We start from the raw sequence: 115,343 nt of genomic DNA on the forward strand, positions 1-115,343 counted from the left end.
GCGATTGTGGGCGCAGGCCCGGCGGGTCTTGGCTGCGCCGATATTCTAGCCCGTAATGGGGTTAAGGCTGTGGTATTTGATAAATATCCCCAAATCGGTGGCCTACTCACCTACGGTATTCCCTCTTTTAAACTCGACAAATCTGTTATGGCGACCCGTCGCAGCGTATTAGAAGGCATGGGCATTGAGTTCAAACTTGGTGTTACTGTGGGTAAGGATATCCCCTTTGCTACACTGCTCGAAGAATACGATGCCGTCTTCCTCGGAATGGGCACTTATACCGCGATGAAAGCGGGCCTTGCGGGTGAAGAGGCACAAGGCGTCTACCAAGCCCTGCCCTATTTGATTGGCAACACCCATCATTTAATGGGCACCTCAAACCCAGAAACCCCTTATCTTAATCTCGAGGGGAAACGTGTGGTGGTGCTCGGAGGGGGTGATACTGCAATGGATTGTGTACGCACTGCAGTTAGGCAAGGCGCCAGCAGCGTAGTGTGCGCTTACCGCCGTGACGAGGCGAATATGCCAGGCTCACGCCGCGAAGTGCAAAACGCGCGGGAGGAAGGGGTTAACTTCCTGTTTAACCGTCAACCCGTGGCGATTAAAACCCAGGATGGCAAAGTGCTCGGCGTCGAATGTGTCGAAACTGTGATGGGTAAAGCCGATGCGAGTGGGCGTCAACGGGCCGAAATCATCGAGGGTAGCGAGCAACTGCTCGAAGCCGATGCCGTTATTATCGCCTTCGGTTTCCAACCTAGCCCCGCACCTTGGTTCGCTGAATATGGGATTGAGCTCGACCAATGGGGCCGAGTCAAGGCGAGCAAGCTAGATGAAAACCCATTCCAAACCACTAACCCGAAAGTGTTTGCTGGTGGTGATATGGTGCGCGGTTCAGACTTAGTAGTGACAGCCATTGCCGAAGGTCGCGATGCGGCGCAAGGCATTCTTAACTACTTAGATTAATAATCTATTTTTGTTGTTCAGCCTCGGACTCGTGCAAACGAGTCCAGCCATTTACCTGTGGCTTATCGCAATCGAATGAAGCAAAAATGCGCATCTTAGGGCGCATTTTTCGTTAACTCTACCCCATTTTACCCCAGCCTAATCATACCTCAGCATAACGACAGCACATAACTGTGTGCTATATTAGCCAACATTCTGCAGTCCCACTCTTAAGTGTTGAATTAAAAAAGGTCTCCCATGAAAATTGGTATTATTGGCGCAATGGAGCCAGAAGTTGCCCATCTTATTGCGGCTATGACAAACGCCTCATCGCAAACCATTGCTGGTATTGAATTTATTGCTGGCACACTGGCAGGTAAAGACGTAGTAGTGACTCGCTCTGGCATAGGCAAAGTTGCCGCCAGTATAGCTACCACCCTACTGATTGAGAAATATGCCCCGGATGCGGTGATCAACACAGGTTCTGCGGGTGGATTTGTCGATAGCCTGGCCATTGGTGATATTGTAATTTCATCGGAAGTACGCCACCACGATGTGGACGTTACCGCCTTTGGTTACGAAATTGGCCAGATGGCTCAGCAACCCGCAGCCTTTATTCCTGCGCCATATTTGGTTGAAGCGGCGAACAAAGCCATTGCCCAGTTAGGCGAAGTGAAAGCCATAGAAGGCTTAATCTGTACTGGCGATAGCTTTATTTGCGATCCTGTTCGCACCCAAACCATGCTCAAAAACTTCCCGACTATGGCCGCCTGTGAAATGGAAGGCGCGGCAATCGCTCAAGTGTGCCACCAGTTTGGCGTGCCATTTGTCGTGATCCGTTCACTCTCTGATAATGCGAACAATGATTCTCCAGTGGACTTCGACTCTTACCTTGTCAAAGCGGGTTACCACTCGGCGTTGATGGTGATGTTATTGCTCGAGCAATTACAACCAAGCTCAGTAAACTAATATAACTTCAGCGGAAAGTACCGAATGCACAGTTCTTTTTATCAACAGCTTGTCGAAATTGATGGGGCTTTGTTTGAGGGCTTTTTGGTACTTTTCTTCGCCCTGCTGCTGGCGCGCCTCGCGCCCCTGCCCCGGGAAATGCAGCCACTCATTTGGTTTACCCATTTAGCCAAACAACTGGCTGCCAAAGTCAATCGCCCAGAACGCTCCCCAAGTCAGCAGGCAACGGCGGGCTTTTTGGCTATGTTGCTACTGGTATTTCCCTTTTGGGCCATCATCACTTTTTTACTCGAACTCGCCGCATTCCCATGGTTTTTCGAATTCTTAGTCCTCTATCTATGCTTAGGTGACGCGGGTTTTAGCCAAGTTGCTGATGAAATTGCTAAGGCACTCAAACGTCAGGATAATGCCAGCGCAAAAAAGTTACTCCAACCTTGGGTTATCTGTGATACGGATAATCTCTCGGAAGTCGGCTTAACCAAAGCCACTATTGAAAAACTCGCCACTTCACCTATTTACGGCACAGCATCGACTATCTTCTTTTTTGCCATCGCCGGCGCACCTATGGTGCTAGCGGTACGTATGATTAAACAACTGGAACTCAGCTGGCCACCAATACAGCCGCAGTATCAACACTTTTGCCGCACAGCCAATAGTTTATCGACTGTGCTGCTCGCCATTCCTGCTTGGCTCTGGAGTCTATCGATAGCCATTCAGGGCGGCCCTAGGGCCTTAGCCAAACTGTTTAGTATCCCGAAGAATCACCCTGCGCTGCGGGGCTATATACTGAGTGTCAACCTTGTCGCCAGCATTTTACAAATTGAACTTGGCGGGCCACAAAAACTGGCGGGTCAACGCATTGATATTCCTAGGATAAGCCATGGCCCACTGCCAACAAGCGATACCATAACGCCGGCACTGAAACTCACCTCTAGGGCCTGCGCAATTTGGTTTAGCTTTATCATTCTACTGCCATTACTTTGGGCGGGTTTACGTTGGTTACAAAGCCTGTGATATGATGCCCACTTATCTTAACGTGAAGTTAAAGGCTGACTATTGTGCTCGAAAATATGCATGTTTCATTAACAACTCCGGCCTTGTTATTTCCGGCCATCTCATTGTTAATATTGGCTTATACTAATCGTTTTTTTGCCCTTGCCGCATTGATCCGCACACTAAGTAACGGAGATAAACCCGTTCATAAGGACCAAATTAAAAACTTAAGCCAACGGATCCGTATCATTCGCAGGATGCAGGAAGCGGGTGTATCCAGTTTTGCCCTGTGCGTGCTATGCATGATTTTTATTTATATCGGTTTTAACAAAACCGGCTCAGTAATCTTTGGCGCCAGTTTGTTACTGCTACTCTACTCACTGATTTTATCGGTGATCGAAATTCGCATCTCCGTGGATGCCTTAAATATCCATATCAAAGAGATGAGTAAATGAGTCATTGGATCTACTTTTTTGACTTATGTGGCACTGCCGTATTTGCCTTATCCGGCGCCCTTGCCGCAGGTCGCCACAGGATGGACCCCTTTGGCGTGATTGTACTCGCCTCAGTAACGGCCATTGGCGGCGGCAGTATCCGTGATGCACTGATAGGAGCGACACCGGTTTTTTGGATCCGCGATCCCAACTACATCATAGTCATACTCGCAACTGTGATAGCTTGCTTATTGTTAGTGCGTCGCCCACGCAAGGTGCCGCAATACACTTTGCCCGTAGCCGATGCCCTAGGTTTAGCATTGTTTACTGTTATTGGTGCCGAAAAAGCCCTCAATATGGGATTGAGTGGCATGATTGCCGTGGTGATGGGCTTGATCACGGGCGTGGGAGGAGGCATTATTCGAGACTTACTGTGTAGACAAATCCCTATGGTGTTACGCACAGAAATCTATGCCACCGCATCCATTATCGGTGGTATTGGCTATACCGTGAGTTTGCACTACGGTATGGGGGAAAAAACGGCGCTGTTTCTGGCAATGACCTGTGCATTGATTATCCGCTTAAGCGCAATCAAATGGCACCTGTCGTTACCAGCCTTTGATCTCAAAACCAAGAGGGAATAGTTTGCGAATATTGTGTCTTATTTGGTGTTTTATCTTTGTTCTGGCCCTCAATCCTGCTGCGGCGCAAGCCAACTCAGGTGAAATGCCCCAGGAACAGCAGTTAGCCATAAAATATATGAATGCGTTGACTGAACACGACTACAAGACCCTCAGAAAATTCTATAACCGCGACAGTGTTTTCTTCGACAAAACCGCCAATCGTAAATACACTGGCGGGCGTTTTATTATCGATTTTTTAGAACGCGCCCATGAGGGAGTGCTGGAATATAACTTCAATGTCGAGCATATGTATAACGCGGGTTCACTCGTAGTGATGATCGGCAACTACCACTTCAAGGGGCCGGGCGAACAATTCGGTAAACCCGGCAAAATTATCGATGTGGCGATACCTGGAGTCACCAGCCTTAAGCTAGATATGCTCAATCATAGGGTGACTGAGCATGTGGATCTTATCGATTACCAGACTATGTCTGACCAATTAGCGATGCAGTAATCACAAAATTTACGCCGCATTGAAACTTGAGCCTTAAAAATGGGTCGAACTCAACAGTGAGTCAATACTGCTGAGCCTAGATGCCTCAGATCTGGCTAAGCAGTTTCGTTTCAATGAGGTTTGTATGAAGTTTGTTGGACTAATTGCCCTACTCGCCCTGAATGGCTTAATGCTGGCACCTAAAGCCCAAGCATTACAGCCTATTATAGTTTCCTATGCCGTTCAGCCAGTCAGTCATTTCAATCAGCAATTACGTATCGCCCAGGAGCAACACCAAGCTTGGTCCAAGGATCCCAGTAAAATCAGCAGCCAATACGCAGGCAATAAATTCACTTTAGTACGGACTCAAACCAATAAAGACAGCATTTTAACCTATCAAGTGAGTGAACTCTCCAAACAACACCCACAGATGTTATTGATTATCTCCCTCAAACAAAATGCGAAACAGTGGCAGGTCGATTCGGCGCAGTTAGCGTGGAAATGCAGTGATGGGCAACATTTTGGCACCGACAGATGCAATATTGCCGAACACGAGGCCAACACAGCACCTTAAATCTTGTGGAATTAAAAGCCTTAAAAACCAAGAGCGCCCTAAGGCGCTCTTTTTGTTCCTGTAACGTCTGTGGTTTAAACCTTAAACCAAAGTCACTTTGGCAAACTTACGTTTACCCACTTGGAATACTGCGACAGTACCAGCAGATAAGATCATACGGCTGTCGTCCAGTTTCTCACCGTCCATCTTCACCGCACCTTGCTTGATCATCCGCATCGCTTCCGATGTCGATGCCACTAAATCCGCGTCTTTCAACAGATTAGCAATCGCAATACCTTCACCCGCGGCTAACTCGATGTCTTCGATATCGTCGGGGATCATGCCCTTAGCACGATCAACAAAGGCTTGGTGTGCGCTGTCGGCTGAGGCTTCATCGTGGAAACGTGTGATGATTTCCTTCGCCAAGGCGATTTTAATGTCGCGGGGGTTAGCACCATTGGCCACATTTTGTTTGAACTGTTCAATTTCGGTCAATGGACGGAATGACAGCAGCTCAAAATAGCGCCACATTAGGTCATCCGAAATGGACATCAACTTGCCAAACATTTCATTAGCGGGTTCACTCACGCCAATATAGTTGTGGGCCGATTTAGACATTTTCTTCACGCCGTCTAGCCCTTCGAGCAGCGGCATCATGATCACAGCTTGCGGCTTTTGACCTTCGGCTTTTTGCAGCTCACGCCCCATCAACAGATTGAATTTTTGGTCAGTCCCACCTAATTCAACGTCGGCCTTGAGAGCAACTGAGTCATAACCTTGCAGCAGCGGGTACATAAATTCATGGATGGCAATCGATTGACCCGAGGCATAACGCTTCTTAAAGTCATCGCGCTCCATCATACGGGCAACGGTTTGCTGTGACGCTAAGCGGATCATTCCCGCGGCGCCCAAAGGCTCTAACCAGCTGGAGTTGAACTCGATACGGGTTTTCGCTGGATCGAGGATTTTATAGACCTGCTCTTTGTAGGTCTCGGCGTTGGCTAATACTTGTTCACGGGTGAGTGGTGGACGAGTGCTATTTTTACCACTCGGATCCCCCACCATACCGGTAAAGTCACCAATTAAGAAAATGACTTCATGACCTAACTCTTGGAATAATCTTAATTTATTTAAAATTACTGTGTGTCCAAGATGGATATCCGGTGCGGTAGGATCTGCGCCTAACTTGATACGAAGCGGACGTCCTTCTTTGAGTTTTTCCAGCAGATCCGCTTCGAGTAAAATCTCGTCGGTACCACGTCTAATTTCTGCTAATACTTGGTCTAAATCAGCCATCTCGGCGGGGACTCCTAGGGCCATGATCATAAAAAGAGGAGACTTATGTTACTTGTTAGCCAGCACAATTGAAAGTGTGTACACTAACGGGATTATTCAAGCCTCAGGTTATCGGTATCGGCGTCAATGGGAAAGGTTATTACGTTATTTAAATTGTTGCCTAAAAAGCATCAAATTCTCCTCAGCATTCTTTCTGTTATCACTATGATAACCATGCTCTTACCTTCTGAAGAAGCCCAGGCTTCGAGACAAACAACGGCTATAGATGAACAACATACTAACATTCGCTACGATGTCCCATTAGCCTTTCGCTCGCCAGAGCGCCCAGAGTCACTGGAAGAGGCATCGGATAATGCCCCTGCTAATGCAGTCCCTTTGTCGTCAAGTGAGGCACTCGCTGCTGGCAAGGGAGCAACTGAATCCCTAGAGAGTGCCAACCATAGGGATGTTGAGCATTTCAATGTAAAAAACGGCGACACCTTAGCCGCGGTATTTGATCGCGCAGGCCTAAGTAGTAAAGACGTTTATGAAATCACCCAGTTGCCTTTAGCCAAGCAAAATTTACTCAAGATTATGCCCGGCGAAGAAATTGTGATTTCCAAGGATGCCAGCGGTAATTTAACCGAAGTACGTTACCGCATCGATGCGATTTCAACGCTGGTTATCACAAAGAATCAAGAGCAATACTTTGAAAAAATCTCCGAGAAAGATGTGGAGATCCGCACCCACTTCACCAGCGCTAAGATAAAGAGCAACTTTTGGAACGCCGCGGTCGATGCCGGCATGTCTGCAAACCAGATATTGCAATTATCGACGGTATTTGGCTGGGATATCGACTTTGCCTTAGATCTGCGTGAAGGCGACAGTTTTGCCATTATCTACGAGCAGGAATATGCCGATGGTGAGTTTTTGCGTAATGGCAATATCTTAGCCGCAGAGTTCGTCAACCAAGATGAGCGCTATACCGCGATTCGCTATACCGATGGCAACTACTACTCTGAGAATGGCACGAGTATGCGTAAAGCCTTCCTGCGCTCACCGGTCGATTTTAAGTACGTCAGCTCCAACTTTAACCCTAAGCGTTTGCACCCTGTCACCGGACAAGTCAAAGCCCACCGCGGAGTGGATTATGTGGCGGCGATTGGTACACCGATTAAAGCCGCGGGTAGCGGGCGCGTCATCGAGTCTGGCTATAATCAATTCAACGGTAACTATGTGTTTATTAAACATAACGATACCTACACCACTAAATATTTACACCTCACAAAACGTAATGTCAGTAAAGGAGCCAGCGTTAAGCAAGGCCAAGTCATAGGTACTTTAGGTAAAACTGGCCGCGTCACCGGCGCGCATTTACATTATGAGTTCATCGTCAATGGTGTACACCGCAACCCAAGAACGGTGACTTTGCCTAAAGCGGAATCGATTGCTAGAAAAGAAAAAAACCAATTCGATGCGCTTAGCAAACAATTAATGGCGACCCTATCGCAGAACAAACAAACGCAATTGGCAATGCAATAACGAATGTAATAACGACAGGACGGACTCCTCCCAATGAAAAATGCTTATTATATTGGACTGATGTCAGGCACCAGCATGGATGGCGTCGATGCGGTATTAGTTGACTTTTCTGGCGCACAGCCACAACTTATCGCCAGCCATACGGAAGCCATTCCAAGCCATTTACTCAAAGGCTTACAGCGTTTATGTTTACCCGGCGCAGATGAAATTAACCGTTTAGGTCGCCTAGATCGCAATGTCGGCGAGTTGTTTGCTTTGGCGGTCAACAATCTGCTAGCGAAATGTGCTGTTGCGAAAGAAGATGTTATCGCCATTGGTAGCCACGGCCAAACCGTGCGCCATATGCCGAACCTCGAGGTGGGATTTACCCTGCAAATTGGCGATCCCAATACCATAGCGACCGAAACAGGTATCGATGTAATTGCGGATTTTCGCCGTAAAGACATTGCCTTAGGAGGTCAAGGCGCGCCCTTAGTGCCGGCATTCCACCAGCAAACCTTTGCCGAAATTGGTAAAAAACGCATCATTTTAAATATTGGTGGCATAGCGAATGTGACTTACCTTCCCGGCAATAGCGAGCATGTGATCGGCTTTGATACGGGCCCAGGGAATACGCTTATCGATGCTTGGATCCAGCACATTAAGAGTGAGCCCTTCGATAGAGATGGCGAATGGGCAGCGTCCGGCAAAACCGACCCAGACCTATTAGCTCAACTGCTATCACACCCTTATTTCTCCCTTGCTTACCCTAAGAGTACGGGCCGTGAATTATTCAATCAAGCTTGGTTAGAACAGCAGTTATCGCCCTTTAATCATCTCGATGAGGAAGATATTCAATCGACCTTATTGGATCTGACCTGCCACAGTATCGCTCAGGATATTATTAAGTTATCCAATGAAGGGGAGTTATTCGTCTGTGGTGGCGGCGCATTTAATGGCCAACTAATGCAACGTTTTGCCGCCCTATTACCAGGTTATACCTTGGATACCACCTCAGCCCTTGGCGTCGATCCTAAATGGGCTGAAGGCATCGCCTTTGCGTGGCTAGCCATGCGCAATCACTTAGGCTTACCCGCCAATCTTCCGGCAGTTACTGGCGCCTCCCGCGAAGCCGTACTCGGCGGACGATTTAGCGCTAAATGAGCAAGCTTTTGCTAAGGGAAAAGACAGGTATCGCCCTCTCGGCGCTGTTGTTCTTTTTCTAATCCCGCTCTAATGTTACCATTTAGCCAACCGGTGAATTTTGCTGTGCCTAGTTTTTTATATTTGGGACCCAACAAGCTTCGCCCTATCCAAGCCAAAGAGATATTTTTCATGAGCAAGACTGTTAAAACCCTCGCTGAGACAGCAGCAATGACGCCGGAAGGCCGTTACGATTACCTCGTTGAACAAGTCAAAGAACATAAAACACTTTGGACCCTGCAGGATCAAGACGGTTGTGTAATGCTAACGACCGAAGAAGAAGATTGTATTCCTATGTGGCCAACCGAGGATGCCGCTGAATCTTGGGCCGTCGATGAGTGGAGCGATTGCCAGACCTTAGCGATCCCATACGATGAATGGCATGAAAGATGGGTGCCTGGCATGGAAGATGACGATCTGTTCGTGGCAGTATTCCCAGTTCAGGATGATTTAGGGGTAGTTATTCCACCCTATGAGTTAGATCAACGACTCATCACTAAGCAAAGTCACTAATACAACCGCGAAGCGAGACTGTCGATGAGTGAGCAAAAATCCTCTTTGCCAACGCCCGCAGTGACACCTGCGACTAACCCTCGTTTACCTAAACGCCTCATTGTATTGCTGCTACTCTATGTTGTCGCATCCGTGAGTGGCTTAATTGCCAAACAAGGGGTGTTATTTTGTCTACTCACTCTGTTTATGGTGTTAGGCATTTTAGGTCGCCAAAAGGCGGGGCTCATTATGCTGCGCGGCTACACGCTGGTGCAATTGGCCTTAGTCAGTATGCTGCCAGTCATACTATACGATCCCGATAATTTAGTGGTTGGCCCAACCACAGTACATTTAGGTGAATGGCAGGGGAAGTTTCCCGATTATGTCATTTTTATCGTATTAATTATCTTATCTTTATTACAGGTTTGGATCGCTTTCGATAAAAAAGTCAAAGCCTGGTTTAAGCCTAAACTCAATCTCAATATTATGAGTTAAGCCTGTGCTGAGTGGATTTCTGTCAACAAAAAAGCCGTCATTTTGACGGCTTTTTTCTCATCCAAATGGGGGAACTTACACCGAGAAGCTCGCGCCACAACCACAGGTTGTCGTCGCATTCGGGTTTTTAACAAAGAAGCGCGAACCTTCGAGCCCAGAAGTGTAATCCACTTCGCCACCCACTAAATACTGCAGGCTCATAGGATCGACAACCAAGAGAACGCCTTGTTTTTCTATCGTGAAATCGCCGTCATTGACCTTTTCATCAAAGGTAAAGCCGTACTGAAATCCAGAACAACCACCGCCCGTCACATAGACTCGTAGCTTAAGTGCAGGATTTTGCTCTTCTTCCAACAAGCCCTTTACCTTAGCGGCTGCCGCATCGGTAAATTTGATTGGCATTGGAGCGTCAGCTTGATCAGTCATTACTACCTCTTACATCAGTTTTCTGGGGCAAATTATCCGTTACCTGACTATTTTGTTCAAGTATTACCCGCGGTTCTTTTTCACCCTGCAATAACTCAGGGACACTATAGACATGTTCTGTCTGCGAATTCTTGGTCCAGCGGCTCGATGGCACAACCACTTTGACTTTGACTTTCAGTAAATTAAAGCCCGCTGGCACAGTGATCTTGGTATCTATGACCTGAAAATAACGAAAATCAAATTCCAATTTTGAACCCGTGAGTTTGTTCACACTTAGTTCAGCGGATTTACCATCCTGCAGCCCAATTAAGGTCAATTCGGCTCGACCTTGAATGGCTTGCTTACGCTTTTGTAACTGAGTCAACACCAGTTTGAGATTGTACTCATCGGCTAAAACACCCGGTGTCATTTCAAGCCCATGAATGGCAACGCCTTCGGCATTATCATCCGGAGACATAATGCTACGGTAAAATGCCAATTCACGCTGCAATTCCTGTTGCTTTTTGAGCTGCTCGCCAAACATTCCCTGCATTTGGGCGTTGGCTTCCCGTTCAACTGACAGCTCTAAATTGCGCGTTGCCAGTAATTGGGTTTGCTCTTCTAATTCAGCAGTTAATCGCTGGGATTTACTGCTAATGTGCTTCACTACGGGCTCATCACTGCTCAAAAGAATAAAACTAACCCAAGCCCCAAGCAAAAAAGCGACTAACACTAAAAGTGATAAATATACCGAAGATGAACGATACTTGCGCTCCATCACTTGCAGGCGATCTAGCCAACGATGATAATTTGGCATTAGGTAACAGCCCCTTATATAAAATACAATCAACTCAAGAAGAGTTCGATACAATACAACTCAGGCCAATGCAGTGCAATTAACGATAAATAAAGTCGCCATTCAACATGCTATAGCCACAGCCAAGAAATATTTAGCTAATGAGCTGCGGGATCATTTATCCCAAGCCAAGATCAGTGCACAGCTATGCATACTGGCGTTATTTTTTGCCATCTTTGCCTCCGGCGTGATCCTGCTGTTTCGACTCTTACTCCTGTGGGCGAATCATTTTACCCAAATAGAAAAGCTGGATTTTACGGGGAACGTGGCCGACTGGCGAGCTTTGTTACCGCTTCTAGGCGCAATATTAATTTGGCTTGTGGCAAAGTTGGGCTCCAAACGCTACAAACGTATGGGCATAGCCTATGTGCTACATAGGGTTAAACTGCACTATGGTAAAATCCCCCTGCAATCCGCGCCGGGGCAATTTTTTCAAGCCCTCTTCGCCCTAGGCACCAATTTCTCGGTTGGACGAGAGGGGCCAGCCATTCATCTGGGCGCTGTCAGTGCCAGTGTGTTGGCTGAGAAATTCAACCTTCCCGATAACAGCGTTCGTATTATGTGCGCCAGTGGCATTGCCGCTGGGATTGCCGCGACCTTTAATGCGCCCTTGGCGGCGGTGATTTTTGTACTCGAAGTGATAGTACGAGAATATAAAATCCATTACTTTTTCCCGATTATGCTCTCTTCGATTTGCGGCGCAGTGTCGAGCCAACTGGTGTTTGGTAATGTGCACGAATTTGACCGTATTCAAGTGATCCACATTCCCTTAGATCACTACCCTATTCTTGCCATCGGGGGAGTTGTACTCGGATGTACGGCCGCCTTATTTAATTACTCTCTCCTTAAAGTCACAGCGTCGAGCCAAAACTGGCCGTTAATCTACCGTCTGCTTCTTGCGGGCAGTATCACCACTTTAATCGGTTTAGTCTTACCCCAGGCGCTGGGAACGGGGGATTTAGCCATTAGCGAAGCCATCAGTGAACATCCAAGTTTGTTACTCTTAATCGCCCTGCTGGCCGCAAAAATCATCGCAACGGTCGCGGCGATAGGCCTTGGAATTCCAGGGGGATTAATTGGACCACTCTACGGCATAGGAGCCTTAATTGGGGCCATTTTAGCCCTAGTGAGCGCGGTCATGTTCCCTTCGATCGCTCCCTATGTGGGGCTTTATACTGTGATTGGCATGACAGCCATGATGGGCGTGTGTTTAAGCGCGCCACTGGCAGCATTAGTCGCCCTGCTAGAAATGACCAACGATGCCAGTATCATCCTGCCGGCGATGTTTGTGACAATTCCGGCTTTTTTAATTGCCTATCAAGGCTTTAAAACTGACTCCATTTTCTTTAAACAATTAGACATCATGGGGCTAGGCTATAAAGTTGCGCCGGTGAATTTAGCGTTGCAGAAAAAAGGCGTGCGAGCCTTAATGGATAAACGCTTTGTTATCGTCAATAACAACGATGAATTATTGCTCGAAGTGCTCAAACGCGCCGAGGGTCGACCCGTGCTAGTGCGTAATGCCGATGGGATTATCGAAATGCTTAGCCTGGAAATGCAGTCCTATGACGATAACATCACCCTCTCGCGCCATCCCATGCAGGGCGTAAGCGATACCGCCACCCTCAATGAAGTTTACCTCCTCTTATCACCCAGTCGCAGTGGTGAAGTCTTTATTTATCAAGATTCGCCCGAAAACGTGGTCGGGGTGATCAGTTGGTCGAACCTGCAGCAGGAAGTCCGCACAGGCCAAGCATAATCCTAAACAAACGGCGGCTCTCGGATCACAAAAGCGCTGGCTTTATCGCAAAAATCTAACGCTGTGACCCTAGTGCTATTTCGTTGCCTTAGTGCTTCTGCTACAATCGCGCCTCAGCCACCCTACATAACATCAGGGCAGATAAGCGCGATACCGCAGCTTAAAATGCCCCCTAGCAATTGGAAAACAGGCTGATGAATCAGTTCGAAGGATCCCATATCCTCTCCGTAAACCAGTTAGATCTTGACTCAATCCAAACTATTTTTAATGTCGCTAGCCGCATGATGCCCTATGCACTTCGAGAGAAGCGCACCAAAGTGCTCGAAGGCGCCATTTTAGGTAACCTGTTTTTCGAACCTAGTACCCGTACCCGCGTGAGTTTTGGCTGTGCCTTTAACTTGCTCGGCGGCCATGTGCGTGAAACCACAGGTATGGCGTCATCGTCTTTATCTAAGGGTGAGTCCCTGTACGATACGGCGCGGGTGTTATCTACTTATTCCGATGTGATTGCCATGCGCCATCCTGACTCTTATTCGGTAAAAGAGTTTGCCGAAGGTAGCCGCGTCCCAGTGATCAACGGCGGCGATGGTTCGAACGAACATCCGACCCAAGCTTTGCTCGACTTATACACTATCCAAAAAGAACTCAAGTGTGCTGGCCGCGGTATCGATGGCATGCACATAGCCATGGTCGGCGACTTAAAATTTGGCCGTACCGTACATTCACTGTCGCGCTTACTCTGCATGTATAAGAACATCAGTTTCACGCTGATTTCACCCGCTGAATTAGCTATGCCTGATTATGTGATCTCTGACATTGAAAATGCTGGCCATAGCATCAAAATAACCGACCAACTTGAAGGCCATTTAGATAAAGCAGATATTCTGTATCTCACGCGCATTCAGGAAGAGCGCTTCCCTTCACAGGAAGAAGCGAATAAGTATCGCGGCAAGTTCCGCTTAAATCGCAGTATTTACACTCAGCATTGCAAATCTAACACTGTCATTATGCATCCGCTTCCAAGGGATTCACGCGCGCAAGCCAATGAGTTAGATAATGATTTGAACAGTCACCCTAACCTCGCTATCTTCAGACAGGCGGACAATGGGCTGTTAATTCGCATGGCTTTGTTTGCATTGACACTCGGCGTTGATAATCAACTCGAAAAATATGAGTGTCCGGTTAATTGGTATTCACGTAAAGCCGATCGCTAATTGGCTACAGACTTTAAGGACTAAACATGACCCGTTCCGAAGCGCTATTTGAACAGGCTAAAAAAACCATCCCCGGCGGTGTTAACTCCCCGGTTCGTGCATTTAATGGTGTAGGCGGTTCGCCCCTGTTTATTGAAAAGGCCGATGGCGCTTATATCTACGATGCCGATGGTAAAGCTTATATCGACTATGTCGGTTCTTGGGGCCCGATGATCCTCGGCCACAATCACCCTAAAATCCGTGCTGCAGTATTAGCGGCGGTGGAAAATGGCCTGTCTTTTGGTGCGCCAACTGAGCTTGAAGTGCAAATGGCCGAAAAAGTCATCTCTATGGTGCCTTCTATCGAACAAGTGCGTATGGTGAGTTCAGGGACTGAAGCCACTATGAGTGCTATCCGTTTAGCACGCGGTTTTACCAGTCGTGACAAGATTTTAAAATTTGAAGGCTGTTACCACGGCCACGCCGATTGCCTGTTAGTGAAAGCCGGTTCTGGCGCGTTAACTTTAGGCCAACCTAGTTCACCCGGTATTCCTGAAGATTTCGCCAAGCACACCTTAACCGCTGTGTATAACGATTTAGATTCAGTTAGAACCCTGTTCGAACAGTATCCAACTGAAATTTCTTGCATCATCATCGAGCCAGTTGCAGGCAACATGAACTGCATTCCACCTATCCCAGGTTTCCTTCAAGGTCTGCGTGATATCTGTGATGAATTCGGTGCCTTAATGATCATCGACGAAGTGATGACAGGTTTTCGCGTATCACAAAGCGGCGCTCAAGGTTATTACGGCGTCACACCTGACTTAACCACGCTAGGTAAAGTGATTGGTGGCGGTATGCCAGTGGGTGCCTTCGGTGGCCGTAAAGATGTGATGCAGTTTATCGCACCGACTGGTCCTGTGTACCAAGCGGGCACTCTATCGGGTAACCCCATTGCTATGTCGGCGGGTCTGGCACAAATGGACGCCCTGTGTGAAGCAGGTCTATACGAAGAGTTGAGCGCGAAAACCAAACGTATCGCCGAAGGCTTTAAAGCCGCGGCGGATAAGCATGGTATTCCAATGGCGATCAACTACGTTGGCGGCATGTTCGGCTTCTTCTTTACCGAGCAAGAGCAGATCACGCGCTTCGACCAAGTGACCAAGTGCAATATCGAGCAGTTCCGTACTTTCTACCACGGCATGTTAGATGAAGGCGTGTACTTGGCACCGAGCGCCTATGAAGCCGGTTTCTTGTCTATGGCCCATGGCGAAGAAGAACTGCGCTTAACCTTAGAGGCAGCAGACCGCGTATTAGGTCGTATGAAAGCGGCAATGTAAGCGATAGCTTAAAACACTAAGGGACGCATTAGCGTCCCTTTTTATTACCCTTTTCTGATATAGAGAGGAGTTTCATCACTAAAATATAAAGCTTTTAACCGCATAAAAACACGAATAATAAACACAGGGATACACAGACAGCTCAAGATAATTCATATAAAGAAGAATTAATTGCAGGTTCGGTAAAACAACTGCTTAGACTTTAATCGTAGATCTTACTTTACAGCCCGTAATCCATTGGAGTGATACAGCAAAATAATCCAACAAAAACACACAAAACAGTGTATTCAACTGCAAACACAATAAAACCCGTGCGATCAACATCACAAAGCTCAATAAAAATGAGTTACAGCTAACAGTTGCGTTCTTTCCCCCATTATGTTCTGATCCGCACGCGTTAACACGGTAATCTTAAATTTACCTTGAAAATGCCATCCATAGCTCGCCCTAGGCCGGCAACGACATTAAAACAGCAGTTGGAATTGCAGTTATGTTATATACCTTTCTCATCATACTGGCCGTGCTCGCATTGCTCAGTATTATTTTCGAAGAAGTGACCCACCTTAATAAAGCAAAAACCACCTTATTCTTTGGCTGTATATCCTGGGTAGCGCTATTTATGGCTGCAGGAGATCCCGCCCATGAGAAAATCATTGGCCATCAACTCAATGAAAACCTGCTCGAAATTGCCACACTTTGGCTATTTTTGATGTCGACCATGACCTTCGTTGCCTACCTCAACGCTAAGGGCATGATCCAAATCATGGTGCAAAAGCTGTTTCCACAGAAAGTCTCTGTGCGGATGCTGATGATCCAAGTGGCATTGTTTGCGCTCATACTGTCGGCATTTTGTGATAACGTCACCGCGACCTTAGTGTCTTTAGGCTTGTTAACCACCTTTAAACTCGACAAGCAAATGCGCCGCAGAATGGCAGTACTGATTATCTTCGCGGTGAACTCAGGCGGTGTAGCCTTGATTACCGGCGATGTGACTACATTGATGATATTCTTAGCTGGCCATGTGCATATGTCAGAGTTGTTGATGTTATTTATCCCATCGGCCGTGAGCGTAATTTTGCTGGCGACGCTACTCTCACTCAAAGCTGAAGGTATGGTCAGCACGACCCCAATCAAACATACTTATCAAACCGTTGATGTCTTGATTGCTTTAGTGTTTTTCTGCACCATTTTACTGACTATGTTGCTCAACATATTGTTTGGTATCCCACCAGTGCTGACCTTCTTAACGGGTCTGTCCATCATGTTCTTGATTGGCCACACTACACGCAGCGACAAAGAAGAAATCAAGATCCTCGAATATATCCGCCAAGTTGAATATGACACTTTATTGTTCTTCTTAGGGATTCTATTGCTCGTCGGTATGCTTAAAGAAATCGGCACCTTAGATTTACTGACTGAAGCTTATGCCATGTTTAATCCAAACATCTCTAACTTCGTGACAGGTATGGGCTCAGCCTTAATTGATAACGTGCCATTAACGGCGGCATTATTAAAAGCAGAACCCGTTTTGACTACACCAGAGTGGCTCGGCTTAACCTACAGCGTTGGTGTCGGTGGCTCACTGCTGATTATTGGTTCTGCTGCGGGCATTGTTGCCATGAGTAAAGTGAAGGAACTGACTTTCGTAAGTTACCTCAAATACGTGCCAGCCCTATTCCTATGCTATAGCGTAGGCTATGTTCTAACACTGTTTCTTGCTAATAAATTCTTCACCTAATGCGGATCTGATTGTAAGTAAAAGGCGCCCCTTGGCGCCTTTTCTTTTGGTTGCATCATTAAAATTTAGGGAGCTTAAACTGCAATCACTTAAATAGAAGAGGCTTTAAATCGCAGGAACTTTAAATTGCGTCCCTTGAATATCCAAGACAACATCCCTTGGACGAATAGAGATGATCTTCAACTTGCCAGCTATCATATCCCCCTCCTGCAACTCTGCACCGTCCACATTCAACCAACGCTGGCTCGCATCCGTGGAATACACATGGGCCACAATATTAAATTCCGGCACTTGCAACTGCAGTCCAGCGGGTAATTGACCGTATTTAGGAATATCGTCCCCCGCAGGCTTAGGGATGGGATCTAACTTAGGCTCTGTGACAGGCGTTTTCGCCGCCTTAACATATTCCACATCCTTTAGTGCATCTTGAAATGTGGCAACTAATTGATCATCCTGGCGACTTTGGTTGGTTTCTAAGCCCACATCTACCGCAGCAGCACTGACCTGCTGACGTAATGCTTCCAACTGTTCTAAACCTTGGCTATTCGCACCCGCGCCTAGCATGATAGCTTCTTGGCTTTGGCTCTCTGGCGTTTGCACTAATTCCGCTGGGTTTATGCCATTTTCATCGGTCACTGAATACGGACTTGAGTCAGGCGTTGTCGCATCCACAGCCGCAGACGTGGCGAGGTAATCTTGATAACTTGGATCGCGATTTTGTGGAATGCTGCTAACACCGTAACCATTGGCATTCGCTGGCGCTTGTACCACTGATGCGCCGCCATTTAACTCCTGCGCCCTAGGCAGGGCAACTTTTCCCGCAAGGCGGATCCCCGTATTGATATCCTGTGCGGCAGATATCTGTGCAGCCATTGTTGCCCGTTCAGAGTCTTTCACCGTGCCCTGAACTGCATTTTGAACTGCCGTTTGCGTTGTGGGCGTGGTTTCGGCAGCCATCACCGACGCGCCTACTGGGGGCTTATCCGCCGGAAGTAACTCAGTCTGCCTCAGCATGGCCACGCCCCATGCCACCCCCACACCTAACGCAATAGCCAATGCCAATGCCGAAAGTTTAGCGACGGGAATACCTGTTTGACGGGGCTGAGGATAATTAGCCCTTGGCGTTAACACCGCATCGGGTAAGGGCGACGACTGCTGCTGTTTATTACGGGTGACAGCATCGAGTAAAATGGACATTAACTCTGCGCTCCATTATCGGTCAAACGTGGCCCTTGCTCACTTAAATACAAATTTAGTCTCACTAATGTTTGATTACCTGCGATGCCATCGGCTTTTAATCCATGCTGGCTTTGGAATGCTTTAAGATCATTTTCTAATTTAAGATCGAATTGGGAAACTCTTCTCGCATTGCGATTAGCCACATGGGCAAGGGCATTTTCCAGCCACTGCAATTGTCCCGGACTCGATTTTTGGCTGATTTCCATCATAGGTAAACTCGGCGCCTGCCACAGGATTTCAAACGTCCCGCTGAAGTGTTGGTTAAACCAAGCTCTGTCTACCCACAGTTGTTGCTCTCCCAATTGCATCAACAACTGCTCGCCATCGACCGCAATCACAGCACCATAAAAATCCTGTTGATTATCATCAACTAAATAGACAACTGCCGGATAATTTAATCGCGTGAGCGACATCCAGTTACCCTGTTGCTGATAACAGGCCAGCCCTTGTTCAACGGCAGATTGACAGGCAGTCAATCCCTTAAAGGGTACTTTCCCCCAAACACTGAAGAGTCCGGCAAAGGCGGTATCGATACTGCGACTCTGTTTTATCGCTTCCTGCAGCACTCTTTGGCTCGGATCGGGGGACGCGGCAGCCTGAATGCTAGCCATATTAGTAGGCTGACTTGCTACCATACTGGTCTCACTTGCAACCTTAGTAGGCTCACTTGCTCTGGAGTGTTCCAGACTATTATCTGTGGTATCAACGTCTGTGGCGGCACTCGCTGGCGTCACCAAAGGAGTAGCCTGCGGTAAGTTAGTGGCACTCGCTATGGTTTGATTATCCGTAAATAACCAATAAGACACCCCAAATGCAAGCACTAAAGCCGTAGCAATGGCACTCGGCCACAGCAGTTTATTCTGCTGAGGTTCTTCTTCCCCTAATACTTCAGCGGCGGCCTGCCTGACCATATAGTGGTCAATAGGCACTTTAGATTGAGCGTAACCCGCCATGAGTGCCCGTTCACAGAGCAAATTGATCAACCGCGGTATGCCACCAGTGTATTTTTGCAATACTTTAATGGCTTTACGGGTAAACAGTGGCTCGAATCGCCCTGCGACCTGTAAACGGTGCAACACATAGAGGGCAACTTCATCCTCATTAAGTGGTAATAGGTGATAACGCGCCGTGATGCGCTGGGCAAGTTGCCTAAGCTCTTGGCGTTTGAGCAGTAACTGCAGTTCAGGCTGACCAATGAGTATCACCTGAAGCAACTTTTTAGTGTCCGTTTCTAGGTTAGTGAGCAATCTGAGTTGCTCTAACACTTCGGCGCGTAGATGTTGAGCCTCATCGATGATGAGTACTGTGTTACGGCCTTTTTCATGATTTGCCAGTAAAAAGCGGCTCAAATGATCGGTTAATTGTTTGAGGCTAGGATTTTCCCCATAACTGATCTTAAGCTCATCGCAGAGAGTGGCGAGTAACTCCAACTCTGTGAGTGAGGGATTAAGGATAAATGCAGTATCAGTATTATCGGGTAATTGCCCAAGTAAACAGCGCGATACAGTGGTTTTACCTGTACCGACTTCCCCGGTTAGCAACACAAAACCACCGGTTTCACCTAACCCATAGGTCAAATGAGCCAAGGCTTCCCTGTGCCTGTCACTTAAAAATAAATAATGGGGATTGGGTGCAATAGAAAAAGGGTTATCACTGAGTCCATAAAAGGCCTTGTACATACCACCAATCATCCTTAGCTAAAAATAACGCTCACGTTAAAGCGTCACACAGTGATTGTCAAAGCATCCGCAACATCGATGTGACATTAAATAAATATCTACCCCTAGGTTGCACAGGGAATCTTATCATCATGTTAAGCTATCCCTATGACAGATTAGCCGAATCATTCTAATGAAAATATACTTAGTCGGCGGCGCTGTACGTGACAGCCTGCTCAATCTCCCCATCAAAGATAAAGATTATATGGTCGTTGGCGCGACCCCGGAGCAAATGCTGCAACGGGGTTATCGTCAAGTAGGTAAAGATTTTCCGGTATTCCTCCATCCGACAACCCAGCAGGAATACGCCCTCGCAAGAACAGAGCGTAAAGTAGGATTAGGTTACGGTGGTTTTCACTGCTATGCCAGCCCAGATGTGACCTTAGAGCAAGACCTGCTACGCCGCGATTTGACCATTAATGCCATAGCTCAAGATGAAGAAGGCAAGTTATACGATCCCTTCGGCGGCCTAAAAGACATTGAAGCGCGCCAATTACGCCATGTTTCCGATGCCTTTATCGAAGATCCCCTCCGAGTACTACGTGTCGCCCGATTTGCGGCGAGATTCCATGCATTGGGTTTTAGTATCGCCAGCGAAACCTTAGCACTCATGCGCCATATCTGTGCGAGCGATGAACTCGGCGCATTAACGGCTGAACGGGTTTGGCAGGAAGTCGATAAGAGCTTAGGAGGGCCTAACCCTGAGATCTTTTTTGAGGTACTGCATCAATGTGGTGCCCTCGAAGTACTCTTTCCCGAAATATTTGCCTTATTTGGTATTCCTCAACCAGAAAAATGGCACCCCGAGATAGACACAGGCGTGCATACATTAATGGTGGTAGCCCAGGCAGCCCTACTCACCCAGGATAAAAGTGTACGTTTTTCCGCACTCGTCCATGATTTAGGCAAAGCATTAAGCCCTAAGGAACATCTACCTAAACATCACGGTCATGGTCAAAAGGGCTTACCCCTGATCAAAGCCCTTTGCACACGCTTACGCGTGCCGAACGAAATGCGCGATCTGGCACTATTAGTGAGCGATCAACACCAAAATGTCCACCAAGCGTTTGAGCTAAGGCCCGAAACCATCATCAAAATATTCGATAAAGCTGACTTTTGGCGCAAACCTGAGCGGCTCAATCAAGTTATTTTAAGCTGCATTGCCGACATGCGTGGACGAACAGGATTTGAAACCCATGAATATCCCCAGGGTGAGTATCTTGCTGAATGTTTTTTAGCCGCCAGCAAGGTCAATGTCAGTGCGATTATTGCCGCAGGTTTCCAAGGCGCAGAGATAAAGCAAGCACTCAATTTGAAGCGAATCGAAGCCGTTAACCAACTCAAACTCAAAAAGCAAAATGAGGCAGAACATGGTACCCGATAAATTGTAATCAAGTTGTAAACCCACCATCTCTTTATGGTAAATACCGTGCCATTTTTTGGTGGAAATCGTCGGAACAACCACTAAAAAACGCTTTTTTTAAAAATTTATATGTCTATAGTGGTTAAACGCATTAATATTCGTAGCAAATTAAAATAGCTATGTCATAATTAGGCAGTTTCGATTACAAAGTGGCGAAACATTCAAATCCAACCTATTTTAAGGGATTTTTTACAATGAACAAAAAAGTACTGATGATTGCTGGTTTAGCAATGACTGCCCTACTAGGTGGTTGTGCAAACACTACTGCTCTGGAAGAAAGCGTTGCTACTCTGGGCAACAAAGTTGATCAATTGTCAGCTGATGTCGGCTCTCTGAAATCTGAGCAAAGCAAACTATCTGCAGACGTTAAAGATGCTAAAGCAGCAGCTATGGACGCACAAGCAGAAGCTAAGCGTGCTAACGACCGTCTAGACAACGTTGCTTCTCGTTACAAGAAGTAATGATAAGTAATTAGCCTACAACTCAGTAGGTTAGGCTAAAAGGCTTGTGAAAGATGACAACGAACAGTGCATCCATCCAAGCCTTTTTTTATACCTTCAGTTTAAAGAATTCCTTCCTTTAATTAATAACCCTTAGCGAAAACATACCGAAACACTATCCCATTTTTGCAAGATTATCCCAGCCTTTAACCAGCCGTTCTTAAAATTAACCTTTGTATACTAGTGTATAAAACCTGTCGTTCAAAAAAGCATTAATCCGCTTTAAAATACCCTTCTGCTTTTTAATCTTTCCGCCAAACTTATACTTTTAAAATCCCTATACAAGGTGCGCTATCCCTTTTAAAAAAGTTATTTCTATAGACCAAGAATGCAGGCATTTTACAGAAAGCTTAATCATAAAAACTGAGGCCAGAAGGGAAACAAAGGCAAGATAGGCATTATATCTATCAACTAACAAATAAGCGTAAAGTTAACAATAACGCTGCCCTCGATTACCTTTACATAAAAACAACATAAAAACGTCAATATCTATCATGGACTTGCGTAATAAGAGGCTATTGAGCACCTTAAAACAAAATCCCTAAGCCCATGAATAGATTAAAAAACAACCGGCTCAACTATTGTTTTTAAGGGACTTAGCGCCATGAGAGGACTTTTGTGCCAACACTAATACAAAATCAATTTCGAGCAGTTCAAAGTGCTTTGCTTGGATATCATGTTTCATCTTATCCGTTGCCCGCCATGCATAGGGTGTCATATCCAATAAAGTTAATGCCTGTTCACCCGATACGGTCAGATTGAAACTCAGGGTTTGTGTTTCTTGAATTGATAATTCTGAGGGCAGATTAATTTGCAGCGATTTTTCCGTCAAATCGGGATAGATATATTCCTTTAACTGCCATAAATGCCGAGGACCAGGTACGACTAACAACATCACCCCTTGCTCTTTAAGTACGCGAACAGATTCTTTCCCCTTAAGAGGCTTATCAATCACAGTCACTAAATCTATGCTGTTATCGGCAAAAGGTAATACTTTTGAGGTGCTTAAACATAAAATACCGGGGGTTTGCGCTTTAGCTGCCGCAAAAATAGCATTTTCTGCGTCCGCAACGCCGCTGTAATGGACATTCGCCCCATCAGTAAGCTCTGAGAGCTTGGCAGACAAAGCCCGCAGGTAGAAGCCCTCAGCACACTCATAATCTAACAGACTGAGCTCTTCCTTCTGTAAATTCAGGATCATCATCGCCATTTTATCGATGAGTGGTGAAAAAATACCTGACTCTAATAGAAAACGCTTCGCTCTTACCTGCTGACGGGAATCCCCCGTCGGTTTTTGCCTTTGGGGAGGAGTAAAAACCCAATAACCTTGCTCATGTCTATCAAAGTGGTGCTTATTAGCGCAATAAAATCCCTGTGAGGCTTGATGCTGCTGCAATGCGAGCCCACATGTCGGGCATTGAAATTCAAATATCATGGTCGGCTCCCAAAAATTAACTCCGCTCCAAAACGAAAAAATCGGGTACTAGACCCGATTCTGACAAAACATCATTATGACTATTATAGGAAAATAAACCCACACAGGACTGCGCCCAGTGCCAAGCGATATATCACAAAAGGAGTCATTCCCATGCGGCTGATTATTTTTAAGAAATAGTGAATACAAATATAAGCCGCCGCAAACGAGATCAGAGTGCCCAATGTGAGCGCTTGATAATCAATGGGCAAAGGGCTTTCAGCTAAATCCTTACCGACTAAAATCGCCGCACCTAAACTAACAGGCACCGACATAAGGAATGAGAAACGAGCGGCAGCATCTCGACTTAAACCTAACATTAGTGCAGCCGTCATCGTGGCTCCCGATCTTGATGTCCCAGGAATTAACGCCAATGCCTGTGCAAAACCAATCAGCAATGCCTTGCGCCAACCCGTTTGATACACAGTTAAATCATGGCGTGACATCTTATCCGCCCACCACAGAAACAAACCAAAAACGACGGTAGTAACTGCAATAACGCCAGCATTACGTAAATGGGTTTCAATAAAATCCTTCGCCATAAACCCAAAAAATACAGCGGGTAATGTTGCTAGGATAATCCACCAAGCGAGTCTGCTATCATCTGAATGCTTGCCCTTAAAAATACTGGCAATCCAAGCATTGAACATGGTCCATAGTTCGTGTCTAAAATAAATCACCACTGCAAATAAGGAACCCGTGTTCACCGCAACATCGAAGGATAGCCCTTGATCTTCCCAACCTAAAAGCTGAGCAGGGAGAATAAGATGAGCCGAACTCGAAATAGGAAGAAACTCTGTTAACCCTTGAATCAACGCTAAAATAATTACCTGAAACGTATCCATGACAACCCTATCAACAAATTAAAACGTCAGCCCTACAGGCCACTCAAACGTCACAGGCCAAAGTCGCTGTGAATCTTTATCATACTCATCCCAGAGTGTTGCATAGCTCTTATGCAGCACTGGGTGGATCAATTCCGGAGCAAGTTCAGCTAAAGGCCACAACACAAAAGCGTTATTGACTATTTCGGCTCTGGGTAACACCACAGGGGTTTGGCACACAAGATCATCAAAGAGCAGTAAGTCTAAATCCAATGTTCTTGGGCTAAATTTCTTAGCGCCCACAAGCCGGCCGTGATTCTGCTCGATTTGTTTAAACTGCGCAACTACCTCGGCAATATTCAAATCGGTTTCGGCGCTTGCCACCATATTTAAAAAATTTGTCCCGCTAAATCCCACGGCCTCACTTTCATACATAGAAGAAAGTTTAAGTGGACCAAAGCATTCCCTTAATGACCGCAATCCCGCCTGTAAATAGCGACTGGGTTCAATATTACTGCCTAAACTAATATAAATAAGTGCCATGCAGATGTCCGAACTGTCTTTAAAAACGACAATAACTCACCACTATTATTTTAAATCTCGACTGATGCCCGTTGTGAGCGCTCAATCTCAACACCTACCGAGGCGGCGGTCGCAACGGCCCCTGGCTTCATTACGACAACCTTAACCCAAGCGACATTGAACTCAGCCAGCAAACACTCTGCAACCCGTTCGGCAACGGTTTCAATAAGTTCTATGGGTTGCTCGGTAATCAATTGGGTGATCCGTTTAGAAACAGTCTCATAGCAAAGTGCAAATTGGTAATCATCGCTCATTGCCGCAGGCTTATTGTCCCACGCCATATCTAAGTCTAGGAATAAGCTCTGCTGGATTTTCTTTTCCCAGTCATAGACACCTATCACAGTATCAACACGTAATTGCCGTATAAGTACCTTATCCATACAGTCTCCAACTGACTCATGACTATGAGGTCTGATAAGCTAAACACGATAGAGTCTGTATAATCCGCCATGTTCCAACAGACGACTAATTTACTTTCTACTCGCGCTAATCCAAAGTAGGATACTGTCCTAAAAGGATTTGTTCGTTAAGAAATTAACTCTGTTTTTAATAGTAGCGTTATCGCATTAACCTATGACCGAATACACCAGCCAAACAGGCTTTTTAAATTGTGGCGCGATAATACCTTAAGACGCGTAAGGAAACCAATGTGAGTCCATTAACACTGACACTTTTGATGATTGTGAGCGCCTATTTGGCGGGCTCTGTCTCAAGTGCTGTGCTGGTATGTAGGATGAGAGGTCTGCCGGATCCAAGATCCCAAGGCTCGGGCAATCCGGGAGCAACGAATGTGCTACGGATCGGCGGCGCAAGCTCGGCGGCTATGGTGCTATTTTTTGATATGCTCAAAGGCGCCTTACCGACTTATCTCGCCTATTTAATGGGGATCGATGCTATCTCCCTTGGGCTTATCGCCATCGCCGCTTGCCTTGGACATATCTACCCCATTTTCTTTGGCTTTAAAGGTGGCAAAGGGGTGGCGACGGCTTTCGGCGCCATGGCCCCCATTGGCGATGACCTTGCAATTTGCCTGATGGCTTCCTGGGTCGTGTTACTACTCATCAGCCGCTACTCTTCCCTAGCTGCGATTATTACCGCCCTACTCGCCCCATTTTATACTTGGTGGCTTGACGATCGATTTACCATCCCAGTGGCCATGTTATCGACACTGATCATCATACGTCATAAGGAAAACATTCAGCGGCTTCTCAAGGGTGAAGAGTCGAAAGTATCACGTAAAAAGCGTCCTAAAACCCCATAAATTCAGCTAGATTTCCCCATAAAAAAACTGCGCCTAGGCACAGTTTTTTATGTCAATATGCAGCTGTTATGCCACTGGCGGTAGGGTATCGAGTGGCCAACGTGGCTGGCCCTTTACCGCTAAATCTTCACATTGCCCAGCTTTTAAGCGCTGTAACCCAGCAAAAGCAATCATGGCGCCATTATCGGTACAAAACTCACCACGGGGATAGTAAACTCGGCCACCGATAGAGGTCATCATCTCGGCTAAGGTTTCCCGTAAACGAGTGTTGGCACTCACGCCACCGGCAATCACTAACCGGTTATAACCAGTCTGCTTTAACGCACGGCGGCATTTTATCGCTAAGGTATCGACAACTGCTTCTTCAAAGGCCCGAGCAATATTAGCGCGAGTCTGTTCGTCATCCGGCTCTGCGGCAATAGTGTTGGCGGTAAAAGTCTTTAGCCCTGAGAAACTAAAATCCAGACCAGGTCTATCCGTCATAGGACGGGGAAACTGATAACCCGCTGGCACGCCTTTGGCGGCAAGTTTGGCTAAGCGTGGGCCACCAGGGTAATCCAAACCCATTAATTTTGCTGTTTTATCAAAGGCTTCGCCCGCAGCATCGTCAACCGATTCGCCGAGCACTTCATAAAGGCCGATACCATCGACTTTGACCAACATTGAATGCCCACCGGAAACCAATAGGGCCACAAAGGGGAACTCGGGGGCATCCTCCTCAAGCATAGGCGCCAGTAGATGTCCTTCCATATGGTGCACCCCAATCGCGGGTTTATCCCAGGCAAAGGCGAGTGAACGTCCAACACAGGCGCCCACTAATAAAGCACCAATAAGACCTGGGCCCTTGGTATAGGCAATCCCATCGAGATCGGCAATCTCGGTATTGGCATCGTTCAGGGCCTGACGAATAAGCGGCACTATCTTACGCACATGGTCGCGGGACGCGAGTTCAGGCACTACACCACCGTAATCGGCATGCAATTTCACTTGACTATATAAAGCATGGGATAACAATCCTTGCTTATCGTCGTAGACGGCAATGCCTGTCTCGTCACAGGATGTCTCAATACCTAAAACCCGCATGGTGCCTCATCAGAAAATAATAAAAGGGCGTCAATTCTACCTGCATGTAAGCAATTACTCCAGTTACACAGGCCTATATTCTCCCCGCCCATAAACACAGTGCTGCATTAGGGCTTTACAAGCCTAGTTGTCTCGGTATAAAATTCCGCACCATTTTAAATAGACTTGGTTCGAGCAATTGAACCACACAACCTACACCTAAGGGGTGATGGCGTATGCCAATTATTAAAGTACGTGAAAACGAACCATTCGACGTAGCTCTGCGTCGTTTCAAGCGCTCTTGTGAAAAAGCTGGTATTTTAGCCGACGTGCGTGCTCGTGAATTCTACGAGAAGCCAACTACTGCACGTAAGCGCGCAAAAGCAGCTGCAGTTAAACGTTTAGCTAAAAAGCTTTCTCGCGAAAACGCACGTCGCGTACGTTTATACTAATCTCTTATGAGCCTAATTGATCAGCTAAAAGACCATATGAAACAGGCCATGATCGCCAAAGAGAAGGCGAGATTGGGCACTATTCGTATGGCATTAGCCGCCATCAAACAGATTGAAGTGGATACCCGCGAAACTCTGACTGATGAGCAGGTTATAGCGGTCTTAACCAAAATGGTGAAACAACGTCGCGATTCGATTGCTCAATTTGAAGCAGCGGGTCGTAACGAGTTGGCCGAAGCGGAAGCAGCAGAGATTCAAGTTATTGAAGCTTTCCTGCCGACTCCCCTCACTGAGGCGGAAATCGCAGCCTTCATTGATGCAGCTATTGTCGAAATAGGTGCATCCTCCATGGCGGATATGGGCAAAGTAATGGGAGCATTAAAACCTAAAGTTCAAGGACGTGCAGACATGGGCGCTATCGGCGCTATGATCCGCGCAAAATTGCAATAATTAGCGTTTCGATGTATGAACAAGCCGTGCCTATGCGCGGCTTGTTTGTTTAAATTCGCGTAAGGCGAGATTTTAAGCATTCAATGGCAATACCTCGTGATTTTATCAATGAGCTAATCGCTCGCACCGACATAGTCGAGCTAATCGATCGTAAGGTGCCCTTGAAAAAGGCGGGTAAGAACTACTCTGCCTGTTGCCCTTTTCATAGTGAAAAATCACCTTCTTTCACCGTTAGCCGGGATAAACAGTTCTATCATTGCTTTGGCTGCGGTGCCCACGGCAATGCCATCGATTTTGTGATGGAATATGACCGACTCGATTTTGTTGATGCCATAGAAGATCTGGCAGGACAACTTGGGTTAGAGGTTCCCAGAGAGCAAGGTACTGGCAAACGCCATGATGATGGTTTAAGCCGCGACTTATACCAACTAATGGAAGAAGCGAGCCGCTACTTTCAAAACCAGCTTAGACAACACCAAGATAAACAAAAGGTCATCGACTACCTCGCCTATCGCGGCTTATCCGATGACATAGTGGAACATTTTGGTATTGGCTTTGCGCCCGACGGCTGGGACGGTTTATTAGGCCGCTATCGTCAAAACCAAGACGCACAGGACAAACTGCTGACCGCCGGCATGCTGATCAGCAATGACAGTGGCAAGCGCTACGACAGATTCCGCGATCGTCTCATGTTTCCCATCCGCGATCGCCGTGGACGGGTAATTGGATTTGGTGGCCGAGTATTAGGTGATGGCACACCCAAGTACTTGAATTCGCCAGAAACGCCCATATTTCATAAGGGCAATGAGCTTTATGGCTTATATGAGCTAAAACAGCGCCATCGCGATCCAGAGAAGGTGCTGATCGTCGAAGGCTATATGGACGTCGTTGCCCTTGCCCAATACGGTGTCGACTATGCAGTGGCCTCCTTAGGGACATCCACTACGGCAGAACAATTTCAATTGTTACTCCGTAGTGCCAAGGAAGTCGTTTGCTGTTACGACGGTGACCGTGCAGGCACAGAAGCTGCGTGGCGAGCATTAGAAACGGCATTGCCGCTCTTAAAGCCCGGCGATCAAGTGCGATTTATGTTTCTGCCCCAGGCGGAAGATCCTGATTCTATGGTACGAAAAATAGGTAAAGAAGCCTTCGAAACTCTGATGAATAGCGCCATATCGCTCCCCGAGTTTCTCTTCGATACCCTAGCGACAAAATACGGTACGGATAAAGGCAACTTAGCCAAGCAAGCCTTTATCCTAATTGAAAAAATTCAAGATACTGTGCTACAAAATTTGCTGCTTGAGAACTTAGCTCACAAGCTCGGAATGAATAGCTCAGATGATATGAAGAAAAAGTTAGGCTTTAGTGTCAAACAAACTAAGCCTACCGCATCAGCAGGACTCAAAGGACGCGGTACTCCATTGCGACTCGCCATCGCACTGTTAGTACAGCATCCCGAGCTGGGAATGGGTTTACCCCCACAACCCGCACTTAATCACCTGCAGATGCCAGGCATAGATTTGCTGCCACTGCTGCTCAATTTAACTAAAGAGCATAAGTTAAACAGCGCACAACTACTTGAACAATTCAGAGATAGCCCACACAGCGGCACACTCCATAAATTGGCCCAATGGGACCATCAAGTGGCGGATGAAAACTTAGCAGAAAAGTTTAAACAGACCCTAGTTTGGTTGAACAATCAATATATTGAACAACGATACCAGGAATTGAGTCTCAAACAGACTCATACTAAAGAAGAGAAGATACAGCTCCAGAAGCTGATCTCAGTCATGAAAGGATTGAACTGAGGCAAAAATGTCCTCATTCACTATCCCAGTGACTAGCACAGATATGTGCACACGGCTATAATTGACGATTTGCGCGGCACTTAGCTTAAAACTAACTGTCCGTCGTTGTAACAGTTTCCCAACTTGGATGATATCTATGGATCATACTCCGCAGTCGCAACTCAAGCTGTTGCTTGCCAAAGGTAAAGAGCAAGGTTACTTAACCTATGCAGAAGTGAACGATCACTTACCTGCAGACATGGTCGATTCTGACCAGATCGAAGATATTATCCAGATGATAAATGACATGGGTATTCGGGTGTTCGAAGAAGCCCCCGATGCCGATGACATGATGATGTCGGAAGACAACACCGACGAAGATGCAGCAGAAGAAGCCGCAGCAGCCCTCGCCACAGTAGAAAGTGAGCTTGGTCGTACTACCGATCCCGTGCGCATGTATATGCGTGAAATGGGAACCGTTGAGCTTCTGACCCGTGAAGGCGAAATTGTGATCGCCAAACGCATCGAAGAAGGCATCAACACAGTTCAGAGCTCCGTCGCCGAATACCCACAAGCGATCGCCATGATCCTTGAACAGTTCGACCAGTTTGAGGCCGATGAACTGCGTCTGTCTGATATTATCTCTGGATTTGTTAATCCAGACGAAGAAGATGTCGCACCAACCGCTACCCACATAGGTTCAGAACTGTCGGATGAAGATCTTGACGATGAAGACGACGAAGATGAAGACGATGAAGAAAGCGGCGATGAAGATGATGACGGCAATAAAGGCCCTGATCCTGAAGAAGCCCGTGAACGCTTTAGCCAATTAAGAACCGCCTATGAAAATGCGCTCAAGATCATTGAGGCTAAAGGTCGTGAGCACCCTGAGTCGGTCAAAGCTTTATTCGAAATCGGCGAAATCTTCAAAGAATTCCGTCTAGTCCCTAAACAGTTTGATCGTTTAGTGAAAAGCATGCGTTCTATGATGGACCGCGTGCGCGTGCAAGAGCGTTTGGTAATGAAGCTTTGCGTTGAGCAAGCCAAAATGCCGAAGAAAAACTTTGTTAAATTCTTCACTGGCAACGAAACCAATCTCGATTGGTTCCATGCTGAAAAAGCCTCAAACAAACCTTACGCCGAAGGCTTAAGAATGGTTGAGGAAGACGTGCTGCGCTGCCGTAGCAAGCTGGCCGCCGTTGAAGAAGAAACAGGCTTAGCCATTGCGGCAATCAAAGACATCAACCGCCGCATGTCCATCGGTGAGGCTAAAGCCCGCCGTGCGAAGAAAGAAATGGTTGAGGCCAACTTACGTCTGGTAATTTCTATCGCGAAGAAATACACCAACCGTGGTCTGCAATTCTTGGATTTGATCCAAGAAGGCAACATAGGTCTGATGAAAGCGGTAGATAAGTTCGAATACCGTCGTGGTTACAAGTTCTCGACCTATGCCACTTGGTGGATCCGTCAGGCGATTACCCGTTCTATCGCCGACCAAGCACGCACCATCCGTATTCCAGTGCATATGATCGAAACGATCAACAAGCTGAACCGAATCTCTCGCCAAATGCTGCAGGAAATGGGCCGCGAGCCTTCACCTGAAGAACTGGCTGAGCGTATGATGATGCCGGAAGACAAGATCCGTAAGGTACTGAAAATCGCTAAAGAACCTATCTCCATGGAAACCCCAATCGGTGACGATGAAGATTCGCATTTAGGTGATTTTATCGAGGATACCACCCTCGAATTACCACTGGACAGCGCCACCAGCGAAAGCCTGAAGAGTGCTACCCACGAAGTATTAGCAGGTCTAACCGCCCGCGAAGCAAAAGTGCTGCGTATGCGTTTTGGTATCGATATGAATACCGACCACACGCTGGAAGAAGTGGGCAAACAGTTTGACGTGACCCGTGAACGTATTCGTCAAATTGAAGCCAAGGCGTTACGTAAGCTGCGCCACCCTTCACGCTCTGAAATCTTAAAGTCGTTCTTAGACGAATAGTCTAATTCGACACTCAATCAAGCCTCGCCACAGTGCGGGGCTTTTTATTGCAGTAATACCTTTAAATTCCCTTGCGCCCTTGTCCTTGACCCACTTTAGCCATTGGAATGGGAGATTTAGGCTATTCAATTGCTTAACAGATAACCAATTGAATCAGTTGCGTGAATTTCAAACCAAAACACGGGTGACAAGCGCAAACAAGCTTAGTATACTTCCTCCCGCTTTAGGTAATGACGATTACCTTTAGTCGGCCCCTTAGCTCAGTTGGTTAGAGCACACGACTCATAATCGTTAGGTCCACGGTTCAAGTCCGTGAGGGGCCACCAATTCTGATAAGGCGTAGCAGGTTAGTAACCGCTACGCCTTTTTCATATCTAAGCATTACAGTTGCTGTAACGGGTGACGTAGTGTTTAAACTCGCATTAGAATTTATCTTGCTTGCCTACTACTCGTAATGTTTATACAGTGCATTTATCAAGGGCCACCGTGTATGTTCATGGGGGACATTTATAAGGATAAGGACAATCATGAAATTAATTGTGATGATAGCGGTTCTACTGGCGCTTTCCGCTTGTACATATACTTCAAACATGAACGTAGGGACTAATTTCAGTTCTGAGCAAGCAGCTAAAATAGTAAAAAACAAAACAACTGATAGTGAATTAGTGGCTCTTTTAGGCCAACCACAAGTTAAGACTGTTATAAATGAAACCGATGTAAAATGGATTTATAGCTACACAGAGGGCAGTGCTTCGACTCAGGCCTTAACAATGAAAACCACCTCTGATTTTACTATTCATACGCTTGATATTTTACTGAGAAATGGCGTTGTTCTTAACTTTGCTGAAACGCATACTCCAATGAACATGAACTTGAACACACAAAGCACAATAAAATAGCTGATAACCCTGAACATTAGCCCGTTAATGGCACCAAACTTGTAGACGTGGAAAATGGACATATTAGATAAATATCATCTTAAAGACTGGTGGCTACAAGCACTAACTCCTAGCCAAAGGGAGCAAATTGCCAATGATTACCAGCCAATGGGCTTAATAAGTCATCCACCGTTTTTATATCAACCACTTTCTAAAAATGGACATAGTGGCATGGGTATCTGCGGTCTAATACACGTTCTAGCTTGTGTTGCTAAGGGTCAAGCAAAAGATATTTTATTAACAAAAACGGAAAGCGTGACAATTGCAGAATACTCTAACCCGAAGACAAACCTCATTGATGTACACCTTGTTTTAGGCTCACTTATCAAACATCACTACGCGTTGCGGGAAAAACTCGACCACTACGAAAGGGCAAAAGAGCTGTGTTTAATGCAAATAGCCATAGCCGATAAAATAGCCAACAAATTTCGTCACCCCGAAAGACCTAAAGAATTAAAACGGCTTCATCAATTAACGGGTATGAAGCACCCTTATTATGATGAACCTCAAATGCTGCCCTCACATACAGGCTACAAGCAACTAGCGATTATTCTTGAGAAAGAAGGCGATCTTGAAGGTGCATTAAAAATATCTAAGCAAGCCCTAAAGCAAGGATGGACAGATAATTATGAAAAACGCATCGACAAACTTAACCAAAAGCTAGCGAAGAAAAAGATAGCCAAAGTCCGCACAACACCAAATAGCTAGATTTAATTTCACTACCCACATTCGACGAATCGCGCCCCTGTATGTTTTGAAGTAGCCGAAAAGTGGAGCATCTAACGTGTCAGAAAATAGACTAATGTGTGTGACTCAAGCCGATACTTTCACCACTTTTTAAAAGCCATTTATCCTTCCATGAATGGCGCTCTAACGTGTGTAATATGTCCCTCCCCTAACGTGTCACAAAACTGGTGCCAAGTTCTAGGCCTCTAAAGTGTGCGATAAGTTTTCTCCTCCACGTGACTTCCAAATAATACCTTTTTGACCATGGAAAAATCTTGCCACCTTTTTTATGAGTAAGAAAACGTCACGGCGGTTTTTTGGAGTATTTCAAAAAGAGTAAAACCTTGCCGCTTTTTTATGAGTGAGAAAACCCCTCACTATTCGAGCATAACTTTAAAATTATCGGGCTACTGAGTGCCGAAAAACCATTGCATACGACTAGACCACATTAAGGCAATTGCGAGGGGGCCCCCTGTCTGAAAAATTAGAAAAATTGAAAACCTGTTATCATCACCACCAGCAATGATAAGACTCACCATCATTAACCAACTCTAGCAATTAACAATAACATCCTGAATTTATGTGATTTATCTAGAATTTTTAATTTTCCTAAAATTTCTAATATTCTGATTTCCCCTACCCCACCCGATAAAAACTACTGGAGGATGGCGGACTGTTAATATTACTTGTTTGGTTTTATGTTCAATGCTTTAGGGCTTCATGCACTAAACCATAGTATTATTTTTTCCATCTCCAATTTTTCAAAAAAGTCCCATGCACTCATCCATCACTTGGATTTCGGCTTTATCTTTCAGCATGCTTTGCATCGCACTTGATTTGTGCAAATTGTTTTCATTGTAAATTCTGGTAGCTATGTCTCTATAAACCTTTGGCATGTCGCTATACATTTTTAGGGTTTCATCAAGACTTTCACCAAGTTGATGCCCTATCACCATATTGCCAGCTAATTTAGCTCTTAGTGTGCATCTTTCGATCTTTTCGTTATCAGTTTCAGATTGAACGAATGACACGCATATTGCTGTTGTTAATGATGTCGCTATCATTAACGATGCTATAAGTAGTTTTTTCACGTTATTCTCCAATAAAATTTAAATTAGCTTCACTATAATTCACGCTCTTAAGCGCCTCTAGCAGGCAATAAAATGCCCCCAATTAAGGAGGCTTAACATTCAAATTTTCTAGCTGACTGGTGATAATAATTTCAGCCGTTTTGATGCAGCGGGATCACCTGCAAGCCTCTTTGTATGTTCCCATCGATAGCCAACTTGGTAATCACCGCCTATGTGCTTCTCCAACACCTTTCTAACTTTGGGTCTTGGGGCAGCAATCGCCTTAGCGACTGTCTCAATGATATCGGTTTTTAAGGTAATTCCCTCGGCTATGGTATCGGTAATTGCGGTAATGATCTCAATGTTATCCTGCCTAGACTGCTCAACATCAGCTACCTGCAATATTTTCTGAGCGTCTAACTCGCCCCGTACCTCAACCGTTGCCATTAAGTCTTTATAACTCATACCTTGCTTGCTGCGATAATACACATTCAGCTTTTGCGCCACGTCCCCACGTTGCTTATTGTTCTCAAAGGTCACTAACTTTTCAGAACCATTAAGCGAGGGCGAAACAGACACATCCATAATGTATGAGCAATCACAGTCCTCTAATAAATCAGACGTACCAGCAAACACCCGCTTACCTTCACCGTCACGATTTTTATTAGTGTGAGCAAGCATGATCACCGAACCACCTTTAGATGAAAATGAGCGCATCATAGTGCCGAACATTGTTGAGGCTTGTTTGTTCATAATGTCGGTAAACTTCTTAACGGTATCAAGTATCACTACCTTTCCAGCGCAATCATCAGTACCAACTAGATGATTTATCACGCCCTCAAATGCTGCTACCGTAAAGCCTTGAAAGTTAGGCGATAGCATTTTAAACCCGTATTCCTCCGCCAGCTTAAGCTTATCGATCATCCCTTTACCGTTATCATCTGCATTTATGAAGTAAACATTTTCGGCGTCAACATCACCAGCTTTGATTGAATCAATCAGCATTTTTAAAATAATCAAGGTTTTCCCCGTATTAGGGGCGGCATAAAATACCGTCATCTGACCAGTAATAGCCAAATCTTTAAGTATGTAAGTATCTGATTTCATTTTTTCCGCCATCGCTTCAGACTGACCATTTAAGGCAAAGTCATCAAAGCTCATTGAAAATGGTTTACTGCCTTTCCCGCTTTCATTGGCTTTAGGTCTTATCGGCTGACTAATAACCTTCAAGCGTTCAGCTTTTGAAATATCAGCACAGTCCGTACCCATTAGGCCACCTCCTGTATTGCTGGTGGCATTATGTATGCGCCATTAACCGCTAAGGCTGCCCTGATAGCTTCACGCTCGCCCGTTCTGCTCTCGTCATTATCGGCAATAATCACAATGTCAGTTTTTGGCCTACTTTTCCGCACAGCTAACGCAACATTAATCAAATTACCTGCACTGAAGGCACACAATACCAACGCACTGGGTACGCACTCCGCCACCGCTGCACAAGTGGCAAAACCTTCACCTATGTATATCTGATTACTGTCTTTACCTGATAACGGATAAAAGCCGCCTTTTAGCTTTGTACCCCACAAAATGTGCTTATCTCCGCGAGGCTTTATAAACTGCAAACCCGATAACTTAGGGTTAAATATTGGCACTACCAGCGAGCCAATATCCATCCTGTGATCACCATATAAGTGAAGCGTGTTCGCTAACTCAAACGTATTAAATGGCTGCACCTGTTTTGCCTGTAGATAACTATTGCTGGCAAGGGCAGGCTTACAGGTTTTAAGTGTACTAAGCGCCCTTGTAGCGGCTTTGGCTTGTTTAGCGGCAAGTTTTAGCGCCTCTTGCACCTTTGCTTGTTCAGCCTTTCGTTTACTGCTCTCAAGGGCTGCGCTATCGACTTTATGACCAATGGATAAACCCACATAAGGCTCGACCATTAAAGCCGCTTCTCGTGCGTTTACGCTATGCACTTTAGCTACCAGCGATAAGCCATCACCACTTCCACAGCCTCGGCAAACATAAGTCCCGCGACCTTCTAAATCATCAAAGGTGAAACGGTCATGGCCGCCACAATTGGGGCATGGTTGCGCTTTGTTATAGTGAATATCACCGCATAAGCTATTGAGTATGCCAAGCCAATTACCATTAGCGAGCGAGGTGACATTGCGAATTAAATTATCCTTCATATTTTGCCCCCTCCCTTAATTGGTAGTGATAATTGCATAGGTCTTCAATGGCATACTTGATTGCCTGAGTTAAGTTAACAATTTTAAAGCCTTCTAAAATTGCTATTTCTCGGATTTGGTAGTTAAGCCTTTCACCTTTGTAAGGCTGACCTTCATAAAGCATTACTAAGGTATGGCGGTCGAGGTAGAACTGCGCGCCCTTTGCACTGAGCAAGGTTTTAATATTCTCAACTGTGGCTGTTGGTCGCTGCTTAGGTTGCTTAAAAGTTAGATAAGTCATATCACCCTCCAACTTTTGCTTTGAATTGCAGACATGCTATGCTTCGCCTGATAGCTTTTTAATCGGGCTTTCAACCAAGCCGCTAAAGTCCTGCAAGACTTGTAGCGGCATTTTTTTTCCTTATTCATGGTTGGGTGCCTCCAAGCTTGAAAGCCAGCCATTGTATTGCTCGACCGTCCAACCTACTGCGACACCTCCTTTCATCAACGGTCTCGGAAAGGTTTTCTCCTTAGCCCACCAACGCCAAATAGAGCGCCTATCGCGGCCTGTAAGTACTTCCATTTCTTTATAAGTGATAAGAGGTTGTAGCTGATTTGTTTGTGTCATAATAAAGCCCCTAATGTAATAACAAGTCTTAATTGAACTTGTTGATGAACAGATTAGAGCACTGTTTCATCGATAACAGGGGGCTATGATTTTTTAACTCTGACTATTTTTACCGAAGTATTGCGAAACCTTATTACAGTATGACGGCCAAGAAAATTCCTCACTTCTACCTAAATAGCAAAACACTATAACCCCCTCCTTACCTTCCTCAAAATTTGTCACAATGCCTTTCGCTTGAAGCCTCTCTGCAAGGCTACGAGGTTTTGAACTAGCTGATTTTAAAAAATTCAATGTAGCCTTATCATCTTTAAGCGAATCCAAGGCTGATGTCATGACAGATCCCCTTTTTGAAGTTTCTCCGCCTTTTTGAGCTTTAGAGATAAGCTTACCAACTATTTTTATTTCACGTAGTTCAAAATCCAGTAACCTGCCTAAAGGAGCACACAACTTAGCAATCACCTGATGTTGAATCGCTTCCAATTCAACAAGATCTGCACCATTGTTTAGTTCTGCATTAATTTTGTTTTCAAACTCACAAATACAAGCTGCAATCCAAACGGGAAACCAATCAATAGGCTCTTTAATGTCACCAGTCCGTGTAAATAACGCACAGTAAACTTCATAATCTTTAGGCTCTATTAAGTAACTCAAACTAGATTGAACGTTTGGAAATAATTTATGCCCAGCTTTTTGCGCCTCATTTAAGTTTAGTGGATAGGGTTCAATCTTCTTTTTTAGGTTTCGCCCTTCTCTGTTTTGTTGCAATACAGCAATCAATTCAGGAAAATCCCAAAATAATTGGCAAACCCGTTCAATTTCTTCCCAAACAACTTTTAAGCATGAGTCTTCAACATTTAATAACAAAAAGCCATGTGCGCTCAGTGTTGCTTTATTCAACATGGTCATAAGAGCAGCATGTTTATCACTCGTTTGACCTATTTTTTGCCATAACCCTTCTTTAAGCTCAGTAAAGCACCCCGAGTCTCTTATCGTAACTTTCATATTTCCTCCTTGTGCATTAGCCAGCTATTCCAATTGAAATTACATTATCTTGCTCAACCTCATTTAACTTTGCTTCCCATGCTTCAAGGGCTATGCGCTTTTCGGGCAAATAACTGTAACGGTCATAATGCTTGCTAGATACGTCATTAAGGGCATGGTTTTGTAACCTGTCTCTAATGTCCTTAGAAATGCCTAATGCCCCCATAAGCGTTTTACAGGTGCGCCTAATATCACGAGCAACAAAGTGTTTAGCGTCTGGTCTAGCTTCCCTGTAACGGCAAAGGCTTTGTGATAAGGAATCAAGCCGCATGTGCTGGCTATGGTCGAATTTATGCGGAAAAATAAAGGGGTTTAATGGATCTCTTTCAGCATAAAGCTGCTCAAGGATTGTTATTGCAGACTCAACCAAAGGTAACAGGTGTGCACGTTTGTTTTTTGAAACATCAGCAATAATTTCAAGGGTCGCTTCATTCCAGTTAATTGCATCCCATCGGCTAGCGGCTAACTCGTAGGGACGCTGCCCACCAGTATAAAAACAAAGCTGTATTAACTTTGCCACATGAAAACCCATCCTAAAGCCTTCGCGGGTTTCAAGCACTGCCAATAACTCTCGCGTTTCATCAAAGGTAAGATAATTTTCACCAACGCTTTCGGCGGCCGTCTGCTTTGGTATTGCGAGTACAGGATTAAAACCAATGCCAAATAACACATCGCAGCCCATTTTGGCTGGATCATTATCATGCTTAAGACCATAGTTAAAAGCGGCACTAAGGTATGAGCGAATACGGTTGCTTTGAACTGCTGCCCCTCTGCGAATGATCCGCCCTAGAATCAACTTAATGTCATCTACGCTGACGTCCTTAGCCTTAGTTTCAGGCTTTACTATTGGGTAAACTTCCGTTTCAAGCGCATGTAACACGGCTTTGAAGGTTCGTTTGCCGTCAACCTTCATTTGCTGGGTATAACCTTCAAATAGTTGGCCTAGGCTACCTTTCTTTGCTTCGACTTGCTGAGCGGCCTTTTCTTTTGCTTGCTCCTTTTCAATTTCAATTTTTGGATCAAGCCCCTGCTTTAACATCCCCGCTAGCGGCTGAGAAACTTCTCGCGCTTGTGCAAGCGTCATTGAGGGGTAACGGCCCAATTGAACATATTGCCGCTTACTGTCAATTTGATATTTGAACGAAAAGACTTTGGCACCTGAAGGGTAAACAGCAATGACTAAACGACCAGCGCCACGCTCGCGGGATGAGTCGATTAGTTCATACTTATTGCCTTTGGGTTTTGCTCCTTTGACTTCGCGTTCCGTGAGGGCTTTTGTTGTCATGGCATGGCCTTGAGTTAAAGCATTGCCATAGTCTAGTGTTACAGTTGCTGTAACGGGTGACGTAGTGGCAAGACTGAGTGAGATATAACAGAACAATACAAGACCACCAGCAACATAGTAAAGCATTAATCTTACTAAGTTTTATGTCTCATTAGATTATTTTATTGTCTCATTGAATCTTGCCATTTTTATGACTCATAATCGTTAGGTCCACGGTTCAAGTCCGTGAGGGGCCACCACCCAATTCAACAAAAAAGCCCATTGATTCAATGGGCTTTTTTGTATCTAATGTCCCGTCCTGAAATACGTTGACATAAAGAGGACTTCTTTATGACAACATCAATTAACTCAAGCCGTAAGCGCACACAACGAGATTACACCTTAGCCTTTAAATTAGGCGTTGTAGAGCGTGTTGAAAAAGGCGAAATGACGTACAAACAAGCCCAAGGCCGTTTTGGTATTCAAGGCCGTTCAACCGTACTCGTTTGGCTTCGAAAACATGGTAGACTCGATTGGTCGAAACCTTTTCAGCATCCCCTTATGCCTAAGTCAAAAGAAACCCCTGCCGAAACGATCAAGCGCCTTGAACGTGAGTTAGCAGAAGAGAAACTGCGCAACCAAATCCTCAATGGCATGGTTGATATCATGGACAATGAATATGGAGCTGGCCTCAAAAAAAAGTACTTATCCGGTACGTCTGGCAAGCAAAAGGCAACGGAGAAATAAACCTCGCAGCCGCATGTCGTGCTGCGGGTATGTCGAGGCAAGGTATTTATCAGGCAGTTGCTCGAATGGAACGTCGTAGAGCTGAGCTATCGGTCATCAAAGACTGGGTCCAGTACTGGCGTAAATATATGCCAAGGTTAGGGGCCCGTAAGCTCTACTCGTTGATAAAATCCAAGCTGGTTGAACACGATATTAAACTCGGGCGAGATGGGTTCTTTACCTATTTGAGAAGTGAAGGTTTGCTGGTTAAACCGAAGAAAAGCTACACAAAAACCACGTTCAGCAAACACTGGATGAAGAAGCATTCTAATCTGCTGAAAGAGGAAGGACTACATGATGCAGGGCATGTACTGGTCAGCGATATCACCTATCTTGAGTCAGACCAAGGTGTGCACTACCTGTCACTGGTCACCGATGCGAGTTCTCGTAAGATAGTCGGTCATCACGTGAGTAAAGACATGAAAGCCGAGAGTGTGGTGAAAGCGTTAAAAATGGCCATAAAAGATAAACGCTATATTGGCAACGCGGTGCATCACTCAGACAGAGGCTTACAATACTGCTCAGCAGTTTATCAGAATGCGCTTCAGGCGAGCCAAATCCAGCCGTCAATGACGGATGGTTATGATTGCTACCAAAATGCATTAGCAGAAAGAGTGAATGGCATACTGAAGCAGGAGTTTTTACTGCACCGATGTAGGACATTTGCGGAGCTGAAGATACTTGTTAGAGAATCGATAGCAATATACAACGATATGAGACCGCATCTGAGTTTGAATATGGCAACCCCTAATCAGGTGCACAATAGAAAAGGCCAGCTACTGGAGCTGGCCTAAAAACTGTCAACCTATCTTAGGACGGGACATAAGAAAAAATAAACCCTTTGATACGTGTTTAACAATCAACACAGATCAAAGGGCCTATTGCAATTCAATCAAGTCCGATTCAAACACTTAGGTTTTTAACTTACCTAATTGCTGATGTTGTTGTTTCACCAGCTCGGCGAGAACGACGCTGCTTTGCTGTGCTTCGCCCGCAAGCCTTGCGAGTTCTGATGCCGAATCGGAAATGCCAGTAATATTTCGATTAACCTCTTCAGTAACGGCGCTTTGCTCCTCTGCCGCGGCGGCAATATGGGTCACTTGGGCCGAGATCTCTTCTATCTGACTGACCATAGAATTAAGGGATGTGAGTGCTTGTTCGGTTTGCGAAACCGCCATTTGCGCGCGTTCGGCCCCTTTATCAATAATCCCAGAAGCACTGTGTACCTCTTTTTGCAACGCATCAATCAATACGCTGATATCATCGGTTGAGCTTTGGGTTTTAGAGGCCAGCGCCCTCACCTCGTCAGCGACAACCGCAAAACCTCGGCCTTGCTCCCCAGCTCTCGCTGCCTCAATCGCTGCGTTTAAGGCCAGCAAGTTAGTTTGCGCAGCAATGGAGCTAATCACCTCAAGGATACGACTGATATTTGTGCTGCTTTCGGCCACCTTACTGACGGCAACTTTTGCCTGCATCGATTCTTGCGACATAGTTGCCACAAAATCCATCGCCTTGGTTAGGCTTTCTTCACTGTGGCGAATATTCCGAGACATGGCCTCTGTCTCTGAGGCCGTTTGTTCCGAGGCTTTAGCCACTTCGAGAGCCGTTGCGCTCATTTGATTGACGGCTGTGACCACACTTTCAATTTCGCCATACTGCCGATGTACACTGTCACGGGTTAGCTGGGCAATTTTTGCCGAGGATTGGCTTTCCTCTTGAGCACGACCAGCTAAGGTTTTTAACTCAGCAATTAAATTCTTTAGCTTATAGATGAAGGAATTGAATCCTTTACCAAGGGCAATCAATTCCGCATGGGCATCCACTTCTATGGATTGAGTGAGATCGCCTTCTGCACTGGCTAAATGTTCAACACGACCTTGGATCATCTTAAGTGGAGAAATGATACTGCGGATAACGAGACTAATAGTCACCACGGCAAGCACAGACACCACTAAACCCACAATCAATAATAGACTGCCTAACGATGCGGCCATTTCATCCATTTCATTATTGAGTGCGATCGAACTTTTATAGGCCTGCACCTTAGGGACTTGGATAGCTAATGACCACTCGGCATTGGCCAAGGGAATTTTAATCGGATAAGCGACGATAATTTCATCGTCATTCATCATGTACTTACCATTCTTGTGTAACGAGATGATTTGCGAAGCCAATTGAGGGGCCACTGACTCGGATAAGGGCCGAGCTTTTTTGCTGTAATGGCTTGCCGCAACCACTAGACCTCGGGTACTTAAGAGGGTCACTTTGGCTTGGCCGTCGTAGAGACTCTTTGATAGTGTATCAATCAAGGTCTGAAATACTGGCAGATTAACATCCACCCCAACCACCCCAATAAATTGTTTATGCTTAAGCACAGGCACAGTTAAGGACGTCATTAGTGCGGTATTGCCCGGGGTAATTTCGTATAAATAAGGTTCCATCAAACAGGGTTTGAGGGTCTCTTTACCACACAAATACCATTCGGCATCCCGGATCCCAAACTCATTCAAACTGGTGAGGTATTTTTCAGCTGAATCATCAACTTGCTGATGTTCAACCGTGCCGTCATCATTGCGGGTGTAATAAATCTCTAGGGCTCCCGACGAGGCCACACTATGGCTCGCCTGGACATTTAGAAACTCGCTATCTAGGCCATCGTAGCCATTAGCGTCAAACTGGGAATACATAGAAGAGATTTGGGCATTCTTCTTAAGCACTGCTGCCACGGCAAGCTCTAAACGATCACGCTTTAAGGGCAATTCTTCTGCGGTACTTTCAAGCATGCCCGCGAAAGAAAAGGGGATCCGGTAAGCCTCATTAATAAATCCGGCGACCATTTCACCATACTCACCGGCGCGAGCTTCGAGCTTATCGCGGGTTTCATTTTGTAAGCTATTTTGGACTTGTTCGGATAACTGAGCGTTTTGAGCCGATAGCGTCCACCAGAGGCTGATGGATAAAATGGCGACTATCGATAGGAACAAGGCGGAAGTGATCCACAACAACTTAGTACTAATGGATAAATGCTTCATCGAGTCAACTCCAAAGAGAACGAAAATAGCGTAATTATTTTGATCTAATTCATTTTTTATTTTAACTAACCGATCTTAAAAGTAGCACTCAGCGTAGGGATTACCAGTACTAAAGATAAAGAATTGTTGGATAAAAGTAAAACTTTAGCATGATGAATTATTTGGGAATTCGAGAGCTTGAGTCGTCTTTTACAGCACATCAATTCGGTTTATTGCCAAACATTCTATTTATGTTGTGATCGCGCATTCAATTAACAAATGTGGCAAAAAATGCCTCATCAACCCGTTAAGGATTAATTTTAGCTTAAACAGGCTAAATTCATTTGTAACAAACTCTATTCTGCTACTGAGGAGCATTGGTTTGTGCTGATTATCGCCTTATACTCTTGCCCTTAAACACAAAACTACAATAATGGAAGCAAGCTTTATGACTCTTGGTACCACTCAGGTAAGCAAGACACATTCATTTATGACTGTGTCCCTTATCGAATTATGGGAACGCTTTGGTTATTACGGCATGCAGGCGCTGATTGTGTACTTTATGGTGCAGCGCCTTGGCTTTGATGACTCTCGTGCAAACTTAGTCTGGAGTGCCTGTGCGGCGCTTATTTATGTATCTCCGGCAATTGGTGGCTGGGTGGGGGATAAAATCCTCGGCACTAAACGCACTATGTTGCTCGGCGCGGGGATTTTGTCAGTGGGTTATGCACTGATGACAGTGCCCACTGAAAACACTTGGTTTATGTTTTCAGCCCTCGGCGTGATTGTGGTCGGTAACGGTTTATTTAAACCCAATGCGGGCAACTTAGTCCGTAAGATCTACGAAGGCGACGATTCAAAAATCGACAGTGCGTTTACTATCTATTATATGGCGGTCAACGTAGGTTCAACCTTCTCCATGTTACTCACGCCATGGATTAAAGATTATGTTAATGCCCAGTATGGTAATGAATACGGCTGGCATGCTGCTTTTGCCGTGTGCTGTGTGGGCTTATTGGTCGGTTTAGGTAACTATGCCTTAATGCGTAAGAGTCTGACCCATTACGGCTCCGAGCCTGATACGCGTCCCGTCAATAAGAAAAGCCTCGCCATAGTGCTAGCACTTTCTGCGCTATCTGTCGTTGCTTCGGCGATTATCCTCGAGTATGAAGACGTTGCCCGGGTATTCGTTTATGCGGCTGGTATCGCCGTATTAGGTATTTTCTTCCATTTGATCCGCACCAGCGAAACCAGTGAACGTGCCGGCTTAATTGCCGCACTGATCCTGACGGTGCAAACGGTCTTTTTCTTTATTTTCTATCAGCAAATGTCCACCTCGCTTGCACTCTTTGCACTGCGTAACGTGGATTGGGATTTCCAAGTATTTGGCACCCATTTATGGACTTGGTCACCGGCACAATTCCAAGCGCTTAACCCACTATGGATCATGGTGTTAAGTCCAGTGCTGGCATGGAGCTATTCATGGGCAGGACGCAATAATAAAGACTTCTCGATTGCCGCTAAATTTGCCTTAGGTTTTGCGGTTGTGGCTATCGGCTTCTTTATCTATGGCTTTGCAGGCAATTTTGCCGTCAATGGTAAAACCTCCTCTTGGATCATGATCTGGGGATATGCCTCTTACTCCCTAGGCGAACTGTTAGTGAGCGGATTAGGCCTTGCAATGATCGCTCGTTACGTGCCAGCGCGCATGGGCGGCTTTATGATGGGCGCCTATTTCGTCGCCTCGGGGATTTCCCAGTACCTTGGTGGCGTTGTCGCTAACTTCGCCAGTGTGCCACAGGATTTGGTCGACCCACTGCAAACCTTGCCTGTGTATACCAGCCTGTTCAATAAGCTAGGTATCGCCGCCGTTGTTTGTACCTTTATAGCCTTAGCCGTATTGCCGCTAATGCGTCGCCTAACAGACAGCCACCATTCACATAATGCGATGAATGATGACAGTGCTGCGGCATCACTGCGCGATGTAAAAGCCGAGCAGTAATGCTTAACTGGCAATCGCCAATGTTCTTTACATAACATCAACTGCCGATAGCCCTGCTATCGGCAGTTTTTTATCACCTCATTCAACATCGTTTATACCCTTGTATTGCTACTCATAACCAAATGAGCTTTAGCAAAAGTCATACAATCCCGCTGTGACTGGCTTAGCGCTGAGTTGCTGAGAATAAGAACTTCAGTTCCACATTATCAACCCTCACACGCGGATGACTTTAGCCCTTCAATTTGTTACAAAGCGAATACACACTCAGTTTAATGACTTAGCTCAATACGCCTAACACAGTTAGCGCCACTTGTTGTCGCTAGCAAAAACGGCAGTCACTTGGAGACACTATGTCACAACCGACATCAATATTGGCCGATATTCCCTTCTCGCTATTGGAACTCGCGCCCATGCGCCAAGGCTCAAGCGTAGGCGAAACGCTGCAAAACAGTTTGCAGTATGCCAAGGAAGCCGACAGACTCGGCTTTAATCGTTTTTGGTTTGCCGAACACCACAATATGCCCGGCATCGCCAGCGCGGCAACCTCGGTATTAATTGGCTATATTGCTGGCAATACGCAGCGTATTCGCGTCGGTGCGGGTGGCATTATGCTGCCAAACCATGCACCGTTAGTGGTCGCCGAACAGTTCGGTACCCTTGAAAGCCTATATCCTGGTCGAATCGATTTAGGACTAGGGCGTGCGCCCGGCAGCGATCAAATTACCAGCAGAGCACTGAACCGTGACAGTAGCCGCGCCGAACAATTCCCTGAAGAAGTCAGTGAATTACAAACCTTACTCGGCCCTTACAATGGTCGCCATGCGGTGCGAGCGATTCCCGGAGAAGGCACTAATGTACCGATTTGGTTATTAGGCTCGAGTCTCTTTAGCGCGCAGTTAGCGGCGCAGCGCGGTTTGCCCTATGTGTTTGCGGGCCACTTTGCCCCACGTTTTCTCTACGATGCGATTGAAATCTATCGCCGCGACTTTAAACCTTCTAAAGTGCTGGATAAACCCTATGTGATGCTCGGTTTGCCGCTCGTCGCCGCCGACACTGATGAAGAGGCGCAATTTCTGGGCACGACCTCGAAACAGCGCGTGCTGGCACTTATCCGTGGGCACGAGTTATGGCTAAAACCACCGGTTGACACTATGAATGGCTTATGGAGTGCGCAGGAAGAAACCTATGTCGATAACTTCTTAGGTTTATCTGTTATTGGCGGCCCAGCGACGATTAAGCATCGTTTGGAAATGATCGTCAAAGAACTCGGCGTGGATGAGTTTATCTTCACCAATGACTTATACGATCTTGATCAACGCAAGAAGGCATTGCAGATCCTAATGGAGATTAAACAGTAGCGATTCAGTAAACTGACTCGTTCTAAAAGTCATTGGCAGTAAAAACGACTTCCATAAAAAATCCCGCCGCAGCGGGATTTTTATTATGTAAAACTGTCATCTAAAACAGCTTTATCAAAGCAATATTAGCTTTTCAGAACGGCATCGAAGCTGGCTTTGAGGATACCAAGGCCTGCATCGATTTGTGCATCAGGCGCGGTTAATGGCACCAAAATACGCAGCACATTACCGTAAGTGCCGCAGGATAATAAAATCAATCCACGGTCACGGGCATTAGCCAACACTTGGGCACAATAGTGCGGTGCAGGTTTACCCTCTTCCATCAGTTCGATGGCTATCATCGCGCCTAAACCACGCACATCGGCGATTTGTGGATGTTCAATCTGCATCATATTCAGTGCTGACTTAATACGCTCGCCTATGGCATTGGCCCTGTCTAACAGCTTTTCTTCTTCAAACACTTCGATGACAGCAAGCGCTGCGGCGCAGGCTAACGGACTGCCACCATAGGTACCGCCAAGACCACCAGGGCCAATTGCATCCATCACCTCAGCGCGGCCGGTAATACCTGAGAGTGGGAAACCACCCGCAATAGATTTGGCAAAGGTTGTGATATCTGCAGCCACGCCCATTTGTTCCATAGCGAAGAAAGTGCCAGTACGGCCTGCGCCCGTTTGCACTTCATCGGCGATAAGCATTATGCCTTCACGGTCGCACAGTGCGCGCAGCCGCTGCATAAAGGCGGGTGATGCGGCGTAAAAACCGCCCTCGCCCTGCACTGGCTCTAAAATAATGGCGGCGATATCACTTGGCTCGGCATCATTTTTAAAGATACGTTCAATCGAGGCCATAGCATCGTCATCGGACACGCCGTGCAGCTCGCAGGGGAACTCGGCGCGGAACACATTCGCCGACATCAGCCCCATACCTTTACTGTAAGGCGCGACTTTTCCGGTCAGTGCCAAGGCCGCCATAGTGCGACCATGGTAGCCCGAGGTAAAGGCAATCACGCCTGCACGCTTGGTATAGGCACGCGCCACTTTAACTGCGTTTTCAACCGCTTCTGAGCCACTGGTAAATAATGCCGTCTTCTTGGCAAAATTCCCTGGCACCAATTGATTGAGCTTTTCACACACTTGGATATAGCTCTCGTAACCGAGCACCATAAAACAAGTGTGGGAGAAATTATCCAGCTGAGCCGCAACCGCCGCCTTCACTTTAGGGTGAAGATGGCCGGTATTAAGCACGGCAATGCCGCCCGCAAAGTCAATAAACTCGCGACCTTCAACATCCCACACAGTCGCATTTTCGGCGCGCGCGGTAAAAATAGGGTGAATTTGCCCGACACCACCCGCAACTGCGGCTTGGCGACGTGCCATCAATGAATCATTGGTTGTTGTCATTTAGTGTTCCTCACACGCCAAATCGGACCGTATTAAACGGACATGCAGATGTACTTCATTTCTAAATATTCTTCGATGCCGAACTTAGAACCTTCGCGCCCAAGCCCTGAAGATTTCATCCCGCCAAAGGGCGCCACTTCCGTCGAAATCAAGCCAGTGTTGACCCCCACCATGCCGTATTCCAAGGCTTCGGCGACTTTCCACACCAGTGAAATATCGCGGCCATAGAAATAAGCAGCGAGGCCAAATTCAGTATCGTTAGCCTGTTTAATCACATCGTCGACATCGCTGAATTTAAATAGCGGCGCCAGTGGACCAAAGGTCTCTTCACGGGCAACACGCATGCTTTTATCGACATTAGTGAGTACGGTTGGTTCGAAGAAATTACCGCCAAGGTCGTGAACTTTGCCGCCTGCGATCACAGAGGCGCCTTTGGCAATGGCATCGATAAGATGACTTTGTACTTTCTCGACCGCGGCGGCATTGATCAGCGGCCCCGTAGTCACGCCTTCCTTGATACCCTCTCCGACTTTGAGCTTGCCCACCGCAGCGCTAAGTTTTAAGGCGAACTCGTCGTATACCCCATCTTGCACATAAATGCGGTTAGCGCAGACGCAGGTTTGGCCGGCATTACGGTACTTAGCGATCATGGCGCCTTCGACAGCGGCATCGATATTGGCATCGTTAAATACGATAAATGGCGCGTTACCGCCTAATTCTAAAGATAATTTTTTAAGTGTTGGCGCGCATTGCTCCATCAACTTAATGCCAACATTGGTTGAGCCAGTGAACGACAGCTTACGCACTATCGGATTGCTGCACATTTCATTACCAATCGCGACGGCATCGCCTGTGACCACACTGAACACCCCTGCCGGAATGCCCGCACGCTCGGCAAGCTCAGCCAAGGCTAATGCGGTAAACGGCGTTTGCGGCGCAGGTTTAACGACCATAGTACAACCCGCGGCGAGAGCCGGAGCAGCTTTGCGAGTGATCATAGCCGCGGGGAAATTCCACGGCGTAATCGCCGCCGTCACACCAACGGGCTGCTTAATTACCATCAAGCGTTTATCCCCTTGATGCCCGGGAATGGTATCGCCATAGATACGCTTCGCTTCTTCGGCAAACCACTCGATAAAGGACGCCGCATAGGTCACTTCGCCCTTGGCTTCCGCCAGCGGTTTGCCCTGTTCTGTGGTCATCAATAACGCGAGGTCATCACTGTTTTCATTCAGTAATTCAAACCAGCGTCTTAATTTAGCGCCGCGCTCTTTGGCGGTCAGTGCTCGCCATGCAGGCAGCGCCGCTTCCGCCGCCTTAATCGCAGCTTGGGTTTCGACTTGCCCCATTACAGGGACGCTTGCAATCACAGCGCCCGTGGCAGGATTGGCGATGGCCACAGTCTCTTTAGACTCGGCATCACACCACTGGCCGTTGATATAACATTGTTGACGCAACAAACTCGGATCTTTTAGCAACACAAGGACGTCCTCGCATTAGTGAGGCAATCGCTTGCCTCGAATAAAAATAAATGAAACAGACTAGATACCTAGCTTGTCTCTTAAGGTGTAATACCAAGCCCCGATAGCACTAAAAGGGACGCGAAGTGCGTGGCCACCGGGGAATGGATAATGTGGCAATGCGGCAAAGGCATCGAAGCGCGTGGCTTGGCCATTGAGCATTTCGGCCAGTAACTTGCCCGCCAGATGGGTATAAGTGACACCGTGGCCACTGCAACCCTGTGAATAATAGATATTTTTACCGATACGGCCGACCTGTGGTAGGCGCGATAACGTCAGGAGGAAGTTACCCGTCCAGGCATAATCAATCTTCACATCTTTTAATTGCGGGAAGGTTTTGAGCATGTTCGGAATAATGATGGATTTAATGTCCGCCGGATCGCGGGCGCCATACACTACGCCGCCGCCGTAAATCATCCGCTTATCGCCAGACAGGCGGAAATAATCGAGCAGATAGTTACAGTCTTCAACGCAGTAATCCTGTGGTAATAAACTCGCCGCCAGATCGGCACTCAAGGGCTCAGTAGTAATCACTTGGGTGCCGCAGGGCATAGATTTTGCCTGCAGCTCTGGCATTAACTTACCTAAATAGGCGTTACCCGCCACGACCACAAACTTGGCTTTGACGCTGCCCTGAGCCGTATGCACCACAGGGCTATCGCCTTCATCGACACGCAGCACCGCTGAGTCTTCAAAAATCTTACCGCCGAGGGATTCCACCGCGCGCGCTTCGCCTAGGGCTAAGTTAAGCGGATGAATATGGCCGCCGCTTTTATCGAGCAGACCACCGACATAACGCTCAGTATTTACCACACCGCGAATACCTTTGGCATCGAGGAGTTCGAGCTGATTAACATGGCCGTGGCTTTCCCACAGTTGCTTTTGATGGCGTAGATGACCCATTTGCTTTTCGTTCATCGCCGCAAACACACCGCCATCTTTGAGGTCGCATTGAATATTGTACTTAGCGATGCGATCGCGAATAATTTGCCCGCCCTCAAAGGCCATTTTGCCAAAGAGCTTACCTTGTTCTTTGCCGACGGTTTTTTCAATGGTATCAATATCTCGGCTATAACTGTTGACGATTTGCCCACCGTTACGGCCCGAGGCGCCCCAGCCAATACGTGCGGCCTCAAGCACAACAACACTCATGCCTGATTCTAATAAGTGCAGCGCAGCAGAAAGGCCGGTATAACCCGCGCCAATCACACAAACGTCGGCTTCAATCGATTCCTGTAGGCGCGGACGTTCAACTTTATCGTTAGCCGATGCGGCGTAATATGATCCAGTGTGGGGTATGGCAGACATGATGTTCCCTTGAATTCTTTTGTTCATTATTTTAAACAGCCATCACATCCTACACCTTCAAAAATCGAATGACTAGCCACAAAAGCATAATATTTTACGTTTTGTTTGATATTTCAAACAGGCAAATACCTTAAGCTTTGTATGACTAAAGTGTGAAAACGGCTTAACGAAAATGGCTGGAGAGGATCTGACTAAAAATAAGCAGCATAGCCCTTAGGGCCATGCTGCTTTTCTCAGCTGCTTTTCTCAGCTGCTTTTCTCAGCTGCTTTTCTCAGCTGCTTTTCTCATTAGTTAAGTGGCATGCGCTCACGCTGTTCGGCTCGTCTTGCCATATACCAAGAGAGGAAGGCAATTAAAGACACACACAGAATGATCAGCGTCGCTAGGGCGTTAATCTTAGGTGATACGCCTAAACGCACCGAAGAAAACACCACCATAGGCAGCGTCGTCGCACCTGGGCCAGAGGCAAAGCTTGCGATCACTAAGTCGTCTAGGGATAAGCTGAAAGACAATAGCCAACCCGCCACCAGCGCTGGGGAAATCATAGGCACAGTGATCAGAAAGAAGGTCTTCAAAGGTGTGGCCCCTAAGTCCATTGCCGCCTCTTCGATTGACATATCCAGCTCACGTAATCTTGAGGACACGACCACGGCCACATAGGCGGCGCAGAAGGTTGAGTGGGCAATCCACACTGTCACCATGCCGCGCTCCTTTGGCCAACCTAAAAGATCCGCCATATGCACAAACAACAATAGCAATGACAGACCCGTGATCACCTCTGGCATCACCAGTGGTGCTGTGATCATATTTGATAGGGTCAACTTTGCCCATGAGCGCTTAAAACGCGTCATCACAAATGCTGCCATAGTGCCAATGATCACCGCCATGGTAGAACTGTAAAATGCAATCCGCAAACTGGTCCAAACCGCATCCAAAATTTGCTGATCCTCAAATAATTCCCCGTACCATTTAGGGGAAAATCCCCCCCATACGGTCACGAGCTTTGATTCATTGAATGAATAAATAACAAGGATCAGCATAGGTGCGTACAGAAAAAACAGTCCGAACCACAACATCACAGAAGAAAAACTCAGCTTTTTCATAGGTCTTTCTCCAAACTACGCGCCTGATAGCGATGGAATAAGGTAATAGGAATAATCAAGAGTGCCAACATCACAATCGCCAATGAGGAGGCCACAGGCCAGTCACGGTTATTGAAGAATTCTTGCCACAGCACTTTACCTATCATGAGGGAATCTGGACCGCCGAGGAGTTCTGGGATCACAAACTCACCCACCGCAGGAATAAACACCAACATAGAACCCGCAATCACACCACTCTTAGAGAGTGGGAAGGTAATTTTCCAGAAGGTATTTAATCGGCTAGAACCTAAATCCGATGCCGCTTCGATAAGGCTCATATCCATCTTCACTAAGGTGGCGTAAAGCGGAAGGATCATAAAGGGCAGATAGGCATAGATGATGCCGATATATACGGCAATATTAGTATTTAAGATTTGGATTGGTTCAGAAATAACACCTAACCAGAGCAAGGTATTGTTAATAATGCCAGTGTTACTCAAGAGCCCCATCCAAGCGTAAACTCGAATAAGGAACGACGTCCATGAAGGCAGCATGACTAATAATAACAACACGGTTTGCAAACGTGCTGGCGCCCGCGCTATGGCATAGGCCATAGGGTAGCCAATCATCAAGCAGCCCAAGGTCGAAATTAACGCCATTTTTAATGAGCTGAGATAAGCCGTGTAATACAGCGAATCATCAAGCAACATCAAATAGTTACCTAGATGCAAAAAAATATTTAGCACATCGTCGCTATATTGAAACGTGGCTTCATAGGGCGGAATAGCAATCGCAGCCGTCGAGAAGCTGATCTTGAGCACTATCGCAAAGGGTAAGGCAAAAAACAGCAATAACCAGGCATAGGGAAACCCTATGGTCCAGAAGCGCCCCTTCAGCCATTTTAATTTTGACGGTATCTTCATGATCTCAACACCACGCCACTGGTGTCCTCCCAACTGATGAACACTTCGTCATCCCAAGTCGCATGATCGGCGCGGCGCTCACGGTTAGTCATACTGCACTGGACAATTTGACCATTCGCCAAACGAATGTAATACACTGAAATCCCTCCTAAATAGGCGATATCATGCACAACACCCTTTGCCCAGTTATACTCACCCTCTGGCTGCTCGCGGCTAATAATGGTCTTTTCAGGACGCACGGCTAACCACACATGCTTATCTTCGACGTTGGTCGTTACACCGTAACCCACATAAAAGGATTGTGCTAACTCGTTGGGTTTGATGATCAGATGGTCGACTTCATCGACCTCAATGTCGCCACTAAAGAGGTTCACCGAACCGATAAATTCGGCGATCATACGGCTATTCGGACTCTCGTAAATGTCCATTGGCGAGCCCGTCTGTGCAATCCAGCCATCACTCATAATCGAGATCCGCCCCGCCATGGTCATGGCTTCTTCCTGATCGTGGGTCACCATCACACAGGTCACGCCGACGCGTTCAAGAATTTCAACCACTTCTAACTGCATTTGAGTACGCAGTTTTTTGTCCAATGCCCCCATAGGTTCATCGAGTAGCAATAATTTTGGCCGTTTCGCCAGTGAACGGGCCAATGCAACACGTTGACGCTGACCACCGGATAATTGGTGCGGTTTACGCTTACCATATTGCTCCATATGCACCAGCTTGAGCATATCCTGCACACGCTGTTCAATTTCAGCCTTAGGCAGTTTGTCTTGTTTCAAACCGAAGGCAATATTTTCCGCAACAGTCATATGGGGAAACAGGGCATAGGACTGGAACATCATATTAATGGGGCGCTCGTAGGGCGGTAAATCGGTGATGTCTTCGCCATCGAGGAAAATACGGCCAGAGGTGGGTTTCTCAAAGCCGGCTAACATACGCAATAGGGTTGACTTACCTGAACCGGAGCCACCGAGTAAGGCAAAAATTTCGCCTTTATTGATAGTTAATGACACATCGTCGACAGCCCGCACGTCATCGAAGAGTTTGCTTACCCGCTCAATCTTGAGCAGTACTTTTTCTTGCGTCTTTGTTGTCGGTTTATTGGTGACGCCCGAGGTGCTTGCCATAGTACTTCTCCACCCAAGCATTGATACGACAGCACGCTCAACACTTGAGATTTACACAATGAATTAATGAAAGAGGTTAATCTGTTAATCCCCTCCAGCTAGGCAGAAGGGATACCTATATTGAGTGACTTGACCAAAGCGGGGGCAAGCAGAGCCTGCCCCGAAGCGATTATTGGCCAGACTTCACTTTGGTCCATACGCGGGTGAGTACGCGTTGAACTTTTAGGGGGCGGATTTCACCAATATACAACTTATCTAATACTGCTTTAGGTGGATAAATTGCGGGATCATTGCGGATTGCCTCATCAACCAGAGGCTGAGCAGGATCGTTTGGATTGGCATAGGCCACATAGTTAGAGATAGGGGCAATCACGTCAGGACGTAACAAATAATTGATAAGCTTATGGGCATTCTCAACGTTAGCCGCATCGGCTGGAATGGCTAACATATCGAACCAGAGGTTAGCACCTTCTTTAGGAATGGAATAACCGATCTTATTGCCGTTCCCCGCTTCATCGGCACGGGCCGCAGCTTGGAATACGTCGCCGGAGAAACCAAAGGCCACACAGATATCGCCATTGGCGAGATCGGAGATATAACGCGATGAATGGAAATAAGTCACATAGGGACGGATTTTTTCCAGTAATTCACCCGCTTTTTCATAATCGTCAGGCTTATCACTATTAGGATCTAAGCCTAAGTAAAGCATGGCTTGTGGCACCATATCGTCGGCAGAATCTAACATAGCAAAGCCGCATTTTGAGATCTTTTCAGCATATTTAGGGTTAAAAATCAGCTCCATAGAATCAAATGGCGCATCTTCACCCACGGCGGCTTTCACTTTATCGATATTGTAACCAATACCGTTAGTACCCCATAAATAAGGCACTGAATATTGATTACCCGGATCGGCTTTTTCAAGCTGCTGCATCAGTTCAGCATTAAGGTTTTTAAAGTTGGGAAGTTTAGAGCGATCTAACTGCTTAAAAGCACCGGCTTTGATTTGTTTTGCAAGGAAGTGGTTAGAAGGTACAACGATGTCATAACCACTACGGCCAGACAATAACTTAGCTTCCAGCACTTCGTTACTGTCAAACACATCGTAAACCACCCGAATGCCCGTTTCCTTCTTGAAGTTTTCTAAGGTATCTTCCGCGATATAATCAGACCAGTTATACATGCGCACCACTTCTTCGGCCTGTGCTGCGACGCTAGCGAGTGCACCCGCCGTCACTAAAGCCAGTGTGGTCATCTTATTAAATAGCTTCATGCTTTCTCCTTTCTCGGGTAGCAGAATTGCCTAAATCAATTCTGAAATTGTGTCACCGACCATCAGCTCGGTTATTGTTGTTATTTTCGACCAATGCTACACCTTAAAAACCGCATCGGCAGTCTCTACAGCACCCTAATCATGCCTTCTGATTTAGGTGGCTGCAATTTGTCAGGTATCAGATTTCATGCCAAATTGATCAATTCTCACGATTGCATTAACAATCACAAAAACAGACTAGATATGACACACACCCTACATCTTGCAACATTAAGGCAAATGCCTCAAGTCCCTAAAACAACTGCTGAAACCATCAAAATAATGTATCTTTTTAATTTGACTAACAAACAGTTAGCTAAAATAAATTTTAATCTTATTTGTACATAATACCAATACAGAAAAAAATCTTTCGCTTAGTGCCTAACTGAATGAGTCTACAAATATTTATTTACCCAAACTCAGATAAATAACGACCTTCGAGTAAAAACACCTCCGCACCAAAGTTAGGCAACTAACGCCAAGCAAGAGCACCAAAGTGGTGCAGAGGATGGTTTAACGCGGCTCAAACATTTGCGACAAGTAGCGTCCAGATAAGCAAATGCCGAGCCCCATTTCTATGTTAAAACAAAACGCATTACACACTGAGGAGCAGGAACTCCCGCTCCCACGAACTGACCACACGGCGAAAGTTTTCAAGCTCGGCCTGTTTCACAGCCACAAAACCCGTAGTGAAGGCTTCGCCTAAATATTCCTTACAGGCATCACTCTCTTCCATCGCCGCTAACGCTTCTTCGAGGGTTAAAGGCAAGCAATGTGGGTTATTGCTTCGACTTTCATTTGATTTACCTTGAACGGGCGTTGATGGTTTGAGCTTTTCTACCATGCCGATATAGCCACATAATAAACTCGCTGCAATTGCTAAATAGCAGTTTGCATCGGCGCCAGGAATACGGTTTTCGATACGCCGATTTTGTGGTGACGACTCAGGAATACGTAGACCGCAGGTGCGATTTTCAACGCCCCACTCTAGGTTAACCGGGGCAGATGTTCCGGGGAGGAAACGACGGAACGAGTTAGCATTCGGCGCCATCAGCGGCAATAACTCAGGAATAAATTTCTGCAACCCGGCAATATAGCTCAGAAATAATGCGCTTTGAGTGCCATCCTCATTAGTAAAAACATTCTTACCCGTTTCTTTATTAATCACACTCTGGTGAATATGCATCGCACTGCCCGGCTCATCGGTAACAGGCTTTGCCATAAAGGTGGCGCACACATCGTGCTTAAGTGCCGCTTCACGTAGGGTACGTTTGAAGATAAATACCTGATCGGCAAGAGACAAAGGATTGCCATGGCTGAAGTTGATCTCCATTTGTGCCGGGCCATCCTCATGGATCAAGGTATCGATATCTAACCCCTGAATCTCACACCAGTCATACATATCTTCAAATAGAGGGTCGTATTCGTTAGCCGCATCGATAGAAAATGACTGACGGCCCGCCTCGGGTCTACCCGAACGGCCAATCGGCGGCTTGAGCGGTAAATCATGGTCATCACTACGACGGGTCAAATAGAACTCCATTTCGGGTGCTATAACAGGTTCCCAACCCTGTTCATCATAGAGAGACAAGACTTTTTTCAACACGTTACGAGGGGATAACTCGATAGGATTGCCCATTCTGTCGTAGCAATCGTGGATCACCTGAGCCGTAGCTTCTATGGTCCAAGGCAGCATAAAGACGGCATTTTCATCGGGAACACAGACAAAATCGATATCTGCGTCATCGAGTAAGCGATAATAGATATCATCGCCAACAAAATCACCGGTCACCGTCTGTAACAGCACGCTTTCGGGCAAACGCATGCCTTTTTCATCGACAAACTTATCTACTGGGGCGATTTTACCGCGGGCAATGCCGGTCATATCACTGATAACACATTCGACTTCTGTGATTTTTCGTTCTTTTAAAAAAGCGATTAGCTTATTCATTATTATTTCACTCGAGTTGTAGCCCTACGTCGGCATGCATCACCGAAAGCATTAAAAATAGACAGGTAAAATGGATTTTCATTCACCCTCCATTCCGGATGCCATTGCACACCTAGGGCAAATTCTTTGGTATCTATTACGGAGAAAGCCTCCACTAATCCATCGGGAGCATAAGCTTCTGGCCGCAACCCAACACCCAGACGCGCCACGCCTTGAGTATGAACAGAGTTAACCTCTGCAGAGCTACGGCCCCAGGCCTCGTAAATGACCCCCCCAGGCTCCACAGTGATACTGTGGGATGGCCCATATTGCACCTCTAATGAGGCATTTTTATCTTCTCTGTGTTCAATAAAACCACCCACCTCATGGAGCTTTTGATGCAAACTCCCCCCAAAAGCCACATTCATCTCTTGAAAACCGCGACAAATACCCAGCACTGGCACGCCAGCAGCAATGGCGGCATGGATAAGTGGCAACGTCGTCGCGTCACGCTTGGGATCATGGTGTGTCCCCTCCTCGCTAGGAAGTCCTGCATAATGATGGGGTTCAACATTTGATGGTGAGCCAGTAAACAAAATGCCATCGAGTCGTGCCAAGATGGCTTCAATAGGTTGGTCTGCCCCCAAAGAGGGGATCACTAAGGGCCAACCTTTCGCGCCATTCACTACACCGAGTAGGTATTTTTCACCCACTATATTAAAAGGATGTGATCCTAACTGCTGATTACATGCAATCACGCCAATGAAGGGCAACTCGACAGACATAACTCACCTTAAGAATTTATTTTACTAGCATAACGAACACTTTAACTTCAAACGTTCATTTTTTCACACAGTACACCGAATTTTAACCCTAGGCAAGAGGTTAAACTCTTGTTAAAGATTATTTAACACAGACAAGCTGTTTTTTGATAAATAACATTATGTTAGCTTAAATACATATGGATTGCGTGTGAATAACCCCCCTTAGCTTAAGCTAAAATAGGCAAGTTATGCGAAATCTCGGCTAAAGTTGCCCCTGAGAGTTAGGGCCCAACTTGACCAATATTATTTACACAATGGCAAAATATTTACACGATAGATAGGACGAGCAGAGTATCGCTAGCAGGCCACAACGCCACGAATGGCGTCAGGGAAGCTTCTGTAGATAAAAAGAGGGCGATACCCTGCGATGGCGCGGATAGATGAGTTAGAAGTTGGCGGGGGTCGTCGCACTCACCAGACGGCAAGGTTCGTCGAAGGGGTTACGAAATCTATGGGGCAACTCGCTGTTAAAATAATAACTGTCACCCGCGGCTAAAATATAAATTTCATCCCCAACGGTCAGCTCCAATTTTCCCTCAACCACCATAGCGGCTTCTTCACCTTCGTGTTTGAGCATCTCCTCACCCGTATCAGAGCCAGGGGGATAGGTTTCGCTCATCACAGACATAGCGCGATTGGGGAAGTCACGGCCAATCAGCTTAAACTCCAATGGGCCTGTACCTATATCCAACAATTCATCGGAGCGATAAACAACCTTCTGCTCACTATCAGATGAGGCTTCAATGGAGAAAAAATCCACTAAAGACATAGGGATACCAGACAATACTTTTTTCAAAGAACTGACCGACGGGCTAACACTGTTTTTTTCGATCATTGAAATGGTACTGTTAGTCACTCCAGCACGCTTAGCTAGTTCTCTTTGAGATAAGCCTTTCATTTTTCGAACAGTTTTGAGACTGGCTCCAATATCCAAATTTAACATCCCCCCAAAGGCTCGGGTCCCCCCGATAGATGACGAACTGGTTGTTCAGGATAAACACCATTTAGAGCGAATTTTCGCCCCAAAGCGTGTGTTTAACAGCTTTGATTGTATTCTACATAAAAAGCGTGTTAAATAAAACGAACACTTTTTTGCATCATGTTAAAAGTGTGATGAGTATACTGAGACAAGTCCAATTTACAATAAAAACAATTTTTGGAGCCATGATGGCAAGTAAACCCCCAGTACACAGCGAGCAATACCCACACTCCTACTATGTGGATACCGCAAAGGAAATTTATGCGCACCCACAGCTTGAAGGCGAAATCAACGCCGATGTCTGTATCGTGGGCGGCGGCTTTAGCGGCATCAATACCGCGATTGAACTCACCCAGCGTGGGCTGAGTGTGGTTTTATTAGAAGCTAAACGTATCGGCTGGGGGGCGTCGGGGCGCAATGGCGGCGAACTCATTCGCGGCATAGGCCATGACGCTTCGAAATTCCAAAATGAAATTGGCACCGAAGGAGTAAAAGCTATTGAACAGATGGGCTTTGAAGCGGTCGAAATTGTGCGTAATCGCATCCAAGAACACCAAATCGACTGCGATCTGCAAATGGGATATTGCGATTTAGCGGTAAAACCCCGCCATATGGATGAGCTTGAAGAAGAGTTTAGTGCACTCAAAGCCATGGGTTACCAGCAAGAAATCAAGCTGTTAACTAAGCCGCAATTAGGTGAAGTCATAGGCTCAGATTTTTATCAAGGTGCACTAGTCGATATGGGCAGTGGCCATTTACATCCGCTGAATCTTGCTCTGGGTGAGGCCCGCGTGGCCCGCAATCTTGGCGCACAGTTATTTGAATACAGCGCCGCAGAGAAGATTATTCAAGGGGCTAGACCTAAGGTCATTACCGCCAAGGGAGCCGTCAATTGCCAATATTTAGTCTTGGCGGGCAATGCCTATATAGGTCATAAACTCAATGCTTATATCGGTGGCAAAGTCTTGCCCGCTGGCAGTTATTTGCTGGCGACAGAACCCTTAAGCGAAGCGCAATGCGCGAGTATCATTCCGCAAAATATGGCCTTCGCCGATATGCGAATTGCCTTAGATTACTTTCACTTATCGGCAGACCGTCGCCTACTATTTGGCGGCCTTTGCACCTATTCGGGTAAAGATCCTAAGGATATTGAAGCGGCATTACGGCCAAACTTGGAGAAGGTTTTCCCACAGTTAAAAGGTGTACGCATCGATTATGAATGGGGCGGTATGATAGGTATCGGTGCTAACCGTATGCCACAAATTGGTCGCCTGCCCGATGCCAATAATATTTTCTATGCCCAAGCCTATGCGGGACATGGGGTGAACGCCACCCACATGGCGGCCAAACTACTGGCCGAGGCCATTTGCCAACAGGCAGGACATTTCGATGTGTTCGCCAAAATCAAGCATATGACCTTCCCCGGCGGCCCGACATTCCGCTCACCTATGCTCGCTGCAGGCATGCTGTATCACAGATTTAAAGACTTGTTTTAAGGACTTGTTTAAAAACGAATGCATGATGCCCACCGGATAAACGATTCGATGGGCATCACTATTGTTTAAGTACGAGTCATTTAAGTGCTCATTGTTTAAATGATCATTGTGTAAATGCTCGTTATTTAAGTGCTCGCCAATCTTTGCCGCTTTCTACGCCTTGCCCACAGGATAAAAGGGATAGAACCAAGGTAATGCACGCCTAACGCCACCACAACGCCAAAGCCAATCCCACTGTCGGTTAAAGGTATTCCAGGCTTAAAGTTGCTGATGGTTTTCTTAAGATAATCAAAGCGCACGGGACTAAACATATAGGCTGTTTTCTCAAACAAGTTGCCCGAATTAAAGATCGCCACGCCCTCTGTTAACGCTTTATAAAGCGCCAATGTCTGCACCTTTTGCTCTGCGTCGGCGCGCACGCTAGGTTCTTCATTTTGCTGGTGACGGGCAATCATGGCCTCAGCATCGGCATAATGATATTCCTTAGCCGTTGCCTCGTAACCCTCAACCTGCCATCGAGTAGACTCATAAAGCCCAGCTAGAAATTGCTGATAATGATCAGCCAGTTGTGGTAATTGCAAGGCAATCACTAGAATGAATCCAAATACCAACTTATCAATCAATCTGCCTATCAAGACCGTCTCCTTGGCATTTTACCAAACGATATAAAAAACCAATGATATTCAAAAAAACCACGCCAACTTAATCTACAGCACGAATATCAATACAAAGCTCGCTTAGCACTCTATGGGGAGATCGGTACGACTGCCCCAATCCGCCCAGGAGCCATCATAAAGGATGGGATGTGTATGCCCCGCCGCTACCGAAGCTAAGATCAAAATACAGGCCGTGATCCCTGAGCCACAGCTAAATATCCGTGCAGGCTTATCCGCTGTCAGCTCTTGATAAATAGCCTGTAACTCACTGGCCGTTTTGATTTTATTGCCATCGAGCACTTGAGCAAAAGGCAAATTCACCGAGTGAGGAATATGCCCAGAGCGTACACCGGGGCGCGGCTCACTGACTTGACCTAAAAAGCGTGGCGCACCACGGGCATCGATAATCGCCGTATCGACATCTCCGATTCGAGATAGCACAGCCTCAGCATCCATCACCCGCTCGGGGTGGTATTGCAGCGCATCCGCCAAAGTATCTATATCCGCTGGGCCATAATCGATGCCTTCGGCTTGATAACGCGATGAGGTAATACGGTCTTCTTCAATCCATTGGGGCAAGCCACCATCGAGCACATAGACTCGATGAAAGCCCATGACTTTAAAGGTCCACCAAGCCCGAGGGGATGAATAAATACCTTGGTTATCATAGATAACGATAACACTGTCGGCCTCAATCCCAAGTTGCGCTATTCCTTGAATAAATTGTTCAAAGGTCGGCAAGGCATGGATTTGGGTGGAAGTCCTATCAAAAAATACATTTTCAATATCGAACCTGCGTGAGCGCGGAATGCAAATAGGCTCATCGTAAACTAGGGGTTCTTTACCAATAACGGTTTCCATACTGGCATCGAGCAAGACTAAATGGGGGTCGGTGAGGTGTGCTTCGAGCCACTGCGTACTAACAAGTGGGTATTCCATAGGAGATCCTTTTACTGTTCTCTCATTCTGCCGCTAGTCTCTCACCAAATGCCGCAAAGCCCAAATATCGGCTTAAAAAATTAGCTGCTTTGGTATTTTTTAAAAGTGGGGAGGTAAATTTTATCAACTAAATCACTAAATTGCGTAAAAGCAGTTTTTCAAGATAGTCCTTTTCAAAATAGCCGCTACTTAATGACTTCAATTTTCACATCAATCAAACCAGAGGAAGTGTTGCCTATGCTGCTAAAGGCCGATTTAGAAAGATCAATAATGCGGCCACGTACGAAAGGCCCTCTATCGTTGATTTTTACAATCACACTTTTGCCATTATCGACATTGGTGACCTTAACACTCGAGCCAAAGGGTAACTTTGTATGCGCCGCTGTCTTTAATTTATGTTTGTAAAGTTCACCACTGGCCGTCTTCCTATTTTGATGTTTATCCCCATAAAATGAAGCCTGACCTGTTTCGGTAAATCCTACCCAGTTACCATTTTCACCTGTCTGCAGCGAAGAACAACCAGCCAAAAAGCTTAGCAGTGCCAGTGCAAATAGTTTGACGAAATTGAATTGCCTAATTGGGTTTTGAAGTGTATTCACATAACATCCTCTTACTTTGAGATAAAATATGCAGTCATAACGAGGCTTTGTTTCCTAATTTAGAGCGGCAAACAAAGCCCTAACGAGTTAACACTTCATGGATAATCTCAAATTTTGGTTCTTTACCACTTGGCCATGTAGGTTTCTTTATGGGGTTTTCAAAGGTGGTCAGCCAAATATCAAGATCACTGAAACCAGACAAACAACCCATAAACGAAAAGTACATTCCACTATTGATCATGTGACGGGCAAACTGAATAGCGTCTTCAAGAGTGCCCTCTTCCCAGTTATGTGTGAACGTTTCATCATCCCATACCCATTTAATAGGGACTCCACTTTCATCACAAGCGAAGAACCTTACATTTCGATAACCTTTACTTGCTGTTTTTAGAGAATTTATAAAACTTTCTCTGGTGTTATCGAATCTTTTTTTGAACTCTTCAATATCTAGATCTTTGCTAATAAAGTTCTTCATACTTGCTCTAGTAAAAGAATAAATTTGGCCACCCAAGTTAAAACAATAATACAAATAAATTTGGCTGCAAATAAATTTGGCCACCCAAGTTAAAACAATAACATAATGTGCTTTCGGTTTGCCTTCAAGCGGCATTGACTAAAGTTGTCTTAATAAGAGTGATAAAATGTGGCTGGGTTGCTGATGGAAAACAAAATCAGGCTAACCCATTAAAAAATGACAAATTTCAGCCGTACTAATCCACCCAATTTACTAAGGAGCATCGATTTAATTGATTACACAAGATTGCTGTCAGTTAATGTGAAAGTGCTGACAGCTTGCCGCAAAATGCCGTCGTCGCTTTTCTAAGTGTTCACAGTAATCGGTGAGTTCTTGCAACGTACCCACGGGACCATGAAATAGCTTGCCAAACTCGGTGGTCAGTTTGAGCCAGTTATCATGGGGAATATGTAATTTTGTCAGTAACTTGGCGCTAGTTTCACTGATGGCGCCACGTTTATCCTTGCGAATGATCCGCCCAGTATCCTCCACCAATTGAAGGTAATCCGTTAGCAAAAATGCGATGCCATTAGGCTGATTATCACGCTCGTTGTCGATGAAAGACAGTAAGTTTTTAGGTTGTTCACCTTTTAATGCGGTCCGAATCCGCAGTTGGATGCTGGTATGATCGGATTGTTCTGGCGTATCGGCCATCTTGGCTCGAATGGGGTTTAAATCAACATAAGCCATACAGGCTAACACTGCGGCTTCATCGAGTAGAGCTTGTGACTTAAAGCGACCTTCCCAAAATCGACCTGTACAGCTATCTTCTTGATTTGCTTGCCTTGCTATCGGTTCGTTAAGACAGCGCATAAACCATGAAATATCACACAATCGGCTGCGGTAAATCGCAATGGTATGCTTGAGCCTCAGCACTTGGTGGGGTTCAACTAACTCACCATTGGTGAATTTTTGTGTTAGTTCATCGCCTTTAAATAGCTTATGCCAATGTTCAAGTACTTCGCGGTCATTCCAACGATTTGCACTGTCGATATCTACCCGCAACACTACATGCAAGTGATTTGACATCACAGCAAAGGCTGCCACATCAATCGCAAAAACCGTTTCAAGTTCAAACAGTAATGATTCTACCCAACCACGACGGTGGTCATAATTTTTCCCCGAATAGGTATCATCGCCACATAAAAAGGCGCGCCGAACAACGCGGCTAAAGCAATGGTAATAGGGAGTGTCTTCAAGGCTAATTTGAGTTCTGCGAGGGCGCGGCATAAAACCTCCTTGTCGAATGCTTAACCAAAGCATAGCCGGAGGTTAACTGTTACGCCATTTTAGGTTGGGTGTCTAAGTAGTTTCTTGAATCATGCTCCAATCTTCCTTTGGCAACTAACGCTTAGCTAACAGGCAAAATTGAATAGGCTAAAATCGAGAAAAGCGACGAGCTTATTCACCCCCCCTAGTTTAGCGCCTTGTTATTTTTTATTTCACTGGCTTCTTGAAGCTGATTTAAAATAGAGATCAAATTAGGAATTGAAGACTCGGGAAATAGATAAGCACCTTCGAAAGTATTAATTCTTACATACTTTTTATTATTTGCATTCGTTTGTCCAAACACACCTTTATCACGTCCAAAATTGACAGGCTTCAACATATCCTCAACTGTAAGTTGATCATTTTGAACTTTTACAAGTAAGGTCTTAAGTGCAGGTACATCCTCATCGAAGATGTAGAGGCGATGAACCTTATTTGGATCTGATTTATACCTTGTTTCGAACCTTACAGAAGCCTTCTTTGTACCTTCATTATGAAGATAAATACTTACATTCGATTGTGATGTCTCTGAGCCATTATTCAACTCTGCAACTGCAATATCATTTTCAATAAGGCGAGATGTGGAAGAACAACCCACTACAAATGCTAAAGCTAAACAACAAACACTCTTTTTCATAAACTCAAATTTTCCTAGATATAATTTAAAAACTAACGTTACCCACAGGCGAGTGCAAGCGTAGCTTGCACGAGTCCAGCGCACGATGTGCGCGGTGTGCTGGGCTTGGTTATACGGAATTACATTTTGATAATGCATGTTGCAGTACCGTGAGCATAAATTTTACCGCTACTATCTTTGAGAAAACCCTCAGATGTGGCGAGTGACTTGGATTTTGAAATGATTTTACCTGTTGCAACAAGGGATGTATTTAGAGGAACAGGTTTAACCATTTTGATATTTAGGTCTACTGTTGCATAACTTGCCATTGCTGGAAGAGTTGTGTGGACTGCGCAACCCGTGACTGAATCTAGAACGGTGGCAGCAAAGCCGCCATGAACACCACCCATTGGATTTAGATGGCGATTGTCTGCTTGAACTTCAAATTCAACGAAACCTTCGGCGGCTTTGACCATTTTCATTGGAACCGTTTCAGAAATTGACGGATTTTGAATTTTGCCATTTACAATTCCTTGAATAAATTCCAAACCTGTTAATTGCTCGGTGTTCATCTGAATTCCGTATAATATTTTATTAGTGCGCATGCGCGTTTACCTCGTTGGACCAGTAAAAACGCGCACTGTTAACTATCTGTATGCAAAGAACTTATCAGCTTTCTGCCAAATACACCATCTGGAAAAACGCGCATGCGCGTTTTTCCAAATCTATTAACTAATTTTGAAAATTATATACAAATGATTTTAAAGGGTTTTATTAATTTCAGGCTGAATAAACGCGCAAACAAATGAGTTCAAAATCGCTTAAAATACTTATGATTTAAATACGACTGTATACTTGCACAGTTTTGACAAATCGCAGGTGACTTGCGCCAAGCGAGAAATATAGATGAGAATGTTTAGGGCACAAAGTCCGTTTGTTGCGACGCCACTGACAACTTACTAACTCATTTCGGGTAATAGCTTTTAGCTAAACGAACAGCGAAAGGGTTAGTGAGGATTGGCATTGTTGTACCAGAGACCGTTGGCGGCATGGTTGCTCATTCACCAGGGCGGGATCATACTTTGTTAACAGTAGGGAACTTCTTCGTATCTGCATGATCTGATCGGGCATGTTATTCTACTGAGCCTAATCCATGTCCTTATTTGAACACTTGAAACTCATCGAAGACCCTCGCTCTCACATCAATCTAAACCATGATTTAGTTGATATTATTTTTCTCGTTTTAGCCGCTATCGCTTCAGGTTGCGATGGCTGGCAAGCTATCGAAGAATTCGGCAAAGAGAATCTATCTTGGCTGCGTAAACATCGAAATTTTGATAACGGGATCCCTACTCGACATTCTATTGCTCGGATCATTAAAGTCATCGATAGCGAAATACTGGTGTTGACACTCTTTAGTTGGGTTAATCGCGTAAGAGAAGCATCATCTAAGCCTTTGATCGCTATCGATGGAAAAACCTTGCGGGGTGCTGTTAATCAGCATGGCGCTAAAAATGCGCTTCACCTCATCTCGGCCTTTGATACAGAACAAGGAATTGTGCTGTATCAGCAAGATACACAGACCAAAGGTAACGAAATCGCAACGGTTCAAGCGCTGTTGCACATGTTAGACATTAAAGATGCTGTTGTAACCTTTGATGCACTTCACTGCCAGCGGGAAACGCTTCAACAAATCATCAAAGCTAAAGGCGACTATGTTGTTCAGGTCAAAGGCAATCAACCTCTACTTAGGCAGGCCATAGAAATGCAGTTCCAACCTCACTGGGATAACGACGGCGTCGACATATTGAGTATCGAAGAGGATGACAAGGGGCATGGCCGTAAGGAGCGTCGCATGACGTTTCAAGTCCCAGCAAAGCTGCCGCAGGCGCTCGCGAAAAAGTGGCCATCAGCCAAGTCGCTCATAGCAGTTGAACGTCAACGAACACATAAAGGTGTTACAACCATTAATACGGATTATTACTTAAGTTCCTTACCTTTAGACGTCGAACTTGCAGCCAAAGCGGTGCGTCAGCATTGGCACATCGAGAACCAGCAACACTGGGTGCTTGACGTAACATTTAGGGAAGACTGTTCAAGAATTGGTGACCGTGAAAACGCGAAGAAGATGGCGTTATTTCGTCGTATCGTGCTGAACCTTTTAGAGCAACATCCGCTAAAAGCCAGCAAACCAACCAAGATGAGAAAGGCTGCATGGAATGGCGATTTTAGGAGCGAGATTTTCTTTGGTTAAGAGATTTAACAAAGCTTAATCCCGCCCTGGCTCATTCACATCTGACCCATAGGGATATGGGAAATACCACTATGATGTCGGGAACATCATTGGCCATGTGATCGCAACATTCGATTCTTGTAATCAAGAGCCATATACAGCAAATGCCGCCGTCGAGCCTATAGGGATTTTTCTTTTAAAAGAAATAGACGGCGAGTCACAGGGGAAACAATGGCAATTAATGCAGCACAACTGACGATTCAATGATCTTGCTTGGGGGCAAAACCGTCCTAAAAATAAAAAACCTCTTTCCATGCACAATGAAAAGAGGTTTTAGTATTGAGCGAAAGTGGCTCCTTCTTTTATATAGACAAAAAAGAGCGGTTATAAAAACTAAGCGCTTATAGCACGATCCAAGTCGCTTTCAATTCTGTGTATTTGTCGAAGGAGTGCAGAGATTTATCTCGGCCATTACCTGACTGTTTATAGCCACCGAATGGCGCTGTCATGTCGCCGCCATCGTAATGGTTGATCCATACCATACCAGAGCGCAAAGCTTTGGCGGTTTTATGGGCCTTGCTAATATCCGATGTCCACACACCAGCGGCTAAACCGTAAATATTATCGTTGGCGATTGATATCGCTTCTTCCATGCCATTAAATTCAATAACAGATAACACTGGGCCGAAGATCTCTTCGCTGGCAATCTTCATTTGGTTGTTTACATTAGAAAATACCGTTGGCTGCACATACACACCGCCCGTGTCTGCCATCACTTGGCAGCCACCGTGGACCAAGGTTGCACCTTCGTCTTTACCCGCTTTGATATAACTGAGTACTGTGTCTAACTGTTGTTTATCGACAACAGCGCCACTCACAGTGGCGGGATCGAGTGGATGACCCGGATGCCATGAGGCTAACTCCTCAGTAATAAGCGCGATTAGCTCATCTTTCACCCCAGATTCCACCAGCAAACGTGAACCTGCGGTGCAGACTTCACCTTGGTTAAAGGCTATCGCTTCGGCCGCAGCAACGGCGGCGGCTTTCAGATCTGGCGCGTCATTAAAGACGATATTCGGGCTCTTGCCCCCCGCCTCTAACCACACGCGTTTCATGTTCGACTCGCCAGCGTAAATCATTAATTGTTTTGCGATTTTGGTGGACCCTGTGAACACCAGGGTATCCACATCCATATGCAGGGCTAAGGCTTTACCCACAGTATGACCAAATCCTGGCAACACGTTTAATACGCCCCGTGGGATCCCGGCTTCGATAGCTAATTGCGCCATACGGATAGCCGTTAAGGGTGACTTTTCAGAGGGTTTTAATACCACACTATTACCCGTAGCAAGCGCAGGCCCGAGCTTCCAACACGCCATCAGCATTGGGAAGTTCCACGGCACAATCGCGGCCACAACCCCCACGGGTTCACGGGTGATCATGCCTATTTCATTGTGAGCGGTTGGCGCGAGTTCATCGTAAATTTTATCAATCGCTTCACCAGACCAGCGAATCGCACGGGCGGCACCCGCCACATCCACCGCTTTAGAGAAACGAATAGGTTTACCCATATCGAGGGTTTCTAACAGCGCGAGTTCATTGGCATTTTCTTCCAATAACTCAGCGAAACGTATCATCACTTGCTTACGCTTTACCGGAGACTGCTGCGACCAAACACCGGACTCGAATACGCTGCGGCCATTGGCAACCGCAAGATTGGCATCCGCAAGATCGCAACTGGCGACTTTGGCCAGCAAGCGGCCATCAATAGGACTAATGCAATCGAAGGTATTACCCGAAACGGCATCTTGGTATTCGCCATTGATAAACGCCTTACCATTAATAGATAGGCTGGCAGCAAGACTTTCCCATTCGCTGCGTTTCTTCGGTGTGCTCATGATGACCTCTTAATCGTTCGTATAGGTGTGGTTTATCGTTCATCGACAAATAATAGTGGCCTGTGGCGATGTTAGCGCAAACCATTAACATCATCACAGGCATAATTCGGACTTCAGATTACGCTGTTTGAGCAATAAAATTCAATATTTTTTACAAAAATAGCTTTTTTGCCACAAATAACTGCACAGACCTCTTCCATGTTCATTATTTCTAACATAGCATAGCAAATATTAACCACCATAAAACAATACCCGCTAATACAGGACAAGGTAGATTACTATGGCCGATTTGCCGCTCAACTCACTCAGCAATGCGCCCTCCCTAGAACACTTCTGGATGCCCTTTACCGCCAACCGTCAATTCAAAGCCAATCCGCGGCTACTCGCCAAGGCCGAAGGCATGTATTACACGGATATTGATGGCAATAAGGTATTAGATGCCACCGCGGGTTTATGGTGTTGTAACGCAGGCCATGGTCGCAGAGAAATTAGCGAGGCGGTCAGTAAACAAATTAAAGAGATGGATTACGCTCCATCCTTCCAAATGGGCCATCCCATTGCCTTTGAACTTGCCGAGCGTTTAACCGAGCTAAGCCCAGAGGGATTGAACAAGGTGTTCTTTACTAACTCTGGCTCTGAGTCTGTCGATACTGCGCTTAAGATGGCACTTTGCTATCACAGGGCAAATGGTCAAGCTTCGCGCACCCGCTTTATTGGCCGCGAAATGGGCTACCACGGTGTCGGCTTTGGCGGTATCTCTGTGGGTGGCTTAAGTAACAATCGTAAAGCCTTTAGCGGCCAATTACTGCAAGGGGTCGATCACTTACCTCACACCTTAGATATTCAAAATGCGGCCTTTACCCGAGGATTATCGCCCTTTGGCGCTGAAAAAGCCGAAGTATTAGAACAACTAGTGACCTTGCATGGCGCCGAGAATATTGCCGCCGTAATCGTTGAACCTATGTCGGGTTCTGCTGGGGTGATATTGCCGCCCCAAGGTTACTTAAAGCGTCTGCGTGAAATCACTCAAAAGTACGGCATTCTATTGATTTTTGATGAAGTCATTACCGCCTTTGGCCGTATTGGCGCCGCCTTTGCGAGTCAACGCTGGGGTGTTACCCCAGATATGATCACCACGGCTAAAGCCATCAATAACGGCGCTATCCCTATGGGCGCTGTGTTTGTGCAAGATTTTATCCACGACACTTGCATGCAAGGCCCCACAGAATTGATTGAGTTCTTCCACGGCTATACCTATTCCGGCCATCCAGTGGCTGCGGCGGCGGCACTCGCCACCCTATCGATTTATGAGAATGAACAACTATTCGAACGCAGTTTTGAGCTTGAACGCTACTTTGAAGATGCCGTACACAGCCTCAAGGGCCTGCCGAATGTGATTGATATTCGCAACACCGGATTAGTCGCGGGGATCCAATTTGCCCCTAACGCCCAAGGCGCGGGTAAACGGGGCTACGGGGTATTTGAACACTGCTTCCGCCACGGCACATTAGTGCGGGCTACGGGCGACATCATTGCCATGTCACCGCCACTGATTGTCGATAAACGCGAGATTGACCAAATGGTTAATAGCCTCAGCGACGCCATTAACGCCGTTGGATAATAGCGCCAGCGGTTCGCTCTACCCTCACATTCAACACCCCGCTGCGGCGGGGAACAGCAAAGGTTAATTATGCTCAACATCACTCATTTTGTTAATGGTCAGCACACACCAACCAGCGTCCGAACCCAAGATGTTTTTGAACCCGCAACCGGTGAATGCCGCGGTCAAGTCTCACTGGCAAGCGCAGCGGAAGTCGGCGAAGCCATCGCTATCGCTAAAACCGCCTTTGAAACCTGGTCACAGGTAACGCCACTCAACCGCGCTCGAGTGCTCTTTAAATTCAAAGCCTTAGTCGAGCAGCACTTAGATGAAATGGCGCAGCTTATCACCCGCGAGCACGGCAAAGTGTTAGATGATGCTAAGGGCGAGCTTATCCGCGGTCTCGAAGTGGTCGAATTTGCCTGTGGTATTCCGCACTTGCTTAAGGGTGAACACACACAACAAGTGGGTGGCGGTGTCGATTCCTGGTCAGTAAATCAAGCTTTAGGTGTTGTCGCAGGCATAGCGCCCTTTAACTTCCCCGTGATGGTTCCCATGTGGATGTTCCCAATCGCGATTGCCTGCGGTAACACCTTTATTATGAAACCCTCGGAAAAAGACCCAAGCTCGGTGATGCGTATTGCCGAATTGCTTAAAGAAGCGGGTCTTCCCGATGGTGTGTTTAACGTGATTAACGGCGACAAAGAAGCCGTCGATACCTTACTCACCCATAAAGATGTGCAAGCGGTGAGCTTTGTGGGCTCAACGCCAATTGCCGAATACATCTACAGCACAGCCTCCAAACATGGCAAACGCGTACAAGCCTTAGGCGGCGCGAAAAACCATATGCTACTCATGCCAGATGCGGATTTAGACCAAGCCGTTAGCGCCTTAATGGGCGCAGCCTACGGCAGTGCTGGCGAGCGTTGTATGGCGATTTCAGTCGTGCTGGCAGTAGGTGATGTGGGCGATGCGTTAGTGGAAAAACTGCTACCGCAAATCCAAAGCTTAAAAGTCGGTAACGGTCTCACCCCTGAGATGGAAATGGGCCCGCTGATCTCAAAACAGCACCTTGCCAAGGTCACCCAATATGTTGAAGACGGTGTGCAAGAAGGCGCACAGCTACTGGTCGATGGCCGTAAATTGAGTGTGGAGGATCATCAGCAGGGCTATTTCCTCGGCGCCTGTCTGTTCGACCACGTCACGCCAGAGATGAGCATCTACCGCGAAGAAATCTTTGGCCCAGTGCTGGAGATTGTGCGCGTGAAAGATTACCCGACGGCGCTTGAGCTAATTAACCAACACGAATTTGGCAATGGCACGGCGATTTTCACCCAAAGTGGTGAAGCGGCGCGCCATTTCTGCCACCACGTGCAAGTCGGTATGGTTGGGGTGAATGTGCCAATTCCGGTGCCGATGGCGTTCCACAGTTTTGGCGGCTGGAAGCGTTCGCTCTTTGGCCCGCTGCATATGCATGGCCCAGATGGCGTGCGTTTTTATACCAAACGTAAGGCGATTACAGCCCGCTGGCCCGTAGGTAAACAGACTCAAGCCGAGTTTGTGATGCCAACGATGAAATAGCCAAATGTCGGCTCAACAAGGAAATCGTAAATGACTGTGAGTATCAACGCCATTATTCGCTTTGCTACGGCGCAAACAACCGCTCAAACCTATCAGTTACCAGCGGAAAAGTTGCTCTCAGGCAATCCAACCCAAGGGTTAGAGAATCATTATTCTAGCCCTTGTGACCAATTCCACAGTGGAATTTGGCAAAGTGAATCAGGGGCTTGGAAAATAAACTACACTGAATACGAGTACTGCGAGATCCTCGAAGGCCGGAGTGTAATAACCGATCTTCAAGGCCAATCTCAGACGTTCACTGTGGGTGACAGATTTATCATACCCGCGGGCTTTCAAGGCACCTGGGAAGTCGTGGAACCCTGCCGTAAGGTTTACGTCATTTTTGAGCAAAAGTAACACTAAAAGGGCCGATTTAAGCCCCCAGTAAAATAGCTAAGTTAGCTTAGCCACTACTCGCCATGAGGTCACAGCAACGGGTTTTCCTAGGCTGTTGTTTGGCAAACCAACGGATGCACTTGCGCCATAAAATAGCCATGGCAACCAGTAACATCCGAGTCAACAAAGAAAATGGGAGAAATACCGTGTATAACAATCTGAATAAAAAACGGCTGGTACAGCTTGTCGGACTCGCGCTAACCACGACCCTATTCTCCGGCATGGCCGCCGCCGAAGTGACAGGGGAAATCGGTGTCACGAGTGACTATCGTTTCCGCGGCATATCACAAACGGCGGGCGACCCCGCAGTGCAAGGCGGCATCGATTGGAGCTTCGAATCTGGTTTCTCTGTCGGCGCTTGGGCGAGTAATGTGGACTTTGACGAGCCAGGTTATAACGGCCCTGATATCGAATACGATTTCTATGTCGCCTATGGCGGTGAAATCAACGAAGATCTGACCTACGACATCACCCTGAACCGTTATAACTATTCCGGCGAGAGTGACATTGGCTACTTTGAAGTTGCAGCGGGCATGGATTTTAAAGGCTTTCGCGCGGCCTATTGGTATACCAATGACTACGGCGGCACAGATTTAGACTATCACTACGCTGAGCTTAACTATTCATACGAGTTTCTTGAGAACTGGAGTCTCGATCTGCACTACGGCTACAACGTAGGCGATGCACTGAACGACGGTGAAGGCTTTGATAGTTATTCAGATTATTCTATCGGCGTATCAACAGAGCTAGCGGGTTTTGGTTTATCACTTGCTTGGTTAGCGACAGATCTTAGCGGCGATCAAAAAGTCTCTGACGGCGTATTTAAAAACTCAGATACCGCACTCGCCAGTGTCAGTTACGCATTCTAATCCACCAGCGTTTATATCTAGAAAATAAGAAGCCCTCATCTACGAGGGCTTCTTTTTAGCTATTCAAACAGACTTGTCTACCAACGACGCATCCTATGGCCTTTCACCGCGTAGAATAGGATGAACAGATAACAGGGCAACATCACCATATAACCGCCCTGCATCCCCATATCCGTTGCCGAGCTCATTAAGCCCCAAGACACAGGACCAAAGGCACCGCCCGCAATCCCCATGATGAGTAACGCTGAACCTGTGCTGGTCAATTTACCCATACCAGACAGGGCTAGCGGCCACACCGCAGGCCAAACGATGGCATTAGCTAAACCAAGGAAAGCAATCATTAACAACGTATCGGGCAGCGCCACGCCACCGAAAGGCACTAACAAAACATTCGCGATAGCGTAGGAGTTATTGTCGCCAAATAAAATACCGCATGTTAGTAACAAACCTAGAATAGCCGACACCATCAAGGCCTTAGGCTGAGAAATAAAACGCGGGATTAACAGGATACCTAAAGAATAACCCAGCACCATGCACACCATAGTATAGGAAGTCATAACACCGTATGACTCTATGCCTAAAGACAAAGCAAATGTGCCAATGGTATCGCCAGCAATAACCTCAACAGCCACATAAACAAACAGCGCTAATACGCCGAAGACTAAGTTAGGGTGAGATAACGCCGCCTTAAGCTGGCCCTTATCGGTATTTTCAGCAGTCTCATCTTCATTCAACAATTCTGGCAAGGGTGACTTCTTCACCGCTAATGCCAAAATGCCGATAAAAATCGCCATGCCTAAATAGGGGAATACTAAACCGTCAGCCATTTCTTCAATTTGTACTTGAGTCAACTCAGTACCAATACGGTCTTTAAAGCTGTCTAAAATCAGTGCCGAGAATACTAAAGGCGCAATCACGCCCGCACCTTTATTCAAAATGCCCATCACACTCACACGGGCAGCGGCTGATTCTTCTGGGCCTAAACGCACCACATAGGGGTTAACCGCAGTTTGTAAAAGAGTTTGGCCCGCGCCCATCACTAATTGAGCGAAAAGGAATAAGGCAAATATTTGCGTTTCAGCAGCGGGAATAAACAGTAAGCCCGCCAACATCATCACGCCCATACCGATAGCCATACCATTCTTATAGCCGACTTTGCGAATAAGCCAAGCAGATGGCAAGGCAGTAAAGGTCACGGCAATATAAAAGGAAAACAGGATCAACGAGGCTTGAAAGGGATTGAGTTGCAATATTTGTTTTAAATACGGCATTAAAGACCCATTCAACCAAGTGGCAAATCCGAGGATGAAAAAGAGCGCGGCCACTATGGCCATGGGGAGAAAGCTGCTTTTCTGCTGGCTTTTATCGAGTGTCATTTCCATAAACCTGCTTCTTATAGTAATTAATTATTAAGGTGATGAGGGGACGAAAAACAGCTCAGCGTTCCACATACCCGTAGCGCGACTCGTGTGCAATGGCTAATGTTATCATCCAAACGCACCATTGTTTCACTGATGTTAAAACAAATAACACAAAAAGACAACGCTGTCATTTATGATTTACCACCCAACTCTTCATAACTCTGACATGACATTGACACCGCAGCCAAACCGTTAGGGCGTAAGTCATATTCAAATAGCAATAAGCCGCAGACACTGGATGTCTACGGCTTATCTGAATAAACGGACCTAACTAAATCCTGACAAAAATATTGCGGCGATACATCCAGTATAAAACCAGCCACTGCACTGCGAGCAAGCTGACAACCGCAGCTAACGCTTGAGCGTTTTCAGGCAAGGCAGCGACTAAGCCGCCAAACACGCTTTGGGCGATATATTTCCAATCCACTAAGCTCGACGCTAAATAGATAATGATGGCGTTGGTGCCAATCACCACAAAGAAAAAGGCGGCTTTTTGCCACTTAAGCACATCGACTAAGGCATAGAATAGCGCCAGTAGGATCATGCTCCAGCCCGATGTCACTAGCACAAATGAACTGGTCCACAACTCTTTATTGACCGGAATAACACCATCTAACAGCCAACCTAAGGATAAACAAACGCCCCCCGCAGCGGCGAGCAATCCCACTTTAGCCCACTCACCTTTAGGATGGGATTTAACAATAAAGTGGCCGACAAACACACCCGCTAACGCATTGACTATGGCGGGGATAGTCGACAGTAAACCTTCAGGATCGGGTGTGCGCCCCTGATAGCTCACGCCGGGTAATAATATCGAATCGACATAGGCATTGATTGATTCCGTTGGTGAGAGCACGCCCGCCTGTCCACCGGGGAAAGGCAACCAAAGTTGTATTGCGCCATAACCGAGTAAAATGCCCAAGGCGACGATAATTTGGGTTCGTAGACTCGTATGCCACACCAATAATGCGGCAAAGAACCATGCAAAGGCGATGCGGCCTAACACACTGGCATAGCGAATTTTTTCAGGATCGACAGGCGCGCCGGTTCCCCAACCGTGATTGTATAAAATGCCCAGTAACAGCAATAAAAAGAGTCGTTTAATACCGTGACGATACACAGGTAACCGCTCACTCAGGGGTAATTTATCTAAACGTTTGGGAGATAAACCTAAGGCCACACCTGAGAGGAAAATAAACAACGGAAAGATTAAATCGTAAAACCGAAAGCCGTGCCATTGGCTATGGTGCATCTGTTCATCGCCCCATTGCCAACCCGCCCAACCCGTTAAAATAAGCAAGCCACCAAACAGGGCCTCACCGCCCAAAATCCAAAACATATCAAAGCCGCGCAGTGCATCCAGCGACATCAATCTAGGTTTATTCGCCTTTACAGGCTCAATTGCGTCTGTCTGTGTTGTCCCCATGCCATCATCCTTTATTATTGTTATTAAAAGCTTTTATAAAAGTTGAGCAAAACTAATACGGTACAAAACTAATACTGAATAAAATGAGTGCTGTACAATAAAAAACTTAGCCCCTGTCATCAAAATACGACAAGGGCTAGATGTTAAACATTACCTTTGCTGCAGACGCAATTTAAGGGCGAGCCCCAATTGCCTAGCCCGCATAAATCGGTCCTGAATAGACCGCCTGTCCCGCAATGTAGTTTGCCTGCACTTTGTTGTGCCCATCGAGCAAGACAAAGTCAGCCCTATGCCCCAGTGCTAAACGGCCCGCCTTATGATCAATCCCGAGGAACTGCGCGGGATATAACGCCGCCATTCTCAAGGCTTCCGCCAAAGGTAAACCTAACAAGTTGACGGTATTATTGACCGCAGTCGCCATATCGAGCACACAGCCCGCCAGCTCACCTGTCACGGCATTTAATCTGTCGCCGACTCGCAGCACTTGTGTACCAAAGAGCTCGAAGCTAGTCTCATCATCCATACCGACAGGCGGCATAGCATCTGTGACTAACATCATCTTGCCCCTCGGTTTTGCCCGCAGTGCGACCTTTGCCGCCGCAGGGTGCACATGGTGACCATCGACAATCAAACCACACCACGCGGTTTCACTCTCAATCGCCGCGCCAACCATGCCCGGCTCACGGGAACCCAGTGGTGACATCGCATTATAAAGATGGGTAAAGCCCGTCGCGCCTGCCGCTAATGCCGCAATCACAGTATCGTAGTCGGCATTCGAATGGCCCAAACACACCTTCACGCCCGAAGCGACAAGCATGCGGATCACCTCCGGCGACACATTCTCAGGCGCAAGCGTGACAACTTTAATCCCCAAATCTTGACGACAAAATACCGCGAGTTCGGCCTCGGTGATTTCGCGAATAAATCCCTGCGGATGCACGCCTTTTTTAGGCACAGATAAATGTGGCCCTTCAAAATGCACCCCTAAAACGCCAGCGCTACCTTTGACTAAAGCCTCAGCCACGGCATCGGCTGCATTGGCCATCACGCTAACATCATCGGTGATAAGCGTAGGTAAAAATCCCGTCGTACCAAAACGCGCATGGGCACGGCCGATAGTCTCAATGCAATTCACACTCGGATCGGCATTGAATAACGCCCCGCCGCCACCGTTCACTTGCACATCGATAAAACCTGGCACCAGCGTTCCGGCTTGGCGGATTTCCTTCGCACCTGAGACAGTATCAAACGCCAAAATGTGCCCGTCTTCGACAGTCACAGGCACATCTTGATGGAAATATTCACCATCAAAAATACGCTCGGCGATCAGGGTGATTTTCATCGCAAACCTCTTTCAATAAATAATACGAGTGACTTAAGTCTTTAATTTCGGCAGCTTAAAGCGTTTGGGTCACTTTTTTAAGGCCAGCCGGTTGATCAGGGTCGATACCGCGGGCAATCGCAACCGCAGCCACGTCGATATAGAAACGTTGTAATAAGGCTAACGGCGCCACACGGGGGTGAATGTCGGTCGAAGTTTGATTCAGATGCACTAAATCGGCGCCGCGTTGACTCACATTTTCAATTTGTTCGATATGGCTAGCGTAGGATTCATCACCAATGCATACATCGACGATAGTGAGTTTTTTCTCAACTAAGGTCACAGGACCGTGGAGGAACTCAGCACTACTAAAGGCTTCAGCATGGATTGAACACACTTCTTTTAGCTTAAGCGCAATTTCCTTAGATACCGCATAACCTAAACCACGGCCGAGTACCACTAAGTTCTTCACGTCGGCAACGGATTCGGGTGTGAGTTGTGGCTCAGCGTCCACCGCAGTTTGCAGCGCTTGAGGTAAAGACGCTACGGCGCTAGCGAGCGATTCGCTTTGAGTCCAAGCGGCGGCGAGTTGTAAAATCGCCGACAAGGTCGCGAGGTAACTCTTAGTTGCGGCAACCGCTTTTTCTTCGCCGGCGCGTAAAGGTACAACTACATCGACGATATCTTTAATTGGTGCGGTTTCATCATTTACTAAGGCAACACAGAAAGCGCCGGCATTTTTTGCCATCCGCGCCTGCGCCAAAATATCAGGGCTACGGCCAGATTGTGAAATCACAATCACCAAACCGCCTTCTAATTTCAAGGTCTTACCGTAGACACTGGCCACTGAAGGTGCGGCGGCAAACGTCGGTACACCCGCTTCAATTTCAAATAAGTACTTAGCGAACACACCCGCATGATCCGATGAACCACGACCAACGATCATGACGAAACGGGGATCGAAGGCGCGCAGTTTTTCACCTAACTGTTGCATGATGTCAGCGTTAGCTTCTAACTGACCAGCGATTTTTTGCGGTGCGGTGCGAGCTTCTTGCTCCATAATAGTGTTTGTCATGTCTTTTACCTTCAGGTTCAAATACAGGATTTGGCTTCAGTGCCTTTTTGCACTGACAACGACTTATTAAATTCTTGCTGGGCGAAATACATAGCACCGAGTTCGGGTGGGGCTAAGGTTTCTGAAATTTTGGCAACCACATCGGCACCGAGCCAAGCTTGTAAAGGCTCAGCAAGGCCTCCAATCATGGAAAAACGCACTGGATTTAGCCGAAATAACTTACGTGCCATTTCGCTTATATAATCCGCGCCCTCTTGCACTATAGCCGTCGCTACCGCGTCACCTTCATTGGCGCAATCAAGCACACTTCTGGCTAATGCGGCGTAGCAACTTGATGATTTACCTGCTAGATTTTCGACAATCCCGAGTGCATCTGTGACGTTAAAATAATTAAGCAGCATATCGGTTAATCGGGTCGGCGCGGCAAAACCATCGAGCGCTAACAGCACATGCTCGGCGGCTTTCAAACCCAGCCAAGCACCGCTGCCTTTATCACCCAATGCAAAACCATAACCACCAATACTCAAACTGGTATCGCCAACATGGGCATAACCGCAAGAACCTGTGCCCGTGATGATCACTGCGCCATCGGCACCTCGGTGGGCACCAATACAAGCAGTATGCAGATCTGTAGTGACATACATGGCCGCAAAAGGATGCTGCCAGTTGATCACGTCTTGATATAACCTAGGGACATTTACGCCAGCAAGACCAAGACCCGCCACCAGCAAGTGACTATCGCTCTCATTCATACCCGCATCCAGCAACGCCAGGCGAGTCGATGCTTGAATAGATTCAAATGTTTGTGTTAGACCATGCAGTGGATTAGCACGTCCAGCAACACCTGTCCCTAAAACGGTACCGTCTGCGCAGTAGATGGTGGCCCGGCACTTACTGCCGCCGCCATCTACACCTATAAACAGTTGTTGATCCTTTGTCTGGACTAACCCCATGACACCCCTCTTCATCTCTCAATGCAGTGCTATCGTTGCTGATGTGGAACCGTTAAGACGGCACTCAACTTTAGTTAACTCAATGTTACAGTAAAAATGACAGCGTTGTCATTTACTTTTTAAAGCAATTTCTAATCAAAATTTAAATTGAGGAAATCACTGGAATCGAAAAAGAAAAAGGCTGCATTTTTTTCATAAAATACAGCCAGATATAAAAACCGATTTAGTTAACGATTAAACTTCTGCCCCTGCGAATGCCATCGGCGGCAATGGCGCGGATCTCAATAGGTGCAGTGACCGCCAGCCCCGCTTGATAAGCTTGCCATGGGCCATTGAGGCTTCGGTATTCGAGTTTGAGCCCTGGATAGGCGATATTGGCAAACAGTTTACCGTCACGGATCTCGGCGCCGACCGTCGGTACGCGATAATCAATCCCCGCTTTATCTAGCTTGATAAACTCTTTGTGGCCTAAGGTATTCGCAAGTTGTTGCCAATCTTTTGCCTGGGCTTCACGCATCGCTGGGGTAAAAAATCCCGAGCCCTGGTGATACACTGCGCCTTGATATTGATAGGGAACTTCCCAAGCTGCTTGATGCCACGCACGCTCGGCCAGCATCAACAAACGAGGAAAAATCATGTACTCGGCAGTATCGTCACTGCGAATAGTTTCACTCCAGAGTTGCCCTTGAAGGCCACTAAAGACTTTGCCTTCTTCCCTCGGACCCGAGACTTTGTTACCCGCCTCATCGAGTTTTAGCCTGTCGTCCGCTTCGAATGGCTGATGCTGAATATCGGTCCATTGCTCGGCGTTAGCGGCTAAATTATCAGGCATAAAGCTAAAGACTTTATGGCTGTTGGTCGCGCGGCTCGCCCAGTAATAACCATGCTCCTTAGGATCGGCCTCGTAGGGGAAGTCAAAGTACAACACCTCAGGATTAGAAAGCACAACCTCCCACCCCAAATTCACTTGTTGATTAGCACGCGAATGACCTTTGTGGGCAATCACATCCCAAATATTGGACTGCACTTTGGCCGGCATATTCTCAGGGCGAACATGGCTCATGCCATCGCTCCATCCTGCTGCTTCTATACCCTTACTTGCCAATTGGTTTGAGATGCGCTCAATAAAATAAGCACCTAATTCGTCGATTGATTTCACGCCCTTATCGTTATTTTCCACAAAAGATAAACACTGGGGAGATTGCTTCCACGCCCCTGCCGTTTCATCCGCGCCTATGTGATAACGGGTTAATGGTTGTCCAGCGGTTTGGTGTAATTTCGCAATCTCATCAATTACTTTATCGACAAACTGATAGGTCGATTCCATGCAGACGTTAAGCGTATTGTCGTTGTAATACTGCACCGAGGAATAAACGGTTTTATCATCGGCATCCGAAAGCAGATAGGTTTTAGCCTCAGCGACTTTACCTTCGGCGATTAACTTACGGTAGCGCGCCTCCATCGATTTAATTGCCGCACGGCTGTGGCCCGGCATGTCCATCGATGGGATAACTTGAATTTGCCGCGCATCGGCATATTTCACTATGTCGATATAATCTTGTTTAGTATAGAAACCATTAACGCTCGCATCCGCATATGGGCCGCTGCCCAGTTGCGGTAACAGGCAGGTATTTTCCTCAAGGTCGTGACAGCGTTGACTGCCGATGTCGGTCAGTTCAGGTAGCCCGTCGATTTCGAGGCGCCAACCTTCATCGTCAGCCATATGCAAGTGCAACTTATTGAGTTTATAGGCCGCCATTTGATCGAGCAGATCGAGGACAAAGGCTTTACTGTGGAAATTACGCGCGACATCGATATGCATACCACGGAACGGATACCGCGGGCTATCTTCGATGGTCATCGCATTGACTCGCAAGTCCTTCACATCGACTAGGCTCGCAAGTGACGCGAGTGCATAGGAGAACCCCGCAGCATCGGCAGCGGTGATATTGATTTCACCCGCTTTGATATCGAGCCGATAGCTGCCCCCATTGCCCACACTATGCTGCAATTTAACAGTTAAACCTTGGTCGTTTTCAGCCACACCAAGACGGGCTAAACGCGCTAATGCGGCCGCGACTTGATCTGGCGTCAGCAGTTTTGGATCTAGCGTTTGATAATCGACTTTAATACCCGCAGCTAAAGATACGGCCTTATCGGCGCCGTGTACTTGGACATTTTGCGGCGTAGGAATAATCGCGTTGGTCGCCAGTGCGACATCTTCACTCACAGCTTGATTATTGACAAATAACTTTGCTGCATCAGCGGGTTGTAATTTATCCGTCTCAGTGCGGCGATATTGTTTCACCCTATCTGTATAGCCTTCGACATAGGGACGCACTTCTAATTTGGTTTCAGGGTCTTGTCCCACCTGAGTGCTGGCAATCAACACTGGCGCTAACGGCTCGGCAACTAAGTAGTAATTAGGCATGGCATCGGTTTCTGACAATTGCCATAACTCACCACGGAATCGCAGGGTCTTTTTCACACCTTTGCTAAAACCGGTAAAAGCCGCTGTCGGCGCAATGCGATATAAGTCGCCCTTTACGTGGGAGATTGTAAATTCATCGCTCTGAACCGATTGCACAGGGCGCATTTGGCTGAAATAAATCGCCCAGTCACGACTAGCAAGATCCATCCCCGGCACAAAATCAATTTCGGCCACAAAACAGCGCCCTTCGGCGAGATCTTTTTTGCAGCTATCATCGGGGATATTAGTCACAACCCGGTAAGTGACGGCCAAGGTATCGCCCAATTGCTGTAATTGAGTTTGAGTTAATGCACCTGAAGCGGCGCTAGGCTCAGTGGCAGGCGAGGCTTGCACAGGGTTAGCAGCCTGATTTGCTCCCTGAGACTCAGGCGCATCTGAACAGGCGGTTAAACCGAGTGCGACCAATATGGCGGTCGCGGCAAATGTTTTATTCATGATTATCCTTATCTAGCTCCAGAAATGGCTACAATCTGAAGGAAGTTACTAATGTCCGCAGTCTTTCCCCTTGGTGAAACAACCTCTCACTCGAATGCGCTAAGTGCTCGCTATCGAGTGATGCTGAACCTGAGACATTGGCAAGATCATTTAACGTACGAGAAATCGCTTCGGTGACGCAGGTTTGCTCCTGCGCCGCATGGGAAACTTCGATGTTCATATTACTGATATTTGAGACTAAATCAGTCACTTTAGTGAGCACTAGCTTAATTTCTTCCGAGCGGCTTACGCCCTGAGTCGAAAGGGCTTGGCTCGCTTGCATCACAGTGACAGTCTCGGCCACTCGGCTCTGAACCTGCTGGATCATTTTCTGGATTTCACCGGTGGCTTGTTGAGTTCTACTCGCCAAGGTGCGCACTTCATCGGCCACCACAGCAAAACCGCGCCCCTGTTCGCCCGCCCTCGCCGCTTCAATGGCAGCATTAAGCGCCAGTAAGTTGGTTTGCTCGGCAATACTGTTGATGACTACAACAACTTCATCAATCTTTTGGGTTTCTTGCTGTAACTGGGATACTGACAGTGCAGAGCGGGCTAATTCAGATGCCAACTTGCGGGTAATATCTAATCCAGAATCGAACTGCCTCTGACTGTCATCGACCGCTTTATCGGCCTGACTCGCCGCATCCGCGGTGCGTTTGGCATTAATGGCGACTTCATTAGCACTGGCGCTCAGTTGAGTTACCGCCGTGACCGCGGCTTCGGTTTCTTTTAGTTGGGTTTGCACGCGATCATTATTGGTTTGCGACAGCGACCCCAGCGCTTTGGCATCGCCCAGTAATTGCCCTGAGGTTTCGTGCACTTTGGAAATCGTGCCGTGGATTTGCTCCACAAAACCATTAAATGCCTTGGCAAGCTGACCAATCTCATCCTGACTCTCAACCGGTAATCTGTGGCATAAATCGCCGTCACCGCTGGCAATTTCCTCCATGGCTTGCACTATATTGGCCAGTGGCCTAATGACGAGCCGCTTCAAAATAATGAAGATCACGACTAAGCTGCCACCTAAGATCATTAAGGCTTGGAGAAAATAACCTAATAGCAAATCAGACAATTGGGCTTTCATCGGCAATGTTGAAAAAGCGATGCTCAATTGCCCCGTAGGATTACCTTGATCTGAAAACTGAATGTCGCGCTTCAGCAAATCACTGTCCGACACGGCTTCGGTCTGTTGATGTTGCGCGAGAACTTTACCGCGATGATCCGTCACTACTATCTGATAAATTTGCGCTGATTTAAGCATCACAGATAACACGGCACGGATCTGCTCATAGTCGTAGGTAAAAATGGGCTGTGCCATAGTCACTTGCAAATTGGCGACGGTATTGTTTTCAAACTCGATTTCACTGGCGGCTAATTTATCACTCGCCAACCAGTAAGATGCGCTAAACAGCACGCTAACAATCATAAAAATTGCTGCCGCTAATCCAATTTGTACTTTTAAGGCTAATGTTTTCATTATTTTGCACCTTGCATACTAAAAAGATCTAACCATAATTCTTTGCGATCTATTGGCGTTAACGGGCTTAAATCCGGCGTATTGAGGCGGATAATGACCCTTTGATCAAATTTGGCTTCACGGTACAACTGCTCAATTTTCAGCTCGCGATTGAACATCTCATCAAAGGAGCCGTCGCTTATCATACTTTCAAGCCCGGCTAAAATGGCCGCAGCGAGTTCGGGACGCTTAGGGGACACAAAGAAATACGCCGGCGAGCGATATTGCAACAGGATATGGCTATCAACCTTAAGTGCGGGATCGGGGTGGCTTGCGAGTTCATCGCCAATCTCCTGGGCGCCGAGGGCGAGATAATCAAAACGCCCACCTTCTAACATGGGGTATAAATTGCTGTACTGATAACTCGTAACCACGGGTAATCCATTGGCTTCTAGAATAGTCGCATCGGGCCAATAACGATTTTGCCCCGCCTTTAACTGCCTAAAATCCGCCATGGTTTTCACATTGGCAAATCGCATCTCATCCGCTTTGCGGATAATCAATAACCGATTACCGAGCAGCCCTTTAAACAAGGGAATGCGCACGGGTAACACAGTTTCTTCCAACTCTTTTGATGTCATGCTCCAAAACACATCGACTGTCCCTGCTAGGGTTTCTTCGACCTTACGTTTTTGATTCATCTGCGTCGACATTTCTTGCGCTTGATAGCCCGAATCCGAGCGCCGCAATGCTTCTTCAAGTAAGTTGAGTAGCCATGTCTGCTGTATCGCTGTGGTGACGATTGTTTTAGAGGTTGATGGCTGAGTGTTAACAGCCTTAGAAACGCCAGATTTTATGGGATCAGACTTAGAGTTAGAGCCAGAATCCGCGGCGAAATGACTGGAGGCGTTATCGGCTGCAAACACAGTAAAAGATGAGGACATCGAAACAGCGGCTGATGCAAGGATGAAAGATAATAAGCAAACAGCTCGTTTAGTGATAACGACCGTGTAAGCACTTGGGGTGATATAGCAAAAAACATGGCGAATGCCATTCGTCATACCCGTTGCAATAACACGCACCACAGCCGTTAAATAAATCGCCATAAATTGCAGCCTCTTTTTATTATCTGGTTTTTACCAGTGAGTTTTATTTATCTATGCCGCTAATGTTCAAATGCTGAGATAGGCAGTTGAGTAATACCGTAAAAACATTCTAAAAAAATGGCTGGGCACTTTTTACAGTACCCAGCCAACGCTAGTTTCTGGGGAGAGACTATCAAAATATCAAAGACAAACGTATCGCCGCCCGACAGCAATACTCCTGCCAAATACATGAAAAGGAGACCTCATCCTCACATGTAGACCTTACAGACAACGTATCACACAAGCAGATGACAACGCTGTCATCATTAAATTACACAAGAAAGAACATGATTTCTATTAAGCGACAATTACGGTGGCCGGTCTAGCGACAATTATCTTGGCCGGTTGATCTGATAAGGTTCGGTACAGCAGAACGGAGGAGTTCACTGTGCCGGGAACACGAATCACTCATCAACAGGTCACCATTTACATGAGACATAGAAAACGTCATAGCCAAGTTATCGCTGCTGCAAAAGCGGGTATTTCAGAGCGTTCTGCAAGGCGAATCGATAAACAAAACGAGCAGCAAACGTCGAATAAGCGTCAATGGCGAACACGCAAAGATCCACTTGAAGCTATTTGGGAAAGTATTGTTGTTCCCTTACTTCAAGATGATGAAACCTTAATGCCCGTCGGTATTTTCGATCATCTGTGTGAGTTTCATACCGATAAATTCAGTCCGAGCTCGCGCCGAACTTTAGAGCGTCGCATTCATAAATGGCGAGCTCTCAACGGCTCAAGTAAGGACGTTATGTTCCTCCAAACGCATGAATACGGTGCGTTGGGTATTACCGACTTCACTCATGTTCAGTCACCCGTGACCATTGCGCATGAGCCGCTTAAACATATGCTCCTCCATTACCGCATGCCCGCCAGTGGCTGGGCATATGCTCAAGTCATCTATGGTGGTGAAAGCTTTGCTGCGTTCTCTGATGGCCTGCAGAGAGCGTTTAAGACCGCAGGTGGTGTTCCGAAAGAGGTACGCACGGATAGTCTCAGTGCGGCCTATCGAAACCATTCAAATGATGACGACTTAACTGAGCGTTTTAATGAGTTAGTTACTCATTATGGCTTTAAGGCCTCCCGCAACAATCGTGGTGTTGCGCACGAGAACGGCGCCATAGAGAGCCCTCATGGACATCTCAAGTCACAAGTAGAACAAGCGCTAAAAATTCGTCGAAGCTACAACTTTGAAACACGAGAAGCCTATGAGCAATTTGTGGCAGATATTGTCGCTCGGCGTAATCGTCGCATCAGTGATAAGTACCTAATCGAGCAGCGACAATTACAGGCTTTACCGCGACTAATGAGCGTCAATTACACCGAGCATTATCTAACGGTGTCACGCACAAGTACGATCTCATTAAAGCGTGTTACCTACAGTGTGCCATCGCGCCTTATTAGTAGTCGATTATTGGTTCGACTATACGATAACCGACTAGAGTTATTCTATGGTACTGATTTAATTCAAGAGTTAGAGCGCGTGCATGCGTCTAAAGGCTCTCGAGCTCGCAGTATTAGCTACTTACATGTAATTGACGCGCTAGTTAAAAAGCCATTGGCGTTTCGCAATTCGCAGCTACGTGATGATTTACTTCCGGACGACAATTACAAGGCCATTTGGAAATACGTCGACGAACACCTTTTAGCGGATAAAGCGAGCTATTACATGGTAAAACTGCTGCATTTAGCCAAACAAAGTGGCTGTGAGCGTCAATTAGGGCGTTTTGTGGCAGCGTCAATTACTCAGCGACAATTACCGGCCATCCGAGAGTGTGAGAAGCAGTTTTTGTTCATTGAACCAAACACACCCCAAATGACGATAAAGCAGCACAGCTTGAGCTCTTACAACAGCATGATACCTGGGGGCTTAAATGGATAACTCAACCGCCTCACTCCCGATCATGCTCAAGCAGCTAAAGCTCGCGACCATGGTTCAGCAATGGAGCACGCTGGGTAAAAAGGCGATAAAAGAACAATGGAGCCCTCAGCAATATCTGTTTGAGCTATGCCACATCGAGCTTGCAACGCGTGATGACAGGCGTCTTCAACGGCTTCTCAAGGAAGCTAAATTACCCGTGGGTAAGAACCTTAGCAACTTCGATTTTAATCTTGTTGAAGGTGTTAATAAGCATCTTATTGCCGACTTAATTAATCAACCAAGCTGGTTAAAGCTTGGTGGCAACATCCTACTTTTTGGTGCCAGCGGCTTAGGTAAAACACACATCGCAAGCAGCATTGGCTACGGCCTTATCGAACAAGGTCACAAAGTTAAGTTTATTGCGGCCTCAGCTATTGTTCAGCAACTGCAGCAGGCGAAGCAACACTTACGACTGCAAGATGAGCTTCTAAAGCTTGATAAGTACAGTTTATTGATCATCGATGATGTTGGTTACGTTCGCAAAACGGAACAAGAAACGAGTGTGCTTTTTGAGCTGATTGCGCATCGATATGAGCGCCACAGCATGATCATCACATCGAATAAATCGTTCGACCAATGGGATGAGCTTTTTGATGACTCAACGATGACCATAGCTGCTATCGATCGGTTAGTTCATCACGCAACGATTATTCACTGCGAAGGTGAAAGTTATCGTCGTAAAACGGCCCTGAGTAAGGGCGATTAAAATTCGGTATCAACCGGCCAAGATAATTGTCGGAAAACCGGCCAAGATAATTGACGCTAGATAATGATTTCTACATTTTTTTGACAATTGTTGTTGTTTTTTATGAAAAGATATACTTAATCCATATTATTCATATAGTTAAATTGCCAACTTTATTTATTCAAGCCCATGTGACAACGCTGTCTTTCATTGGTAACATAGCGATAACATGACAAAGATCACAGTAGCTATCGATGGATCCCTTTAACACATTAACCCCTAGCAATACTCAAGCAGCTGTGCGCTTACATCGGCACTACCGAAACCTCAGCTTGGTATTGCTGCTTTGCGGAACTTGGTTATTTTGGGCGAGCCATTTTCATCCGCTATTTGATCTTATCCAAGAATATGGTCGGTTCGTTTTTCTAGGCATCACAGGAGCGATATTTGCAAACTCGACGGGAGCAGGCGGTGGAGTGATCTTTATTCCGGTATTTTCGAGCCTCGGTTTTACAGAAGCCCAAAGTGTCGCAACATCATTTATGATCCAATGTTTTGGTATGACTGCAGGCGCGATTTCATGGTCCGTGTATTATCGAAAACAGCATCACCAAGATAATCTATGGTTGAGCTTGATAAAGACGTCATCATTTACAGCCATATTTTCGGTATTAGGATTATGGACTAGCCAGCTATTGCAACTTAATTCCCCTTCTTCGCTGCACACAAGTTTCAGCATTTTCTCGATAGTACTCGGGATCGCCATCATTATTAGTTTAATAACTTATTTATCCATTACAATATCAATCAAACTCAGCGAGCAAAGGTGAGCATAAATAACAGAATAAAAACCGCGCTTCGCAAAATCGAGTAAAATCACATCATCTAGCTGCTGTAATTTTTGCTCATCGACAGTATAAATCCCATCAATATTCGTTTTAGCACCATCTAGCCCGGTAACAGTCAAAGCTTTAGGCTGCAATAGATTATGCTTAAGTAACAAGTCAATAAAATATTTAGTCATCACTCTGTAATCAGCCTGTAATGCCGCAAGTTCTAATTTCTTTGAAAGATAAGTAGTTTTATCACCAGCATCATTAAATAATCGATTAGAACCGTTTTCGGTCACTGCCGAATTATTAATATCTATACCTAAAATAATTTTCCCTTCCGAAGTATCGCTCATACCGAAAGGATATAGCTGCACTTGGATCGGCAAGTAACGGGATAGCCACTGTCCGTTCTGTAGCAGTTTATTGCTATTAGGTTTTAATGCCGTTATAGCCACTGAGATAAACTCGCCTGTTTGCGCATTCTTTGTAAAGATAATCGGAAAACTAGTAGCAGCAGACATAAACTCCTGCACCTGAAGGGGTAACATATGGGCAGTTTCAAAACAACTATAATCAATGACATCATTTACAGCTAAATTTTTATGTACAGCGTCATTTAGAGGCACAAATTGTGTTTTCATTTTATTTTCCTTTATTAACACATTAACTCTGATATTTTAAATCCGTTGCAACCCGTAAAGACTGATTTTTTCCAGAAGCTCCCTGTGCTCGGGAAGTCCGCCTACCATTCGCTGTGTTATGGTTCTCAATTCATTAAGATACAATTTGGCATTTTTCAGCGAATCAGGGTGAGTATGGGACTGCTTAGTCGGATACTTCATGCCATAAAGAACATACAAGTAATTATCCATATTAAAAACTTCAAACTTTGATGGGAAATCCTCTGGGATCGGAATAAATTGCTTCCACAGTGTAAGCCGCTGTTTTAATAAATCTGGGATAGTCTCATCGGCTCGGTTATCACGCCAAAATGCAGAGTCAGCTCTATCCGATAGGCAATAATGTAATTTGGCGAATTCAACAACCCTTTCCCATGCTTGGGAAACAGTATCATTAAATCGTTTGGCTAAATAACTGATATCCTCTTTATCCGTTGGAAACCGTTCGGCCAGCAAACGTGCTGAAAAATCAGTTAAAAGTATTGATGTGGCTTCGATAGGCTCTAAAAAACCTTGCGCTAAACCCAAAGCCACACAATTTTTGGCCCAAAACTGCTGGCGATAGCCTACTGTCATGGGGATTTTTCGATGAACGATATCCGCAAGCTTACCGCCTAAATAACGGTCAAATTTAGCCTCAGCCTCAGCATGTTCCATATGCTGGGAAGAATAAACAAAGCCAGTGCCGCGTCTTTGGGTTAGCGCAATATCCCAAATCCACCCCGCTTGATGTGCTGTTGCAAGAGTAAATGGGGGAATAATATCCGATTGCTGTGTCGGTACTTGAGCCACTAATGCCGTATCAATAAAAAGCTGGTGTGATTTATTAATAAAAGGGACGTCTAATTTTTTTGCTAAAAGAATCGATTCAAAACCACTGCAATCTATATAGAAATCAAAGGACAAAACGCCATTGTCAGTCAGCAATGACGCAATTGAGCCATCTGCAGTTAAATTAACATCCCGGACAGTCATAGAGATATGCTCAACCTTAAACTTTTCTACTGCGTTCTTCGCTAATAACTTTGCAAATTTGGCAGCATTGAGATGATAAGCATAACCAAGCACGCCTGAATATTCAGGAGTAGTAATGAGCTTTGGAGCCTTATTGGCTTCACAAACAGCATGCTGCGGAGACACATATTCCGCAAAATGTTCACTCTTATCCATTAACCAACTTGCCGTTAAATCCTCACCTAAGGAATTTGGCATATCAAAAAGATGGTGATAAAAATTCCCTTTGCCGTGGCGAGATTTATCTAACCAATTAACGAACTTAATTGATTGTTTGAAGGTGACATCGCATGAACGAATGAACTCTGACTCACTAATTCCAAAACTCTGTAATGATCTTCGAATAGCTGGCACTGTCCCTTCACCGACACCAATGATAGGAATGTCCGGCGATTCTATCAAGGTGATGGAAAGCTCAGGATTATCTTTCAATACGCGGCCTAAATGATTAGCCGCTAACCAGCCAGAAGTTCCACCACCAATAATGGCGATTTTTCTAATTGTCATAACTCGCCCCACCTTTTAGATAGAAACATGAACAGCTAGGTTTATATTTCTTACTCGTTCTGTATTTATTTTACTTTTAATAGATAAATTTGAATCTTAATAAAAAGCCTAGCGAGTGCTAGGCTTTTATTTTTACATTATCATTTTAGAAACGTAATGCTACACCGAGTTTATAGCGGGCTTCACCTTCAAAGCTCCATACTGGGTAGTCATCTTTAAACTCACTGATAACGCCTTCAGCATCCACTGGTGCAACACCTTTCTGTATGCTGTCTTCTTCAAGTAAGTTAACCACTTCAAAGGTAACAGATAAGTAATCGGTCACATTATAGTTAGCACTTAAATCTACTGTGCCATAGGCTTGATGTTCGCGGTTACCGTAGAAACCTGGTAATTCACGCATCATATATTCAGAGCGCCAGTTATAGGCTACACGGGCAGAGAAATCATCCATCTCGTAATAGCCAACTAAGTTCACTGTGTGTTTAGATGAATCAGAGAATACACCTACACGGTCTGCATAGTTTTCAGCTGGAGAAGAAGCATCAGCAAAGGTGTAGTTAGCAGAGTAACCAAGGCCATTATCGAATCCATCCTGTAACTGAAGTTCAATACCATCGATAGAGCCACCGTTAGCATTATAGTTTTCACTCACTGTCCAACAGTCGTAGACACCAGCACCACATGAGCTACCACCCGCTGCAACTAAGTTAGGATCTTCAATGCCAATTTGTTGATTCAGTTTTTCTCTAGTAGAGATAAATGAGCTAACATCTTTAATAAAGTAAGTCGCTGCAAATAAACCTTCACCACTGAAATACCACTCAATACTTAAATCAGCTTGAGAAGCTTTAAAGGGTTGTAGGTCTACGCTACCTGTGACTTTCTTTTCGTTACCTGGCGTCCCATCATTAAAACCAGGCAATTTAGATGTGGCGAATAAATCAGCATAGTTTGGACGAGAAATAACTTGTGCTGCCGAGGCTCTTAAAATTAAATCACTGGCTAAGTCGAATGCAATGTTTACGCTAGGTAATACATCGTTATAACTCGCTTTATCAGTGCTTAACTCATCGGCATAAGTACCCGTTTGGCTAAATGCATAGTAATCAGATTCAACATCAGTAGAAATATATCTTAAACCGACGTTACCGCGAACACCTTCAGTCGCAAATGTAGCCATGCTATACAGAGCGAAGTTCTTTTCCTGCAAAGTACCATAGCCAGATTTATCGAGAGTAAAACCATCGATTGCAGCATAAGCATCGTTAATCATGTTATCAAAAATAGGCTTAGGCAAAGTGAAACCTGCGCCTGATGACATAGTGCCTGAATAGTATTCAGAGGCATCTTTGGCAACGATGTTTGATGATTGAGCAGCTTCTGTCGTTTGAGTTACATCGTGATCGGCATAGCTAATACCTGATTTAATTGAGGTAATAACGCCAAGTTCGAGGGGAACGGTAATATCAAAGGTCGCGAACGACTCTTCATCTGTATTGGGTTGCTTTTTAAGGGCCCAGCCAGCAGTTTCTAACTGACCATTAAAATCGCCCGCATCAAACGAGTTATTGGCGATGTTAATATCAATCACATCACCGGTCGCGTCATAAGTACCAGCAAAATCTTCTGGTTTACCAATAGATTGACCGTAGTTAGATGTAAGATCTGTACCACCTTCGGCTTTAGTTTTACCGATACGGCCTTCTAATTTATAGGCATCTGCTTGATATGCAAAATCCAGGTCAACAGTATCAGAGGACATACTTGCTTTACGCGCCCATGTCTGTGCCCAAGCAAAACCACCTTTATCCGTATGCTCAACTAAAGTACAAACACCGGCGGCATTTTTCTTAAGACAAGTATTCTCACCTTGTTGAGTTGGGAATAGGAAAATTGACGTGTTCGCATTGTTTGCATCAAGCTGCAGACTCATCAGATTCAAACCAAACTCAAGATTCTCTGTTGGTCGGTATTGGAGCGCCGCATTTAAGGCCGTACGTTCACGATCCTGTTGGAATGTTGTTGGGACAATTTCCCCCCAACCCAGCAAGGTTTCGATACCATTGCGCTGGTATTGAGTTTTATCCAATGAACCTGCGACTAAGAAACCAAATTTTTCATCTTCCGTTTTCCAGCTGTATAGGCCTGATGTTTGTGGATCAATTTCTTCAGAGATACTGCCGTAATCGCCTTTTGCACTCAAGAAGACTGAGTTTGCATCTAAATCTAATGGCTTACGAGTTTCAACAACGACGGTTCCACCGATGCCACCTTCAGCGATATCGGCTTGAGATGATTTATAAACTTGAATACCACCGACCATTTCTGGTGGCAGTAAGCTGTAGTTAAAGCTACGGTCAATGGCTTGTTGATCAAACCACCCCGTTGAAGCAACGGCATGACCATTTAGCAATGTACTTGTTAATTGGCTAGAAGCGCCACGGATTGACACTTGCTGTCCTTGGCCAAATTGGCGGTTTACAGCAACACCAGGAATACGGCCTAAAGACTCACCGACATCACCATCAGGAAATTTACCAATATCTTCAGCGGTAACAGCATCAACTACAGCATCAGAGAAACGTTTATCGTTAACCGATGCTTTCATAGAAGCACGCATACCACGGACTTCAATTTTTTCAATATTTTCTGGCGCAGCTGTGGTTGCCGCAGCGTCTTCCGCCGCAACAGCGCTGATAGAGACAGCGCTACCGAGTAGGATAGCAATATTTGTAGCTAGTACACTTTTCTTAAAGGTTGATGGTCGCATCTCGTTTCCCTTCCATAACTTTATTATCGTTTTAGTATTCATAACCATTCCCCACGGAATGACAACGCTGTCATGTCTGAAGCAAACATTACACAATAATTAACAGCCTTGCCACAACAAAATAACGCCTGACGAAAAAAAATGTCATAAAGCGCAATTATTAAACAATGAGAATTTGAATTTCAATTATAAAACATGCAGTTATAAAAATAGGTGTAAAATTACAACCATCAACTCTCCCGTAACAGAATGAAAATAATGCCAGTTTGTAACAATCTGCCATTGCTAAGCACCTTAAATGCTCGCACTATAAGTCCCACAAATATAAAAATGGCTACGAAAATGTAAGCTTGTAAATTGCTGTTAAAGCATTTACGTTCATGGAACAGCTAGCCCTTCGCGATCTTAGATAAAGAGTTTTTACATCAATGAAAGTCACCATCAACGACGTAGCTAAATATGCTGGAGTGTCAATTAAGACAGTATCCCGTGTCACGAATAACGAACCATCGGTGAAGCAGGCCACGGTTGATAAAGTTAATGAGGCTATCAAAGCACTAAATTATCAGCCTAATCTCGCGGCGAGAAATCTCGCGGGGACAAAATCCTATGCCATTGGTTTTATTTATGATAATCCCAACGCCTATTACATTATTGATATGCAAAATGGGATTCTGTCGGCCTGTAAAGACAAAGGATATGAGCTGGTTATTCATCCCTGCAATGCAAAATCTGCGTCAATATGTGAAGAGCTAACGGCCCTCGTAAAGTACTCAAGACTCGCAGGTTTAGTGCTAACGCCTCCCCTTTCTGAAGACCCAACCGTACTTAAAGCGCTGAGTGAAATTGATGCTAATTACGTTCGTATCATCGCAGGCGAAAACGTAAAAGATCAGGATGGGCTCACCATTCTTGTTAACGATAAATCCGGTGCTATCGAAATCACCCAGCATTTAATCGATTTAGGCCATAAAGAAATCGCATTCTTAAGTGGTGATTTGCATCACGAATCGACCAAGGAACGATTACTCGGTTATAAACAAGCATTAACAAAAAACCATTTAGCTCTGAATGAAGATTACATAATTGAAGGGAAGTATTCATTTGAGTCTGGTGTTGAAGGCGCTAACAGTCTTATCAAGCTTAAACATCGCCCTACGGCGATAGTCGCATGTAACGATGAAATCGCCGCCGGGGCACTTTTTGCGGCCCGTTTAGCAGGGTTAGATATCCCCTCGGATCTTTCGATTGTCGGCTTCGAAGACAGCCCTTTCTCCCGTCAAACTTGGCCTAAACTCACCACAGTGCATCAACCCAATTCTGAAATTGCCCAGGTTGCAACAGAGCTACTTATCGCAAAACGCCGAGAGCAAGATGCAAAATATGCGAAAACCTTTACACCTGAGCCTGTGATCCGCGATTCATCCGCAGCACCAAAACGCTAACATTATCCAATGTTCTAAACGAAAACAGAGAGCAAATGCTCTCTGTTTTTATTTAATAAGCCACTAATTTTAATGTAATTTAAGTTTAGGCCGTTGCCACTTTAATAGTTTTTGTGCAATGCGATAAACGATCGCTGAAAACCAACCATAAAGACTCGCTAAGTGCCTTTGATATAAAGAGATATACATAACTCGTGCAATATGGCCTTCAACAAAGAAAGTGCCAGAGCGTAAGTTCCCCATCAAATTTCCCACAGCAGAAAAGCGGCTCAATGACACCAGTGAACCATAATCTTTATATTCAAAGGCCTTTTCTGATTTCCCCTGTAACCGATTAACAATATTGTTGAATAAAGTATCAGCCATCTGGGCTGCAGCTTGAGCTCTTGGAGGAACCGCTTGGCCCGATTCAAGGATTAACAAAGCGCAGTCACCGAGGGCATAAATGTCCTGATGCCCTTTTACCCGCATACAAGTGTCGACCTCAACTTGGTTGCGCGCTGTGATGGGGAGCTTTGTGAAATTTTGAAAAGCTTTAGGTCCTTTAACCCCTGCAGCCCATACTTTTAATCCGGCCTCAATCACATCGCCATCTTGGGTGATAAAACCATTACGTGTCACTTCCTTTACTTGCACACCAATATGTAAACGTATACCAATTTTATCAAGCACTGCTTGAGCTCTAGCGCTCACTCGCTCAGGCAACTGCGGAAGTATTTTTGGGGAGGCCTCAATCAAATGTACATCGAGATGATGCTTCGAAATGTTGAGATAACCATATTCTTTAACTGATTCAATCACATGGTGAAGCTCGGCGGCTAATTCAACCCCTGTAGCCCCAGCGCCCACAATACCGATACTGACTCTTTCCTGTGTTTCATTTAGCTGCAGCAAAGCATCAAGCAATTTATGGTGGAACAGATTCGCATTTTCTAAGCTATCGAGAAATATACAATGCTCTTCTGCCCCTAAGGTGTTGAAACTATTCGAGACACCACCCAATGCAAGCACTAAATAGTCATACTCTATTTGCCGTGGCGCTAACAGCATCTCGCCGTCATCACTATAGACCGCAGCTAATTGAATAATCTTAGCATCGGGTTCGCATTGTTCTATTTCGCCTCGAATATAGCGATAGCCATTTTTAAGCCCATGATCACGATAGAGTAATCCCTCAATTGATTGATCTATCACACCAACTGCGACTTCATGTAATTTAGGCTTCCATATATGAATAGGACTTTTGTCAATTAAGCACACATCGACGACATCACTACCGCCCCATTTTCGGCCCAACTTAGATGCAAGCGCTAAACCGGCGGCGCCACCACCCACAATCACTATTCTTTTTGTAGCCAAAATAACAACCTCGATAACCCATTTAAGAGGCTAAGTTATACCATGTTACAGATAAGAGATAACTACTTTAGTCAAGTAAAGTGGGCTATTTTCCATTAAAGATCTTTCAGAATGTGGCATATAGAGTAGATGCCAAGAACGCTTTAAGCCCAATAAAAAAGGGCCTTAAGGCCCTTTAAAATCATTATGATGGATTATACAGCCTCTTCGTTTTCTTCACCCGTGCGGATGCGAATAACACGCTCAACATCGGTCACAAAAATTTTACCGTCACCAATTTTACCAGTACGAGCGGTTTCGACAATAACATCAATCGCTTGGTCAACAAGCTCATCTTGGATAACTAGTTCAATCTTCACTTTAGGTAAAAAATCCACCATATATTCAGCACCACGATATAATTCAGTGTGCCCCTTTTGGCGTCCAAAACCTTTTACCTCTAGCACTGTCATCCCTGTAATACCAATCTCAGCAAGTGACTCGCGCACATCATCTAATTTAAAAGGCTTAATAATGGCTTCAACTTTTTTCATCAAAAATTCCTCGGCACTTGCATTAACATAATCAAACAGAATAGCACTAGCTTACACGGGCTTACGTCAATATTGAAGCACATACGCTGCTTTGCTCATAAAACACAGTTTCTACAAAACTGCGGTTAGCACATAACAGTCTAAAAAAAGCCCCCTGCTGAAGCTCAAAGATTTTATACTTATACTCTCGTCGTTCTCGACCCATTCGCTCGCGGGATGCAAGCGCAATACAAACAAGGAAGTGTTATGAGCATTTATCCAAAAGGCTTTAGCCTTATCGAACTTATTACCACGCTTTCAGTATCTGCAATCCTATTGGCCATAGGTGCGCCACCATTGACAGATTTTTATACCCGATATCGAGCCGATAGCAGTATACGAGTGATCCAACAAACATTGCAGTTCGCACGCAATCAAGCCATCTCCTTCAATAGTAAGGTAACAGTCTGCGCTCTTATCGATGATAAATGCGATTCAAACTGGCAAGTAGGCCTCACCGTTTTCATTGACATGAATAATAACAATCAACTAGATAGCAGTGATAAAAAGATCTATACAACCAATGCTTTTCACTCAAAAGATACTGTTAAATACAATCGTGCAGTCATTCGTTTTTTACCCGATGGATTAGCTTCTGGCACCAATGGAACGCTTAAATATTGTCCATCCAGCCCGACAAGTCCATATTCACAAGCAATCGTTATTAATCAAGCTGGTAGAACACGTATTTCAACGGATAGTAATATAAATTGCACTTAACCTAAGCACTAAGATAACAATTAAGCGTTTATATCTTGAGAGTGAACCATACTTAATATCATCACAAGGAAGCTATTTCATATCAAAAACATAAGATTAAAAAGGCACTCGTTAGATACTGAAATCAACAGCATTCTCGCTTATACTCTATAGAGTATTAGTGAGGATAGCTCGTATGCAGAACAAAATGGCTGGTTTTACCTTAGTTGAATTAATGGTCACTATTGCAGTTGCAGCAATTTTATTAACCATTGGAGTACCGTCACTGGTTTCTCTCTACGAAGGTATGCGGGTAAATAATAATATTACAAAAATCCATGACATTATGGTTTTTGCCCGCAATCAGGCGGTGAGCTATGGGACCACAGTGAATGTATGCCCCTTTGGGAGTGCCTCATCATGTGATGCAAGTGCTGACTGGAGCAAAGGAATTCGTGTATATATTGGGACTGATAAAGAATTGCGGGCTATTGACGGTTTCCATTCGAGTGACAAAATTACAGGTTCTGTTGATTCGCTAACATTCTCCGCTGACGGCCTTTCTTCTGGAGGAACATTAATTTATTGTCCCGGAGGAAAAACCGCGGAATCAAAGGGCGTTATAGTAAATGTTGGTGGCATCATTTCATACGGCGCTAATGGCAGCAGCTGTTAATCACCAATTTCGAATGAGTATTTATCTAAGCGTAATTTTATCTAATTGCTTGCTCTCGTCACTGGTAAATTCTTGGCTTAGAGGAACGCACTCGACGACATCTTTAATAAAATACTTTTTACCATCTGAGGCGGTTAGCTGCTTGCCTGGTAAACTGGCAATATTCAGGTTAACGTCTTTTACCTTCCAACGATAAAAAACCACCTTATCACCTTTAGATGCCGTAATGTGGCATTTATAGTCCTGTGCTGATTCACTCGTAGCTGCAACGGACATACAAGAAAAAATACCTAACACTAAACCAATAAGAGATCTGCTCATTTCCAACACTCCGCTGATGGGCCTTTTACACCCGCTGATGTCATAGTAATAGTTGCACAGGTGGAATCTCGGCTTGCTTGCCTCCCTTTCGCTGTTGCCGTAATCGTAAACGAGCTCGTACCAGCAGAAGCAACACTATAATATCCATGCTCAGTAAGAAAGGGGCTAGCTGATAGGCCAAGCTTTGTCATATCCGTCGTATAAGCACGATTATCCAAATAATACTGCTCCTGCAAATTTGCCACATTCATTACCGCAGCAACACCTTCCGAACGCCCACTCTTAATGATGTAGTCAATATACGATGGATAGGCAATCGCAGCTAAAATACCAATAATAACAACTGCAATCATCACTTCAATTAAAGTAAAGCCCTGTGAACTATTCTTCTTTTTCATCAACATCATCACTCATCAATATGGTAATAAATTTTATTGGTATCTAAGCCACCACCGAGTCCAATAGTGCCCTTACATTCACCATTTTCACACTCCCCTTTACCGACGCCAATTACATAAGCTTCGGCTTCCTTACCATCCTCAGGTTTTGGAATAACAATCTGCGGAGTATCGGGAACACGCTCTCCTACTTCATAGTAGAGTGTACTGGATGTCCTTGTACCTTTATGTAAATCAAAAACATAGAGTCTACCTTGCCCAGAAAAACCACAAACTCCGGCATCTAAATCTACTGCTTGATTAGTAGGGGGAACAAATGAAGTAAAATAAACTTTCCCATCGAATATTAATGAGGAAGAAAGACTCTTCTCACCTGCCGCAGGAAAATCATAGTACCAACCTCTTTTTTCACCAAAAGCAATATTTTCGCTTTGCGATGCTGGGGCTGATGATGTGACGTCATATAAATTTGAAATCGTCAAAGATAATGGCACATCAGTACCAGTGTATTGCTTTGTAACTACATTCCTATCCTGAAAGACGTAAAACATATCATTGGTAGTAGTGTCTAACGGATGCGTTCTGTTTCCAGTCCCTACAGTAACTGCATCATATGGAATATTTTGATATGACAAAACACCATTTTCTGAATGAAGATTATTAAATTGGGTTTGGGCAACCGTAGGTTCAGCGAAAAACATTCTATTATTTGGCGAACTGTCAGAACTAATTGATGCAAACTTAAAAATAGACCAAGTAGAATCAACTGCCGAAGGTAAATCCATACGCCAAACATTACCATCAATATCCGTTGCATAGATTCGGTCTGTTAATCCATCATTATTACTATCTAATATCGCAACCTTATTAGGGACACTCCCCATCCCAGTAGCTGTAAAACTATATTTATAAGCACCAGTCTCAGCATCAACTATATAAATAGCAGATCCAGAACCATCCGACGAGGCCATGCCTCCACCAAAAATAAGTACTGGCTTAGTATTTCCAGCAATAAAAGTCACCACAGGTTCTGACCATGATTGTCCAAGGTCCTCAAATTTAGTAGTCGATGAATCAATTTTCCACTTATATGCTGGAGAGTCTGGTGATGTTATATCTAATGCATAATAAGAAGTACCACCGCGTCGCATACCTAAAAATACCCAAGCTTTATTAACCTTCCCATCTGAATCTACTTCAGTATAGGCTACAGGTGATAAATCCATGCCGTAAACATCATGGCTTCCAGTTGAATCATCTTGCCTTAAAACAGGTATATTATGCAAAAGTTCTGAGGGAATAAATGCCCAAGATTCTGATACTGAACCGACAGAATAATCTCCACTACCAGTATCAGAGTCCTTAAACATATGCACTAATCCCTGATTAGTGCCAACTAAAATTCGAACATCAAGATTATCAGAAGTCACATTCCCATCTGTATCTTTAGATGGTTTATTTCCAAAATTAATTGCTAATGGCTTTGAATGTAATGGATCTCCCATGATATCTTCCCTTGGATCAGAATAATCCTCATCATTATCCTCATCATCCACGTCCACACCATAAATCCAGTCACGATTTTCGGTTACAAGATCAGAAACAGAATCGGTTAAAGGGCTTCCAAACAGAGAATACATACTTGACTCCGACACGCTATTAACAAGAGTCAATCCACTTCCACTATTTGTGTATATTTTTCTATTTTTTAATGCTGTTCTTAATGCTGGCAATACACCCCCAGATTTAACTTTATTTCCATCAATATTATCTGCAGCACAAGTATTCCAATAAGTACACGTTGTACTTGATATATTGCCATTTGTATCTATTGCGCCAGCCACACCACCTGGGCCAACGATTTCACCAGAAGAGTTAACTTTTAATTTCTTTAAATTCCCACTCCACCTAGGTCCATTCCCTGGTAAAAACATCGCAAAGTAAGCGGAGTTATAGGTTTGAGTCTTATCAAAATTATTACTGGCTATGCTAGGTGAAGTGAAAGATGAATCGATAGTTAAAATTGATTTTAGAGCATCATTCATAGCCTCAATCAGGTCTAAGCCTGTTTTTGCAACATAATACCCTTTTGAAATACCATTAACCCTCGGACTTCCACCTCTAAAAGCCGCCTCCTCTAAAAGTGAAGCGGCTTGATCTGCACCATCAGAAAATCCAATGGTAAATAATCTAACATTTTGTTTATTATCGACACCATTGGAATCCTTAGGTCCTACTACAATATCATTATTATACATATATGCAGCAAGTGCAGGCATATAACTAAACTCATCTTCCCCTCGTTCATTTTTAAATACCGTAGTACTATAATCAGCAACAACCTTAGCATTAGAGGTTAAAAGCTGTATTGATTGATCCGCTGCATGATCAAGTGTTGGTGCACCATCGGTAATGTAGATAATATATGCAGTATCTGGGCACGTTTTAAACTTAGTCGTATAATTACCTGACATTAAAATGCTTGGAGGTGCATTGGGAGTATAATCATCTATTTTATTATTTCCCGTAGCATTCTTATCATCATTACCAAATGTTACAGGGCCACCACTAAAAAACTGATATGCCTCGTATAATGTTTCACATAAGGGGGTGTTTGTTTGAGCAGGCATTCCATTGATCAATGAAATTAATGACGCTTTATTGGTTTGTGTCATTTCACTCATATCATAAATAATACGACCACCATCTGCATAGTTTTCAGAAGGATAATTTAAATTATAAACAGCAAGTGCTGCATCAATTGGTATAGCTAATGACTCTAGTGCTGACTTTAATGAACTTTTTGCCACATCTAAGCGAGTGCCTGTACCACCACTATTCTGCCCGTCAGTGGTAGTAGTAGCCCATTTATACCATACTAAATAATGTGCGGTATAAAGAGTCACAGGCCTTTCAGTACCAAAACTGGTGTTATTCAAGCTATTTAAACGATCACTTTCTGCACTGCCAGATGTATATTTTTTACTAGTATTTATAGGATAGCCATCGGCAAATGTAGTTCCCTTGTAATTCCCTGGATTTTTTGGATCTGCATTTAAAATATCCTCGAAGCAGTCAACAATATCATTTTGATTAAAACCATTATTATTTGCTAATGGCTCCCATGTCTTATTTTTATATTCACGTAAATAACCTGTATAACGCCCTTTTTCAACTAACGCTTTCGCAGCTGTATTACAATTATTATTGCTTTTATAAAAACGACGTCCATCATTAGGATCATCCGGTGTCGGCATATTGCTAGTATTATCAATCCCCCCAGCATTCCAATAAGTACCCTTTTCATTTATATAACCAGAGTAATTATTTAAATAATCTTCAAACCCTGCTGGATACGAACAAGCACCAGCGGCTTCTTCGGTCTCTGAGCAATAGGAACTGACTGCATTGCTATCTTCAGTCGACATACTCCCTGAATTGTCAAATATAAATAATACTTGTGGACGCTTGCCAGTTCTCACTGTGGAATCAACAAGATAAAGCTCTGTATCATCTGCATGTATTTGCCCTGTAATGGTTACCATTGTAACAATCAGAGCACAAAAGATTTGTTTCAACATAACTTTAATTTCCTGTTAGCACTTGCTGCTCGACACCCGAAACAACAGTTAACGAGCCAAGGTTATCCCGACCGAAAGTCACAGAACTACTAATCTCAACTCTCCTACAACTAACCAAATTCGCACCCGTTGCATTCGAAGTTCTTTGACACCCAACATCACGCACACCAGTTTCAGGCAAAGGTGTTAACTTTTGATTCCCACTAAAGACAGCCGTATCTGTTTCTGCATTAAGATTAGCTAGTAGTGCTCCTGAATAATCAGAAATTATCTGCTCTAAGCCACCGTCAGCAATTGCCTTAGCCTCAATCCTTTCTGTACCTGCACCAGACATTCGTAATGACTGTGTTGAATTAACAGCCAAAGCAACACCAATGACCGTCATAATGATCAAAACAATTAATGCGAAAAACAGCACTACACCTTTTTGCTTCTTCATTCACAACTCCAGTCAACTACGAATCAGTACTGGATTTTCCAGCACTATTGTTGTGGACATAATTTTACGACGATAGTGGTCATTTTCAGGGATAGTTATTGTCTTATCACCAAGCTGATATTGTGTCTCATTGGTATAAGTTCTATCTTGATTAATAGAACGAACTAATATAAAAGCCTTAATAGCCACAAGTCTTTGAAATCCTTCATTATCCCACATCAATTCAGTCACATTTGAAGCAGACATAAAACTATCAGGAGTACTATCACCATCATTATCAAATCCATACAAAAACCGAATATTTTCTATACCTTCAACCAATTGCTCATCGTTACTCATACCTGTGCTGGTTAAAGTTTTACGCCGCAAAATAGGTATTCCACTTGCGTCATCTGCAATGAAGTACACATGATGCTGATACTCCCAAATCCTAGAGTTTTCTATCGTTGCAACAGGGTTCTGTCCAACAAAAAAAGCCACTTGTGATGAATTTGATGCGGCATAAATTGCATTGCTATCGCCCTTTAATACACTTGGACCTAGGAAACGTTTTAACTGCAAAACATCAGTATTAGCTCTCACATCATCATAATCCAAACAACTGAGATACTCACTCGTGGCAGTGTTTTCATACCCCCAAAGTCGCCTAAAATGTGCAGGCTTATCATTAGGTAAAGTTGCATTATTTAACCCAGCTCCAACACAATCAGAAGTTAAGGCTGCTATCTCAACATTTGTATTTGTTCCAATAATAAAATCAGTCCCTGTTAAGTCCCCCATAAAACCTAACTGACTGATATCCCGTTCCATAATGGCTAATGCGATACGCCCATTCTCCTGTAATTGATTAAATTGACTGGTTGTAGTGACATTTGATGACGACATATTAAACATAGTGAATACGCCAGCCGTTAAAAATAGACCTATCACCATAGCAACCATCAATTCGACAAGTGACATGCCTGACTGCGGTTTCATCTTTGCTATAACCATAATTGCTATTTTCATCTATATGATCACCGTTTTAATGGAAAATATTCGGCGATTTTCCGTATCCGCACCACATGTATCAGAGACGTCCTCAATAGCTGATGTATCAATACTGGTCTTACGTATTCCACGCCATACAATCACCACTAAAACATCATTATTAGTGACTTGAATACAACCAGTGGGAGAGTCAAGTCCACCCACATTTTGAGTTCCAATAGTTTCTGCTTCACCAATGAGAGCTGACTGCCACTCAAAAATATCCCATTGCTGTAATTCTGTAGGACTGCATAGAGTGGTGTTAGTACATTCCTTCCCAGCAGCATCTGGAGTCCCCGTATATTCACCTACATAACCACCGAGCTGCGTTCGATTAAGCTTCATCCGGTTGATGATATCGTTGGCATAATATGAGGCCTGCGTCTGCTGGAATGACTCGAAGCTACTTCGCTTTGCGACTATATGCAGGTTAAAAATGCCTATTAAACCGATAATTAAGATCACCAATGCGACAAGCACTTCGATTAATGAGAAGCCCCGTTGAAATCCCTTTTGTGTCAAATGTTCGAATTTAGTCATATTTTTGACAAGCTTTTCAGCAATTTACCCTTTAAAAATCTTAATCTTACGATAAAAACATCATCAGGAGTTAATAATAGATGACTAAAATGTAAGTAGCCAGTAACAATAGCATATAAGCCTTGATGCCATTATGCTTTGTATGCATTTGGGAAATTCTAGCTAATAAAAAAGAGGCCTTAGGCCTCTTTTTTATTAGCTAGATTGAAGTGGATTAATTGAAGTGAATCAACGTAATTCAGCTGGAACAGCAAAAACAGTGTCTTCTTTACGGCCTTCAACTTCGGTTACAACACTTGGAGCCAACTTGGCTATCGCTTGCACCACTTGTTGTACTAATACTTCAGGTGCAGACGCCCCAGCGGTAACAGCAACACGTGTCACATTATTAAACCAGCTTGATTCAACATCATCCGCAGTATCAACGAGATATGATTGAGTTCCCGTTTTTAATGCCAACTCACGCAGCCGATTTGAGTTAGAGCTGTTCTTAGAACCTACAACTATCAATAAATCCACATCGGCAGACAAATTGCGCACCGCATCTTGACGGTTTTGTGTCGCATAACAGATATCATCTTTACGCGGCCCTTCGATAGAGGGGAAACGTTTTTGCAGAGCCGCAATAATATCTAGCGTATCATCAACCGATAGGGTTGTTTGGGTTACAAAGCAAAGATTATCGGGATTGCGAACGACTAGAGTATCAACATCTGCAGGGGATTCAATCAGATAAACACCGCCATTAGGGTTATCATATTGACCCATTGTCCCTTCAACTTCTGGGTGACCTTCATGGCCAATTAAAATACATTCGATCCCTTTACGGCTAGCACGGGTCACTTGCAGATGTACTTTAGTGACTAAGGGGCAAGTCGCATCGAAGACCCTTAAGCCACGCGCCTTGGCCTCTGCCCTTACAGCTTGAGAAACCCCATGGGCACTAAAGATAACAATATTGTTATCAGGAACTTGGTCTAATTCTTCGACAAAAACAGCACCCCGATCCTTAAGATTCTGCACCACATAACGGTTATGAACCACTTCATGGCGAACATAAATCGGGGGTGAAAATAGCTCAAGTGCACGTTCGACTATACTAATCGCCCGATCCACTCCTGCACAAAAGCCACGCGGGTTGGCAAGCATAATATTCAAACTAGGGCTGGTAGGATCGAATTTCATTTTAAAGTACCTTTACAACGTCCAGTTCAAATGTAATTTTGTGCCCAGCCAAAGGATGGTTCAGATCGACAGTAATTGAATCACCCGCAACATCACGGACAATGCCAGGGATCTCACTGCCGCCTGGCCCGGCAAAACTGACAATCACACCCGCTTCTAACGTCATGTCCGCAGGGAAACGGCTTCTATCCATATAATGGATTGCATCAGGATTGGATTCGCCAAAGGCATCCACAGCGTCTAGGGTAAAACTGTGTTTATCCCCTTCGTTCAGTTTGGCTAGTTGAGCCTCAAATGCAGGGCTCAAAGTACCATCGCCCACATTCAAACGCGCTGGTTTACCAGAAGCTTTAGTACTATCAGCCGTTGAGCCATCTTCTAGCACAATATTCATATGGCACAACAATGAACGTGTAATAGTCACTACTTCACTCCTTCGCTTGTATTTTGCTCGGATTTACCGCTTAAGAATGAATCCCAAATGATTAATACGGCACCGATAAAAATCGCTGAGTCGGCAATGTTAAAAGCCGGATAATGGCTTTTTCCCCAATAAAAATCGATAAAGTCCACCACAAAGCCATGCACCAATCTATCGATTAAATTACCTAAAGCGCCACCTATCACTAAGGTATAAGCTAAGTTCAGTTTCCATAATGAAGCCGATTGCTTACGCAACCAAAGGGTTAATAAAGTGCTAAACCCCACAGCAATAATAGTAAACAGCCAACGCTGCCAACCACCGGCTTCACTTAAAAAACTAAAAGCGGCACCATAGTTGCGGACATAGGTAAAATTAAAAAAGGGCAATAACGGCACAGATTCAAACAAATCAAAATTGGCTAAGACCCATTGCTTAGATAGCTGATCGGCCAAAAACACCAATACAGCTACCCAATACCAACGTAAGCCACTGTCCTTCCAAGTTAATGGCATACAGATCCTTTACGCAAACTGACGAACTTCGCCGTCGCCTTCAATGTTTGTTACGCAACGAGTACAGAGGGTTGGGTGGGCCTCAATGGTGCCCACTTCTTCCCTATGGTGCCAACAACGCTCACACTTTTGTGCAGCGCTTGCCGTCACTAATAACTTCAATGAAGCCAGCTCAGTTTCAACCGCATCGGTCGTTGCATCAGCAAGCGGTAACACTTTCGCTGCGGAGGTCAAAAGTACAAAGCGCAGTTCATCACCGATATGGGTTAATTGTTCGGTCAACGCAGCATCGGCAAATAGAGTCACTTCCGCTTCTAATGAACCACCAATGCGTTTATCACGGCGAGCTTGCTCAATGACCTTGTTCACTTCATTGCGCACAGTCAACAATTGCTGCCAATAGTCATCGCTCAGATCCGTCGCTAAAGTGATAGATTGAAGACCTTGGTACCATTCTTGAGTGAAGACATAGGCATCGCGCTCACCTGGCAATAATTGCCATACTTCATCTGCGGTAAAGCTTAAAATTGGCGCAATCCAGCGCACCATAGCTTCAGCAATATGGAACAGTGCAGATTGACAGCTACGGCGCGCATGGCCTTCTTGCTTAGCCGTATACTGACGATCTTTGATGATGTCTAAGTAGAAACTGCCCAGTTCAACTGAACAGAACTGCATTAATTTCTGTGTCACACTATGGAAGTTGTATTGCTCGTAAGCTTCAATGATTTCCTGCTGCAGCGCTGCCGCACGGCGAACAACCCAACGATCGAGTGCCACCATATCTTCAACGGCAACTAAATCCTTCGCAGGATCGAAACCGTTTAAGTTGGCCAATAGGAAACGAGCTGTGTTACGAATACGGCGATAAGCATCGGCGCTACGGTTTAAGATTTCATCGGAAACCGTCATTTCACCGCTGTAGTCGGTTGCTGCAACCCATAGACGTAGAATATCGGCGCCTAATTTATTCGTTACCGTTTGCGGTGCAATCACGTTACCGATCGATTTTGACATCTTTCGGCCTTTGCCATCGACGGTAAAACCGTGGGTAAGCACTTGTTTGTATGGTGCTTTGCCATTCATTGCTGTCGAAATCATCAACGATGACATAAACCAGCCACGATGTTGGTCGCTACCTTCAAGATATAAGTCAACGCCATGTCCGTGGAATTCAGGACGAGCGGCAATAACAGAGGCAAAAGTCGAACCTGAATCGTACCAAACGTCCAAAGTATCAGTCACTTTACGGTATTGCTCCGCTTCGTCACCGAGCAACTCGGCAGCATCTAGATCCCACCAGGCTTGAATGCCTTGTTGTTCAATACGATTGGCTACCCGCGCCATTAACGAGACAGAATCTGGGTGTAATTCTTCGGTTTCTCGATGTACAAATAAGGTAATAGGCACGCCCCAAGTACGTTGACGAGAGATACACCAATCCGGGCGATTTTCGACCATCTTCTCGATACGGCTCTGACCCCAATCAGGGATCCACTGGGCCTGTTCAATTTCTTTCAATGCTTGCGCTCGCAACCCGTGGTTATCCATAGAAATAAACCACTGCGGCGTTGCGCGGAAAATAATCGGTGTCTTATGGCGCCAGCAATGTGGATAGCTGTGGCGATAGGCAACATGGTGCAGCAATGCGCCTTTTTCTTTCAGCAGCGCGACGACATTGTCGTTGGCTTTAAAGACATGTTGGCCAGCAAAAAATTCTGTATCTGGCTTATAAACACCGTTATCGCCAACGGGGTTTGCCACTTCTAAACCGTATTTTTGACCGACAACAAAGTCGTCTTGACCGTGGCCAGGGGCGGTGTGAACCACACCGGTACCCGCATCGGTTGTCACGTGATCACCTAAAATCGCAGGCACATCAAAGGCTAAAAATGGATGCTTAAAGCGAACCAGCTCAAGTGCTGCGCCTTTTACTTTGGCTAACACGCTGTGGCTCTCGGCGCTATAACGAGTCATACAAGCTTCAACTAACACATCGGCTAAGATCACCGCGTGGGTCACGCCATCTTTAACAAATTCAACCAAGCTGTAATCAAGCTCTGGGCTGATAGATAAAGCGCGGTTTGCAGGCAAGGTCCATGGCGTAGTAGTCCAAATCACCATTGCGACTGGATGTGAGTAATCGCTTACGCCGAACTTAGCTGCAACAGCCTTACTATCTGCGGCAATAAAAGCCACATCGATAGCGGGGGATGTCTTGTCTTCGTATTCAACTTCGGCTTCGGCAAGTGCTGAACCACAGTCAGTACACCAGTGAACAGGCTTCACCCCTTTGTGCAAGTGACCGTTTTCAATCACTTTTGATAAAGAGCGTACGATATTGGCTTCGGTTGAAAAATCCATAGTGAGATACGGATTGTACCAATCACCGAGCACACCTAGGCGAACGAAGTCTTCCCGCTGGCCATTCACTTGCTCAGCCGCGTATTTACGGCATTCTTCGCGAAATTCTGCCGCAGAGATTTTTTGGCCAGGCTTACCAACTTTTTGTTCAACTTTGAGTTCAATAGGCAAGCCATGACAATCCCAGCCAGGCACATAAGGCGCATCAAAACCGGATAGGTTTTTTGACTTAACAATGATGTCCTTAAGGATTTTATTTACTGAGTGACCAATATGAATGCTGCCATTCGCATAGGGTGGACCATCATGCAAAATGAAGGGAGTGCGGCCAATGCGGCTATCGCGGATCTGCTGGTACAGACCGTCTTTTGTCCAGCGCTCTAACATCTCTGGCTCGCGATTTGCCAAATTACCACGCATCGGAAACTCTGTTTCCGGCAAATTCAAAGTAAATTTATAGTCGCTCATTGATCCTATACCGTTAATTAAACTGATAAATTTCAGCCTGCATCATTACCAAATAAAGCCCTGGCCTCATTTGCATCATTTAAAATTTGTTGTTTTAGCGCATCTAATGAATCGAAGGGTTGTTCATCCCGCAACTTTGCCACTAATTCAACCTCAACGTGTTTGCCGTAAATGTCATCATCAAAATCAAATAGATGGACTTCGAGTTGACACACTTGGCCGTTGACTGTTGGGCGAAAGCCAATATTGGCCACCCCTTCATAAATGTCACTATCATCCCAATATAACTTAACCGCGAATACCCCACGCACAGGCACAACATTACGTTTAAGTGCAATATTGGCAGTAGGAAAACCTATGGTCCTACCAATTTTTTGCCCATGGGCAACCCGTCCACTCAAGGTGAAAGGATGACCTAACAGACGCCGGGCCTGTTCAAGGTTTCCCTTAGCCAATTGCTCACGCACCGCCGTGGAACTCACTCTTTGTGAGCCAAGCATAAAACTTTGGGTACTGACTACGGTAAAACCATAGCGAGCGCCCGCTTGCATCAGCATTTCAAAATTGCCTTTACGCCCTTTGCCAAAGCAAAAATCATCGCCGACAACGAGGTATTTCACCCCTAGCTTACGAACTAACAGTTCTTCGATAAAATGCTCGGCAGGTTGATCGGCAAAAGCGCGATTAAAGTTAACACATACTAACCGCTCGACACCCAACTCATCGAGCAAAATGACTTTATCTCGCAATAAACTCAAACGGGCAGGAGCATTATCACCACTGAATAACTCCTGCGGCTGAGGCTCAAACGTCATCAAAGTAGATGGAAGCGATAACTGCTTGGCCTTCTGCACTAAGTTTGCAATGACTTGTGCATGACCGCGATGAACGCCATCAAAATTACCTATAGTCAAAACACACCCGTGGTGAGATGACAAAATGTTATGTATACCGCGGATTAATTCCATAACGTTAGACAACTGCCAAGCGCAAATCGGCTGATTATATAACAGCTCGCGATGAGAATCAGCAATCAAACTCCCCGTTTAATAGACCAAGGACGAATTCCAAGCAAAAGTAGCCCAACTAGATAGGTTATCGCTCCCATAGAAATCAAACCTATCAATGCTTTGGTGCGATCGATGAGATGCCACTCTAACCATTGTGATTGCGAAGGTAAAAAGTAGTATAAGACTACCACCATAAGGGCCGTCGAGACCACGGCTTTAACAAAAAACACTATCGTTGGCCGTGAAATTCGATAAACACCCGCTAAATGCAGTCCACGGTATAATAATGCGGCATTGAGCAATGCCGACATCGAGGTTGCAATCGCCAACCCCACATAGCCAAAAGGTATTGCAAACAAAAGGTTAAAACCCATATTAGTGATCATGGCGATAATACCATAACGCACTGGAGTTTTAGTATCTTGGCGGGAGTAATACCCCGGAGCCAGAACCTTGATCAGCATAAAGCTGAGCAAACCACTGCCGTAGGCCATCAAGCTATAGGATGCCATTTCAACATCCGTTATTGAAAAAGCGCCGCGCATAAACAGCACCATTAACATAGGTTTAGCGAGTACAATTAACCCCATCATTGCGGGCAATCCAAGCAAGAGAATGGCTTTTATTCCCCAATCCATAGTCAAGCCAAAACCCGCACCTTCATCATTGACATGGTTTCGTGATAACGCGGGTAAAATTACGGTGGCGATAGCTATGCCAAACAAACCTAAGGGAAACTCCAACAAACGATCAGAGTAGTACAGCCAACTAATGGAGCCTGTCATCAAAAAACTGGCAATAAAAGTATCAAACAACAGGTTTATTTGTGAAACCGAGACCCCAAATAATGCAGGTATCATCAAGGTTCTAATCTTTACCACGCCGGGGTGATGCCACCCCCAAGAAGGTTTCACAAGGGCCTTTTCCCGTAACAGAAATGGAATTTGAAACAGAAATTGGATCAAACCACCACAAAATACTCCCCACGCCAAGGTTATCTCTGGCTGGCTCGATGTCGGAGCATAAAAAATGGCGGCGGCAATGATTGCCACATTGAGAAAGACGGGGGTAAACGCAGATACCGCAAAACGTCCACGAGTGTTTAAAATCGAGCCGGCTAACGCCGTAAAAGTAATAAACCAAAGGTAAGGAAAGGTAATTTTAAGCACAACGGTGGCAAGTTCAAATTTCGCGCCGTCGGGCTCATTGTTCAGCCAAGCTACAAACCAGCCGCCACCAAAAAGCGCAGATAAAACGGGCGATGCTATCACACCAACTAAAGTCACTATAGTGACGAGCAAACCAAGCGTTCCAGCCACTTTGCTGAGTAACTCACGGGTTTCATCCGAAGAGTGTTTTTCTTGGTATTCAGTTAAAACGGGAACGAAAGCTTGCGCAAATGCCCCTTCGGCAAACAATCGTCGCAAAAAATTGGGAATTTTATTGGCGAAGAAAAAAACATCGGCGCTTGTCCCAGCTCCCATTAAATTGGCAACTACAACATCTCGAACTAAGCCTAAAACACGAGATATCAATGTCATAGCACTAACGATCATGCCAGATTTTAATAATTTTTTACTCAATCGTCCCCCAGACCTACATCGAATTGATTAGGTGATTCATCTCAAAAAATCGACTCAGGCTCTGTCACACCGCAGCAATAGCTGTTAGAATTGCGCCACATATTACACGAGTTGGGTTGAAGATAGCCAAGGCAGGTTGGATTAATTTATCTTTATGATGAATATTCAATCATAGTCATTGACAAAGTGACTAAATGCAGGCATATTCCTCGGCCTTTAAAAGTATCAAATCCAGTTTTTAGGAGTTGCACCTTGGCTAATAGCAAGTCTGCAAAGAAGCGCGCGCTTCAATCTGAAAAGCGTCGTCAGCATAACGCCAGCCGTCGCTCAATGTTACGCACATATGTTAAAAAAGTAATCGCTGCAATTAAAGCAGGCGATCACAAAACAGCAACAGAAGCTTTTGCTGCTGCACAACCAATCGTTGACCGTATGGCGACTAAAGGCCTTATTCACAAGAATAAAGCTGCTCGTCATAAGGCTCGCTTGAACGCTAAGATCAAAGCAATCGCTGCTTAATATCTCTAGCAAATAGAAAAAAACCGGCAATTGCCGGTTTTTTTATATCTGAAAAACACTATTAATGACAATAAATGTTGTTCAGTAGATGGATCATCTCACGTACCTCATCACTCTTCAGCGAATAAAATACCGTTTGCGCTTCTTTGCGTGTGGTCACTAAATTATCTTTACGTAACCAAGCAAGATGTTGTGATAGTGCCGATTGACTCAAGCCTAATTTTTTATTCATTTCGCCAACGCACATCTCGCCTTCATTCAATAAATAACAAAGGATAAATAGACGGCGCTCATTCGCTAGTGCCTTTAATAGCACTACGGCATGATCGGCTCGCTCCTGCATCAATTCAATATTCATTACGCACTTTTTCTCCTAAAACTAACCCCTGCGCTAATATAGCGTTGCCTTACAGATATAGTCGGGACATAAAGCACACTTTTTGCTAGATTGTTTTTAAAAATGGGACATGCTTAATAAAAATAAAGGAAACCTATGAAACCCTATCAGACAGCACTAATAACTGGCCTTTTAATTAGCGGTTTAAGTGCTTGCCAAAATCACATTGACAGGACACCTCAACCAGATGAAGTCACTCAATTAAAACAAACTGCATTATCCTCATCGCTTGGATACGAGATAGTTGAATCCTTAACCGTAGAAGTTGGCCCAAGATTGCCAGGCAGTCCGAAGGATATTATTGCGGTAAACTGGGCTATGGATAAATTGACAAGTCTTGGATTTGATCGCGTTTACAAAGAACCAGTGCAAGTACCAATCTGGGAACGTGGTGAAGCCAAAGCGAAAATTATCTCTCCGACAGAACAGCTAATCGTCATCACCGCATTAGGGGGAAGTGTTGCGACCCCAGTTGAAGGCATTCAAGCTCAGATAGCACGCTTTGATAACCTAGAAGCACTTCAACAGGCAACCCCCGATGAAGTAAGGGGTAAGATTGCCTTTATTGACCAAAAGACCGAACGACATATCACGGGGGAAGGTTACGGTAAAAGTGTCGCAGGACGTTCCAAAGGAGCTGTTGCAGCAGCGCAAAAAGGAGCCGTTGCTATCGTTATTCGCTCCATAGGCACAGATCATGATCGTATGGCCCATACGGGCATGATGCGCTATCAAGATGGTATACCCAAAATTCCCGCAGCGGCCATGTCAAACCCAGATGCAGATTTAATCGATGCCATATTAAAACGCGATCCCAATGCCGTACTCGAGTTGCATATGTCACCAAAAGATTTAGGATTTAACACCTCCTATAATGTGATTGCCGAAGTCACTGGTAGCAGTAAACCCAGTGAAATAGTCCTTATTGGTGCTCATTTAGATTCATGGGATGAGGGAACGGGAGCTATCGATGATGGCGCTGGCGTCGCGATTGTCACGGCCGCAGCCAAGCACATTCAAGATCTTAAAGTTAAACCCGCCCGTACAATCCGGGTCGTGTTATATGCCGCTGAAGAAATGGGACTTATCGGAGGTAAAGCCTATAGCGATACCCATAAAACCGAGTTAACTCAACACTATATTGCCGCGGAATCAGACTTCGGCGCAGGGCGGATTTATCAAATCGATACGAAAGTGAATGACAGTGTCTTTACTGAAGTCCAAACCGCCCTTAGCCTTATGACTGCTAACGGTGTCGCGCTGGGTAATAACCAAGCCTCTGGAGGACCCGATGTATCAATGCTGCCAGCATTAGGTGTACCAGTTGCATCATTGAGGCAGGATGGCCATGATTATTTTGATTATCACCATACCCCAAATGATACCTTAGACAAAATCGATCCGACTGCACTAGCCCAAAATGTTGCAGCCTATGCCCAGTTTGCTTATATCATGGCAAATTCAAATATAGTGCTAACACCAA

Annotated in this window: 102 protein-coding genes, 1 tRNA gene and 1 pseudogene (2 of these 104 cut by a window edge); 42 read left to right on the plus strand and 62 right to left on the minus strand. The window is 45.4% G+C overall.

The genetic code is table 11. From position 1 onward, the window contains the following. The 7 genes from MJO46_RS06715 to MJO46_RS06745 form a co-directional block, all read left to right on the plus strand. On the plus strand, positions 1-963 hold the 3' portion of the coding sequence (locus MJO46_RS06715) for an FAD-dependent oxidoreductase (protein ID WP_253988654.1). It extends 444 nt beyond the left edge of the window; only the last 963 of its 1,407 coding nucleotides appear in the window; the start codon falls outside the window, past its left edge; the stop codon is at positions 961-963. Between the two features lie 237 nt (positions 964-1,200). After that, on the plus strand, positions 1,201-1,911 hold the full coding sequence (locus tag MJO46_RS06720) for a 5'-methylthioadenosine/adenosylhomocysteine nucleosidase (protein WP_253988655.1): 711 nt from the start codon (positions 1,201-1,203) through the stop codon (positions 1,909-1,911). 24 nt (positions 1,912-1,935) lie between these two features. Beyond that, a complete protein-coding gene (locus MJO46_RS06725; protein WP_253988656.1) occupies positions 1,936-2,925 on the plus strand; it encodes a cobalamin biosynthesis protein in 990 nt (329 codons plus the stop codon). A gap of 56 nt (positions 2,926-2,981) precedes the next feature. Continuing rightward, entirely contained in the window at positions 2,982-3,359 is a 378-nt protein-coding gene (locus tag MJO46_RS06730) for a DUF2721 domain-containing protein (RefSeq protein WP_253988757.1), read from the plus strand. After that, positions 3,356-3,982, plus strand: coding sequence for a trimeric intracellular cation channel family protein (locus tag MJO46_RS06735; RefSeq protein WP_253988657.1), 627 nt, complete (start codon positions 3,356-3,358; stop codon positions 3,980-3,982). The genes MJO46_RS06730 and MJO46_RS06735 overlap by 4 nt, the downstream gene beginning before the upstream one ends. A 1-nt stretch (position 3,983) precedes the next feature. Further along, positions 3,984-4,475 carry a nuclear transport factor 2 family protein gene (locus tag MJO46_RS06740; protein ID WP_253988658.1) on the plus strand — a complete coding sequence of 164 codons (492 nt, stop codon included), beginning with the start codon at positions 3,984-3,986 and terminating at the stop codon, positions 4,473-4,475. A gap of 124 nt (positions 4,476-4,599) precedes the next feature. Next, the gene (locus MJO46_RS06745; RefSeq protein ID WP_253988659.1) at positions 4,600-5,028 is read left to right on the plus strand and encodes a hypothetical protein; all 429 of its coding nucleotides are present in this window, start codon (positions 4,600-4,602) and stop codon (positions 5,026-5,028) included. Between the two features lie 81 nt (positions 5,029-5,109). Here the strand turns inward: MJO46_RS06745 and tyrS are convergent, their stop codons facing one another. Next, a complete protein-coding gene (gene tyrS / locus MJO46_RS06750) occupies positions 5,110-6,303 on the minus strand; it encodes a tyrosine--tRNA ligase (protein ID WP_253988660.1) in 1,194 nt (397 codons plus the stop codon). A 126-nt stretch (positions 6,304-6,429) separates the two neighbouring features. Between tyrS and MJO46_RS06755 the strand changes: the two genes are divergently transcribed. The 4 genes from MJO46_RS06755 (at position 6,430) to MJO46_RS06770 (ending at position 9,993) form a co-directional block, all read left to right on the plus strand. Next, positions 6,430-7,824, plus strand: coding sequence for a peptidoglycan DD-metalloendopeptidase family protein (locus MJO46_RS06755; RefSeq protein WP_253988661.1), 1,395 nt, complete (start codon positions 6,430-6,432; stop codon positions 7,822-7,824). Between the two features lie 33 nt (positions 7,825-7,857). After that, the gene (locus MJO46_RS06760) at positions 7,858-8,967 is read left to right on the plus strand and encodes an anhydro-N-acetylmuramic acid kinase (RefSeq protein ID WP_253988662.1); all 1,110 of its coding nucleotides are present in this window, start codon (positions 7,858-7,860) and stop codon (positions 8,965-8,967) included. A 171-nt stretch (positions 8,968-9,138) separates the two neighbouring features. Continuing rightward, the gene (locus MJO46_RS06765; protein ID WP_007649967.1) at positions 9,139-9,519 is read left to right on the plus strand and encodes a DUF2750 domain-containing protein; all 381 of its coding nucleotides are present in this window, start codon (positions 9,139-9,141) and stop codon (positions 9,517-9,519) included. Positions 9,520-9,543: 24 nt separating this feature from the next. After that, positions 9,544-9,993, plus strand: coding sequence for a hypothetical protein (locus MJO46_RS06770; protein ID WP_253988663.1), 450 nt, complete (start codon positions 9,544-9,546; stop codon positions 9,991-9,993). A gap of 75 nt (positions 9,994-10,068) precedes the next feature. Here MJO46_RS06770 and erpA read toward each other — a convergent pair whose 3' ends face one another. Together erpA and MJO46_RS06780 are read right to left on the minus strand one after the other, a co-directional pair. Then, positions 10,069-10,419: an iron-sulfur cluster insertion protein ErpA gene (erpA, locus tag MJO46_RS06775; protein WP_198782660.1), complete on the minus strand. Its 351-nt coding sequence runs from the start codon at positions 10,417-10,419 to the stop codon at positions 10,069-10,071. Then, on the minus strand, positions 10,412-11,215 hold the full coding sequence (locus MJO46_RS06780) for a DUF6776 family protein (protein ID WP_253988664.1): 804 nt from the start codon (positions 11,213-11,215) through the stop codon (positions 10,412-10,414). The genes erpA and MJO46_RS06780 overlap by 8 nt, the downstream gene beginning before the upstream one ends. Before the next feature lie 73 nt (positions 11,216-11,288). Between MJO46_RS06780 and MJO46_RS06785 the strand changes: the two genes are divergently transcribed. The 4 genes from MJO46_RS06785 (at position 11,289) to nhaD (ending at position 17,284) form a co-directional block, all read left to right on the plus strand. Continuing rightward, positions 11,289-13,013: a chloride channel protein gene (locus MJO46_RS06785; RefSeq protein ID WP_253988665.1), complete on the plus strand. Its 1,725-nt coding sequence runs from the start codon at positions 11,289-11,291 to the stop codon at positions 13,011-13,013. Positions 13,014-13,207: 194 nt separating this feature from the next. Continuing rightward, positions 13,208-14,227 (plus strand): aspartate carbamoyltransferase, encoded by a 1,020-nt coding sequence (locus MJO46_RS06790; protein WP_253988666.1) that lies wholly within the window; start codon positions 13,208-13,210, stop codon positions 14,225-14,227. A 26-nt stretch (positions 14,228-14,253) separates the two neighbouring features. Beyond that, on the plus strand, positions 14,254-15,546 hold the full coding sequence (gene hemL / locus MJO46_RS06795) for a glutamate-1-semialdehyde 2,1-aminomutase (RefSeq protein ID WP_253988667.1): 1,293 nt from the start codon (positions 14,254-14,256) through the stop codon (positions 15,544-15,546). Between the two features lie 490 nt (positions 15,547-16,036). Continuing rightward, on the plus strand, positions 16,037-17,284 hold the full coding sequence (nhaD, locus tag MJO46_RS06800) for a sodium:proton antiporter NhaD (RefSeq protein ID WP_253988668.1): 1,248 nt from the start codon (positions 16,037-16,039) through the stop codon (positions 17,282-17,284). A 105-nt stretch (positions 17,285-17,389) separates the two neighbouring features. Here the strand turns inward: nhaD and MJO46_RS06805 are convergent, their stop codons facing one another. Continuing rightward, a complete protein-coding gene (locus tag MJO46_RS06805) occupies positions 17,390-18,481 on the minus strand; it encodes a general secretion pathway protein GspB (protein WP_253988669.1) in 1,092 nt (363 codons plus the stop codon). Beyond that, complete coding sequence (locus MJO46_RS06810) at positions 18,481-20,202, minus strand: ExeA family protein (protein ID WP_253988670.1); 1,722 nt, start codon at positions 20,200-20,202, stop codon at positions 18,481-18,483. Before MJO46_RS06810 ends, MJO46_RS06805 begins: the two co-directional genes overlap by 1 nt. Positions 20,203-20,374: 172 nt before the next feature. Here MJO46_RS06810 and MJO46_RS06815 point away from each other — a divergent pair, with 172 nt between their 5' ends. Both MJO46_RS06815 and MJO46_RS06820 read left to right on the plus strand, forming a co-directional pair. After that, a complete protein-coding gene (locus tag MJO46_RS06815) occupies positions 20,375-21,625 on the plus strand; it encodes a multifunctional CCA addition/repair protein (RefSeq protein WP_253988671.1) in 1,251 nt (416 codons plus the stop codon). A 233-nt stretch (positions 21,626-21,858) separates the two neighbouring features. Next, positions 21,859-22,125, plus strand: coding sequence for an Lpp/OprI family alanine-zipper lipoprotein (locus tag MJO46_RS06820; protein WP_007650000.1), 267 nt, complete (start codon positions 21,859-21,861; stop codon positions 22,123-22,125). Positions 22,126-22,738: 613 nt separating this feature from the next. Here the strand turns inward: MJO46_RS06820 and MJO46_RS06825 are convergent. The 4 genes from MJO46_RS06825 to folB all read right to left on the minus strand — a co-directional run bounded on the left by MJO46_RS06825 (position 22,739) and on the right by folB (position 25,424). Then, positions 22,739-23,599, minus strand: coding sequence for a putative RNA methyltransferase (locus tag MJO46_RS06825; RefSeq protein ID WP_253988672.1), 861 nt, complete (start codon positions 23,597-23,599; stop codon positions 22,739-22,741). 83 nt (positions 23,600-23,682) lie between these two features. Then, on the minus strand, positions 23,683-24,483 hold the full coding sequence (locus tag MJO46_RS06830) for an undecaprenyl-diphosphate phosphatase (RefSeq protein WP_253988673.1): 801 nt from the start codon (positions 24,481-24,483) through the stop codon (positions 23,683-23,685). An 18-nt stretch (positions 24,484-24,501) separates the two neighbouring features. Beyond that, positions 24,502-25,005, minus strand: coding sequence for a 2-amino-4-hydroxy-6-hydroxymethyldihydropteridine diphosphokinase (gene folK / locus MJO46_RS06835; RefSeq protein ID WP_198782649.1), 504 nt, complete (start codon positions 25,003-25,005; stop codon positions 24,502-24,504). A gap of 50 nt (positions 25,006-25,055) precedes the next feature. Next, positions 25,056-25,424 carry a dihydroneopterin aldolase gene (gene folB / locus MJO46_RS06840; protein WP_198782648.1) on the minus strand — a complete coding sequence of 123 codons (369 nt, stop codon included), beginning with the start codon at positions 25,422-25,424 and terminating at the stop codon, positions 25,056-25,058. A gap of 269 nt (positions 25,425-25,693) precedes the next feature. Between folB and plsY the strand changes: the two genes are divergently transcribed. Then, complete coding sequence (plsY, locus tag MJO46_RS06845; protein ID WP_198782647.1) at positions 25,694-26,305, plus strand: glycerol-3-phosphate 1-O-acyltransferase PlsY; 612 nt, start codon at positions 25,694-25,696, stop codon at positions 26,303-26,305. Positions 26,306-26,371: 66 nt separating this feature from the next. On the opposite strand, the gene tsaD is transcribed toward plsY, so the two are convergent. After that, the gene (gene tsaD, locus MJO46_RS06850) at positions 26,372-27,388 is read right to left on the minus strand and encodes a tRNA (adenosine(37)-N6)-threonylcarbamoyltransferase complex transferase subunit TsaD (RefSeq protein WP_253988674.1); all 1,017 of its coding nucleotides are present in this window, start codon (positions 27,386-27,388) and stop codon (positions 26,372-26,374) included. 215 nt (positions 27,389-27,603) lie between these two features. Between tsaD and rpsU the strand changes: the two genes are divergently transcribed. The 7 genes from rpsU (at position 27,604) to MJO46_RS06885 (ending at position 33,704) form a co-directional block, all read left to right on the plus strand. After that, the gene (gene rpsU, locus MJO46_RS06855) at positions 27,604-27,819 is read left to right on the plus strand and encodes a 30S ribosomal protein S21 (protein ID WP_006080725.1); all 216 of its coding nucleotides are present in this window, start codon (positions 27,604-27,606) and stop codon (positions 27,817-27,819) included. Positions 27,820-27,825: 6 nt separating this feature from the next. Next, positions 27,826-28,269 carry a GatB/YqeY domain-containing protein gene (locus MJO46_RS06860; protein WP_007650007.1) on the plus strand — a complete coding sequence of 148 codons (444 nt, stop codon included), beginning with the start codon at positions 27,826-27,828 and terminating at the stop codon, positions 28,267-28,269. An 83-nt stretch (positions 28,270-28,352) separates the two neighbouring features. Next, complete coding sequence (gene dnaG / locus MJO46_RS06865) at positions 28,353-30,077, plus strand: DNA primase (protein ID WP_253988675.1); 1,725 nt, start codon at positions 28,353-28,355, stop codon at positions 30,075-30,077. A 136-nt stretch (positions 30,078-30,213) separates the two neighbouring features. Beyond that, positions 30,214-32,058 carry an RNA polymerase sigma factor RpoD gene (gene rpoD, locus MJO46_RS06870; protein WP_198782644.1) on the plus strand — a complete coding sequence of 615 codons (1,845 nt, stop codon included), beginning with the start codon at positions 30,214-30,216 and terminating at the stop codon, positions 32,056-32,058. A gap of 249 nt (positions 32,059-32,307) precedes the next feature. After that, positions 32,308-32,384, plus strand: a tRNA-Ile gene (locus tag MJO46_RS06875). A 201-nt stretch (positions 32,385-32,585) separates the two neighbouring features. Next, positions 32,586-32,957, plus strand: a complete 372-nt coding sequence (locus MJO46_RS06880) for a hypothetical protein (protein ID WP_253988676.1) — start codon at positions 32,586-32,588, stop codon at positions 32,955-32,957. Positions 32,958-33,011: 54 nt separating this feature from the next. Then, positions 33,012-33,704: a hypothetical protein gene (locus MJO46_RS06885; RefSeq protein WP_253988677.1), complete on the plus strand. Its 693-nt coding sequence runs from the start codon at positions 33,012-33,014 to the stop codon at positions 33,702-33,704. A 779-nt stretch (positions 33,705-34,483) separates the two neighbouring features. Here MJO46_RS06885 and MJO46_RS06890 read toward each other — a convergent pair. From MJO46_RS06890 to MJO46_RS06915, 7 genes are all read right to left on the minus strand, one after another. Then, positions 34,484-34,813: a hypothetical protein gene (locus MJO46_RS06890; protein ID WP_105249895.1), complete on the minus strand. Its 330-nt coding sequence runs from the start codon at positions 34,811-34,813 to the stop codon at positions 34,484-34,486. Positions 34,814-34,921: 108 nt separating this feature from the next. Continuing rightward, positions 34,922-36,061, minus strand: a complete 1,140-nt coding sequence (locus MJO46_RS06895) for an AAA family ATPase (protein ID WP_253988678.1) — start codon at positions 36,059-36,061, stop codon at positions 34,922-34,924. Then, positions 36,061-36,978, minus strand: coding sequence for a primase-helicase zinc-binding domain-containing protein (locus MJO46_RS06900; protein WP_253988679.1), 918 nt, complete (start codon positions 36,976-36,978; stop codon positions 36,061-36,063). The genes MJO46_RS06895 and MJO46_RS06900 overlap by 1 nt, the downstream gene beginning before the upstream one ends. Continuing rightward, a complete protein-coding gene (locus MJO46_RS06905) occupies positions 36,968-37,258 on the minus strand; it encodes a hypothetical protein (protein ID WP_253988680.1) in 291 nt (96 codons plus the stop codon). The genes MJO46_RS06900 and MJO46_RS06905 overlap by 11 nt, the downstream gene beginning before the upstream one ends. A gap of 120 nt (positions 37,259-37,378) precedes the next feature. Further along, complete coding sequence (locus MJO46_RS19970) at positions 37,379-37,585, minus strand: helix-turn-helix transcriptional regulator (protein ID WP_367880911.1); 207 nt, start codon at positions 37,583-37,585, stop codon at positions 37,379-37,381. A gap of 93 nt (positions 37,586-37,678) precedes the next feature. After that, positions 37,679-38,587, minus strand: a complete 909-nt coding sequence (locus MJO46_RS06910; RefSeq protein ID WP_253988681.1) for a hypothetical protein — start codon at positions 38,585-38,587, stop codon at positions 37,679-37,681. 16 nt (positions 38,588-38,603) lie between these two features. After that, positions 38,604-40,037: a site-specific integrase gene (locus tag MJO46_RS06915; RefSeq protein ID WP_253988682.1), complete on the minus strand. Its 1,434-nt coding sequence runs from the start codon at positions 40,035-40,037 to the stop codon at positions 38,604-38,606. Between the two features lie 204 nt (positions 40,038-40,241). Between MJO46_RS06915 and MJO46_RS06920 the strand changes: the two genes are divergently transcribed. Then, a protein-coding gene (locus tag MJO46_RS06920; protein WP_253987867.1) for an IS3 family transposase occupies positions 40,242-41,470 on the plus strand; the annotation gives its coding sequence in 2 pieces (ribosomal slippage) (positions 40,242-40,584 and positions 40,584-41,470; 1,230 coding nt in all). A 117-nt stretch (positions 41,471-41,587) separates the two neighbouring features. Here MJO46_RS06920 and MJO46_RS06925 read toward each other — a convergent pair. Further along, positions 41,588-43,708 (minus strand): methyl-accepting chemotaxis protein, encoded by a 2,121-nt coding sequence (locus MJO46_RS06925; protein ID WP_253988683.1) that lies wholly within the window; start codon positions 43,706-43,708, stop codon positions 41,588-41,590. A gap of 427 nt (positions 43,709-44,135) precedes the next feature. On the opposite strand from MJO46_RS06925, the gene MJO46_RS06930 reads away from it, so the two are divergent. Then, entirely contained in the window at positions 44,136-45,689 is a 1,554-nt protein-coding gene (locus tag MJO46_RS06930) for a peptide MFS transporter (protein ID WP_253988684.1), read from the plus strand. 350 nt (positions 45,690-46,039) lie between these two features. Next, positions 46,040-47,047, plus strand: coding sequence for an LLM class flavin-dependent oxidoreductase (locus tag MJO46_RS06935; protein WP_253988685.1), 1,008 nt, complete (start codon positions 46,040-46,042; stop codon positions 47,045-47,047). A gap of 125 nt (positions 47,048-47,172) precedes the next feature. On the opposite strand, the gene gabT is transcribed toward MJO46_RS06935, so the two are convergent. The 10 genes from gabT to MJO46_RS06985 form a co-directional block, all read right to left on the minus strand. Then, positions 47,173-48,450, minus strand: a complete 1,278-nt coding sequence (gabT, locus tag MJO46_RS06940) for a 4-aminobutyrate--2-oxoglutarate transaminase (protein WP_253988686.1) — start codon at positions 48,448-48,450, stop codon at positions 47,173-47,175. Between the two features lie 32 nt (positions 48,451-48,482). Beyond that, complete coding sequence (gabD, locus tag MJO46_RS06945; RefSeq protein WP_253988687.1) at positions 48,483-49,931, minus strand: NADP-dependent succinate-semialdehyde dehydrogenase; 1,449 nt, start codon at positions 49,929-49,931, stop codon at positions 48,483-48,485. Between the two features lie 60 nt (positions 49,932-49,991). Continuing rightward, positions 49,992-51,278, minus strand: a complete 1,287-nt coding sequence (locus tag MJO46_RS06950; protein ID WP_253988688.1) for an FAD-binding oxidoreductase — start codon at positions 51,276-51,278, stop codon at positions 49,992-49,994. Between the two features lie 288 nt (positions 51,279-51,566). Then, on the minus strand, positions 51,567-52,382 hold the full coding sequence (locus tag MJO46_RS06955; protein WP_253988689.1) for an ABC transporter permease subunit: 816 nt from the start codon (positions 52,380-52,382) through the stop codon (positions 51,567-51,569). Next, complete coding sequence (locus MJO46_RS06960) at positions 52,379-53,284, minus strand: ABC transporter permease subunit (protein ID WP_253988690.1); 906 nt, start codon at positions 53,282-53,284, stop codon at positions 52,379-52,381. The genes MJO46_RS06955 and MJO46_RS06960 overlap by 4 nt, the downstream gene beginning before the upstream one ends. Next, positions 53,281-54,417 carry a polyamine ABC transporter ATP-binding protein gene (gene potA, locus MJO46_RS06965; protein WP_253988691.1) on the minus strand — a complete coding sequence of 379 codons (1,137 nt, stop codon included), beginning with the start codon at positions 54,415-54,417 and terminating at the stop codon, positions 53,281-53,283. The genes MJO46_RS06960 and potA overlap by 4 nt, the downstream gene beginning before the upstream one ends. Positions 54,418-54,586: 169 nt before the next feature. Beyond that, positions 54,587-55,687 (minus strand): polyamine ABC transporter substrate-binding protein, encoded by a 1,101-nt coding sequence (locus MJO46_RS06970; protein WP_253988692.1) that lies wholly within the window; start codon positions 55,685-55,687, stop codon positions 54,587-54,589. Between the two features lie 634 nt (positions 55,688-56,321). Next, positions 56,322-57,677: a glutamine synthetase family protein gene (locus MJO46_RS06975; protein ID WP_198782633.1), complete on the minus strand. Its 1,356-nt coding sequence runs from the start codon at positions 57,675-57,677 to the stop codon at positions 56,322-56,324. 2 nt (positions 57,678-57,679) lie between these two features. Further along, on the minus strand, positions 57,680-58,441 hold the full coding sequence (locus MJO46_RS06980; protein WP_253988693.1) for a gamma-glutamyl-gamma-aminobutyrate hydrolase family protein: 762 nt from the start codon (positions 58,439-58,441) through the stop codon (positions 57,680-57,682). A 424-nt stretch (positions 58,442-58,865) separates the two neighbouring features. Then, positions 58,866-59,414 (minus strand): cupin domain-containing protein, encoded by a 549-nt coding sequence (locus MJO46_RS06985; RefSeq protein WP_198782631.1) that lies wholly within the window; start codon positions 59,412-59,414, stop codon positions 58,866-58,868. Positions 59,415-59,647: 233 nt separating this feature from the next. Here MJO46_RS06985 and MJO46_RS06990 point away from each other — a divergent pair, with 233 nt between their 5' ends. After that, entirely contained in the window at positions 59,648-60,955 is a 1,308-nt protein-coding gene (locus MJO46_RS06990; protein WP_253988694.1) for an FAD-binding oxidoreductase, read from the plus strand. Between the two features lie 125 nt (positions 60,956-61,080). On the opposite strand, the gene MJO46_RS06995 is transcribed toward MJO46_RS06990, so the two are convergent. The 7 genes from MJO46_RS06995 to MJO46_RS07025 form a co-directional block, all read right to left on the minus strand. Beyond that, entirely contained in the window at positions 61,081-61,590 is a 510-nt protein-coding gene (locus MJO46_RS06995; RefSeq protein ID WP_253988695.1) for a DUF2937 family protein, read from the minus strand. Positions 61,591-61,692: 102 nt separating this feature from the next. Continuing rightward, on the minus strand, positions 61,693-62,550 hold the full coding sequence (locus tag MJO46_RS07000) for a sulfurtransferase (protein WP_253988696.1): 858 nt from the start codon (positions 62,548-62,550) through the stop codon (positions 61,693-61,695). A 185-nt stretch (positions 62,551-62,735) separates the two neighbouring features. Continuing rightward, complete coding sequence (locus tag MJO46_RS07005; protein WP_253988697.1) at positions 62,736-63,149, minus strand: septal ring lytic transglycosylase RlpA family protein; 414 nt, start codon at positions 63,147-63,149, stop codon at positions 62,736-62,738. A 79-nt stretch (positions 63,150-63,228) separates the two neighbouring features. Next, positions 63,229-63,759, minus strand: coding sequence for a hypothetical protein (locus MJO46_RS07010; RefSeq protein WP_253988698.1), 531 nt, complete (start codon positions 63,757-63,759; stop codon positions 63,229-63,231). Positions 63,760-63,915: 156 nt separating this feature from the next. After that, a complete protein-coding gene (locus MJO46_RS07015) occupies positions 63,916-64,893 on the minus strand; it encodes a transposase (protein ID WP_253988699.1) in 978 nt (325 codons plus the stop codon). A gap of 184 nt (positions 64,894-65,077) precedes the next feature. Beyond that, positions 65,078-65,707 carry a hypothetical protein gene (locus MJO46_RS07020; protein WP_253988700.1) on the minus strand — a complete coding sequence of 210 codons (630 nt, stop codon included), beginning with the start codon at positions 65,705-65,707 and terminating at the stop codon, positions 65,078-65,080. Further along, positions 65,689-66,120 (minus strand): PaaI family thioesterase, encoded by a 432-nt coding sequence (locus MJO46_RS07025; RefSeq protein ID WP_253988701.1) that lies wholly within the window; start codon positions 66,118-66,120, stop codon positions 65,689-65,691. The genes MJO46_RS07020 and MJO46_RS07025 overlap by 19 nt, the downstream gene beginning before the upstream one ends. Before the next feature lie 581 nt (positions 66,121-66,701). On the opposite strand from MJO46_RS07025, the gene MJO46_RS07030 reads away from it, so the two are divergent. Next, on the plus strand, positions 66,702-67,802 hold the full coding sequence (locus tag MJO46_RS07030) for an ISAs1 family transposase (RefSeq protein ID WP_253988702.1): 1,101 nt from the start codon (positions 66,702-66,704) through the stop codon (positions 67,800-67,802). A gap of 380 nt (positions 67,803-68,182) precedes the next feature. Here MJO46_RS07030 and MJO46_RS07035 read toward each other — a convergent pair whose 3' ends face one another. After that, positions 68,183-69,679: an aldehyde dehydrogenase gene (locus MJO46_RS07035; RefSeq protein ID WP_253988703.1), complete on the minus strand. Its 1,497-nt coding sequence runs from the start codon at positions 69,677-69,679 to the stop codon at positions 68,183-68,185. Between the two features lie 280 nt (positions 69,680-69,959). On the opposite strand from MJO46_RS07035, the gene MJO46_RS07040 reads away from it, so the two are divergent. The 4 genes from MJO46_RS07040 (at position 69,960) to MJO46_RS07055 (ending at position 74,164) form a co-directional block, all read left to right on the plus strand. Continuing rightward, the gene (locus MJO46_RS07040) at positions 69,960-71,300 is read left to right on the plus strand and encodes an aspartate aminotransferase family protein (protein WP_253988704.1); all 1,341 of its coding nucleotides are present in this window, start codon (positions 69,960-69,962) and stop codon (positions 71,298-71,300) included. 69 nt (positions 71,301-71,369) lie between these two features. Next, positions 71,370-72,860 (plus strand): CoA-acylating methylmalonate-semialdehyde dehydrogenase, encoded by a 1,491-nt coding sequence (locus MJO46_RS07045; protein ID WP_253988705.1) that lies wholly within the window; start codon positions 71,370-71,372, stop codon positions 72,858-72,860. A 30-nt stretch (positions 72,861-72,890) separates the two neighbouring features. Beyond that, positions 72,891-73,256 (plus strand): cupin domain-containing protein, encoded by a 366-nt coding sequence (locus MJO46_RS07050; RefSeq protein WP_253988706.1) that lies wholly within the window; start codon positions 72,891-72,893, stop codon positions 73,254-73,256. Between the two features lie 185 nt (positions 73,257-73,441). After that, on the plus strand, positions 73,442-74,164 hold the full coding sequence (locus MJO46_RS07055; RefSeq protein WP_253988707.1) for a TorF family putative porin: 723 nt from the start codon (positions 73,442-73,444) through the stop codon (positions 74,162-74,164). Positions 74,165-74,241: 77 nt separating this feature from the next. Here MJO46_RS07055 and nagP read toward each other — a convergent pair whose 3' ends face one another. The 8 genes from nagP to MJO46_RS07095 all read right to left on the minus strand — a co-directional run bounded on the left by nagP (position 74,242) and on the right by MJO46_RS07095 (position 85,887). After that, positions 74,242-75,540, minus strand: coding sequence for an N-acetylglucosamine MFS transporter NagP (gene nagP / locus MJO46_RS07060; RefSeq protein ID WP_253988758.1), 1,299 nt, complete (start codon positions 75,538-75,540; stop codon positions 74,242-74,244). A 316-nt stretch (positions 75,541-75,856) separates the two neighbouring features. Beyond that, positions 75,857-77,011 carry a transmembrane glucosamine N-acetyltransferase NagX gene (nagX, locus tag MJO46_RS07065; protein ID WP_253988708.1) on the minus strand — a complete coding sequence of 385 codons (1,155 nt, stop codon included), beginning with the start codon at positions 77,009-77,011 and terminating at the stop codon, positions 75,857-75,859. 193 nt (positions 77,012-77,204) lie between these two features. Beyond that, a complete protein-coding gene (gene nagA, locus MJO46_RS07070; protein WP_253988709.1) occupies positions 77,205-78,353 on the minus strand; it encodes an N-acetylglucosamine-6-phosphate deacetylase in 1,149 nt (382 codons plus the stop codon). A gap of 55 nt (positions 78,354-78,408) precedes the next feature. Beyond that, positions 78,409-79,407, minus strand: a complete 999-nt coding sequence (nagB-II, locus tag MJO46_RS07075) for a glucosamine-6-phosphate deaminase NagB-II (RefSeq protein ID WP_253988710.1) — start codon at positions 79,405-79,407, stop codon at positions 78,409-78,411. A 17-nt stretch (positions 79,408-79,424) separates the two neighbouring features. Then, positions 79,425-80,360: an N-acetylglucosamine kinase gene (nagK, locus tag MJO46_RS07080; protein WP_253988711.1), complete on the minus strand. Its 936-nt coding sequence runs from the start codon at positions 80,358-80,360 to the stop codon at positions 79,425-79,427. A 223-nt stretch (positions 80,361-80,583) separates the two neighbouring features. Next, positions 80,584-83,286 (minus strand): family 20 glycosylhydrolase, encoded by a 2,703-nt coding sequence (locus MJO46_RS07085; RefSeq protein ID WP_253988712.1) that lies wholly within the window; start codon positions 83,284-83,286, stop codon positions 80,584-80,586. 28 nt (positions 83,287-83,314) lie between these two features. Next, positions 83,315-84,802 (minus strand): methyl-accepting chemotaxis protein, encoded by a 1,488-nt coding sequence (locus tag MJO46_RS07090; RefSeq protein ID WP_253988713.1) that lies wholly within the window; start codon positions 84,800-84,802, stop codon positions 83,315-83,317. After that, positions 84,802-85,887 (minus strand): ABC transporter substrate-binding protein, encoded by a 1,086-nt coding sequence (locus MJO46_RS07095; protein WP_253988714.1) that lies wholly within the window; start codon positions 85,885-85,887, stop codon positions 84,802-84,804. The genes MJO46_RS07090 and MJO46_RS07095 overlap by 1 nt, the downstream gene beginning before the upstream one ends. A gap of 427 nt (positions 85,888-86,314) precedes the next feature. Here MJO46_RS07095 and istA point away from each other — a divergent pair, with 427 nt between their 5' ends. The 3 genes and pseudogenes from istA to MJO46_RS07110 all read left to right on the plus strand — a co-directional run. Beyond that, entirely contained in the window at positions 86,315-87,808 is a 1,494-nt protein-coding gene (istA, locus tag MJO46_RS07100; RefSeq protein WP_253988715.1) for an IS21 family transposase, read from the plus strand. Next, on the plus strand, positions 87,801-88,553 hold the full coding sequence (gene istB, locus MJO46_RS07105) for an IS21-like element helper ATPase IstB (protein ID WP_253988716.1): 753 nt from the start codon (positions 87,801-87,803) through the stop codon (positions 88,551-88,553). The genes istA and istB overlap by 8 nt, the downstream gene beginning before the upstream one ends. A 233-nt stretch (positions 88,554-88,786) precedes the next feature. After that, positions 88,787-89,308, plus strand: a pseudogene (locus MJO46_RS07110) (TSUP family transporter); the annotation flags it as partial. A gap of 8 nt (positions 89,309-89,316) precedes the next feature. Here MJO46_RS07110 and MJO46_RS07115 read toward each other — a convergent pair. The 3 genes from MJO46_RS07115 to MJO46_RS07125 form a co-directional block, all read right to left on the minus strand. Further along, positions 89,317-90,006, minus strand: coding sequence for a SapC family protein (locus tag MJO46_RS07115; protein ID WP_253988718.1), 690 nt, complete (start codon positions 90,004-90,006; stop codon positions 89,317-89,319). Positions 90,007-90,042: 36 nt separating this feature from the next. Beyond that, positions 90,043-91,566 (minus strand): tryptophan halogenase family protein, encoded by a 1,524-nt coding sequence (locus MJO46_RS07120; RefSeq protein ID WP_253988719.1) that lies wholly within the window; start codon positions 91,564-91,566, stop codon positions 90,043-90,045. A gap of 145 nt (positions 91,567-91,711) precedes the next feature. Then, entirely contained in the window at positions 91,712-94,339 is a 2,628-nt protein-coding gene (locus MJO46_RS07125; RefSeq protein ID WP_253988720.1) for a TonB-dependent receptor, read from the minus strand. 428 nt (positions 94,340-94,767) lie between these two features. Between MJO46_RS07125 and MJO46_RS07130 the strand changes: the two genes are divergently transcribed. After that, entirely contained in the window at positions 94,768-95,784 is a 1,017-nt protein-coding gene (locus MJO46_RS07130) for a LacI family DNA-binding transcriptional regulator (protein WP_253988721.1), read from the plus strand. Positions 95,785-95,853: 69 nt separating this feature from the next. Here the strand turns inward: MJO46_RS07130 and MJO46_RS07135 are convergent, their stop codons facing one another. Further along, positions 95,854-97,143 carry an NAD(P)/FAD-dependent oxidoreductase gene (locus MJO46_RS07135; protein ID WP_253988722.1) on the minus strand — a complete coding sequence of 430 codons (1,290 nt, stop codon included), beginning with the start codon at positions 97,141-97,143 and terminating at the stop codon, positions 95,854-95,856. 194 nt (positions 97,144-97,337) lie between these two features. Next, positions 97,338-97,676 carry a nitrogen regulatory protein P-II gene (gene glnB / locus MJO46_RS07140; RefSeq protein WP_198782608.1) on the minus strand — a complete coding sequence of 113 codons (339 nt, stop codon included), beginning with the start codon at positions 97,674-97,676 and terminating at the stop codon, positions 97,338-97,340. 246 nt (positions 97,677-97,922) lie between these two features. Between glnB and MJO46_RS07145 the strand changes: the two genes are divergently transcribed. Beyond that, complete coding sequence (locus MJO46_RS07145; protein WP_253988723.1) at positions 97,923-98,435, plus strand: GspH/FimT family pseudopilin; 513 nt, start codon at positions 97,923-97,925, stop codon at positions 98,433-98,435. Positions 98,436-98,610: 175 nt separating this feature from the next. Then, on the plus strand, positions 98,611-99,090 hold the full coding sequence (locus MJO46_RS07150; protein WP_253988724.1) for a GspH/FimT family pseudopilin: 480 nt from the start codon (positions 98,611-98,613) through the stop codon (positions 99,088-99,090). A gap of 21 nt (positions 99,091-99,111) precedes the next feature. Here the strand turns inward: MJO46_RS07150 and MJO46_RS07155 are convergent, their stop codons facing one another. The 12 genes from MJO46_RS07155 to murJ all read right to left on the minus strand — a co-directional run bounded on the left by MJO46_RS07155 (position 99,112) and on the right by murJ (position 112,944). After that, on the minus strand, positions 99,112-99,411 hold the full coding sequence (locus MJO46_RS07155) for a TapY2 family type IVa secretion system protein (RefSeq protein ID WP_253988725.1): 300 nt from the start codon (positions 99,409-99,411) through the stop codon (positions 99,112-99,114). Further along, positions 99,408-99,809, minus strand: a complete 402-nt coding sequence (locus MJO46_RS07160) for a type IV pilin protein (protein WP_253988726.1) — start codon at positions 99,807-99,809, stop codon at positions 99,408-99,410. The genes MJO46_RS07155 and MJO46_RS07160 overlap by 4 nt, the downstream gene beginning before the upstream one ends. 8 nt (positions 99,810-99,817) lie before the next feature. Next, positions 99,818-103,390, minus strand: a complete 3,573-nt coding sequence (locus tag MJO46_RS07165; protein ID WP_253988727.1) for a pilus assembly protein — start codon at positions 103,388-103,390, stop codon at positions 99,818-99,820. A gap of 4 nt (positions 103,391-103,394) precedes the next feature. Continuing rightward, complete coding sequence (locus MJO46_RS07170) at positions 103,395-103,829, minus strand: PilX N-terminal domain-containing pilus assembly protein (RefSeq protein WP_253988728.1); 435 nt, start codon at positions 103,827-103,829, stop codon at positions 103,395-103,397. Positions 103,830-103,841: 12 nt separating this feature from the next. Next, the gene (locus MJO46_RS07175) at positions 103,842-104,837 is read right to left on the minus strand and encodes a PilW family protein (RefSeq protein WP_253988729.1); all 996 of its coding nucleotides are present in this window, start codon (positions 104,835-104,837) and stop codon (positions 103,842-103,844) included. Beyond that, a complete protein-coding gene (gene pilV / locus MJO46_RS07180; protein ID WP_253988730.1) occupies positions 104,838-105,398 on the minus strand; it encodes a type IV pilus modification protein PilV in 561 nt (186 codons plus the stop codon). It lies immediately after the preceding gene. Between the two features lie 228 nt (positions 105,399-105,626). Continuing rightward, positions 105,627-106,556 (minus strand): 4-hydroxy-3-methylbut-2-enyl diphosphate reductase, encoded by a 930-nt coding sequence (gene ispH / locus MJO46_RS07185; protein WP_253988759.1) that lies wholly within the window; start codon positions 106,554-106,556, stop codon positions 105,627-105,629. Positions 106,557-106,584: 28 nt separating this feature from the next. Beyond that, positions 106,585-107,007: an FKBP-type peptidyl-prolyl cis-trans isomerase gene (gene fkpB, locus MJO46_RS07190; protein ID WP_253988731.1), complete on the minus strand. Its 423-nt coding sequence runs from the start codon at positions 107,005-107,007 to the stop codon at positions 106,585-106,587. Further along, positions 107,007-107,519 (minus strand): signal peptidase II, encoded by a 513-nt coding sequence (gene lspA / locus MJO46_RS07195; RefSeq protein ID WP_253988732.1) that lies wholly within the window; start codon positions 107,517-107,519, stop codon positions 107,007-107,009. The genes fkpB and lspA overlap by 1 nt, the downstream gene beginning before the upstream one ends. A 9-nt stretch (positions 107,520-107,528) precedes the next feature. Further along, positions 107,529-110,351 (minus strand): isoleucine--tRNA ligase, encoded by a 2,823-nt coding sequence (gene ileS / locus MJO46_RS07200; RefSeq protein ID WP_253988733.1) that lies wholly within the window; start codon positions 110,349-110,351, stop codon positions 107,529-107,531. 32 nt (positions 110,352-110,383) lie between these two features. After that, positions 110,384-111,319, minus strand: a complete 936-nt coding sequence (gene ribF / locus MJO46_RS07205; RefSeq protein WP_198782597.1) for a bifunctional riboflavin kinase/FAD synthetase — start codon at positions 111,317-111,319, stop codon at positions 110,384-110,386. A 65-nt stretch (positions 111,320-111,384) separates the two neighbouring features. Further along, positions 111,385-112,944 carry a murein biosynthesis integral membrane protein MurJ gene (gene murJ, locus MJO46_RS07210; RefSeq protein ID WP_253988734.1) on the minus strand — a complete coding sequence of 520 codons (1,560 nt, stop codon included), beginning with the start codon at positions 112,942-112,944 and terminating at the stop codon, positions 111,385-111,387. Positions 112,945-113,196: 252 nt separating this feature from the next. Between murJ and rpsT the strand changes: the two genes are divergently transcribed. After that, positions 113,197-113,463 carry a 30S ribosomal protein S20 gene (gene rpsT, locus MJO46_RS07215; protein WP_007650172.1) on the plus strand — a complete coding sequence of 89 codons (267 nt, stop codon included), beginning with the start codon at positions 113,197-113,199 and terminating at the stop codon, positions 113,461-113,463. Between the two features lie 61 nt (positions 113,464-113,524). Here rpsT and MJO46_RS07220 read toward each other — a convergent pair whose 3' ends face one another. Further along, positions 113,525-113,821, minus strand: coding sequence for a metalloregulator ArsR/SmtB family transcription factor (locus tag MJO46_RS07220; protein WP_006084975.1), 297 nt, complete (start codon positions 113,819-113,821; stop codon positions 113,525-113,527). A gap of 135 nt (positions 113,822-113,956) precedes the next feature. Here MJO46_RS07220 and MJO46_RS07225 point away from each other — a divergent pair, with 135 nt between their 5' ends. Then, on the plus strand, positions 113,957-115,343 hold the 5' portion of the coding sequence (locus tag MJO46_RS07225; RefSeq protein WP_253988735.1) for a M28 family metallopeptidase. It continues 20 nt past the right edge of the window; the window shows 1,387 of its 1,407 coding nt (coding positions 1-1,387); the start codon lies at positions 113,957-113,959; its stop codon lies beyond the right edge, outside the window.

It is taken from the genome of Shewanella sp. KJ2020 (assembly GCF_024197625.1).
Classification (GTDB): domain Bacteria; phylum Pseudomonadota; class Gammaproteobacteria; order Enterobacterales; family Shewanellaceae; genus Shewanella.

Coding starts and splice junctions, on each gene's coding strand:
- MJO46_RS06895 (WP_253988678.1), bottom strand. CDS start 36,061: ATGGGTACGGACTGTGCTGATATTTCAAAAGCTGAACGCTTGAAGGTT.
- glnB (WP_198782608.1), bottom strand. CDS start 97,676: ATGAAAAAAGTTGAAGCCATTATTAAGCCTTTTAAATTAGATGATGTG.
- ileS (WP_253988733.1), bottom strand. CDS start 110,351: ATGAGCGACTATAAATTTACTTTGAATTTGCCGGAAACAGAGTTTCCG.
- MJO46_RS07045 (WP_253988705.1), top strand. CDS start 71,370: ATGCTCAACATCACTCATTTTGTTAATGGTCAGCACACACCAACCAGC.
- MJO46_RS06990 (WP_253988694.1), top strand. CDS start 59,648: ATGGCAAGTAAACCCCCAGTACACAGCGAGCAATACCCACACTCCTAC.
- folB (WP_198782648.1), bottom strand. CDS start 25,424: ATGGATAAGGTACTTATACGGCAATTACGTGTTGATACTGTGATAGGT.
- erpA (WP_198782660.1), bottom strand. CDS start 10,419: ATGACTGATCAAGCTGACGCTCCAATGCCAATCAAATTTACCGATGCG.
- MJO46_RS06885 (WP_253988677.1), top strand. CDS start 33,012: ATGGACATATTAGATAAATATCATCTTAAAGACTGGTGGCTACAAGCA.
- ribF (WP_198782597.1), bottom strand. CDS start 111,319: ATGGAATTAATCCGCGGTATACATAACATTTTGTCATCTCACCACGGG.
- MJO46_RS07090 (WP_253988713.1), bottom strand. CDS start 84,802: ATGAAAACATTAGCCTTAAAAGTACAAATTGGATTAGCGGCAGCAATT.
- MJO46_RS06880 (WP_253988676.1), top strand. CDS start 32,586: ATGAAATTAATTGTGATGATAGCGGTTCTACTGGCGCTTTCCGCTTGT.
- MJO46_RS06905 (WP_253988680.1), bottom strand. CDS start 37,258: ATGACTTATCTAACTTTTAAGCAACCTAAGCAGCGACCAACAGCCACA.
- MJO46_RS06975 (WP_198782633.1), bottom strand. CDS start 57,677: ATGAATAAGCTAATCGCTTTTTTAAAAGAACGAAAAATCACAGAAGTC.
- MJO46_RS06960 (WP_253988690.1), bottom strand. CDS start 53,284: ATGAAGATACCGTCAAAATTAAAATGGCTGAAGGGGCGCTTCTGGACC.
- tsaD (WP_253988674.1), bottom strand. CDS start 27,388: ATGCGGGTTTTAGGTATTGAGACATCCTGTGACGAGACAGGCATTGCC.
- MJO46_RS06830 (WP_253988673.1), bottom strand. CDS start 24,483: ATGGATACGTTTCAGGTAATTATTTTAGCGTTGATTCAAGGGTTAACA.
- MJO46_RS07145 (WP_253988723.1), top strand. CDS start 97,923: ATGAGCATTTATCCAAAAGGCTTTAGCCTTATCGAACTTATTACCACG.
- rpsU (WP_006080725.1), top strand. CDS start 27,604: ATGCCAATTATTAAAGTACGTGAAAACGAACCATTCGACGTAGCTCTG.
- MJO46_RS06970 (WP_253988692.1), bottom strand. CDS start 55,687: ATGAAGCTATTTAATAAGATGACCACACTGGCTTTAGTGACGGCGGGT.
- MJO46_RS07095 (WP_253988714.1), bottom strand. CDS start 85,887: ATGGCGATTTATTTAACGGCTGTGGTGCGTGTTATTGCAACGGGTATG.
- MJO46_RS06760 (WP_253988662.1), top strand. CDS start 7,858: ATGAAAAATGCTTATTATATTGGACTGATGTCAGGCACCAGCATGGAT.
- MJO46_RS07175 (WP_253988729.1), bottom strand. CDS start 104,837: ATGAAAATAGCAATTATGGTTATAGCAAAGATGAAACCGCAGTCAGGC.
- MJO46_RS06860 (WP_007650007.1), top strand. CDS start 27,826: ATGAGCCTAATTGATCAGCTAAAAGACCATATGAAACAGGCCATGATC.
- MJO46_RS06805 (WP_253988669.1), bottom strand. CDS start 18,481: ATGTCCATTTTACTCGATGCTGTCACCCGTAATAAACAGCAGCAGTCG.
- MJO46_RS06955 (WP_253988689.1), bottom strand. CDS start 52,382: ATGAAAAAGCTGAGTTTTTCTTCTGTGATGTTGTGGTTCGGACTGTTT.
- MJO46_RS07150 (WP_253988724.1), top strand. CDS start 98,611: ATGCAGAACAAAATGGCTGGTTTTACCTTAGTTGAATTAATGGTCACT.
- MJO46_RS07050 (WP_253988706.1), top strand. CDS start 72,891: ATGACTGTGAGTATCAACGCCATTATTCGCTTTGCTACGGCGCAAACA.
- MJO46_RS06730 (WP_253988757.1), top strand. CDS start 2,982: ATGCATGTTTCATTAACAACTCCGGCCTTGTTATTTCCGGCCATCTCA.
- MJO46_RS06790 (WP_253988666.1), top strand. CDS start 13,208: ATGAATCAGTTCGAAGGATCCCATATCCTCTCCGTAAACCAGTTAGAT.
- MJO46_RS06825 (WP_253988672.1), bottom strand. CDS start 23,599: ATGATATTTGAATTTCAATGCCCGACATGTGGGCTCGCATTGCAGCAG.
- MJO46_RS07165 (WP_253988727.1), bottom strand. CDS start 103,390: ATGTTGAAACAAATCTTTTGTGCTCTGATTGTTACAATGGTAACCATT.
- MJO46_RS07155 (WP_253988725.1), bottom strand. CDS start 99,411: ATGAGCAGATCTCTTATTGGTTTAGTGTTAGGTATTTTTTCTTGTATG.
- MJO46_RS07040 (WP_253988704.1), top strand. CDS start 69,960: ATGGCCGATTTGCCGCTCAACTCACTCAGCAATGCGCCCTCCCTAGAA.
- MJO46_RS06780 (WP_253988664.1), bottom strand. CDS start 11,215: ATGCCAAATTATCATCGTTGGCTAGATCGCCTGCAAGTGATGGAGCGC.
- potA (WP_253988691.1), bottom strand. CDS start 54,417: ATGGCAAGCACCTCGGGCGTCACCAATAAACCGACAACAAAGACGCAA.
- pilV (WP_253988730.1), bottom strand. CDS start 105,398: ATGACTAAATTCGAACATTTGACACAAAAGGGATTTCAACGGGGCTTC.
- nagB-II (WP_253988710.1), bottom strand. CDS start 79,407: ATGACAAACACTATTATGGAGCAAGAAGCTCGCACCGCACCGCAAAAA.
- tyrS (WP_253988660.1), bottom strand. CDS start 6,303: ATGGCTGATTTAGACCAAGTATTAGCAGAAATTAGACGTGGTACCGAC.
- MJO46_RS06910 (WP_253988681.1), bottom strand. CDS start 38,587: ATGAAAGTTACGATAAGAGACTCGGGGTGCTTTACTGAGCTTAAAGAA.
- nagK (WP_253988711.1), bottom strand. CDS start 80,360: ATGGGGTTAGTCCAGACAAAGGATCAACAACTGTTTATAGGTGTAGAT.
- MJO46_RS07015 (WP_253988699.1), bottom strand. CDS start 64,893: ATGCCGCGCCCTCGCAGAACTCAAATTAGCCTTGAAGACACTCCCTAT.
- MJO46_RS06735 (WP_253988657.1), top strand. CDS start 3,356: ATGAGTCATTGGATCTACTTTTTTGACTTATGTGGCACTGCCGTATTT.
- MJO46_RS07000 (WP_253988696.1), bottom strand. CDS start 62,550: ATGGAATACCCACTTGTTAGTACGCAGTGGCTCGAAGCACACCTCACC.
- MJO46_RS07030 (WP_253988702.1), top strand. CDS start 66,702: ATGTCCTTATTTGAACACTTGAAACTCATCGAAGACCCTCGCTCTCAC.
- MJO46_RS07035 (WP_253988703.1), bottom strand. CDS start 69,679: ATGAGCACACCGAAGAAACGCAGCGAATGGGAAAGTCTTGCTGCCAGC.
- hemL (WP_253988667.1), top strand. CDS start 14,254: ATGACCCGTTCCGAAGCGCTATTTGAACAGGCTAAAAAAACCATCCCC.
- istB (WP_253988716.1), top strand. CDS start 87,801: ATGGATAACTCAACCGCCTCACTCCCGATCATGCTCAAGCAGCTAAAG.
- MJO46_RS06810 (WP_253988670.1), bottom strand. CDS start 20,202: ATGTACAAGGCCTTTTATGGACTCAGTGATAACCCTTTTTCTATTGCA.
- MJO46_RS07130 (WP_253988721.1), top strand. CDS start 94,768: ATGAAAGTCACCATCAACGACGTAGCTAAATATGCTGGAGTGTCAATT.
- MJO46_RS06815 (WP_253988671.1), top strand. CDS start 20,375: ATGAAAATATACTTAGTCGGCGGCGCTGTACGTGACAGCCTGCTCAAT.
- MJO46_RS06770 (WP_253988663.1), top strand. CDS start 9,544: ATGAGTGAGCAAAAATCCTCTTTGCCAACGCCCGCAGTGACACCTGCG.
- gabT (WP_253988686.1), bottom strand. CDS start 48,450: ATGACAACAACCAATGATTCATTGATGGCACGTCGCCAAGCCGCAGTT.
- folK (WP_198782649.1), bottom strand. CDS start 25,005: ATGGCACTTATTTATATTAGTTTAGGCAGTAATATTGAACCCAGTCGC.
- MJO46_RS07025 (WP_253988701.1), bottom strand. CDS start 66,120: ATGAACACCGAGCAATTAACAGGTTTGGAATTTATTCAAGGAATTGTA.
- MJO46_RS07125 (WP_253988720.1), bottom strand. CDS start 94,339: ATGCGACCATCAACCTTTAAGAAAAGTGTACTAGCTACAAATATTGCT.
- MJO46_RS06745 (WP_253988659.1), top strand. CDS start 4,600: ATGAAGTTTGTTGGACTAATTGCCCTACTCGCCCTGAATGGCTTAATG.
- MJO46_RS06980 (WP_253988693.1), bottom strand. CDS start 58,441: ATGTCTGTCGAGTTGCCCTTCATTGGCGTGATTGCATGTAATCAGCAG.
- MJO46_RS07020 (WP_253988700.1), bottom strand. CDS start 65,707: ATGCATTATCAAAATGTAATTCCGTATAACCAAGCCCAGCACACCGCG.
- MJO46_RS06935 (WP_253988685.1), top strand. CDS start 46,040: ATGTCACAACCGACATCAATATTGGCCGATATTCCCTTCTCGCTATTG.
- MJO46_RS07010 (WP_253988698.1), bottom strand. CDS start 63,759: ATGCCGCTTGAAGGCAAACCGAAAGCACATTATGTTATTGTTTTAACT.
- nagA (WP_253988709.1), bottom strand. CDS start 78,353: ATGAAAATCACCCTGATCGCCGAGCGTATTTTTGATGGTGAATATTTC.
- MJO46_RS07220 (WP_006084975.1), bottom strand. CDS start 113,821: ATGAATATTGAATTGATGCAGGAGCGAGCCGATCATGCCGTAGTGCTA.
- dnaG (WP_253988675.1), top strand. CDS start 28,353: ATGGCAATACCTCGTGATTTTATCAATGAGCTAATCGCTCGCACCGAC.
- MJO46_RS06930 (WP_253988684.1), top strand. CDS start 44,136: ATGACTCTTGGTACCACTCAGGTAAGCAAGACACATTCATTTATGACT.
- nagX (WP_253988708.1), bottom strand. CDS start 77,011: ATGGGGACAACACAGACAGACGCAATTGAGCCTGTAAAGGCGAATAAA.
- MJO46_RS06765 (WP_007649967.1), top strand. CDS start 9,139: ATGAGCAAGACTGTTAAAACCCTCGCTGAGACAGCAGCAATGACGCCG.
- MJO46_RS07170 (WP_253988728.1), bottom strand. CDS start 103,829: ATGAAGAAGCAAAAAGGTGTAGTGCTGTTTTTCGCATTAATTGTTTTG.
- MJO46_RS06915 (WP_253988682.1), bottom strand. CDS start 40,037: ATGCTTTACTATGTTGCTGGTGGTCTTGTATTGTTCTGTTATATCTCA.
- MJO46_RS06900 (WP_253988679.1), bottom strand. CDS start 36,978: ATGAAGGATAATTTAATTCGCAATGTCACCTCGCTCGCTAATGGTAAT.
- MJO46_RS19970 (WP_367880911.1), bottom strand. CDS start 37,585: ATGACACAAACAAATCAGCTACAACCTCTTATCACTTATAAAGAAATG.
- MJO46_RS07085 (WP_253988712.1), bottom strand. CDS start 83,286: ATGAATAAAACATTTGCCGCGACCGCCATATTGGTCGCACTCGGTTTA.
- rpoD (WP_198782644.1), top strand. CDS start 30,214: ATGGATCATACTCCGCAGTCGCAACTCAAGCTGTTGCTTGCCAAAGGT.
- MJO46_RS07115 (WP_253988718.1), bottom strand. CDS start 90,006: ATGAAAACACAATTTGTGCCTCTAAATGACGCTGTACATAAAAATTTA.
- nhaD (WP_253988668.1), top strand. CDS start 16,037: ATGTTATATACCTTTCTCATCATACTGGCCGTGCTCGCATTGCTCAGT.
- MJO46_RS06720 (WP_253988655.1), top strand. CDS start 1,201: ATGAAAATTGGTATTATTGGCGCAATGGAGCCAGAAGTTGCCCATCTT.
- MJO46_RS06725 (WP_253988656.1), top strand. CDS start 1,936: ATGCACAGTTCTTTTTATCAACAGCTTGTCGAAATTGATGGGGCTTTG.
- MJO46_RS07160 (WP_253988726.1), bottom strand. CDS start 99,809: ATGAAAAAGAAGAATAGTTCACAGGGCTTTACTTTAATTGAAGTGATG.
- MJO46_RS06755 (WP_253988661.1), top strand. CDS start 6,430: ATGGGAAAGGTTATTACGTTATTTAAATTGTTGCCTAAAAAGCATCAA.
- MJO46_RS06925 (WP_253988683.1), bottom strand. CDS start 43,708: ATGAAGCATTTATCCATTAGTACTAAGTTGTTGTGGATCACTTCCGCC.
- MJO46_RS06950 (WP_253988688.1), bottom strand. CDS start 51,278: ATGTCTGCCATACCCCACACTGGATCATATTACGCCGCATCGGCTAAC.
- nagP (WP_253988758.1), bottom strand. CDS start 75,540: ATGACACTCGATAAAAGCCAGCAGAAAAGCAGCTTTCTCCCCATGGCC.
- lspA (WP_253988732.1), bottom strand. CDS start 107,519: ATGCCATTAACTTGGAAGGACAGTGGCTTACGTTGGTATTGGGTAGCT.
- MJO46_RS06820 (WP_007650000.1), top strand. CDS start 21,859: ATGAACAAAAAAGTACTGATGATTGCTGGTTTAGCAATGACTGCCCTA.
- MJO46_RS07120 (WP_253988719.1), bottom strand. CDS start 91,566: ATGACAATTAGAAAAATCGCCATTATTGGTGGTGGAACTTCTGGCTGG.